Below are 115343 nucleotides of genomic sequence, written 5' to 3'. Positions count from 1 at the left end.
TGCTCTATTTTTGCGCAAGGCGATTATTTAGGCGAAAGTGACCAAAATAGTGTCAGAGGAATTTGCCGCCGGCGCCGAGAGGAGAGGCGCACCAGAGCCGTCAGGCCGCTCCGTGCCCGCCCGCGTCGCGGAAGCCATCCAGGCGATGATCGCCGAACGGAACCTGAAGGCCGGTGATCAGTTGCCCTCGCAACGCGAGCTGACCCACATGCTGCACGCCTCGCGGCCCTCGATCCGCGAGGGCATCTCGATGCTGGAAACGCTCGGGATTGTCAGCGTCGAGGTCGGTCGCGGCGTTTATGTATCCGAGCGTGGCGGAGGCTCACCCGCCGACCGGTGGCGCTTCAGTCGCGATCATTCATTGCGCGAGGTGTATCAGTTCCGCGCGGCGCTCGAGCCGGCGGCGCTTGCGCTCGCGGCGCCCCGGCTTTCGGCGGGTGATATTGTCGCCATGCGCGCCGGGGCCGAAGCCTTGCTGGAGGCGGCGCAGGCCGGAAACGCGGTGGGCGCCGCGGAACAGGACACGCTGTTCCACGATCTGATCTACCAGCGGTGCGGCAACCGGATCTTTCGTGAGATTCAGGCGCAGATGCGTCAGGCCATGCAGGACAGCCAGTGGGTGCCGATGGTCATTATCGAGCGGGTCCATGACACCGCGAGTGAGCATCTGATGATTGTCGAGGCGCTGGAGGCGGGCGATACTGCCGGAGCCTGCGCCGCTTTGGCCAACCACATCCGCGCTGCCGCCGCGCGGTGCGACATTCGCCTGTGAGCAGCGGCACCACCGCCGTGCACTTCCAATCCTTCCAGACGAGCTTTTCATGATTGATGACACCGTCCATGCCTTCGCCGACGTCTTCGCAACCCCGATCCGTGGCGCCTCGGGCCCGCTGGCGGGACTGAGTTGCGCGGTAAAGGACAACTACGACATCGCCGGGCGCGTGACGGGCAATGGCAACCCGACCTGGAAGCGAACCCATGCCGCCGCAACGGCGCATTCCGCCGCCGTGCAAACGGTCGTGGATGCGGGAGCGCATGTTGTCGGCGTCACCCACATGGACGAACTCGCCTACAGCCTCCTGGGCATGAACGCGCATTCCGGCACGCCGATCAATACCGCGGCGCCCGACCGCGTTCCCGGCGGATCGTCCTCGGGATCAGCGTCCGCCGTGGCGGCCGGTCTGGTGGATTTCGCGCTGGGCAGCGACACCGGCGGTTCGGTGCGCGCGCCGGCGAGCTTCTGCGGTCTGTTCGGACTGCGCGCGACGCACGGCCGCATCGATGCGGCGGGTCTGGCCCCGCTTGCCAAAAGTTTCGATGTAGCGGGCTGGTTCGCGCGGGACCTGCCGACGCTGGCGCGGGTGTCGGCTGCGTTCGGCATCGTCCCGGCATCCGACGATCCCGCGCCAGAGGTGTGGCTGCCGGAAAACGTCTGGTCGCACGTGTCCGGCGCGCTGCGCGCCGCGCATGCGCCGCGTCTCGAGGCCGCGATCGCCGCCTTCGGTCCCGCCCGCACCGATCCTCTGCCGGATCTCGAAAGCTGGTTCGAGACCTTCCGCACCCATCAGGGGTTCGAGGTCTGGCGGGATCTGGGGGATTGGGTCACCGGCAATGCGCCTGATTTCGGCCCCGGCGTCGCCGAGCGTTTCGCCATGGCCGGCAGGATCACCGCGCAGGCGTTCGAGAGCGCGACCAAGGCGCGCCGCGCGATCCGCGAGAACATGGATGCGCTGATGGGGCCGGCGACCGTGATGATCGTGCCCACGGTGCATGGGCCGGCGCCGCTGCTCGATGCGTCGGCGGATGACCAGGAGGCCTACCGCAAGGCGGCGATGAGCGTCCTGTGCATCGGCGGGCTGAACGGTTATCCGGAACTGTCGCTGCCCGGTGCGACGCTGGAAGGCGCGCCGGTGGGGCTCTCGCTGCTTGCCGGATGCGGCCGCGATGGCGCACTGATTGGGGCGGCGGGCGCGCTGGGCCTGCGGTGATGACGGAGCCCCTTGTCTATTGTCTCAACGATCACGCAGATCGTCGGGCGCTCTACGGTCCGGATCAGGCGGCGATTCTGAATTCGGTCGCGCTCGATGCGACCCGGGCCACGATCTCGGGGTGGTCGGGCTATGCGCCGACGCCGCTGGTTTCTCTGGCGGGGCTGGCGCGGCACGCCGGCGTCTCGACGCTGTTTTACAAGAATGAGGGGCCCCGCTTCGGACTTGGCAGCTTCAAGGCGCTCGGCGGTGCCTATGCGGTGTGGCGCGTGCTGAGCCGTGCGGCCCGGAAGAACAACGTCGATCCCGACGATACGGCCGGTTTTGCGCGCCTGGCGAAGCGCGTGACGGTCGCCTGCGCCACCGACGGCAACCACGGCCGTTCGGTCGCGTGGGGTGCGCAGCATTTCGGCTGCGACTGCGTGATCTTTATCCACGCCGGGGTGAGCGAAGGCCGCAAGCGCGCGATCGAGCGCTTTGGCGCGCGTGTCGTCCGATGCAAAGGAAATTACGACGACAGCGTCCGCGAGGCGCAAACTCAGGCGGACAGCGAGGGCTGGGTCGTCGTCTCGGACACCTCTTATGACGGGTATACCGAGATCCCGAAGGACGTCATGCAGGGCTATGAACTGATGGCGGCGGAGGCGCTGCAGCAATGGCTCCATCCGCTGCCGCCGACGCATGTCTTCCTGCAGACCGGCGTAGGCGGGATGGCGGCGGCCGTGGCGGCCCATCTGTGGCGGCGTTACGGCGCTGCGCGCCCGGCGGTTGTCCTCGTTGATCCGCTCAGATCCGCGTGCTGGCTGGAGACGATCCGGGCCGGCAAGCCCGTTGCCGTCGAAGGGACTCTGGATACGGTGATGGCGGGACTGGCCTGCGGCGAGATTTCCCAATTGGCCTGGACCATTCTGAAGTTTTCTGCCGACGCGGTGATCGGCATCGCCGATGAGGATGCGATCGATGGCATGCGGATGCTTGCGCAGGGCCGCTTCGGCGACGCGCCGCTCGTCGCGGGCGAATCCGCCGTCGCCGGCCTGATGGGGCTGATGCTGGCGGCCACCGATCGCGATGCCCGGTCCGCGCTTGCCCTTGATGGCGCCTCGCGGGTGCTGGTTTTCGGCACGGAAGGCGCAACGGATCCCGCGCTCTACGAGACGCTTGTCGGCGAGAGCGCCGCCGATGTCGCGGCACGCGCGGCGCGAAACCTGCAAGGGATGTGATCCGGACTCCGATCCGCCTTATCTCAAGAGACGAAGCGCACCGCCATGACCCGAACGCTTGTGATCGCCGCCGCCCAGATGGGGCCTATCGCCCGCGATGAACCCAGATCCTCCGCCGTCGCACGGATGATTGCCCTGATGGGCGAGGCGGCGGCGCGCGGCGCGCACCTGGTGGTGTTTCCCGAACTCGCGCTGACCACCTTCTTCCCGCGCTGGTTCATGGACAACCAGGCGGAGATCGACGCCTATTTCGAGACGCACATGCCGTCTGAGGCAACCCAGCCGCTGTTCGATGCGGCGCGCCGGCTGGGCGTCGGCTTTTCGTTCGGGTATGCCGAGAAACTGATGGATGCGGAGGGGCGGACGCGACGGTTCAATACCTCGATCCTGGTCGGACCCGACGGCGCGGTGCTCTCCAAATACCGCAAGATTCATTTGCCCGGTCACTGGGACGAGGAGCCCTGGCGGGCGTTCCAGCATCTGGAGAAACGCTATTTTGAGCGTGGCGATCTGGGATTTCCGGTGGCGGACGCTTTGGGCGGCCGCGTGGGCCTGTGCATCTGCAACGACCGGCGCTGGCCGGAAACGTTCCGCATGCTTGCGCTGCAGCGCGCCGAACTTGTCCTGCTGGGCTACAACACGCCGCAGCACTACCCGCCCGCGCCGGAGCACGATCACCTGCAGGATTTTCACAACCATCTGGTGATGCAGGCGGGCGCCTACCAGAACGGCACATGGGTCGTCGGTGTCGCCAAGGCGGGGCGCGAGGAGGGCTGCGACCTAATCGGCGGAAGCTGCATCATCGCGCCGACCGGCGAAATCGTCGCGCAATGCGCGGGTCTTGGCGACGAACTGGCGATCGCCGAGTGCGATCTCGATCGCTGCCGGGAGATCCAGGACAATATCTTCAATTTCCCGGCCCACCGTCAGCCGGGCGAATACGGCCTGCTGACGGAGATCACGCCGGACTCGTGAGCGAGGCGCGCGATCAGGCGCCGCTGCCGAGGTTCTCGAAGGATACGCTCAGCCCATCCAGTTCCGCGTGCCAGGCCTCGCCGGGGCCCGCCGGCACCATTCCCGTCAAGGCGCCGGTGATGACCCATTGTCCGGCCCGCAGCCCGCCGAAGGCATCCCCGCCCGCATTGGCATAGAGCTGGACGATGCCCACCGGGTCGATCGGCTTGGGCGTGTAGGCGCGTTCCTCACCATTGACCGAGAGCGCCACCCTGTCTTGCGGCAGGCAGCTTTCGCCGGTGAAGTCGCGCTGGGTGCCGATCACCAGGCCGAAGTTGACGAGGCAGTCGGCGAGACGTTCCTCATAGGACGCCTCGGGGCTGGCGATGCGCGCGCGGATGAGCTCAAAACCCAGCGCGTAGTTCGATATCGCCGCGCAGATGTCCTCGCGGGAGTATGGCTCGCCCGGCCGGTGCGGCAGGTCGTGGGCGAGCAGGAAGACGATTTCCCCTTCCATGTCCGTGACGCCGGTGGCTTCCCAAGGCGAGGGATGGATGTCGCTGGCGAAAATCGGCGCCGCGACCGCACTGCCCTCGCCAAAGGGGGACACCTTCCAGCCGATCGAGGTGACGTCGAGGCGAACGGCGACTTCGCGTTGAATCAGAAACGCTTCCGCTACGGTCCACGGGCGGCACGCCTCGGGCAGCCGGTCGATCGTCCTGCCATCCCGCCGGCATCGGGCGAGGACGTCCGCGGCAAGGCGGATGCGGTCCATGGTCTGCGGCGCATCGCCATTCATATCGTCGGCCTTCTGTGCGTCCATGCGGATGCGTTCCCGATTTTGGCGCCGCGAGATCGCGCGGCGGACACAGGTGAGACGTGGCAATCAAAGGATTCGCGACGCTGTGTGGCGGCGACAATAACCTCGCCGGGGTTTATGCGAAAGCCGCGGATGTGTCTGCGTTTCACTTCATGACCGGCGACATAGCCGTCGGTTATGGGTTGACGAGCAAATTGCATTTTCGGGCGCCATGCCCCGCGACTAGGCTTCGTTCAGTGAGCAATCTGCCTCCGCTCGGATGCAGAGATGTTGCTTGCGGGGGCGCATGGGGCCGCGCCGGCCGTCCGCGATTGACGATCCGGTTCGCTTCCCGTCCCCGCCCGAGAGCATGCGGCCGCAGAGCCTTGGCTTTCGAAGTTCCACGGGAGGGATCGGAATATGTCTATCACACGCAGAGTGCGACCACTGTTTTCCGCCGCAGTGCTGGCTGCAGGCCTGGCGGCCGGATTGTTCGCCGCCGGTGGCGTGGCGGCTGAAACCATCGAGCTGAAGGTTTCGCACTTCCTGCCGCCGCAGCACACCATTCACAAGGAACTGGTTCGTTGGGGGCAGGAGTTGGAGGACAAGTCCGGCGGGCGCATTAAGCTGGCGATTTTCCCCGCCGCCCAGATGGGGCCGATGCCGCGACAGTTCGATCTGGCGCGCCGCGGCGTGGCGGATATCGCCTTTTCGCTGCACGGCGGCACGCCGGGGCGCTATCCGCTGACCGAGGTCGCCAACCTGCCGTTCCTGGTGAAGTCCAGCGAGGCCTCGTCGAAGGCCCTGACGGAACTTATTCCCGACTATCTGTCCAAGGAATACGAGGGGCTTCGCGCGCTCTACACGATCGTGGTGCCGCCGCTGAACCTCAACATGTCGAAGAAACGGATCACTTCGGTTGACGATCTGAAGGGCCTGCGGATCCGGCACGCGGGCCGGCTGTTCGCCGAGACGATCCAGGCGCTGGGGGCAACGCCCGTCGCCGTGCGGCCGAACGAAATCGCCGATTCCATGTCCAAGGGCGTCGTCGACGGGGCACTGCTGCCGTTCGAGGGCGCCGCGGCCTTCAAGCTTGGCGATGTCACGAAGTATGTCCTGGAACCGGGCATCAACGCCGCGACGTTCGCACTGATGATGAATCCGGCGAAATACGAAAGCCTGCCGGAGGATCTACGCAAGCTGATCGACGATACGACCGGTCCGGAGGCTGCCGCCCGCATCGGCCGGGCGTTTGACGAAGCGGAAGTGCATGGCCGCGAGGTGATGGGCGAGAAGGCGCAGATCGACACCATGTCGCCTGAACTGCGCGCCGATTTCGAGGCGGCCATCGCGCCGGTCACCGAAAATTTTCTTGGCGAGCTCGACGAAAAGGGTCTGCCCGCCCGCGAAGTCTACGCGAAGATGAAGGCTGCGGGCGCGTGACCGGGCAGGCACTCGGATCTCGCAGCGGTACCGGCGGCGGGTCGCAATGATGATCTTCCGTCTGGTCGCGCGCGCGGCGGCGCTGATGAAACACGTCGCCGCGTTCGCCCTTGTTTTCATGATGATGGTGACCGTTGTCGACATCGTCATGCGGTGGACCATCAACACTCCGATCTTCGGCGCCTTCGAACTCGTGGAGTTCACGCTGGTCTGCGTTGTGTTCCTTGCCCTGCCGCAGGTCTTCGCGACCGAACGGCACATCACCGTCAACATTCTCGATGAGGTGATGCCGCGCGCGCTGGTGCGCTGGCTGAAACGGTTCGCGGCGTTCGCGGCGCTGGTCTTCATGGCGCTGCTGGGCCGCTACATGATCGCACCCGCCTACGACGCGTGGGATTTCGGCGACCGGACCATGGACCTCGGCATGCCGGTGATCTGGTTCTGGGCCCCGATGCTGCTGGGCGTCGGCATCTCGATCCTGATCTGTACGATTTGTGTGGTGCGGACCGCGCGCGGCGCGGATGCCGGCATGTCCTCGGAGTATTCCAGTCATGACGCCTGAACTTGTCGGTGGGGTCGGCGTCCTGGCGCTTCTGATCCTGATCCTGGCGCGTGTTCCCGTGGCCATCGCCATGGGGTTGGTGGCCTTTTGCGGCTATATCGCCATCGACGGCTGGACGCGGGCGACCCTGGTTCTCGGCGCGTTGCCGCAGGAGCTGACCAACGGTTATTCGCTCTCGGTGGTGCCCCTGTTCGTCTTGATGGGAGAATTCGCCAACGCCTCGGGCCTGTCGCGCGACCTCTACCGCAGCGCCAATCTTCTGTTTCGCGGATATCGCGGCTCGCTGTCGCTCGCCACCGTGGGGGCCTGTGCCGGTTTCGGCGCGGTCTGCGGCTCGTCGCTGGCCACGGCGGCCACGATGGGCCGGGTTGCGATCCCGCAAATGCGCGAGGCCGGATACGCGCCGGGACTCGCGTCCGGCACCGTGGCGGCTGGCGGCACGCTCGGCATTCTCATTCCGCCTTCCGTGATCCTGCTGATTTACGCGGCGATCGCGCGCGAGTCCGTGCCGCAGCTGTTTGCCGCCGCGATCATTCCCGGCGTGCTGCTGACGGTGTTCTACGCGCTTGTGGTGATGGTGCTGATCGCCACCGTGAAGGGCATCGTGCCGAAAGAGGGGGCGGCGGAACGCTGGCAGGGCTGGCGCGAGCTGTCGGCCCTTTGGGAGGTGGCAATCCTGTTCGGCGGTTCCGTCGGCGGCATCTATCTCGGCTGGTTCAGCCCCACGGAGGCCGCGGCCGTCGGCGCCTTTCTGGCGTTGCTGCTGGGAGTGCTGCGCCGCCGGCTCGATCGCGCGAAGATCCTCGCCAGCATCCGCAACGCGACGCAGACCACGGCGATGCTGTTCTTCATCATCCTGGCGACGTTCATGTTTTCGTTCTTCGTCGTGCAGACCCGGTTGCCGCTGGCCTTCGCGGGATGGGTCACCGATCTCAATCTCGGCCCCTTCGGCGTCATCCTCATTCTGACGCTGTTCTACATCGTCATGGGCTGCTTTCTCGACGGCATCGGCATCATCCTGATCACCACGCCGCTGTTCGCGCCGCTGGTGCTCGCCAGCGGCTTCGACATGATCTGGTTCGGCATCTATCTGGTGCTGATCGTCGAGCTGGGACTGATCACACCTCCGGTGGGCATGAACCTCTATGTCATCGCCGAGCAGATGCCCGACGTCAGCATGCGCGTCGTCTTTACGGGGGTATTGCCGTTCATCGCGGCCCAGCTCGCGCTGATCGGCCTGATCGCGGTGTTTCCGGAGCTCGTGTCGTGGCTGCCGGGGCTGCTCTATTGAGCGGCCCGCCGGCGTCTACAGCTCGAAGATCTTCTTCTCGGTCTTGTGCAGGCAGTCGCTGACGCCGTCTTCGGTGATGAAATAATTGTCGCACAGCCAGGTGTAGGTGGTCGGCGTCACATAGGTGGGGTGGACGGCGACGCACATGTTGGCGGCCAGCGGCATCGGGTCGTCGTCGCGCAGCGCCGGGCGTTCCACAAGATCGTATCCCATCGCATGGGCAAAGAGCCGGCCTTCCTCGGGGCGGTTGTTTGCACGCATGAACGCGTTGTGGGCGTTCCAGATATCGGCCGGCAGCGCGCCTGGCCGCAGGTTGGCAAGCGTGTGATCCTGCGCCGCGCGGGCGATCTCGAATTCGTCGAGCATGTCCTGGCTGGCCCGGCCCAGCACACAGGTGCGGCCCAGTTCCGTGTAGAGCCCGCCAGGGCCGTTGACCTCGATCAGAATGGTGAACTGGTCACCCTCGCGCAATTGCCGTCCCTGGAAGTGGCTCGGGCCTTTGACCGGCGGAATGCCGACGGGCGCGGAGCCCGACAGGATCAGCCCCTGCGTGGAGCCGAGATCCTCCGCGCGCTTTCGGGCGATGGCGACGAGCTCGAATTCGAACATGCCCGGCTCGGCCGCGGCGAAGGCCGCCTCGAGCGCCTTGTCCTGCAAGGCGGCGGTCTGGCGCAGCAGTTCCATTTCCTCTGGGCTCTTCACCGCCTTGATCGGATCGAGCGCATAGGCGGCGTTGACGAAGTCGACGGCGCTCAATTCTTCACGCAGGTGAGCCCCGAAACTGTAGCGCATCGCGCCGAGTCCCAGCCAGCCGATGCGTGCCGGTTTCAGCGCCCTGAGCGCCGCCACGGCCAGCGCCGCGTCCGCCGTGTCGCAGGTCACCTCGTCGACCGTGTAGGGTGTGGCGAGAAGCTTTTGCACGCCGCGCCACGGCCATGTGTCGCCGGCGTCCTGCGGCGTGCGGATGGTTCCGCGTGGACCCTGCTCGATGACGATCATCTCCTCGTCGCGCGGAAAAATCACCGTTGTGGGCACGCCGTATTTGGCCGGGATGTCGGTGAACCACTTGACGTAGCCGCCGACGAATTCCTGGGAATTCTGCATCACCAGAACATCGATTCCGTGCTCTGCCATCATGGCGCGGGTGAGCGCCCAGCGGCGTTCGAGCTCGGGTGTCGAGATGCGGGAGACGAGGCGGTCGCGCACGGGGATCATGTCGGATCTCTCCAGAGAAGGGCGTCGTGGCGACGCGTCATCGGGCAATCAGGTTGTGCATGGCGTCGGGGCGCCCTTCCAGGAAGCACGTCATGTTTCGTTCGATGACCGGCAGCGCCAGCTCTTCGTATTCGTTGCAGAAACCGGCGATATGCGGCGTGACGAAAACGTTGGGCATGTCCCAGAACGGACTGTCGGCAGCAAGCGCGCCGCCGGCGAAGACATCGAGCGCCGCCCCCGCAATGCCGTCCGCGCCGAGCGCCGCGATCAGCGCCCTCTCGTCGACGGTTTCGCCGCGGCCGATGTTGATGAAATAGGCGGATGGCTTCATCCGCGAGAACACCGTTGCGTCGAAGACCTGTGCGTTGTCCTCGCTCCCGGGCAGGATGTTGATGACGTAGTCGGCGCGCGCGACGCATTGCGGCAACTGGTCGAACGTCGCCAGCTCATCGAAGCCATCGACCGCGCGCGGGGTGCGGGTGATTCCGATGGTGTGCATGCCCAATGCCTTCAGCGCCGATGCCACAGCGGATCCGGAGACGCCGGTGCCCGCAATGACCGCGGTCTTGCCGTCGAGCAGCGGCCAGGGGTGGCGCTGCCAGTGATGGTCACGTTGGTTGCGCGCGAGCCGGCCCGCATTGCGGTTGACGGCCAGCATCATGAATAGCGCCGATTCGCGCATGGGGGCTGCGTGGATCCCGCGCGACGATGTGAGCAAAACCTCGCGGCGCAATGACTGGCACCGCAGGAAATGATCCACGCCGGTCGCCAGGGACTGGATCCATTTCAGCCCCGTCATGCGCTTCAGAATCGCGTCGTTGATGCCGATGCCGAAGGCGATCAGCACATCGAAGTGATCGAGATCCTCGGGCAGCTCGGATGCGGAGGCAACGGCGGTCACAGTGACGCCGGTGAAGCGTTTGCGCAGTTCGGCGGCATAGAAGGCGCCATGCGTTTCGATGATCAGGACCTGTGTCGGCATGGCCTCGTCCGGGCGATTTTCGGGATGGTCAGCCTAGTCGGCGGCGGGAAGCGCGGGTAATGCAATTTTGTTATGTGTCCGGCAATGAAAGGTATAGCAAAACAAGCGGTTATTGCACGACAGACGAAATTTTCGATTTTACAATAGCAGGCATGAAACCGTCGCAAGAGACGGTCTTTTCAGCCCGGCCGTATGAACAACGCCGGTGCCGGATGAACAAATGTCATGCCACGGGGAGGGCAGAGGTCTTGGATACGGCGTCCTATTATGCGGTGAACCGCACGCGTGAGAAAATCAGGACGCATGGGGCCGTCTTCAGCCTCAATGACGGCGTGGAGACGCGCATCAACGGGATTCATACCCGGCTGGTCATCTGGCCGGGCGTCGGCCCCACCGAATCGAGCCTGCATGTGATGATCGTGCAGCCTGGCGACGAGAGCCCGCTGTATCGGCTCGGCATGTCGGACGAGGCGATGGTCTGTCTGTCGGGCAGGGGCGAGGTCTTCGTGCGCGGCGAATGGGCCGAAATCGAAGCGGGCGATGTCGCCTATTTTCCCGCCGGCGTCGCGCACGGCGTGCGCTGCGCGAAATCGGCCGGTCAGGATTTCATCCTCGCCAACGCCATTTCACCGCCAAATCTCGACATTTATGCCGGCACGGGATTCATCTCGCCGGAATCCCGGCAGTTCAATTTCGACGCGATCGATCTTGCGGTGCGCAACGCACAAGCGGCCGGCAGCAAACTTGGACCGCTGCCTTCAAACGAGACCCATCTCAACGAGTCCCATCCGCATCTTCGCGCCTGGAACCTCGATGCCGACGACGTGCGGCGCAATGGCGGGTTGTTCAATATCTACAAGGGCGCCAAGTCGCCTGTCGTGGTGCCGCTGCGGCTGATCCTGTGGCCGGGGCATGGCGGCAGCGCGCTGGTGGGCTACAATTGCGTGGTGCATCAGCCCAAACAACTCTTCGACATCCACATTCATCCCGTCTCGCCCGAGCGCATCATCGCGGTGAAGGGGGAAGGGCTGTTCTATATCGAGGATGCCTGGATCGAGGCGCGTGAGAACGACGTGCTGGTGGTGCCGGCCAGCATTCCGCATGGCACGGCGGGCAGCGAGAAGACCGACGGCACCTTTGTCTGCGCGGGTTTCGCCACGCCGCCGCAGCTCGACCTGATCCTGGCGTCGGGCTTCTACGAGGACGGCGCATTCACCCGGCCGGAGTTCGGCTAGGGTGCCAGTAAGGTGACCTCGGCCGGCCGATTGTTCTCGTCTGTGAAAAATCGCAGTATCGGCCGGCGGACGATCGCCGGTCCGCTTGCTTCAGGACGCATCCATGGAATCGCGCGCGCTTCGCCACTTTCTCGCCGTCGTCGACCACCGCAGTGTGACGGCGGCGGCGGAGGCGCTGCACATCTCGCAGCCGGCTCTGACCAAGAGCATCCGCAATCTTGAGGACAATCTCGGCGTCGAGCTGTTCGAGCGGCTGCCCAACGGGGTGGTGACAACGCGCTTCGGTCAGGCTCTGGCCAAGCGGGCGCGGCTGATGTCGCTCGAATATCAGCATGCCATCGCCGACATCGCGGCGATGAAGGGCGGGCATTCGGGCACCATCAATATCGGCGCCGGTCCGGTCTGGCTGATGCACTATCTGCCGCCGGCGATCGCCGCCTTCCATGCTCAGCAGCCGAACATGCAGATCAACGTGCGCGGCGGCGTGCTGGACACCATGCTGCCGGAACTGCTCGGCGGGGAAACCGACATGTTGTGCGGCTCGCTGGATTTCCCCGCTCATCCGGAGGTGGTCAAGGAACATCTGTTCGACGTCGAGCACGTGATGGTGGCGCGGCACGATCATCCGCTTGCCGGGCTTGAGGAAGCGCGGCCGGAGGACCTGCTGGAGTACCCATGGGCGATGCTCGCCGGCGACCATATCGGCCGCAGCCATATAGGCTCGTTCTTCTCCGCCAACGGTCTGCGGCCGGCAAACGCGCGTCTTCAGGCGTCGTCGATCCTGTGTATCCTGCAGACGGTGAAGGGCAGCGACTTTCTTGCCAACGTGCCCAAGCCGATGCTGGCCTACGCCGACATGATGGGCATCGTGCCGCTTGCGGTGCGCGGTACCTTCTGGCACTACGAGGCCGGTGTCGCCTACCGTAAATCGACCAACCCGTTTCCCGCCGTCAATACGATGACGGGCATCATCCGATCGCTCTATTCGCAGCCGTGATTTCTCACGTGCCGAGCACGCCGCGGATCTTGTCGCGCACCGCCAGGATGCGCGGCGCGAGCGCGTCCCTGCGTTCGGCAAAGCGGTGGCTGGGGACCGGGATTGACAGCGCGTAGATCGTGCCCGCGGTATCACGGAAGGCGGCGCCCACGGCGCTGATGCCGATCGTGTTTTCTTCCAGATCGAACGCAAGGCCGCTTTCACGGACCTCGGCGAGTTCGGCAAACAGGCCGTCGAAGGTTGTGTGGCAGTTTCCTGTCGGACACGGGAAGGGCTCATGCAGCAGGTCGAGGATTTCGGTGTCGCGCATCAGTGACAGGGCCGCCTTGCCGTTGGCCGTGCTGTGCAGCGGAAACACCTCGCCGACGGCGGAGACCGCGCGCAGCCGTTGCGAGCCGACGACCTGATCGACGAAGACCAGATGGTCCTTGCGCAGCACCGCCAGATCGATGGTTTCCTCGGTCTCCTCCGACAGCAGCCGCAGGTAGGGATGGACGATCTCCACCAGGTCGATTTTCGAGTTCGCCGCCAGGGCGATCAGCTCCGGCCCCAGGCGCACGCGGCCGGTGGGCGAGGCGGCCATCAGCAATCGCTCGGCGGCCAGCGCGTTGACGATCCGCTGGACGGTGGAGCGCGGCAAGCCGACCCGGTCGGCGATCTGGCCGAGGCTCAGGCCTTCCGGCTCGTCGCGCAGGCTCCGCAGCACGCTGGCGGCGCGCGATATCACCTGGATGCCGTTGGCCGGATGAGCGCGAGCCTCCGTTGGGGTGTCTGGATGCTCTCTCACATCAAGTCCTTCGGTCATCGGTGCGGGCTCCAGGTCCGATTGTCTTGCGTCGTGCCGCGGACAGACGCGGGCGTTGACGGGCCTCATTCCATTCGGTGGCGATCTCGTCAATGCATATTGACAGGCTGTATCATATAGCAATACGCTTGTACCACAATGTGGTTATTGTCAGCCTGAGGCAAAACAGGTGGCACCAGGGAGGACGCGCAGCATGGTCAAGGTTCGTGGCATCGAGTTCGAAGGCAACCTCGACAATACGATGGGTCTGGAATTCTACAATCTGTCCCATCGCTTCGGGTTCCAGAACCCGAACTGGCCGTACTTCGAAGACACGAAAATCGAGCGCATCCACTATATGGCGAAATCCGGTGTGCTGTCGCAGCGCATCACCACGACGATGCACGCCACCACCCATATCGACGCGCCGGCGCATGTGGTGCAGGGCACGCCCTTCATCGATGAAGTGCCCCTGCCGCACTTCTTCGGCACCGGTCTCGTCGTCTCGCTGCCCAAGAAAAAATGGGAGCCGATCACCGGCGAGGATCTGGAGAAGGCCTGCGGCCATGCCATCCGCAAGGGCGACGTCCTGATCATCAACACCGGTTGGCACAAGCAGTATGAGGACGGCGACTATTTCGCCTATTGCCCGGGCTTCGTGCCCTCGGCCGGTGACTGGATGGTGGAGAAGGGCGTCAAGGTGGTCGGCCACGACACCCAGGCCAACGACCATCCGCTGGCCACCGCCATTGGCCCGCAGCGCAACGGGCCGCTGCTGCCGCATCTGGCGGCGGAATACAAGGAATGGTCCGGCGGACGCGACTGGGCGGACGATTTCCCCGAGTGGGAGCCGGTGCACAACATTCTCTTCAAGAACGGCATTCTGGGCATCGAGAACGTCGGCGGTGATCTCGACGCGGTCACCGGCAAGCGCTGCACCTTCGCCTTCTTCCCGTGGAACTGGGATCGCGGCGACGGCTGCATCATTCGCCTCGTCGCCATGATCGACAAGGGGCAGGGATACCGGATCGAGCCGGGCGAGGCCTTCTGACCGGCCAACCTTTCGATCCGACGCGCGCAACACGCAATTCCCGGGGAGGAGAGTGCATGCAGTTCAAACGCTTCGCAGACGCGCAGCCCTATGACGCGCCCAACCACCGCGATGTGGTGGGCCTGCGGCTGCAAGGATTCGAGGACGGCGGCCCGGAGAACCAGTGGGTGGGGCTGTCGCAGTTCCTGCCCGGTGGCGGCGCGGGTCCCGATTCAACGCCGTTCGAGAAGGTCTATGTCGTGCTCGACGGCGAGATGACCGTGATCGTCGGCGGGCGCGAGACCGTGCTCGGCACGTACGATTCCTGCACCATCGCCCCCGGAGAGGTGCGCGAGATCATCAACCGGCAGAACACAGTCTGCACCATGCTGGTGGTGATCCCCTATCCGCCGGGCGGCCGTCCTGGAACGGGAGCGGCGCAATGAGCGACTTTCTCAAGAACCCTGCGGACCTGTTCGACGTGAAGGGCAAGGTCGCGATCGTCACCGGCGCGTCCGGCGCCTTCGGCGCGCTGGCGTCGAAAATTCTTGCCGGGGCCGGTGCGCGTGTCGTCGCGGTGGCCGGTAATGCCGAGGCATTGGACCAGGTGGCGGGCGAATGCCGGGATCTGGGCGCGGAAGTCGCCACCGTCAACGCCCGTCCCGACAGAGAGGCGGCCTGCGACGGCATCGTCGCTGACGCCGTCAAGGCCTTCGGGCGGGTGGATATCCTGGTGGTCGCCTCGGGCAAGAACGACGTCTGCAAGATCACCGAGATGGACCCCGTGCGGTTTCTCGATGTGATGGACGCCAATGTCACCCAGTCGTGGCTGATGGCGCGCGCCGCCGGAAAGCGCATGCTGGAACAGGGGGAGGGCGGCAAGGTGGTGCTGATGTCCTCGGCGCGCGGGCTGCTCGGCCATCCGGCCGGCTACACCGCCTATTGCGCGTCGAAGTCCGCCGTCGACGGCATGACGAAGGCGCTGGGCTGCGAATGGGGCGAGAGCGGCATCACCGTCAATGCGATCGCGCCCACCGTGTTCCGTTCGCCGCTGACCGCCTGGATGTTCGAGGAGACCGATCAGGCGCAGGCCGTGCGCAAGGGGTTTCTGGCCCGCGTGCCCAAGGGGCGGCTGGGCGAGCCTGAGGATCTGGCGGGGCCGCTGCTGTTTCTCGCCTCCAGGGCATCCGACTTCTACACCGGGCATATTCTCTATGCCGACGGCGGCTATACGGCGGGCTGAGGCATGACGGAAAAGGCCCGTATCGGAATCATCGGCGCCGGGCTCATGGGCCACGGCATCGCCCAGGTCTTCGCCGTGGCAGGCCACGACGTGCGGGTGCACGATCCCGTCGCCGAAAGCCTGGCCACCCTCAAGGAGCGCATCGCCGCTAACCTGCGCGATCTCGATCTGGATCCCGCGGCGGTGGAGCACGTCTCGCCGGCGGCGACGCTCGAGGATGCGGCAGGCGATGCGGACGTCGTCTTCGAGGCGGCGCCGGAAAAGCCGGAGCTGAAACAGGCGATCTTTTCAGCGCTTGAGCAGGCCGCCCGGCCGGACGCCATCCTCGCCTCCAACACCTCGGTGATTCCGATCGGCATCATCGGCGGGCATCTGGAAAGCCGGCACCGGGTCGTCGGCACCCATTGGTGGAACCCGCCTTATCTGGTGCCGCTGGTTGAGGTGGTGCAGGGCGCGGGCACTTCGGCGGACACCGTCGCGCGGATGATCGCGCTGCTCACCTCCGTCGGCAAGACGCCGGTGCATGTGAAAAGGGACGTCGCCGGCTTTGTCGGCAACAGGCTGCAGCACGCCCTGTGGCGCGAGGCCATCGCTTTGGTGCAGGAGGGGGTTTGCGACGCGGAGACCGTCGACACGGTCGTCAAGGCCAGTTTCGGCCGCAGGCTCGCCGTGTTGGGGCCTTTGGAGAACGCCGACCTGGTCGGCACAGATCTGACGCTGGACATCCACCGCAATGTGTTGCCCCATATCGATCATACGCCGGGGCCATTGCCGCATCTCGAAGAGCTTGTGGCATCCGGCCGGCTGGGAATGAAATCAGGAGAAGGTTTTCGGACGTGGACGCAAAAGGAGCAGAAAGATCTCCGCGCCCGTGTCCTTGGTCACCTGAAGAAGGCGGCCGCGCAGGCGGGTGAATAGAGGGCGCCCGTTCATAACGCACATGCAATCCTGGGAGGAAACCATGGCTCGCATATCGCATGGAATGAAGCATGGGGGCGTCGACCGGCGCACGCTGCTCAGGGGCGGCGCCGCGGCGCTGGCGCTGCCGGCTATCCTGCGGCACAGCCGCGCCTATGCCGCCACTCCGACGCTGAAGATTGGCCATGTCAGCCCGATCACCGGGCCGCTGGCCGGCTTCGGCGAGGCCGACGCGCATATTCTCAAAGGCATCCGCGAGACGTTTGCCGGCGGCATCGAGAATAACGGCAAGACCTGGGCGATCGAGATCATCGAGAAGGACGCCCAGTCCAATCCCAATCGGGCGGCGGAAGTCGCCTCCGAGCTGTTGCTTGGCGATGAGGTGGACATTCTCGTGGGCACGGCGACGCCGGACGTCGTCAACCCGATCTCCGATCAGGCGGAAATCAACGAGGTTCCGTGCATCACCACCAACTGCCCCTGGCAGCCATATTTCTTCGGCCGCAACGGCGATCCCGCGACGGGCTTCGACTACACCTATCACTTCTTCTGGGGGCTGGAGGACGTCATCGGCGCCTTCACCGATCTGTGGGACCAGCCGGGCGTCGGCAAGAGCGTCGGCGGACTGTTCCCCAACGATGCGGACGGCAACGCCTGGGGCGACGCCAATCTGGGCTTTCCCAAACCGCTCGCCGCCGCGGGCTTCACACTGACCGATCCGGGCCGCTATCAGCCCATGTCGGATGACTTCTCCGCCCAGATTTCCGCGTTCAAGGAAGCCGGCTGCGAGATCGTCACCGGCGTGATGATCCCGCCGGATTTCGCCACCTTCTGGTCGCAGGCGGCGCAGCAGGGGCTTAATCCGAAGATCGTCACCATCGGCAAGGCGCTGCTGTTTCCTTCTGTGATCGACTCGCTGGGCGACCGGGGCGACGGGCTGACGACGGAAATTTGGTGGTCGCCGAGCCATCCGTTTACCTCAAGCCTCACGGGCCAGAGCGCGCGCCAGCTCGCCGACGGCTATGTGGAGGCGACGAACCGGCCCTGGACGCAGCCGATCGGCTTCCAGCACGCGCTTTACGAGGTGGTGGCCGATGTGGTCAAGCGCGCGGCCGATCTGGAGGATCCTGCGTCGATTCTCGAGGCGGTGCGCACCACCAGCCTCGACACGATGGTCGGCAAGGTCGACTGGTCGAACGGGCCGGTGCGCAACGTCTCCAAGACGCCTCTGGTGGCGGGCCAGTGGCAGAAGGCGGGCGACGGCTATGATCTGGTGATCACCGCCAACAAGCATGCTCCCGAGATCCCGAAGACGGGCGAGCTCAAGCTGCTGTAAGCCTGCGCGGCGTCGCGGCTTCTGCCGTGACGCCGCGCGCATCCGACCGATCACACTTCATCCCAGCCGGGGAGGTCTGCCGTGGAGGCGGGACTGCTGTTGGACAATGAGACAGTGCCGGCGCGGGGCGGCGCGACGTTCGAACGCCGCAATCCGGTGTTCGGCGAGGTGGTCACATTGGCCGCGGCCGCCAGCGCCGAGGATGCAGTGATGCCGGCCGATTCCGCGGCGTGCGCCTTCGTGGGCTGCTTGTGGACGGCGCCCAATGCGCGGCGCGATACTCTGCTGGAAGCCAGCCGCCTGCTGCTTGCGCGCGCCGACGCCTTCACCGAGATCCAGTGGGTGACCATTGAGGATCCCGACCAGCATCACCCGATCTAAGCCCGGCATCAGGCGTCATGGAAAAAGCACTGCATCTCAAGGGTGTCTCGAAGGCCTTCGGCGCCGTCGTTGTGGCCGACTCGCTGGATCTGGAGCTGGAGGCCGGCGAGGCGCTCGGCGTCATCGGGCCGAACGGCGCGGGCAAGACGTCGATGTTCAACCTGATCACCGGCACGCTCAAGGTCGATCGTGGCGAGATCCTGCATTTCGGCAGACCGATCGCGCATCTGCCGGTGGCGGCGCGGTGCCGTCAGGGGATCGCACGCTCCTTCCAGATCCCCAAGCCGTTCGGCGACATGAGCGTCTATGAGAACGTGCTCACGGCGGCGGCCTTCGGCGGTCCCTGCGGGGAAAGGGCGGCGAGCGGCCGCGCGCTGGAAGTGCTGGAGCTGACCGGACTTGCGCCGAAGGCCAACGCGCGCGCCGGATCGCTGACGCTTCTGGAGCGCAAGCGGCTGGAACTGGCCCGGGCGCTGGCGACGGACCCGAAAGTCCTGCTGCTCGACGAGATCGCCGGCGGGCTCACGGAACGCGAATGCGCCGCGCTGATCGCGGTGATCGGCGACATCCGCGCGACCGGCGTGTCGCTCATCTGGATCGAACACATCGTGCACGCGCTTCTGGCGGTGGTCGACCGTCTCGTGGTGATCAACTTCGGCGTGAAGATCGCGGAAGGCGACCCTCACGAGGTCATCCGCTCGCCGCAGGTCGCGGAGATCTACATGGGGATCGCCGCCGATGCATGAGGCCCTGCTCGAGGTGGAGGCGCTCGACGCCTTCTATGGCGACTTTCAGGCCCTGTTCTCGGTGAGCGCGACGCTGCGCCAGGGGGAGGCGCTGGCGGTGATCGGAGCGAACGGCGCGGGCAAGAGCACGTTGCTCAAGACCATCACCGGGCTGCTGCCTTGCGAGGCCTCGGCTGTCCGCTACCGGGGCGAGGCGATCGGCGGGCGCGTCGCCAATCGCATCTCGGGGCTTGGAATCGCGATGGTTCCAGAAGGCCGCCGTCTGTTTCCGTCTCTCTCTGTGGAGGAAAACCTGCGGATCGGCGGTGAGCGCGCGCGGCCCGGCCGCTGGCGGCTGAAAACCGTCTACGACCTGTTTCCCGTCCTGGCCGAACGCCGTAACGCGCCCTCCACCGCGCTGTCGGGCGGGCAGCAGCAGATGGTCGCCATCGGCCGGGCGCTGATGTCCAACCCGGAACTGATCCTGTTTGACGAGATCAGCCTCGGTCTGGCGCCCGTCGTCATCCGCGACATCTACGATGCGTTGCCGGCGATCATCGGCGAGGGCACCTCCTGCATTCTCGTGGAGCAGGATATTTCGCGCGCGCTGTCTGTCGCCGACACGGTCATCTGCATGCAGGAAGGCCGTGTGTCGCTCGAGGGGAAGCCGGCCGATCTGACCCGCCAGGCCATTTCGGCCGCCTATTTCGGAGAATGACGTGGAGTGGATCAACGCCATCGTTCAGGGAGTGCTGCTGGGCGGTCTCTATGCGTTTTTCGCCGCCGGTCTGTCGCTGATCTTCGGCGTCATGCGGCTGGTTAACATCGCCCATGGCGACCTGATCGTGTTCTCCGCCTTTGTCGCGTTGAGCGTGGTCGAGGGCACCGGGCTCAATCCGCTCGGCTCGCTGGCCGTCGTCGTGCCGCTGATGGCGGTCATCGGCTACGGCTTGCAGCGCGGCATCCTCAACCGCACGCTGGGCAAAGACCTGCTGCCGCCGCTGCTGGTCACCTTCGGTCTGTCGGTGATTATCCAGAACGGCCTGCTGGAGATCTATACGGCCGACAGCCAGAAGCTGGACGCCGGCGCGCTGGAGGTCGCCAGCCTGTCGCTTGGCGGCATCTCCGTCGGCGTGCTGCCACTCCTGATGTTCGCCAGCGCCATCGCGGTGATCGCCGGATTGCAGGGCGTGTTCTATCGCACAGCACTGGGCCGCGCCTTTCGCGCCACCTCGGACGATCCGGAGGTCGCCCGGTTGATGGGGCTCGACAACAACCATGTCTACGGCCTCGCCATGGCGCTTTCCATGGCGGTGGTGGCGGTGGCCGGCGTGTTTCTCGCCATGCGCACCAATTTCGATCCCTCCACCGGGCCCGCGCGTCTGATTTTCGGCTTCGAGGCGGTGGTCATTGGTGGCTTGGGCAACCTGTGGGGCACGCTGATCGGTGGCGTGATTCTGGGTGTCGCGCAGACGATCGGCGCGCAGATCAATCCCGGCTGGCAATTGCTCGCGGGGCACATCGCCTTCCTGGTGGTTCTCGCCTTTCGTCCCAGGGGTCTGTTGCCGAGGATGGAGGGGTGAGCGTGACTTACACGATCGAAAGGGCCACGCGCGCCAGCCGTATCAGCGCCGTCACTTTTGTGCTGCTGGTGGGCGCGCTGGCGGCGGCGCCGCTCTGGGCGGGCCGCTCGGACATGCGGCTGATGGCGGAACTCTACAGCTATCTGGCGCTGGCCAGCCTGTGGAACCTGCTGGCGGGATACACGGGACTGGTCTCCGTCGGCCAGCAGGCGTTTGTCGGTTTCGGCGGCTACATGCTGTTCGCGCTGGCGATGTTTTTCGGTGTTCATCCGCTGGCGGCCATCCCGCTGGCGGGGGTTCTCTCGGTGCTCGTGGCGGCGCCCGTCGGCGCGCTGATCTTCCGGCTGCGCGGGGCCTATTTCGCCATCGGCACCTGGGTGGTGGCCGAGGTCTTCCGGCTTGTCTTCGCGCAAGTGCAGTCGCTCGGCGGCGGCTCGGGCATCAGTCTGCCGATCGGCGTGGTCAAGGCCCTGGCCTCAAGCCGCGACGGGCGCGAATGGACCGTCTACTGGCTGGCGCTGGCGCTGGCGGTGGCCGTGTTGCTGCTGGTCTACTGGCTGCTGCGCTCCCGCCCCGGCCTCGCGCTGACCGCCATCCGCGACGACGAGACCGCGTCGCAGAGCGTCGGTATCGACATCTGGCGCACGAAATTCATGGTCTATCTGGCGACCGCGGGCGCTACTGGCATGATCGGCGCGCTGATCTTCCTGCAAAAACTCCGCATCTCGCCCGACGCCGCCTTCTCCATCAACGACTGGACGGCGTATGTCATCTTCATCACGGTGATCGGTGGTATCGGCCGGATCGAGGGGCCGATCGTCGGCACGCTGGTGTTCTTCGCCCTGCGCGAAACGCTGGCCGATCTCGGCACGGTTTACCTGCTGATCCTCGGCGCGGTCGCCATCGCGATCATGCTCAAGGCGCCCAAGGGACTTTGGGGTTACATTGCCGACCGCAGCGGACTGGAACTGTTTCCCGTGCGCCGCCGGGTGGTGGCGACGGGCGCGTCGGAGGGGACGTCATGACACGTAGGATTGTTGATCTCTCGGTCGCGCTGGAGGCGGGCATCGCGTCCGATCCGCCGATGATGCTGCCGCAGATCGCCTATCACGGGCATGCTGAGACGGCGGCGCAGATGGCGTCGTTCTTTCCCGGTCTCACGCCGGATCAGCTTCCCGGGGGCGAGGGCTGGGCGGTGGAGACGCTGACGGTCTCCACCCACAACGGCACGCATCTGGACGCGCCCTATCATTTTCATTCCACGATGGGCGGCGGCAAGCGCGCGATCACCATCGACGAGGTGCCGCTGGAATGGTGTTTTTCGCGCGGCGTGAAGCTCGATTTCCGGCATTTCGCCGACGGGCATGTGGTGAGCGCGGCGGAGGTCGAGGCGGAACTCGCCCGCATCGGCCATGAACTTGAGCCCCTCGACATCGTGCTGGTCAACACCAGCGCCGGCGCCCGCTACGGCGCGGACGACTATCTCGCGGCCGGTTGCGGCATGGGCCGCGAGGCGACGCTCTATCTGACCGAACGCGGCGTGCGCGTCACCGGCACCGACGCCTGGAGCTGGGACGCGCCTTTCGTTCACACCGCACGGGCCTTCGCCGAGACCGGCGATCCGTCGATCATCTGGGAAGGTCATCGGGCTGGCATGGTCACCGGCTACTGTCACATCGAAAAGCTCAGCAATCTGGAAAGCCTGCCGCCGCACGGGTTCGAGGTCAGCTGCTTTCCGTTCAAGATCAAGGGCGCCTCGGCGGGCTTCACGCGCGCCGTCGCCATCATCGACAAGGAATAGGGAGCCTACCGGCACATGAAGAAGAGCAACAAGGTCATCATCACCTGCGCGGTGACCGGTGGCATTCACACGCCGACCATGTCGGAGCATCTGCCGGTGACGCCCGACGAGATCGCGACCCAGGCGATCGAGGCGGCGGAAGCCGGTGCCTCGATCCTGCATCTGCACGCCCGCGACCCGAACGACGGCCGCCCGACGCCGGATCCGGCGGTCTTCATGGAATTCCTGCCGCGCATCAAGCAGAGCTGCGACGCGGTGATCAACATCACCACCGGTGGCGGGCTCAACATGACGGTGGAGGACCGGCTCGCGGCCCCGCTCAAGGCCGCGCCGGAAATGTGCTCGCTGAACATGGGCTCGATGAATTTCGGCATCTTTCCGCTCGCCGACCGCTATCCCACCTTCAAGCACGACTGGGAGGAGCCGTACCTGCGGGGTACCGACGACTTCATCTTCCGCAACACGTTCCGGGATATCGAGCGAATCCTGAAGATGCTCGGCGAGGAGCACGGCACGCGCTTCGAGCACGAGTGCTACGACACCGGCCATCTTTACAATCTGGCGCATTTCGTCGACCGCGGCCTGGTGAAGCCGCCGTTCTTCGTGCAAATGATTTTCGGCATCCTCGGCGGCATCGGGCCGGACATGGACAATCTGATGTTCATGAAGAAGACGGCAGACAAGCTGTTCGGCGACGACTACCAGTGGTCGGTGCTGGCGGCGGGACGGCACCAGATGCCGTTCGCGACCCAGGCCGCGATGATGGGCGGCAACGTGCGCGTGGGGCTGGAGGACAGCCTGTTCATCGGCCGCGGCGAGCTGGCGAAGAGCAACGCCCAGCAGGTGGCCAAGATCGGCCGTATTCTCAAGGAACTCGGCCATGAGATCGCCACGCCGGCGGAAGCGCGCGCGATGCTGCAGCTCAAGGGCGGCGACAGGGTGAATTTCTAGATCAAGCGCTTCAGAGCAAGGCATCCCGCACCCTGTTCAAGGCGCGGGATGCTGATCGTTGTTATTTCGACCAGGCGGCCTGCGGGATCATCAGCTCGCCGCGAGCCAGCAGACGGGCGGTGCGCAACAGGCCTGCGGATTTCAGAGTGAAATCGGCGCCCGAGCCCTCGTAGTCCACGGTCACGTCGATGATGCCCGAGGGGTGCTCGATCTGCACCAGCGCGGGCGTGCCCGTGGGGAGATCTGCGAGACCGTCGGCGACGGTGCCTTCGCGCAGCACACAGGACGCCAGGCATTGTGCGCCAGTGACCGCCATCGAGGGATGACAGTTCCACGGCATGAAGTAGCGCGCGCTCACGGTGCCGCCGGAGCGCGGCCGCGACAGCAGGCCGAATTTCGGCATCACGGACTTGCTGACGTCGCCCATGCCCATGCGCTTGCCGGCTTCAAGCCGAATGGCCTCCATCCGCTCCATGAAAGGGCGGTTGGCGTCCAGTTCCTCGGCTGTTTCGTAACCCGTGAGGCCGAATGCGTCCGCGCGTGCGATGGTCAGCGGCATGGCCACATCCATGCAGGTGACCTCGATGCCGTCGATCTCGTCGCGCAGATTGCCGGTGGGCAGCAGGGCGCCCGTGGCGGAGCCGACCACATCCATGAAGTTGAGAAGCACCGGCGCGGCGCCGCCCGGCACGCCGTCGATTTTGGCGTCGCCAGCGTATTCGACCGCGCCGTTCGGTGTCTCGACGATGGCTTCCACCCGCGCGTTGGTGTTCACCGCGCGGATGCGCACCCGGGTGGTGTCGCCCGCGGGTTTCACGAGACCCATTTCCAGCGCGGCCGGTCCGACGCCGGAGAGGATGTTGCCGCAGGTCGGCTTGTAGTCGACGAGCTGATCCTCGACCGACACCTGGGCGAAGAAATAGTCGACATCGGCCCATTCGTCGTCGGACGGCGACAGCATGGCGACCTTGGTGGTCACGGCGGCGCCACCGCCGATGCCGTCGATGTTCAGCGGATGGCCGGAGCCCACCGCCGCCACCAGAACCTTCGACAGCGTGTCGAGATCCTTGGGCAGGTCCGCGCGGTTCATGTAGGGGCCGCGCGACGTGCCGCCGCGCATGAAGAGGAACGGTACGGCTGTCTGGGTCATCGAAGTGGCCATGGTAGATCGATTGCGGATTGCAGCAATCCCGGGGGAAAGTCGCGGTTCAGAACCCAGCCCATGCCTATCATGAAGGCGATGCCGGCTCCCGAGAGGAGGAAGACTTTGAGCCAGGAGATGCCTGCGCGTATACGAAGGAATACAATCAGGAACAGGCTCAGTGCAAGGATGAAACCGATCAGCGTGCACAGCACCAGAAGGGCGGCGAACCATGCCAGCGTCGTCCACAGCCCGTGCGGGGCGTCCTTGTCCTCGCCGGCGAACTCCCGGTCGGCGAAGACCGCGTCGTCACTCGGTGAGCGGATCATGCGGATCAGCACCGAGAAGCAGGCGAGCAGGGAGATCGCCGAAATCGTGGCGGGGAAGATCATGTCGGTCGTCTGCTTGATCGACATGGCGTCGAAGAAGCTCACCGCGAGATAGGTCATGACGACCAGCAGGAACAGGAACGGACCGGTCTTGTGGCCGGCGGCGACCTCGCCCTCCGAGCGGATCATCTTGGCCTGTCGGATGCCGAAGAAGATCGACACCGCGGTGATCACGATGAGCGTCAGCACGATCGGCGTGAAGATGTACGACAGGCCAATCTCCATCGATCTCTGGAACTTGAAACTCGCCACCTGGTAGGCCTGGTAGCTGTAGTTCTCGGCTTGCGTGGAGAGTACGAAGCCGATCAGGAAGGCGGGGCGCGACCAGTTGAACCGGCGCAGCATGATGCCGAGCAGGCCGACCGAAAACAGCGCCACGAGATCGCCGATATCCTGCCGCGACTGGAAGGCGGCGAACGAGATCAGCATGAACAGGAAGGGCGCAAGCAGCGCGAAGCGGATGGTGGTCAGCTTGGCGATGCCGCCCGAAAGCGCGATGCACAGGCCGGCGCCGAGCACGTTGGCGAGCGCCAGCGACCAGACGATCGTGTAGGTGACGTCGAGGTTGTTGGTGATCATCTGCGGCCCGGCTTCATAGCCGAGCAGCGCCATGCCGCCGATGAACACGGCCATCGAACCGGATCCGGGAATACCGAAGATCAGCGTGGGGACCAGTCCGCCGCCTTCCTTGGCGTTGTTGGAGCTCTCAGGGCCGATCACGCCGCGCACGTCGCCGGAGCCGAAACCGTCCTTGTCCTTGGCGGTCTGCACCGTGTGGCCGTAGGCGATCCAGTCGACCACCGAGCCGCCGAGGCCGGGAATGATGCCGACGATGACGCCGATCACCGCGCAACGCACGGACAGCCAGATGTTCTGCCACCAGTCGCGCAAGCCCTGCGTCCAGCCCGCGCCCAGCTTCGCGTCCTTGGCGATCGACGTGTCCTGGCGCAGCAGCGAGATGATTTCGGGAATCGCGAAGATCGACAGGCCGACGATGACCAGCTTCAGTCCGTCATACAGATAGTCCCATTCGTAATAGCTCATGCGCGGCGCGCCGCCGGCGTCGCCCGCGCCGATGGTCCCCACCATGAGTCCAAGCCCCGCCGAGGCAAGGCCCTTCATGGGAATGCTGCCGGCGAGAATCGCCACCATCGACAGGCCGAGGATGGTGATCATCAGCATCTCGGGCAGGCCGAAGGCGAGCACGATGGGCCGGGCGATGAGAATGAAGAAGGTCAGCACGAGGGCGCCGAGCAGGCCGCCGAACAGCGACGAGGCGAAGGCGGCGGACAGGGCGCGCGCGGCCTCGCCCTTCCGCGCCATCGGGAAACCGTCGAGCACGGTCGCCTGGCTGGCGGACGATCCGGGGATCCCCATCAGCACGGAGGCGAATGTATCGGATGTGGGAATGACGGCGACGAGGCCGACCATCAGGGCAAGACCGGAAACGGGTTCCATGCCGTAAATGAACGGCAGCACGAGGCTGAGGCCCGCGATGCCGCCGAGGCCGGGAAACACGCCGACCGACAGCCCGAGCAGAACGCCGAGGATGAGATACATCATCTGCTCGGGTTGAAAGATAAGCGCGAACGCATCCGATAGGGCCGGAAGGGCTGTGGCTAGGATATCCATGTTGGTTCTCGCTGAAAGCCGGGAAACGGCGGCGCGCCAACCGGCGTGCCGCCGTGCATCCTACTTTATTTCGACGCCGTAGCGATCCTTGAGCCAGTTGAGCACGAATTCCTTCGCTTCGTCATCGACCGCGATCGCATCGCGCAGCGCGGTCTTGGCGCCCTTGCCGGTCATCTGCGGGTAGATGCCGAGGTTCGTCTCGGAGATCTTGGCGAAATCTTCGCGCGCAATGACCTTGGCGAAGGCCGCCGTGTAGGTGTCGATCATTTCCTGGGTCGCGCCCTTGGGCAGGAACACCATCTTCTGGGCCGGGAAGCCGGCGATGAAGAAGGCCTTCCAGGCCTTCCAGGCGCCGCCGGAGGGCTCCTCGCCCTTCATCTGCGTGTAGACTTCCTTGAAGGTCGGCAGATCGGGGAAGGTCGGATCCCGGACGATATTGCCGTCCTCGTCCAGCGCGCCCCAGGTCATCATCGGCACGGCCTGACCGGATTCCACCAGCGGCGCCACGCCCTTCAGGAAGGACGAGGACGTCTGGTAGTCGATGTTGGCCTCGCCACGCTCGAACATCAGGCGTCCGTCGCCGCGGCCCTTGATGCCGAACACCGGCTCGACCTTCAGGCCCAGCATTTCCCACGCCAGCAGCGGCACCAGGTCGAGACGCGTCGCGCCCTGCGAGCCATAGATGAAGTTCACGTCGGTGATCGAGTTCGGGTCGGCCTTGAATCTGGCGCCCAGGTCGGTGGGGAGATAGGACACGCCGCCGGTACCCGATGCCAGGACCACGTTCCAGTCCTTGTATTCGTAGCGCACGCGCGGATCGCCAAGCAGATAGGGGAACTGGGTGGAGCCGGAGGTGCCCAGGATGGTCAGGCCGTCGGGTCGCGCCTGCTTCTGGAACCAGTTGGCGCCCTTGGTGGAGCCGGCGCCGGGCATGAATTTCACAACGACGGTCGGGTTGCCGGGCAGCGCCTCGGAGAGCAGCGGGGCGTAGAAATTGGCCCATTTCGCGGAGCCGCCGCTTTCGGAGAAGGGAATCACGAACTCGACGGTCTTGCCGGAAAGGTCGAACTCCGCCTGCGCGGGAACAGCGAATGCCACTGCGGCGGCTGCCACGACGCCAAAGGACGCGCGCCGTGTAATCGTTGAAACCATGGGTACTATTCCTCCCGAGTGCCATTGGGTCTGTGCCGGGTCCCGCATTCGGGGCCGGCGGCAAAAGAAATTCGGCCGGCGTTCGTCACGGGCCGCAATTTGTCATATATCAGGGCAAGCTTGCAGCAGCCTTTCAGGGGGGACGCGTTGCGGATCGCGATCATTGAAGACAACAAGGTGCTGGCGCGCGGGATCGGGCACCGGTTGCGTGATCAGGGACATGCGGTCGATATTCTGTATCTGGGCGAGGAAGGCGACGCGTTCCTGATGGAGCATGGCGCGGACGTGGTAATCCTCGACATCAACCTGCCGGATCTGAGCGGGCTCGATGTGCTGCGCCGTCTGCGCGGCCGCGGCGACGCGGTGCCGGTGTTGCTGCTGACGGCGCGGGCGGAGACCAGCGACCGGGTTGCGGGACTCGATCTCGGCGCGGACGACTATCTCGTCAAGCCGTTCGAACCGGATGAGCTGGAAGCGCGTCTGCGCGCCTTGTTGCGCCGCCGCCCGTCCGAGCGCCCTCTCTATGAGGAGATCGGCACGTTGCGGTTCGACCGCGGTGCGCGCCGGCTGTCGTCGGGCGAGACGCTGGTCGAGCTGCCGCGCCGCGAACTCGCGGTGCTGGAATGCCTTGTCGACCGGCGCGGCCGGCTCGTCTCCAAGGCATCGCTGACAGATCATGTCTACGGCGCGGGCGCGGACGTGGAGGATACGGTGGTCGAGATCTACATCTCCCGGCTTCGCAAGCGTCTCGAACCGTTTTCCGTGCGGATCCGCACCGCGCGGGGCCTGGGATATCTTCTTGAGAACGCGTAGCGGCGGCGAGACATCCGCCGGGACGCGGGACACTATGGTGCGGTCGACCTCGCTGCGCGCGCGGCTGATGATCGTCATTCTGGTGCCGCTGGTGCTGATCTCGCTCCTTGCCGGGTTCTGGCGGTTCACGGCGGCGCGCTCGACATCGGAACTCCTGTTCGACCGCACCCTCGTCGCCCTGACGCTGGCGATTGCGCGCGACGTCGTCGTTTCCGGAGGCGACGCCCTGTCGCCCGCGACACTGGATCTCATGCGCGACACCAGCGGCGGCGGGCTGTTCTACCATGTGAACGGACCCGACGGCGTGTTCCTCACCGGTTACGCCTACCCGCCGGCGATGCCGATCGACTTCAAGGCGGTCACGAATGTTCCGGTGCTTTTCGAAGCGGTCTATCGCGGCGGCGCGGTGCGCGTCGCGCGGCTTTCCGAAATGGTCACGTTTGACGGCGTCTCCGGATATTCCACCGTCACCGTGTGGCAGAGCATGGCGGCGCGTGAGGCCTTTGCCCTGCAATTGGCGTTACGCGCCGCTCTGGTGATGGGCCTGTTGATTGTCACGGTCGGCGGTGTGGTGTGGTTCGGCGTGAACATCGGGCTCAGACCGCTGATCGAACTCGAGGGCGCGATCGCCACCCGCTCGCCGGACGATCTCAGCGTCATTCGGCGCAGGGTTCCGGTCGAGGTGTCCGGGATTGTCGATATCCTCAACACGCTGTTTGGCGAGGTTTCCAGGGCGATCGTCACGCGCAACCGGTTCATTTCCGATGCCGCGCACCAGATGCGCAATCCGGTTGCGGGCATTCTGTCGATGGCGGTCGCGGCGCGCGACGCGCCCAGTGAGGCGGAACGCCGTTCGCGCAGCGGCGAGCTCGTCGAGGCGGCCCGGCACGCCAGTCGCCTGACCCAGCAACTGCTGTCGTTCGAGCGCGTGCGCGGCTTGGCCGACAAGAACCGCTTTCAGCGTGAGGACCTCACGGATCTGGTGCGGGGGGTGTGCCGGCGCAATGTCGCGCGCTGCTTCGAAAACGGCGTGGAACTCGCCTTTGAGGACCACGCGGCCGATTGTCCCGTCGCCGTCTTGGCGGATCGGGTGATGCTGCGCGAAGCGGTTCAAAACCTGATCGACAATGCGCTTGCCCACGCCGGCCCTGAAAACACCGCCATCGAGGTGAGTGTCGCTGTCGAGGGAGCGCACGCATCGGTGACGGTTCGGGACTTCGGACGCGGCCTGGCGGTCGACCAGATCGAGACGGCGTTCGAGCGCTTCGGTCAGCTTGACGGCGGCGAAGGAAGCGGGCTCGGGCTTGCCATCGTCAAGGAAACCGCGCGGCAGCACGGCGGCGTCCTCGCGGCCGTCCCCGTCGAGCCCGGCGCCAGCTTCACGATTTCGCTGCCCGTATCCGGCCCGGATCCGGAAGAGCCCCGGATGTGAGCTCTCGGCAGGCCGTGTTCATTCGGACCGGATGCGGGGAACATGCGCAAGCCGAGGAAAACATTGCAACGCGCCCCTTTGTCAGCTGCTGGCTGTATTTTTGGTCGATGCGGCTTGCGAATTCGTCTAGATCATGTCGCGTCCGGGAGACTCGTGCCGGACGCGATCTGATCTGGGGGGAATGATGGCACACACTCTGTCGCATGTGCGCGAAGTATTGGCGCCCAAGGGGCGGCTTCGCGTCGCGATCAATCTCGGCAACGCGGCGCTCGCCATGCGCGACGAGGCAACCGGCGAACTCGGCGGCGTCAGTGTCGTGCTGGCGCGTGAACTGGCGGGGCGGTTGGGCGTCGAGGCCGATTTCGTGACCTTCAATGGCGCGGGCAAGGTCTTTGCCGCCATCGACACCGACGAATGGGACATCGGCTTTCTGGCGATCGATCCCAAGCGCGCGGAAAAGCTCAGCTTCACGTCGCCTTACGTGATCATTTCAAGCAGTTATGTGGTGCCGGAGGCCTCGCCCTTCCGGTCGTGCGCCGAGGTCGACAGTCCGGGCACGCGCATCGCTGTGGCCAAGAACGCGGCTTACGATCTGTGGCTGGCGAAACACGCCAAACACGCCGAGATCGTGCACAACGACGCGCCCGGCACATCTCTGCAGATGTTCATCGACGAGGGGCTCGACGCGGGCGCCGGCGTGACGCAGGTGCTGCACCGCTTCGTCGCCGAGCACCCCGGCTACCGGGTGCTGCCCGACAGTTTCGCCACCATCGAGCAGGCCATGACCGTGCCGGCGAAGAACGTGGGCGCGGTTCCGTTTCTCAGCGCCTTCATCGAGGAGATGAAGCAGTCCGGCTTCGTGCGCGCGGCGCTGGACGCCAGCGGCCGTACCGAGGTCGCCGTCGCCCCATAGGCGGCGAGACGGCCTTCTTCCAGGTAATCAACAGCGGGTCCGCGATGGCGGCCGCACCTCAGGAGTATCTCCCATGAGTGACATCAAGCGGATCGAGACCAACACCCGCATGAGCCAGGCCGTGATCCACGGCGATCTTGTCTATCTTGCCGGCCAGGTCGGCGCGCCGGGCGAAAGCGTCACGGCACAGACGAAGGCCGTGCTGGCCGGCGTCGACCGGCTGCTGGCGGAGGCCGGCACCGACAACACCCGCATGCTGCAGGCCACCATCTGGCTCGCCGATATGGCGGATTTCGCGGAAATGAATGCCGTTTGGGACGCCTGGGTGCCGGCCGGCAATGCGCCCACCCGCGCCTGCGGCGAAGCCAGGCTCGCCACGCCCGACTACAAGGTCGAGGTGATCATCATCGCGGCGAAGAAGTAAGGCGCGTCAATCGCGCGAAATCCGTATCCGCCGCTGGTTCGGCGGCGGATACGGTTTGTTCGACCGACCTCGTCAAAGCACGCTACGCCGCGCGGCGCAGCCGCCTCTTGCTTCCGGTTGACTGAGCGGGCGGATGATCCGTGGTCGGCCTCGATCGCCGGTCGAGAGGGCGGATCCGGGGCCTTGGATTGGACGAAGGCGCCTCCACCAGCGCGTCCGGCGCGGTCAGACGCCAGGCGAAATACCCAAGCAGCGCCGCGCCCATGCCGATGATGATGAAATCCGGCGCTTCCAGCTCGGCGAGAAGCGTCGCAAGCTCCGCGAAGCCTGTCACCAGGAAACTCACCGAGATAGCCAGCCCCGCTATCGTGACGACGGTTACCGCCGTCGCTGTGGCCTCGTTCCGCGTCCACGCAGGGGGATCGGGCCGGCGGTTGACACCGCGGGCCCACGAAAATAGGAGCACCGTTGCGGTCAACAGACCAGCACCCCATACACCGTTCATGATTGTCTCCGAAGAACCGGCGCAGCGAAACGACGCGGATCTGAAAACCGGGTCCGTTCATGCGCCAATGAGAGACGATGTGGGTGCGCGGATACGGCCGAAAAGAGCCTCCTGATAATTAATTTGGCGCGGGCCTGACGCCCATGCGGATCAGACCGCGATGGCTTCCGGCAGGCCGTCGAGCAAGGCCATCGCCTTGCGCATCGCGAAAACCTCTCCCACGCCGATCAGCACCGGGCCGTCGTCCTCGCGGGCGAAGGCGCCGGAGGCGAGTTGCGCGAGGCTCAGGTTCGAAAGCTGCCGGTCCGGCCGGCCGATCTTCGCGGCAATGACGACCGGTGTTTCCGGCGCGCGGCCCTCGCCGATCATCCGCGTGGCGATCGATTGCGCCGTGCGGCCGCCCATATAGATCACCAGCGTGGTCTGGGCATCCGACAGCCCGCGCCAGTCCAGATCCTTCGGCATGCCGCCGTCGCTGGCGTGGCCCGTGACCAGCCTGAGCGAATGGGCGTGGTCGCGGTGGGTCAGCGAGACGCCGAGTTCGGCTGCCAGCGAGAAGACGGCGGAGACGCCCGGCACCACATCGACGGGAATTTCCGCCGCATCCAGTTCCGCCACCTCCTCTCCGGCGCGGCCGAACACCATCGGGTCGCCGGACTTCAGCCGTACCACCCGCTTGCCGTCACGCGCGAATTTGACCATCAGCGCGTTGATGTCTTCCTGGCGGCAGGAACGCTTGCCGCCGCGTTTGCCCACCAGCATGCGCTTGGCCTCGCGCCGCGCCAGCTCCAGAACCTCGTCGGAGACCAGCGCGTCGAACAGGATCACATCGGCCGATTGCAGCGCGCGGACGGCCTTGAGCGTCAGCAGTTCCGCGTCCCCCGGTCCCGCGCCAACGAGCGTCACGTGACCGCGGTGGGGCGTCGCAGCGGCGAGGATGTTACCGGCCATGGCATCGAGTTCCGCGCGCACGGTCTCGCCGCCTCGGGCGGCGAAGGCCTTGTCGGCGAACCGCTCCCAGAAGGCGCGGCGGCGCGATGCGTCGGGCATCAGGTCCATCAGGCGCGACCGGTAGCCTTTCGCGGCAGTTGCCCAGGGGCCGAGTGCGGCCGGCAGCAGCGTCTCGATGCGGCGGCGGATCGCCTGGCCGAGGATGGGCGCCGCGCCGTCGGTGGAAATCGAGACGATGACCGGCGAGCGATTGACGATGGAGCCGAACTGGAAATCGCAGAAGGTAGGGTTGTCGATGACGTTGACGGGCACGCCTGCGGCGCGTGCGGCCTGCGCGAAGCGGGCGGCTTCCCCGTCGTCCTCCGCGTCGCAAAGGGCGATGGCGGCGCCCTCGATGTCGGCGGGCGTCCAGGCGCGCTCGACCAGCGTCAGCGTGCCCGGTTCCGCGCCGCGCGCGATCAGCGCCCGCATCTCCGGTTCTGCGTCGCCGGCATGGATCTCGACATGCGCGCCGCAGGCCGACAGAAGCTCAGCCTTCCACGCCGCCGCCTCGCCGCCGCCGGCGAGCACGGCGCGCTTGCCCGCGAGATCGAAGAACACCGGCAGCTTGGCCAGCGGCGCGATGTGCCTGACATTGGCCGGCGTGGCGTCAGACGGCTTCCGGAAGACGCGCATTGTCCACAATCCTCTTCAGTTCGGACCGGCAGGAGCCGCAGTTGGTGCCCGCCTTCAGGGCCGTGCCGATCTCCTCGACACTCGCCGCCGCGCCGGTTTCGATGGCGGCAACGATCTGATTGATGCCGACGGAGTAACAGGCGCAGACGATGGCGCCGGGGTCGGGCCGGTCGGCGCCCGGACGGCCCGCGAGAAGTTTGAGCCGATCCGGAGCGGAGACGTCGGTCTCGCGCAGATAGCCCGCCGCCCAGCCGCGCGACACGGCCACGGGCTCGGGCGCGATGAACAGCGCGCCGATGAGTTTGCCGTGGCGGAATGCCGCGAACCGGTGCCGCCCGGCCGATTGGTCGTGATAGGCAAGCATCTCCGCGTCCTCGCGGCCGCTGAGACCGAGGATCGCGCGGGCGAAGCCGTCGGCATCCTCAAGGTCGCGCGCGTCCGCCAGCTCCAGCCGCCAGCCGCCGGCCGATTTCGCCAGCGCCCAATAGTCGGTATTCACGGCCTGCGGCTTCTCCGCCGTCACGGCGAAGCCGAACCATCGCGCGCCAAACGGCGTCAGCGACACCGGCGTGAACTTGCTTTCCGGCTGCCCGGACACGGGATCCGCGTTGGGATGCACCAGCGCGTCGATGCGGCCCATGCTGGCGTGCTGCCCGGTCCAGTGGATCGGCACGAAGAGCGAGCCGGGCCGCTGGTCGTCGGTCACCTGGGCGCGCAGGATGGTGCGGCCGTAGCGGCTGGCGACCTCCACGAGCGACGCCGTCTCGATGCCCAGCGCGCGGGCGTCGTCGGGGTGGATCTCGGCGAAGGGTTCCGCGATGTGCTGCGACAGGCGTTGCGATTTCGCCGTGCGCGTCATCGTGTGCCAGTGATCACGCACCCGGCCGGTGTTGAGCACGAAGGGATGGTCCGTATCGACGCCGGAGGCCGGCGCGCGCGGTTCTGTGGCGATCATCCGCGCGCGGCCGTCACGGGTATAGAACTGTCCGTCCGCGAAGAACCTCCGCTCGGTGACCGGCGCCTCGCCCGCGGTCCAGGGCCACTGGAACGGCTCCAGCGCATCATAGGCGGCCGTATCCAGCGCCGCGCAGGCGCCGATATCGAAATCGCGCGCGCCCTTGTTGCCGAGTTTGGACAGCGCCGCGTATTCGCGCGCGATATCGGCGGGGCCGGCATAGTCGAAGGCGTCGGCGAAGCCCATGGCATGGGCCACGTCGCGGATGATGCGCCAGTCGGCGCGCGCCTCGCCGGGCAGGGGGAGAAAATTGCGCTGACGCGACACGTGGCGGCCGGAGTTGGTGACGGTGCCGTCCTTCTCGCCCCAGCCGGCCGCCGGAAGCAGCACGTCGGCCACGGCGCAGGTGTCGGTGTCGCGCATCACGTCGGAGACGACCACGAAGGGGCAGCCGTCGAGCGCCGCGCGCACGCCGTCCGCGTCGGGCATGCTGTCGACCGGGTTGGTCGCCATGATCCAGATCGCCTTGATCGATCCGTCGGCGACGGCTTGAAACATGTCAACGGCCTTGAGCCCTTGGCGTTCGGGGATGGTCGGCGAGGCCCAAAAACCCTGCACCAACTCACGGTGCATGGGGTTCTCGATGTCCATGTGGCACGCAAGCTGGTTGGCAAGCCCGCCGACCTCGCGCCCGCCCATGGCGTTGGGCTGGCCGGTCACCGACATCGGCCCCATGCCCGGCTTGCCGATGCGGCCCGTCGCCAGATGGCAGTTGATGATGGCGTTGACCTTGTCGGTGCCCGAGGAGGACTGGTTGACGCCCTGGGAGAACACGGTGACGACCTTTTGTGTCTCGGCGAAGAGCCCGAAGAAGGCGGTCAGCTTGCGCTCGGAGAGCCCCGTGGCCTCGGCCGCGCCGAGAAACCCGGTCGCGCGGGCGGTCTCCAGCGCCTCGAGGCAGCCGTTGGTGTGCTCCGCGATGAAGGTGCTGTCGAGACGACCCGTATTTGACAGCCAGTCGAGCAGCCCGTTGAACAGCGCCACGTCGGTGCCCGGTTCCAGCGCCAGATGCATGTCGGCCGAGCGCGCCGTCATGGTGCGGCGGGGGTCGATGGCGACGATCATCAGGTCCGGGCGGCGCTCCTTTTCCGTCATCAGCCTTTGGAACAGCACCGGGTGGCACCAGGCGAGGTTGGAGCCGACCAGCAGCACCAGGTCGGCTTCCTCGAGATCCTCGTAGCAGCCGGGTACGGTGTCAGTGCCGAAGGCGCGCTTGTGGCCGGCCACCGAGGACGCCATGCACAGCCGGGAATTGGTGTCGATGTTGGCCGAGCCGATGAAACCCTTCATCAGCTTGTTGGCGATGTAATAGTCCTCGGTGAGGATCTGGCCGGACACGTAGAACGCGATGGCATCCGGCCCGTGCTCCTGGATGATCGAGGCGAACCGCTGCGCCACCGTCCGCGTGGCCACGTCCCAGGACACGCGCTTGCCATTGATTTCGGGATGCAGCAGACGGCCGTCGAGATCGATCGTCTCGGCCAGTGCCGATCCCTTGGAGCACAGCCGGCCGAAATTCGCCGGATGGTCCGGGTCGCCCTGAACCGAAACCGTGCCGTCGGCCGCCGTGGTCGCCAGCACGCCGCAGCCGACGCCGCAATAGGGACAGGTGGTCTTGACCGTCGTCTCGCGAATGGTTCTGGTCATGGCCGCATCACCAAGGCAGGCGTAAGCGGCCCATCCTTCGAGACGGCGCTGCGCGCCTCCTCAGGATGAGGTCGGTGTGTGGAGCAAGGCTCGGCCGCAAACGCTTCCTCATCCTGAGGAGGGCCGATAGGCCCGTCTCGAAGGATGGGCCTCGAAGGCTGCCGCCTCTCCATCACGCCACCCGTTGCGCCAGCGCCGTACGGGCGAGGTAGATCCGCCCGTCCTCGACGCGCGCGGCGGTGGCGGCCGTGGATCCCTCGTCGGCGCCTTGGGCCATGCCGGTTTCCAGGCTGATGACCCAGTTGTGCAGCGGGCAGGTGACGGAATTGCCGTGCACGATGCCCTGGCTCAGCGGCCCGCCCTTGTGGGGACAGCGGTCGTCGAGCGCGAAGACCGAGTCATCGGCTGTGCGAAACACCGCGATGCAGCCCGAGGCGGTCTTCACCACGCGCGCGCCCTGGCGGGGGATGTCCTCCAGCGCGCCGATCTCGATCCAGTCGCCGGAGAGCGTTGTCACGGGTGCGTTCATTGGGCCGCCTCCAGTTCCAGGGTCGCCATGGGCTTGAACTCGTGCTTGTCCTTGCCGGAGACGCGTTCGGACCACGGGTCGACCTGGGCGAATGTCTGGGAGAACACGAAGCGGTCGAAATAGGCCTTCCGGCGCGCCGCGTCGTCCATGATCTGCGCGCGGATCTCGTCAAGGCCGATGCGCTTGGCCCATTTGTAGATGCGCTCGAGATAGAAGCCCTGCTCGCGGTACATCTGCGCCAGCGCCACCACATGCTCCAGCGCCGCGTCTTCCGTGCTCACATGGCCGAGCACCTCGGTGCCCTTGATGTCGAGGCCCGCGGCGCCCGCGAAGTGGATTTCGAAGCCGGAGTCCACGCAGATGATGCCGATGTCCTTGCAGGTGGCTTCCGCGCAGTTCCTCGGACAGCCCGACACGGCCATCTTCAGCTTGGCCGGGGTCCAGGAGCCCCACATGAATTTTTCGAGGCGAATGCCGAGGCCGGTGGAATCCTGCGTGCCGAAGCGGCACCAGTCCGTGCCGACGCAGGTCTTCACCGTGCGCAGGCCCTTGGCGTAGGCCTGGCCGGAGACGAAGCCCGCCTTGCCCAGATCCGCCCAGACGGCCGGCAGGTCTTCCTTCCTGATGCCCAGCATGTCGATGCGCATACCGCCGGTGCATTTCACCGCCGGGATCTGGAACTTGTCGACCACGTCCGCGATGGCGCGCAGCTCCTTGGAGCTGGTCATGCCGCCCCACATGCGCGGCACCACCGAATAGGTGCCGTCCTTCTGGATGTTGGCGTGCACGCGTTCGTTGATGAAGCGGGACTGATAATCGTCGGCGTATTCGTCAGGCCAGTCGCAGACCAGATAGTAGTTCAGCGCCGGGCGGCACTTGGCGCAGCCGCCGGACGACGTCCAGCCCAGTTCCTGCATCACCGCAGGTATGGTCTTGAGTTCCTTGGCCTTGATCAGCCGGCGCACGTCGCCGTGGCCGAGCTCCGTGCAGCCGCACATGGCCGGCACCGCGGAGGCGTCGTAGGCGTCGCCCAGCGTCAAGGAGAGCAATTGCTCCACCAGTCCCGTGCATGTGCCGCAGGAGGCCGAGGCCTTGGTGTGGGCGCGCACGCCGTCGAGCCCCGTGAGGCCCTTTGTCGTGATGGCGTTAACGATGGCGCCCTTGCAGACGCCGTTGCAGCCGCAGATTTCCGCATCATCCGGCAAGGCTGCAACGGCCGCCGTAGGGTCCAGCGAGCCGCCCCCCGCGTAGGCCGGGCCGAAGATCAGCGTGTCGCGCATCTCAGCAATGCTCTCGCCTTTCTTCAGCAGATCGAAGAACCATGCGCCGTCGGCCGTGTCGCCGTAGAGCACCGTGCCGATGATCCTGTCGTCGCGCAGGATCAGCCGCTTGTAGACGCCCGACGCCGCGTCGCGGAAGACGATCTCCTCGCGGTCCTCGCCTTCCGCGAAATCGCCGGCGGAATAGAGATTGATGCCGGTGACCTTCAGCCGCGTCGGCGTGGCGCTGTCGGTGAAGGGATCGCCGTGGGCTCCTGCAAGGCTGGTCGCGGCCACCTCGGCCATGCGGTAGAGCGGGGCGACGAGGCCGTAGACCATGCCGCCGACCTCGGCGCATTCGCCCAGCGCATAGATGTCTGGATCCGACGTCCGCATGCGATCGTCGACGACGATGCCGCGATTGACCTCCAGCCCGGCGTCCTTGGCGATCGCGGAGCTGGGGCGGATGCCCACCGCCATGACCACGATGTCGGCGGGGATCACCGTGCCGTCGTCCAGATGCACCGCCTCGACCTTTCCGTCGCCGGCGATCTCCTTGGTGTTGGCCTTGGTGATCACGGTGATGCCGCGGCTTTCCAGTTCGCGCTGCAACAGGTAGCCGGCGGCGGGATCGAGCTGGCGCTCCATCAGCGTCGGCATGATGTGCAGCACGGTGACGTCCATGCCCTGTTCCTTCAGGCCGGCCGCGGCCTCCAGTCCCAGAAGGCCGCCACCGATGACCACCGCCGAACCGCGCGCCTTGGCGGCGAGCAGCATGGCGTCGACATCGTCGAGATCGCGGTAAGACAGCACGCCGGGCAACGTGTGACCTGGTACGGGAATGATGAAGGGATTGGAGCCGGTGGCGATCACCAGCTTGTCGTAGGGCGCCACTTCTCCGTGCTCGGAGCGCACCGTCTTGGCGTCGCGGTCGATCTCGACGATCCGGTGGCCCTTGTAGAGCATCACCTTGTGGTCGATGTACCAGCCGTCGCCGTGGATCACGATGTCGTCGAAGGTCTTTTCGCCCGACAACACCGGCGAGAGCATGATGCGGTCGTAGTTGACGCGCGGCTCGGCGTTGAAGATCGTCACGTCATAGCGGTCGGGCGCCTGTTCGAACAGGTGCTCGAGCATACGGCCGGGGGCCATTCCATTGCCGATGATGACAAGTTTCTCGGTCATGTCGGTCTCCTATTCCGCTGCATCCTGGCGGGCGATCCGCGCGGCGCGTTTTTGACGGATCGAACCAAGTTGCTCGTCCGAGGGGTTGGCTCCGCCCTCATAGGCTTCGAGGAATTCGAGCAGTTCCTCGCGATAGGCGTAGTAGTCGGGGTGTTCGAGCAGTTCCTTGCGCGAGCGCGGGCGTGGCAGGTCCACATCCATGATGTTGCCGATCCGCGCATTGGGGCCGTTCGACATCATCACCACCCGGTCGGCGAGCAGGATCGCCTCGTCCACGTCGTGCGTGACGCAGATCGCGGTCACCTTGGTGCGCTGCCAGACCTCCATCAGCACGTCCTGGAGCTCCCAGCGCGTAAGGCTGTCGAGCATGCCGAAGGGCTCGTCGAGCAGCAGCAATTTTGGCGAAAGCGCGAAGGCGCGGGCGATGCCGACGCGCTGTTTCATGCCGTTGGAGAGATCCGCCGCCATCTTGTCCATGGCGTCGGCGAGCCCGACGCGGGCGAGATAGTACTCGACGATGTCGGAGCGTTCGGCGCTTGATGCGTGCGGATAGACCCGGTCGACGCCCAGCCCCACATTGTCGCGCGCCGACAGCCATGGCATCAGCGACGGCGCCTGGAACACCACCGCGCGGTCGGGACCCGCGCCGTCGACCTCGCGGCCGTCCAGCACGATGCCGCCGCCCGAAATGTCGTTGAGCCCCGCGATCATCGATAGAACGGTCGACTTGCCGCAGCCGGAATGACCGATCAGGGAGACGAACTCGCCCTGCTTCATCTTCAGATTGAAGCCGTCGACGACGGTGAGCGGACCTTTTGGCGTCGGATAGGTCTTGCGCACCTCGTAGAACTCGACGTAACCGGATTCGATCGCCGAGGCGGCCGCGTCCCGGTAGGCCTTCGGGAGCTTGTCAGCCTTGGTGATCGGCACGACGTTCGGCAGCAGCCGGTCGATGTCGTCGTCCGATGCGCGGTCCTCGCCCGAGGCCATCAGATGGCGGGTGATGTCGGCGCGCAGCTTCTTGAAGGCCGGGTCGTTGTTCATGCCCGCGCGATCGCGCGGGCGCGCCAGATCCACCTTGAATTCCGGCCCCAGGCAGGCGCCGGGTCCCGGGGTCAACGGAATGATCCGGTCGGCGAGCAGGATCGCCTCGTCGACATCATTGGTGATGAGGACGACTGTCTTTTTGTCCCTCGACCAGATCTGTTCGATCTCGTCCTGCAGCTTGGCGCGGGTCAGCGCGTCGAGCGCCGACAACGGCTCGTCGAGCAGCAGCACTTCCGGGCTCATGGCGAGCGCCCGGGCCACCGCCACGCGCTGGCGCATGCCGCCGGACAGCTCCGCCGGTCGCCGTTCGGCGGCATGGGACAGGCCCACCATGTCGATGACCTTGGCGACGCGCGCGGCCCGTTCGGCCTTGCTTTCCCTGGCGAAGACGGTGTCGACGGCGAGCGCCACATTGCCCGCCACCGTCAGCCAGGGCATCAGGGAGTAGCTCTGGAACACGAGCCCGCGTTCGGGTCCCGGGCCGGTGACCGGCGCGCCCTTGAACAGCACCTCGCCGTCGTCGGGCAGGGTCAGTCCGGCGATGGTCGAGATCAGCGTGGTCTTGCCGGCGCCGGAGAAGCCGAGGATGGCGATGAACTCGCCTTCCTCGACGCTCAGGTTGACGTTCCTGAGCACTTCCGTGCGCTCATTGCCGTTCCCAAAGCTCTTGCAGACGTTCTTGAGATCGAGAAATGCCATTGCGCTGTCCCTACCTGTTCGCCGAGTAGGTGAAGGCGGTCTGCAGCGCGTACATCAGGCGGTCGAGAAGGAACCCGATGATGCCGATGGTCAGCACCGCGACGATGATCTTGGCGAGCGAGGAGGAGGAGCCGTTCTGGAACTCGTCCCAGACGAACTTTCCAAGCCCCGGGTTCTGCGCCAGCATTTCGGCCGCGATCAGCACCATCCAGCCCACGCCCAGCGACAGGCGCAGACCGGTGAAGATCAGCGGCAGCGAGGAGGGCAGGACCAGCTTGGTGATGGTCTTCCAGGTGGGCAGCTGCAGGACGCGCGAAACGTTCATCAGGTCCTTGTCGATCGAGGCGACCCCGAGCGAGGTGTTGATGAGCGTTGGCCACAGGGAGCACAGCGTCACGGTGACGGCCGAGATCACCAGCGACTTGGGCAGGGCGTCGGAGACGTCCGCGTAGACGGCGGAAACGATCATCGTGACGATCGGCAGCCAGGCCAGCGGCGAGACGGGTTTGAAGATCTGGATCAGCGGGTTGAGAGCGCCGGAGACGCTGCGCGACAGGCCGCAGAAGATGCCGACGGGCACCGCGATGATCGTCGCGATGATGAAGCCGACGGCGACCGTTTTCAGGCTGGTGATGATCTGATCGAGATAGGTCGGCTTGCCGGTGTAATCGCGCCACTTGACGCTATCAGCCTTCCCGGATGCTTCCAGCTTGGCGTTGCGGGCTTCCTGGCGATCATAGAAGGCAGCGGCCTTTTCGCGCTCCGCCACGTGGTCGTGATAGAGGTTGACCGTTTCGCCCCATACGGCGACGGGGCCGGGGATCGCGCCAAGAGAGGTCTTGACCGTCGGCGCGAACGTCGCCCACAGGGCGATGAAGGCGATGATGCCGATCAGCGGGATCACCAGCTGCTGCCACAGTTCCTTGAGCTGCGCCCTGGGGTTGTCGCCCGCGGCCATCTTCATCAGCGGCACCAGCCAGCCAAGGCCGATCACGTTGAGATAGAGCGCGCTGCGGTTGATGCGGGCGAACCAGCGTTCGCGGGCGCCGCGTTGCATCTCGCGGGCGGCCATGTCGCCGTCAAAGTCCGTCGCTGTTGTCATCGAATGGGTCCCGTTTCATGTCTGTGCGGCGCGGCCGGCGCGCCGATCGGGGCGCGGATCTCGCCGCGCCCCCGCTCGTGCGTGTCGCTCAAGAGCCTCAGCCGCCGACGATGGAGGTGCCGTCGATCGTCTGCTGGCCCTTCAGGCCGATGGGGAGTTTCGTGAGGTAGTCGTTGGGCTTGCGGCCGTCGTAGGGGATGCCGTCGATGAAGTCCGACGTCGGCTCGCGGTAGCCGTCGCTGTCCCAGGGGAAATCCTCTTCCGCCGCGTTGCCCTCGTCGACGAGCATGCGCGCGGCCTTGAGGTAGATGTCCGGGCGGTAGACCTTGGCGGCGGCCTCCTTGAACCAGGCGTCGTCCTTGGCTTCCGCGATCTGGCCCCAGCGGCGCATCTGGCTCAGGTACCAGACCGCGTCGGAGTAGTAGGGATAGGTCGCGTAGTAGCGGTAAAAGACATTGAAATCAGGGACTTCGCGCTTGTCTCCCTTCTCGTATTCGAAGGTGCCGGTCATCGAGTTGGCGATGACTTCCGGGTCCGCGCCCACGTATTCGGACTTCGACAGGATCTCGACCGCCTCCATGCGGTTGGCGTTGTCGTTCTCGTCGAGCCACTTGGCGGCGCGGATCAGCGCCTTGGTCAATGCCAGCGTGGTGTTGGGGTATTTTTCCGCGAACTCGGCGGTAATGCCGAAGACCTTCTCGGGGTTGTTCTTCCAGATCTCGTAGTCGGTGATAACCGGCACGCCGATGCCCTTGAACACGGCCTGCTGGTTCCATGGCTCGCCGACGCAATAGCCGTGGATGGTGCCGGCTTCCAGCGTCGCGGGCATCTGCGGCGGCGGCGTCACGGACAGAAGCGCGTCCGCCTGGATCTGGCCGGAGATGTCGGTGGCGGAGTAGTAGCCGGGGTTGATGCCGCCTGAAGCGAGCCAGTAGCGCAGTTCATAATTGTGGGTGGAGACCGGGAAGACCATGCCCATGTTGAAGGGCTTGCCTTCGGATTTGAACTTGGCGATCACGGGCTTGAGCGCATCCGCCTTGATCGGGTGCACCAGCTTGCCGTCGTCGCCGACGGGGATATTCGGCTTCATCATTTCCCAGACCTCGTTGGAAACGGTGATGCCGTTGCCGTTCAGGTCCATGGAGAAGGGGGTGATGATGTGGGCCTTGGTGCCAAACCCGATGGTGGCGGCGAGCGGCTGGCCGGCCAGCATGTGGGCGCCGTCGAGCTCGCCGGTGATAACCCGGTCGAGCAGCACTTTCCAGTTGGCCTGCGCCTCGATGGTCACATAGAGGCCTTCGTCCTCGAAATAGCCCTTCTCGTAGGCGATCGCGAGCGGCGCCATGTCGGTGAGCTTGATGAAGCCGAACTTCAGTTCGTCCTTCTCCACGTCGAGCATATCCGCCAGCGCGCTGGATGCCGTCAGTCCGGAGCCGAGGCCGAGGGCAAGCGCGCCCGCGGCCAGCCGCATGGCGGAACGCCTTGAAAAGAAAGGCGAAAGGGGGGAGGGAAAGCGTCCGAATGTCATCAAGCCGTCTCCTGGTATGCGGGCCGCCCGGAACTTTCGGGGGGCACAAACGAAAAAAGCCGCGACCGGAGTCACCCCATGGGAGGTGGAGTGCTCTGGTCAGCGGCGTTGCTGAGGACCCGTCGCGGGGCCGAATGTCGCGAAGACCGGCGCTGGCCTTCCGCCGCTTCTCTTTCAGGAAGTGTGCCAACTCGATCGGCTTTTTAAAAATATGGGAAAATTCAGGACGTTACGGCAGTTTCACCGTGATCTGGAACGCGCCGGAGCGGCGCGGGGCTGCATCGCATTTGTGCAATGCAACAGAGCATAGCGCTCAATTCTTGCGCAGGACCGGTGTCCGGGCGCACTTCGAAAGACGTCTCGAATGACGCTACAACCGCTTTCAAATTTCACTCGAATTGCAGGTTTGTAGCGCGAAATTTGCGTGATTTTCGATTTGAATTTGAACAGGCGGGCGGCGTCACCTGATGCCGCTGGGATCGGCCGGCCGGACAGCGTCGCCATCGAGCGGTTCGGTGTGAATCGCGAAGGAGGCGATGTAGGCCTCCACCTCGGCGGGGTCGAAAATGCGCTCGTCGAAGAACCCGTCGGGACCGAGCGTCAACGTCTTGTCGCCCGCCGCCACCGGCTCGGCGCGGGTCAGGGCGCCTTCCACCTTGGCCGAGGCGTTGGGGATCACCGCGCCGGTGCCGGCCAGTGCGGCGCGATAGAGATCGGGCCGATAGGTGTCCGCCGCCGCGCGCATGCCCTCGGCGCTGAAGGGCACCTGTCCCCAGCGCACCATCTGGCTGTAGATCCACAGCGCGTGGCTGCGCCAGGGGAAGCTGGCGGCGTGGCGGTGGAAGGCGAGGAAGTCGGGAATTTCGAGCGGCTCGGTTCCGGGCGCCGCGATCAGCCTGCCCGTCAGCGCCCGGCCGATGACGCCGGCGGGCACGTTGAGGTGATCGGGATGCGCCAGCAGGGCGCAGAGCGCGTCGCGGTTGCCGGGGTCGTCGGCCCAGCGGGCGGCGGCATGCAGCGCGCGGATGAGCGCGGCCAGCGTGTCGGCGTTGGCGTCCGCCCAGTCGCGGCGGCAGCCGAGCACTTTTTCCGGGCTCTGGCGCCAGATGTCGGCCTTGGTCGCGGCGATGCGGCCCGATCCCTCGTCGACGGCCAGGCTCGACCAGGGCTCGCCGACGCAGAAGCCGTCGATCTGGCCGGCGGCAAGCGCCGCGCCCATCATCGGCGGCGGCACCACGATCAGCCGCACGTCGCGGTCGGGGTGAATGCCGGCGGCGGCCAGCCAGTAGCGCAATTCGTAGTTGTGGCCGGAGAACGGATAGACCATGGCGAAGACCAGCGGCTCGCTCCGGTCACGCGCTTTGATCACCGCCGCCAGCGCCGCGCCGTTTGTTCCCGGAGCCGCGCCAAGCCGCGCGCCCGCGCCTTCCATCCGCTGCCACAGATCGGCCGACACCGTGATGGCGTTGCCGCCCTGCGACAGCGCGCAAGGCGCGATCATCGGCACCTTGATGTGGCCGATGCCCAGGGAGCGGGCGAGCGGCATCGGCGCCAGCATCTGCGCAACGTCGAAATGACCGAAGACCACCCGGTCGCGAATGGTCGCCCAGGAGGTTTCGCGATGCAGTTCCAGCGTCAGCCCTTCGTCGGCGGCGAATCCCTTGTGGGCGGCGACGACCAGCGGCGCGCAGTCGGTGAGCGGAATGAAACCCGCGCACACGACGGTGCGGCTGTCCGAAGCATCCCCTCGCGACGGGCTGGCTTGGCTCATCATGCGTTTTTCCCCGGTCGGCCGATTGGTGTTGTCATGGTCCCTGCCTGCACCGTTTTCCTCACTCGCCAAGCAGCCGCGCCGCGGTCACCAGGCTTTCGGCGATCTCGGCGATCTTGCGGTTTTCGTTCATCGCCGCGCGGCGCAAGGTGGCGTAGGCCTCCTCCTCGCTCATGGCGCGCTGGCGCATCAAGATGCCCTTGGCGCGGTCGATCACCTTGCGGCCCGACAATTCCGTGCGCGCCTCGTGCAACTCGCGATGCAGCCGGGAAAAGGCGTTGAAGCGGCTCACCGCCATGTCGACGATGGGTTTGACGCGCTCCTTCTTGAGCCCGTCGACCACATAGGCGGAGACGCCGGCATCCACCGCCGCCTCGATCATGCCGGTTTCCGACTGGTCGACGAACATCGCGACCGGGCGCGAGACAAGACGTGACACCTGGAACATCTGCTCCAGCACGTCGCGGCTGGGATTTTCAAGATCGATGATCACGACGTCCGGGTCGATGTCGACGATGCGTTTGAGAAGACCGGGCGTCTCCTCCAGCACGGTGATGTCGGTTATCCCCGCCTCGCGCAGGCCATCCATGAGAATGGTCGCGCGAATGTGATTGTCATCGATGATGGCGACGCGCAGGGGACGTTGGGACATGAGGCGATTATTTTCGTGCTTGTTGTGCATTGCAACAAATTTATGAGGAACCTGGTTAACCCGGCGACCGGCCCAGGCTCATTTTTTCGCGCTTCCCGGCACCCGCGCCCATGTCGCGATCGGGTGCGGTGCGGCAACACGAGACCGGTGACGACGAAAATGTTGCGACTTTCGTTCATATAAACGCCGGCCGTTTCGAGATGTGATCCATCGTCTGGATTTTTCCTGCCGAGCAGGCGCGCGCGAAACGGGCGCGCCTGTGCATTGTCGCGCGCCCCGTTTTGGCGAAAAAACGCGCGAAATCAAGTAACCGCCTTATCATTCGATCCAAAGGTCGTATTGCGGGGAGGCCGGGACTTTCTTTATTTATGCACTTCGTGCGCCATGGTTCGACGAACCGGCACGCGCTGTTGGAGGACGGCGCGGACGCGGTGCAGGATTTTGGCTTCATGCCTTTTCGGGAGGAATTAATGACCATCGATCGTACGCTTATGAACCGCCGTACCCTGCTCAAGGCCTCGGCGGCGTCAGGCCTTGTGCTCGCGACGCCGACCATTCTGACGCGCAGCGCCTGGGCCTACACCAATGATCCGTCCAGCAAGTCGACCGTGACGCTGGGCTTCAACGTGCCGCAGACCGGCCCCTATGCCGAAGAAGGCATGGACGAGCTGCGCGCGCAGGAACTGGCCGTTCAGCATCTGAACGGCGAAGGCGACGGCGGCATGCTGAACACCTTCAGCTCCAAAGCGCTGAAGGGCAACGGCATCCTCGGCAAGAAGGTCACCTTCGTGACCGGCGACACGCAGACCAAGTCTGACGCGGCGCGCGCGTCGGCGAAGTCGATGATCGAAAAAGACGGCGCCATCATGATCAACGGCGGCTCGTCCTCGGGCGTGGCCGTGGCCGTGCAGGGTCTGTGCCAGGAATCCGGCGTGATCTTCATGGCCGGCCTGACCCACTCCAACGACACCACCGGCAAGGACAAGAAGGCGAACGGCTTCCGTCACTTCTTCAACGCCTACATGTCGGGCGCAGCGCTCGCACCGGTGCTCAAGCAAGCTTATGGCGCCGACCGCCGCGCCTATCACCTGACCGCCGATTACACCTGGGGCTGGACGCAGCAGGAGTCGATCCAGCAGGCGACCGAGGCCGTGGGCTGGGAAACCGTCAACAACGTGCTGACGCCGCTGGCGGCGACCGACTTCTCGTCCTACATCGCGCCCGTGCTCAACTCCGGCGCCGACGTGCTGATCCTGAACCACTACGGCGGCAACATGGTCAACTCGCTGACCAACGCGGTGCAGTTCGGCCTGCGCGACAAGATGGTCAACGGCAAGCAGTTCGAGATCGTCGTTCCGCTCTACTCCGAGCTGATGGCGGCCGGCGCCGGCGAGAACGTGCGCGGCGTGTATGGTTCCATGAACTGGAACTGGCAGCTTCAGGACGCCGGCACCCAGGCCTTCGTCAAGTCCTTCGGCGAGAAGTACGGCCGTCCGCCGTCCAACTCGGCGCACACCTGCTACGTGCAGACGCTGCTGTATGCGGATGCCTGTGAGCGCGCCGGCACCTTCAACCCCTGCGGCGTTGCCGAGGCCCTCGAGGGCTTCGATTTCGACGGCATGGGCAACGGCCCGACGCATTACCGTGCGGCCGACCACCAGTGCTTCAAGGACGTGCTGGTCATGAAGGGCGCCGAGAACCCGACGAGCGCGTATGACACCCTCGAGATCGTGGAAGTCACCCCGCGCGCGCAGGTCGAGTATGCTCCCGACCACCCGATGTTCGCCGGCGGCGAACTCGGCAAGTGCAATCCCGGCGCATAATCCGCAGTACGACGGATGTAATCTTGCCGCGCCGGTTCACACGACCGGCGCGGCAATTGTCCGTAACATGCTGATGCGGCAATCCCTGTACGTCTCGCGTGAATGAACGGTTGGCACCATGGACGCAATACTTCTGCAGATTCTGAACGGGCTTGATAAAGGCAGCGCCTATGCGCTCATCGCACTTGGTCTGACGCTGATCTTCGGCACGCTCGGGGTGGTCAACTTCGCCCACGGCGCGCTGTTCATGATCGGCGCCTTCTGCGCGGTCACGCTGCAAAAGATCTTCAACGTTTCAACAATCACCCTGGACCCGTCCAGGAAGGATTTTCTCGGAAATCCGCTGCAGGTCAAAACACCGCTGCTGGAATCGTGGTTCGGTGAAGCCGCCGGCGCGGCCATCATCAACTGGTCGGTGCCGCTGTCCATTGTGTTCGCCATCCCCATCATGCTGCTGATCGGCTATGCGATGGAGCGTGGCCTGATCCGGCACTTCTACAAGCGGCCGCACGCGGACCAGATCCTGGTGACCTTCGGGCTGGCGATCGTGTTGCAGGAGATCATCAAGGCCTTCTACGGCGCGAACCCGATCCCGGTTCCGGCGCCGGACGTGTTTCGCGGCTCGTTCGATTTCGGCCAGTTGATCGGCTTCGAAGCGAACGCCATCATCTATCCCTACTGGCGGCTCGTCTACTTCGGCTTCTCGACCGTCGTCATCGCCGCGGTCTTCTCCTTCCTGCAGTTCACGACATTCGGCATGGTCGTGCGCGCCGGCATGGCCGACCGGGAAACCGTCGGGCTTCTGGGCATCAACATCGACCGCCGCTTCACCCTGATGTTCGGCGTCGCCGCCGCCGTCGCCGGCCTGGCCGGGGTCATGTACACACCGATCAACTCACCGAACTATCATATGGGCATGGATTTCCTGGTGCTGTCCTTCGTCGTCGTCGTCGTCGGCGGCATGGGATCGCTCGGTGGCGCCGTGTTCGCAGGGTATCTGCTCGGAATACTCGAGAGTTTCGCCTCAATGAACACCGTCAAGGACTTCTTCGAAGCGCTCTATCTGCCTTCGATCGATCAGATCGTCATCTACCTGATTGCCATCGTCGTTCTGTTGACCCGCCCGCGCGGTTTGATGGGACGCAAAGGCGTGATGGAGGAATAGGCGATGTTGAAGCTCGACAAGAGAGACACGATCACCTTCCTGTTCGTCATCGTCGTGACGCTGCTGGCGCCGTTCCTGATGAACCCGTTCCCGGAAAACTCGGCGATGGCGCAGTTCAACGCCGGCTATCCCGACCTGATGCAGCGCTTCGTCATCTACGGGATCTTCGCGATCGGCTTCAACATCCTGTTCGGCCTCACCGGCTATCTGTCGTTCGGCCACGCCGCCTTTCTCGGCGTCGGGTCGTACGCGGCGGTGTGGATGTTCAAGCTGCTGACGATGAACATCCTGCCGGCGCTGGTTCTCTCCGTGGCGATCGCCGGCCTGTTCGCCCTGGTCATCGGCTACGTCAGCCTGCGCCGTTCGGGGATCTACTTCTCCATCCTGACGCTGGCCTTCGCCCAGATGAGCTTCAGCCTCGCCTATTCGGTGCTGACGCCGATCACCAACGGCGAGACCGGCCTGCAGATCACGCTGAGCGATCCGCGCGTGCTGGAATCCGCCACCGCGAACGGTAACCTTCCGGTGACGAGCCTGTTCGGTCTGGAAATGCGCGATTCGTCGACGCTGGAAATCGCCGGATGGGCCTTCCAGTTCAGTGTGGGATACTACGTCTGCGCCTTCTTCGCGCTGATCGCCTTCTATCTCTCCATCCGGATCTTCCGGTCCCCGTTCGGGCTGATGCTGCGGGCCATCAAGACCAACCAGACGCGCCTGAACTACACGGGCGTGAACTCGCGGCCCTACACGCTGGCGGCCTTTGTCATCTCAGGCATGTACGCCGGGCTGGCCGGCGGGCTGCTGGCGGCGATGGATCCGCTGGCGGGCGCCGAGCGCATGCAGTGGACGGCCTCGGGCGAGGTGGTGCTGATGACCATCCTGGGAGGCGCCGGCACGTTGCTCGGGCCGCTGGTGGGCGCGGGCTTCATCAAGTACTTCGAGAACATCTTCTCGAAGATCAACGACAGCGTGCTGCACAGCTGGTTCAATGTCTTCCCCGATGGCCTCGAGGATCTGCTGGTGGCCATCGTGCATCCGTTCGTCGGCAAGGGCTGGCAGCTGACGCTGGGGCTGCTGTTCATGATCATTGTCATCTTCCTGCCTGGCGGCCTCGTCGATGGCGGAACGCGCGTCTGGAAACGCTTGCGCGGAAAACGCAAGCCCGACGTCACCTCCGCCGCTGCCCAGCCCGCTGAATAGGAACCGAACTTCATGGGTATTCTTGAAATCCTTGACGTCAACAAAAGCTTTGGCGGCCTCAGGGCGTTGTCAAACGTGAACCTGAGCGTCCAGGAAGGCACCATCCACGCGATCATCGGGCCGAACGGCGCCGGCAAATCGACGCTGCTCAACTGCCTTGTGGGACGACTGCTGCCGGACACCGGGTCGGTGACCTTCGACGGCCAGTCGCTGCTGGGGCGCAAGCCGCACCAGATCAACCAGCTGGGCGTCAGCCGGGTGTTCCAGACGCCGGAGATCTTTTCGGAACTGACGGTGTTCGAGAACGTGATGATCCCCTGTTTCGCCAAGCGCGACGGCTCGTTCTCGCTGAATGCGCTGTCCACCTTCGCCAAGGAACAGGACATCCGCGACAAGGCCGAGCAGATGCTGATCGACGTCAGCATGATCGACAAGCGCGGCGAGACGGCCTCGTCGCTGTCACGCGGCGACAAGCGGCGTCTGGAGATGGCGATGTGCCTGGCGCAGGACCCCAAGCTGCTGCTGCTGGATGAGCCGACGGCGGGCATGGCCCGGGCCGATACCAACAACACCATCGATCTGTTGAAGGAAATCCAGGACAAGCGCGGCATCACCATGGCGATCATCGAACACGACATGCACGTCGTGTTCTCGCTGGCCGAGCGCATCACCGTTCTGGCCCAGGGCACGCCGATCGTCGAGGATGTTCCGGGGAACATCAAAGGCAATCCGAAGGTGCAGGAAGCTTATCTGGGTGGGGCGCACTGATGCTTGATACACAGAGCGAAAACAAGAACGTGGCGTCGCACGCAGCGGCCTATTTCTCGGCGCATGAAATTCAGGCCTACTACGGCGAGAGTTACATCGTCCAGAACGTCAGCATGACCGTCCACGAGGGCGAGATCCTCGCCCTTCTGGGCCGCAACGGCGCGGGCAAGACCTCCACCTTGCGGGCGATCGCGCGGCTTGACAGCCCGGCCCTGCATCACGGCGAGATCTGGCTCGACCACAATCCGTTGCATTCCATGCGCGCCTATCAGGCCTCGCAATGCGGCGTGGCGCTGGTGCCGGAGGACCGCCGCATCATCCAGGGCCTGACGGTCGAGGAGAACATCAAGCTGGCGCAGATCGAGAAGCCGATCGGATGGTCGCTCGAGCGCATCTACGAGCTGTTCCCGCGCCTGGGCGAGCGGCGCAAGCAGGAAGGCACCACGCTTTCTGGCGGCGAGCAGCAGATGCTGGCGATCGGCCGGGCGCTGGCCCGCGACATCAAGCTGCTGTTGCTGGACGAGCCTTACGAGGGGCTGGCGCCGGTGATCGTGCACGAGATCGAGAAGACCCTGCACCTGATCCGCGAACAGGGCATCACCACGATCATCGTCGAGCAGAACGCGGTGGCGGCGCTCAATCTCGCCGACCGGGCGATCATTCTCGACACCGGCCAGGTGGTTTTCGACGGCACCGCGAAGGCCATCCTGGAAAACGAGGACCTGCGGCACGAGTACCTGGCGATTTAGACACGTCGCGACACGTTCCGTTTCGATCAGGCCGTGCGGGTTCCCCGCGCGGCCTTTTTCGTGGGCAGCGCCTGCGCGCGCGGGGGCTGTAAATGCGCGCGCGGGAAGACTATTCTCCGCGCCAGATCCGATCTCGGACGAGCCCTGCCAAGCGAGCACGCCATGAACACCGTCCCCTCCATCGCCCCCGTCACCCGCGATCTGGCGCCCACGCGCGATCTGGCGCCCACGCGCGATCTGGCGCGGTGGTGCGCCAGCATGTCCGCGGACGACATTCCGCAGCCAGCCACGCGCTGGGCCAGGCACTGCCTGCTCGACTGGGCCGGTGTGACGCTGGCCGGCGCGCATGAACCGCTGGTCGATATTCTGTGCGAGGAAATCCTGGGCGGGGAGGCCGGCGGACCGTGCACGGTGATCGGCCGTGGCCGGACGGCGTCGCTGTACAACGCGGGGCTGATCAACGGCTCGGCCTCGCACGCGCTCGATTACGACGACGTCAACTGGATGATGCGCGGCCATCCCACCGTGCCGGTGGCGACCGCCGCCTGGGCGCTGGGCGAGATGCTGGACGCGTCGGGCGCGGAGGTGCTGGCCGCCTTCGTCATCGGCTACGAGGTGGAGTGCCGGCTGGGCGAGATGGTGGGCGGTCAGCACTATGCCAACGGCTATCACGCCACCGGCACGCTCGGCACCTTCGGGGCGGCGGCGGCATCAAGCTGGCTGATGAAGCTGGATACCGGCCAGACGGCGCATGCCTTCGGCATGGCGGCGGCGCAGGCTGCCGGGCTCAAGTCCATGTTCGGCACCATGACCAAGCCGTTTCACGTGGGCAAGGCGGCGATGAACGGGCTGATGGCGGCGCGGCTGGCGGCGCGCGGCTTCACGGCGGAGGACCGCGGCATCGAATGCGCGCAGGGCTTCGCCGCGACCCAGGCGCCGGGTTTCGTCGCGCGCGCCGTGCGGCCCGACCCGGACGCGCCCTTCGCGGTTGAGAGCAATCTCTTCAAGTATCACGCGGCGTGCTACCTCACCCATTCCACCATCGACGCGGTGCGCGCGCTGAAGGACTGTCACCGCTTCGCCTTCGATGACGTGGCCGCGATCACCATCCATGTGGCGCCGGGACACAGGCGGGTGTGCGACATCGCCGTGCCGCGCACTGGGCTGGAGGTGAAGTTCTCCATCCGTCATCTGGCGGCGCTGGCGGCCGACGGCGCGGACACCGCCGATCTGGGCCTCTATACCGATGCGGTCGCCGCGGATCCCCGGATTGCCGCGCTGCGCGAGAACACGACCGTCGAGCCGCGCGATTTCGACGACGACATGCTGGCGCGGGTCTCCGTGCGGCTCGTCGACGGCACCATGCTGGAAGGCGAGGCCAACGCGGGCGTGCCGGCAAGCGACGTGGCCTGGCAGGAAGAGCGGCTGAGCGCGAAGTTCGACGCGCTGGTGACGCCCAGCCACGGCCGCGCGGCGGCGGGCGTCATCCGCGACGCCGTGCTGTCGATCGATCGGGCCGCCTCGCTGGGCCCGTTGACGAGGCTGTGCGGCGAGGACCGGGGCACTGGAATCAGCGCCGGCTGAGCCGTCTCGGCGCGTCTTGGGCGTGTGATGCCGGATGATGCTGCGCCGCACAGGGCGCCGCCGGAAATTCGCGTGTAAATTCTACACTGTAGTACTCCTACACAGGATTTTTACGTACAGGTTTCAGCAACCGGCTCTGTTAGAATTCCATATGACGTAACGGTAAGCATGCCGGATCAATGGGCGGTTGTATGAACTCTGCACATTACATTTCGCTGTTTGACGCGTTTCCCGATCCGATTGTGCTTACAGAGATATCCGGCCGTATCGTTTCCGCCAACCGGGCCTTTGAGCGGATTTCGGGATACGGGCACGGCGAGTTGATTGGCGAAAATGTCGCGCAGTTGCTGTCCGCGGAAGAGCCGTCTCTCCCGGAGGAGGCGGCTTCGGCGGAGAGCGCGGCGAGCTCCGCCGTGACGCGCATTCATTCCGCACGCAACCAGCATCACGTCTTCAGGCACAAGACGGGCCGCCCGTTCGTGGCGGAAGCATCCTCCCAGCCCATCGAGATCGCGGGGCAATGGACGGGCAGGAATGCTTCTATACGATTTTGCGCGAGGCCCCGGCGTCGGCGCGTTTCGCGCGGCTGTTCGAAAGGCTTCTCGATCAGGCGGACGACGCCGATATTGGTCTTGATCAATGGTGCGCCATCGTCCTCGATCTCTTCTGCGACTATCTGGGGCTCGAGCACGGGGCTGTTCATGATCTCCGCCACCGGCCCGAACCTTTCCTGCTGACAAACAAGATTTTGCCATCCGGCCCGGATCCGGCCGCGCCCTTTCTCGATCGCGCCTTTTGCGAGAAGGTCGCGGCGTCGCCCGGCGTGATCGCCGTTTCCGGTCCCGCGGACGGTCCCGCGCTGCATGTGGCCCCAATGGGTCCCTGCGCCGCCTACATCGCCACGCGCATCTCGCTCTTCGCCGAGACCGACGGGCTGGTTGTGTTCTACGACAGGGACCGGCGCGGCAGGCCGTTCGACAACCTCGAACGGACGGCGATGACGATCGCCGGCCGGATGATTGCCGGACGCGCACGCAAGCAGAAGGGATGGGACGTTGACGCCCGCATCGCCGAACAGCGCAGCGAAATCGGCTACCAGTCCCTGTTCCGCGCCGTTCCGGCCATGCTGGTCTACCGTGGCCCTGACGGGCGCATCAAGGACGTGACGGACCTGTTTGTCGAGCGGTTCGATTACGAGCGCGCGGAATTGTGCGGCATGCCCGCCATCGACCTGGCGCCGGAGAGCCTCAAGGCCCGCGCCGACCGTCTGTCGAAACGGTTGTCGCAACCTGGCGGAGCAATCGCGAATGAGCCTTTCGCGATCATCGCGAAAGGCGGGGAGGTCGTGGACGTGGAGGTCAGCGCGCGGCGGCAGTCCGATGGTACCGTCCTCGGCGCGGTGGTGGACGTCAGCGAGCGCAACCGCATGCGCAGCGAGCTTGAACGGCGCAACCGCGAACTCGAGCGGGCGAACGAGAGCCTGAAGCATTTCACCTCGATCGCCTCGCATGACATCCAGGAGCCGTTGCGCAAGATCCGGTATTTCTCCGATTTGCTCAGCCAGGCCGTGGCGAACGACAACCGCGCCGACATCAGCTATTCGCTGCACGTACTCACCGACGCGTCGCAGCGCGCCAGCCTGCTGGTCTCGGATCTGCTGGATTTCTCCCGGGCATCGAACAAGGAACTGGAGAGCGAGACCATCGATCTGCACGAGCTGATCGACGGCGTCGTCAGCGAGCTCCGGCGCGAGCACAAGGAGCTGCGGCCGCAGTTTACCGTGGATGCGCCGCACCTGCTGGTCACCGGGGACCGCACCGCGATCATCCAGTTGTTCCGGAACCTGTTGGGCAACGCGCTGAAGTATCGTCACCCGGAGCGGACGCCGGAGGTTGGCATCGTGGTGCATGCCGCCGCGGATCAAGGCCAGCCGGCGGAAATCCGGATCGCCGACAATGGCATCGGATTCGAGGCCGAATACGCGGAGATGATCCTCAAGCCCTTCACCCGGCTGCATCGGCGCGCGCAGTATCCCGGAAGCGGTGTCGGCCTCGCCATATGCGATGTGGTGGCGCGCCGGCACAACTGGACCCTGCGCGCCGAGGGGCGGCCCGGGGATGGCGCGGTCTTCACGATCAGCGTTCCCGCCTATGCGGTCGTGGCGGAGTAGGGCGCGCACTCAGAACGTGCCGGCTGTCTGGGCCCTCACCCTCAAGGGTCTGTTGCCCAGTTGCCGGAAACGGTCCCGCAGACCGCGAACTGGGCCAAGAATGGGTCCTCGGCACAAGGCCGAGGATGACGAGGTTGGTGGATTTATCGCGTAAGAACAACGCTTTTCGTCATGCTCGGGCTTTACAGAAAGGCCGAGCATCCATCGGTTCCCACGGTGTCATCCTCGCAAGGCCGCAGGCCTGTCCGCGGATCCAGTACACCGTGTGGACGGCCTTCGCGCCCAAGCCGTGAGGCCTGTGGCACCTGGACGCCCGCCGTCGCGGGCATGACACGGAGAATGGTGCGCCGAGGACGACATCGGTGGAGTGGCCAATCCTTCGAGACGGCCCTTCGGGCCTCCTCAGGATGACGTTGAGCCTGTGGTGATTTCACAAAAATATCAACACGATGACCTCATCCTGAGGAGGCGCGCCAGCGCCGTCTCGAAGGATCGGGCGGCTTGTTCAGCCGGGCCCCGAACTCAAGCGTTCCGCAGATTCTACCGCTCGCGCAGGGCCTCGGAGCGGGCCTTGATGATCGGTTTCAGCAGGTAGTCGAGCACGGATTTCCGGCCCGTGAGGATGGCGGTGGAGACCACCATGCCCGGGATGATCGGCAGCGGTTCGCTTTCCGTCCCCAGGTAGGTCTTGTCGGTGCGCACGATGACCCGGTAGAACGTGTTGCCGTCCTCGTCGGTGATCGTGTCGGGACTGATGCGTTCGACCTTGCCCGGCAGATCGCCGTAGACGGTGTAGTCGTAGGCGGTGACCTTGACGCTGGCGTCCTGGCCGGGATGCAGGAAGGCCACGTCCTGCGGGCGCACGCGCGCCTCGATCAGCAGCTTGTCGTCCAGCGGCACGATCTCGGCGATCGCCTCGCCCGGCCGCACCACCGCGCCGATGGTGGTCACCGACAGCTTGTTGATGATGCCGCGCAAGGGCGCGCGCAGGATGGTGCGGCGGACCTTGTCCTCGGCGGCGCGGATGGTCTCCTCGATGACCGACAGATCGCCGCGCGTCTGGCTCAGTTCCTCATGCCCCTTGGCTCGAAAGCCCGCGATGGCGCTGGCGCGCAGCGCCATCGCTTCGGCGATGGCGGCGGAGGTGCGCGGGATCGAGGCTTCGAGAACCGCGAGCTCCATCTTTTCCGTCTGGGCCTGGCGCTCGAGCCGCAACAGTTCGAGCTCCGCGAACGCCCCCTTGCTCTGCAGGTCGCGCGCCTTGTCCAGTTCCTTGTTGAGGAGCTCCACGGTGGTGGTGGTCTGCTCCAGCCGGGTTTCCATCTCGATCTTTTCAAGCCGCCGCTGGGCCAGCTTCTGGTCGTTGACCGCCAGTTCCTGCTCCAGCGCGGCGCGGCGCGCCTCAAAGAGCGCGGTTTCGCCGGCGATCAGCTCGGGGCTCAAGTTCCCGGCCGGGAGATCGAGCGGCAGGTCGTAGGCTTCGGCCTCAAGCCGCCGGGCGCGGGCCTCAAGGGCTGCGCGCCGGGTCCGCAACTCGCCGAGCGTGGAGGCGAACCCCGTGTCGTCGATGCGCACCAGCGGCTGGCCGGCTTCGACGATGTCGCCCTCGTGCACGTTGATTTCCGCGACCAGTCCGCCCTCGAGCGGCTGCACCACCTGGATCTGACTGGAGGGGATCACACGGCCATCGCCGGTGGTGACTTCCTCGATCAGCGCGAAATGCGCCCAGGCGCCGGCCAGGCCAAGCAGCAGAAGCAGGACCGCGAGCAGCGGCCAGACGCCGGCCGTGCGCCGGCTCTCCAGCGCGGCGCGCACGTCGTTGGCGAATGTCTCGTCCAGGCGGCTCATGGCGCGGCTCCCGTGCGCAACCGTTCGATCACCTGCGCCTTGGGGCCGTCCATGACCAGCCGGCCGCGGTCGAACACCAGCAGCCTGTCGACCACGTCGAGCGGGCCGTCGCGATGGGTGGCGATCATCAGCGCGATGCCGGCCTGGGCGATCTCGCGCAAGCTGGCGACCAGCCGCTGTTCGGTGGAAACATCCATGCCGGCCGACGGCTCGTCGAGAAACAGGATTTTTGGATCGCGGATCAGGCAGCGGGCGATGGAGACCGCCTGGCGCTGGCCGCCGGACAGGCTGCGGCCGCCTTCCTCGATCGCCATGGCCAGCCCAAGCGGATGCTGGGCGGAGAAGCGCGCGACCCCGGACAGCCGCACCGCGCGCTCGATCGCCGTGTCGGAGGCAAACGGATTGCCGATGATGATGTTGTCGCGCAAGGTCCCGGTGAACAGCTCCGCGTCCTGCAGGCACAGGCCGATTTCGCCGCGAAGCGCCGCGGTGGAGTATTGCCGCGCGTCGACGCCGTTGAGCAGATAGGCGCCTTCACCGGGTTCATACAGACCGGCGATCAGCCGGCTCAGCGTGCTCTTGCCCGAACCCACGGGGCCGATGATGCCGATGCGCTCGCCGGGGCGCACGGTAAAGCTGATGCCGCTCAAGGCGGGCCCCGCGGCCCGGGGATAGGTGAAGGACACGGTCTCGAAGCGCAGGGCGTCGGCGCCCGGAGAGGGCGCGATGTCGCTTGCCGGAGCGCGGCGTTCCGCGTCCGCGCCCATGATCTGCTCAAGTCCCTGAAGCGCCGCGCGCGCCTGATGCAGCCGCGCCAGCGTCTGGGCGATGTTGGCGAGCGGGGCGAGGACGCGGCCGGCGAGGATGTTGGCGGCGATCAGCGCGCCGACGCTGATCTCGCCCTCGAGCACGAGAAACACGCCCCAGACGACGATGACGATGGAGACCGATTGCTGCACCAGGCCGGTGAAGGAGGTGGCGAGATTGGCCCAGCCGCGCGCGCGCGCTGTGGAGCGGCTGGCGGCGGCGACGGCCCGGTCCCAGGCGCGGCGCAGCCAGCTTTCGCCGCCCACCGCCTTGACGGTCTCCAGCGCCGACAGCGTCTCGACAAGCAGCGACTGGCGGCGGGCCACGTCGCCCTGGCTGGTGCGCAGGGCGCGGGCAAGCGGGATCTGGATGAGACCGGTGACGATGATGACCAGCGGCACGGCCCCGCCGGGCACGGCCACCAGCGGACCCACCAGCAGCCACATCACCCACAGGAAGATGCCGATGAACATCAGATCGGTCAGCGCGATCACCGAGGAGGAGGTGAGCGCGTCGCGCACCGTGTCGAAATCGCGCACCTGGTTGGCGGTGGCGCCGGTGGTGTCGGGCCGCCCCGCCAGCTTCATGGTCATCAGATGATCGAAAATGCGCCCCGCCACCGCCATGTCGACCCGGCGGCCGGTTTCCTCGACGATGCGCATGCGCAGGAGCTTGAGCAGGAAATCGAAGCCGAAGGCGATGGCGACGCCGGCGGTCAGCGCCCACAGGGTGGGGATCGCCAGGTTGGGGATCACCCGGTCGTAGACGTTCATGATGAACAGCGGGCTTGCGAGGCCGAGCAGATTGCCGATCAGGGCGGCGACGACAACCTGCATGTAATTGGGCCACAACCGGCGCACCGCGGACCAGAACCAGTGGCCGGACCCCCTGTCTTCCGGCGTGCCGGAGGCGGTTCCGCTCTGGCCGGGGGTGAGAAAGACAACCGGGTTCTCGGGTGTCCCGGATGCGTCCGACAGCGCCGGGATGTCGATGGTGCGCGCCGTCTCGTCGATGGATGGCACGATGATCTCGGCGGTGCCCGCGCGCGCGTCGAGCCGGGTGAGAACCGCGGCGCGCCCTGCCGCGCAACTCAGGCCGTGCACGATCACCGGCAGGGTCACCGGCGGAATCCGGCTCACCGGCATGGAGCGGAGCTGCATCGTCAGGCCGAGCTTGCCGGCTGCCTCCTCGAGCGCGGTGAGCGGCAGGCCTTGCGGATCGGCGGGAAGCCCGCGCAGCACGTCGCGGCCGCTCGCCGGCCGGCCATGGGCGCGCGCCACGTGGACGAGTGCCTCGAGCAGGCCGTTGGCGGTGCCGGATGAGGGGAGAGATGCGGCGGGCGCGGCTTCCGCCGGGTCGGCGAAGCGATCATTCACCGGTCCCGTGCCTCACCATTTGCGCAAGGGTTCGATCAGCGGCCTCGATCCCACGAACCACGGCGTCTCCCTCGGTCCCGGAGTACCCTCCGCGGGCGGCGCGACATTGAAGCTGGAGAGCAGGTGGCCGGTGGCGGCGAACAGCCGGTAGCGGGAGAAGACGGCGATGGTCTGGGCGCTGATCAGCTGCACCTGGACGTTGAAGTTTGAATTCTGGGCGTCGAGCAAATCGAGCAGGTCGCGCAGACCGGCGTCGAATTCCCGGTCGTAGGTGGCGATCACCGCGTTGGCGGCGCGCGACTGACGCATGAGCGCGGCCTGGCGCAGATCGTTGGTGCGGATGTCCGACCAGGCGCGGCGCACCGTCTCGTCGACGCTGCGGCGGAGCTGGTCCAGCCGCATCTGGGATTCGGTCAGCTTCTCGTTCTGGCGCAGCTGCCGGTGCCGGTCGATGCCGCCGTTGAAGATGTTCCACGACATGGTGAGCCGCACCGACAGATCGTTGTTGCGTCCCGGCGTTCCGTCGAGATCCTCGCCAAACGTCGCCCGGCCTTCCAGGCCCACCGTGGGCAGGAACGCCGCGCCGGCCTTGTCGCGGTCCGCCATGGCCGCGTCGACGTCGGCGCCGCCGGCGTTGAGCGCGGGGTGGCTCGCACGCGCGGTCAGGATCGCCGCGGCCTGGGTCGCGGGCATGCCGCGCGGCATGCCGGGGCCGCGCAGGCCGCCGGGCGGCATGCCGATGACGTTCTCAAAGCGCGCTTCCGCAGTGCCCAGCGCCTTGAGAATGTCGGCGCGCACGGCCTGGGTCGCGGCCAGACGCTCCTCGGCCTGGCGCAACTCGCCCTCCGTCGACGAGCCGCCCTCCACCCGGGTGCGCACGCGCGACAAGAGCCCGTTGTGCCTGCGGATGTTGCCGTCGGCGGCGGCCAGGATGCGGCGGTGGCGCAGCACGTCGAGAAAGGTCTCCACGGCTTCCAGCGCCACGAGTTCGGAACGCTCGATGACCCTTGCCGCGGCGCTGTCGATGCGCGCGGCCTGGCGGTAGACCTCGTTGGCGCGCGAAAAGCCGTCGAACAGCGTCTGCCGCGCGACAAGGCTGACGTCGCGGTTCAGGCGCCAGTCGCGGTTGTTGGCGGTGCTGAGCGAATTGGGATTGTCGACGAACTGCGGGCCGATGCCGGCCTCGATGTCGAGAGTGGGCAGATACAGCCCGTAGGCCTCGCCGAGCTCGTGATCCACCGCGCGGCGGTTGGCGGCGGCTTCCAGAATGCGCGGGTTGGTGGTGACCGCGCGCTCCACGGCGGCCTGCAGCGTCATTCCGGCGGCGAAGGCGGGCAAGGGGGACGCGAAAACGGCGCCGACGATCGGGATGACGAGCAGGATCGCGACCCGCGCCGGCCGCGGATGAGTCGCGGCGGTCGCCGCCGCCGCGCGAAAAGGCGCTGGCATGAAATCCATCATTCGTCCCCAGTCACAGCCCGACCATGCAATCGTTCAATAAAACAATTCAATATCGCACCTTATCCGAACCGCCGCCGTACAGGAACATCCGGAAATGGAAAATTCGGCGACAACCCGCATTAATCCGCGCCTGTGTGTGCGCAAAGTCATCGCAGGCGGTCTTGGCGGGCATCTAGCATGAGGTGCCGGGAAACGGCGAACGGGCCTGGTTCTCCGCCTCGCCAGGTAACGATAATTCGATTTGACTATCTTGCGGGCGAGACATCTTGGTAAAAAATGGGTAACTTATCATCCGTTTTGTGCGACAAATCGATTATTTGACGGATGCCGGAATCCGGATGCCGGCCGTGGGCCGGCTGATGTCCGCCCGGAGAGCGTCCCGCGGATGGACGGCGGCGGACAGGGCATACCGAATTTGCAGCATTTTGGTGCGGGATCATGATTGGTGACGTGACACAGGGCGGCGGCGCGCTTCCGACCTCGGGAGGGTTCCCCGGCGGCGGCCGGATCGGTGGAGAAGGCGCGCGTTCCGATGGCGGCGGGTTTGACCTCGTTGGAGGTCCGCCGTCAGCGGACGGCCGCATCGTGGTTCCCGACGCGGCGGCGCTGTTTCGCGGCGACTTTTCGCATTCCGGGCCGGACCTGCTGATCGCGCATGGTGACGGACCGCCGCTGCTGATCCCCAATTATTTCGCGGCCGCGCATCCCGCGGATCTCTATTCGCCCCAGGGCGCGATGCTGAGCGGCGACGTGGTCTCGGCGCTGGCCGGGCCGCTGGCGCCCGCGCAATACGCGCAGCTCGGCCAGACCGGACAGGCGCTGGGCGAGCGGATCGGCGCGGTGGAGACGGTGAACGGCACCGCATCCGTGCAGCACGTCAACGGCGTGGTCGACCAGCTGTCGCCGGGCACGCCGGTGTATCAGGGCGACGTGGTTTCGACGGGCGGCGATTCCGCCCTGTCACTGACCTTCGTCGACGATACGGTGTTCTCGCTGTCGGCCGATGCGCGCATGGTGCTCGACGAGCTGGTCTATGCGCCCGGCGGTTCGGACAATTCCATGGTGATGAACCTGGTGCAGGGCACCTTCGTGTTCGTCACGGGCCAGGTGGCGCCCACCGGCGACATGCGGGTCGAGACCCCTGTCGCCACCATGGGCATTCGCGGCACGACGCCGGTGGTGCAGATCGCGGCGGTTGATGGCTCGACACGGTTTTCGCTGTCGCCGGATCCCGATGGCAGCGTCGGTTCCTATCAGCTCTTCGACCGCGCCAGCGGCGCGCTTCTGGGCAGTGTCTCGACGACCGATCTCGTGCTACGCATCCTCTCCGTGGGCGCCACGCCGCTTCAGGAAACCAAGACCCAGTCGGAACTGGATCAGGAACGGGTCGAGACCGAGCGCGCCTTCGAGGCCTACCGGCAGTCGCGCCAGGGCGGGCAGGACAACCAGGACCAGAACAACAACGGGCCCGACAACGGCCCGGACAGCGGACCGCAGGACGGGCAGGGCGACGGTCCGCCGCCGGGACCAAACGACGGCACGCCGCCGCCGCTGGGCGATCAAGGCTCGCTGCTCGATCCGCTGGGGCCTCCGTCCAACGGCCTGGATCTGCTCAACGGCGGCGACGGACCGGGTCCGCAGGGCGGTCCACCAATGCTGGGGCCGTCCCCGACGATGGACGTGGACTTCGCGAAGGTGATGATCAATCTGCCGCAGTTCACGATCACGACGAACGAGGATCAGCAGATCACCGTTACCGGACTGTCCATCAACAATGCCAACAGCGGGCCGCTTTCGGTGACGATCACCGCCATGTCGACGGTGACGCTGGCGCAGATCAATGGCCTGACCTTCTATAAGGGCGACGGCACCGGCGACGAGACGATGACGTTCTTCGGCTCTCAGGCGGCGGTCAACGCGGCGCTGAACGGGCTGATCTACACGCCGACGCAGGACGCGGAGAGCGGCGGGCTGACGATTACCGTGTCCAACGGCACGAACTCGGCCACGACCACCTTGCCGATCTCCATCACGCCGCAGCCCGACGCGCCGGAAGCGCTCGACATCGCACTCACGGTGAGCGAGGGCGGCGTGGTGACGGCCCCGTTCCTCGGCGCTGATCCGGATATCGGCGACACCCTGACGTTGAACTCCCTGACGCTTCCGGACGGGGGCACACTGGTCGACAACGGCGACGGCACCTTCACGTTCAGCACCAACGGTGCCTTCGACTATCTGAACGCGGGTGAAACCGCCCAGGTGATGTTCGATTATTCGGTGATCGACAGCACAGCACTTGTCTCGAACGTGGCCACGGTGACCATCACCATCACGGGTGAGGGCAACCATGTTCCCGAATTCAAAGCGGCGGTTGTCGAGGAAGGATTCGAGAGCGGTTTGGGCGCCTGGGATACGGTGATCAGCGGTTCGATCGTGACGGGCGATGCGACGGAAGGCGGGCAGTTCGCCCGGCTGACCACGTCGATGGCCGGCAATGCGACGGATACTGCGATCGAGGACGCGTTTGGTCTCGACCCCGGGACGTTCGATGGCATGGTTGAGGGAGACGCCGTTTCAGGTGCGGCCATGGTCAAGATGATCACGGTCGAGGCCGGCGACACCGTGTCGTTCGACTGGCGGTTCTCGACCAACGATTACATCACCGGCGGGACGGATTATGACGATTTCGGCGCCGTCATTTTCGGCGATCTCGCCATGAAATTGAGCGGCGTCACCTTTCTTGGCAACGTCAGCGGCGATACCAGCACGACCGGATGGCAGACGTTTTCCTTCACGGCCACGGAAAGCGGCACCTTCAAGGTTGGCTTCGCCGCGCTCGACGTCCGCGATGGCCTGGTCGGCAGCACGCTGGATATCGACAATATCCGCAGCGGCAGCCTGTCGGCGGTGATCACCGAGCTCGAGGATGACACGCCGGTGGCAGAGGAATTCACCCATTCCGTCAACGGAGTGATCGGCTTTACCGATCTTGATGCCAGTGACACCCATACGGTGTCGGTCGCTCCGCTGAACGCCACTGGATATCTCGGTGCGTTCAGCGCCACCGTCGACACGGAAGGTTCCGGCGACCCTGTGGTGCAGTGGAGCTTCTCGGTTTCCGACGGCGCGCTCGACTTTCTTGACGATGGCGAAACGCTCACCCAGAGCTACACGCTGACCCTAGACGACGGCAACGGCGGGACGACGTCCGAAGTGGTGACGATCACGCTGAACGGCAGCGGGACAGGGGGTGGCGCGTCGCTGGTGGCCAATGGCGTCGGCGAGCCGGATGGCGGGCACGCCGAGGCCCTGCTGGCAAGCGGGCCGGCTTTCGATTCATTGTTCGATCCGATCGCGCAAACGCCCGCGTTCTCGCTCGATCCCGCGCTGGAGCCCGGGAACACCACGTTCGGGCTGGAAATGCCTGGCTCGGAGATGGCCGAGGCTGAAACGTCCGGCCTGACCGGCATGTTCCAGCTTGAAGAGCGCGGACCTGACCTGCAGGCGCTGCTGGACGCCAATTTCGGAACGCAGGTGGGCGCCCCGGATGGTTCCGATGACGGTGCGCAGACTGTCGGACATGATACGTCGGGTTTCATGGCCTGCAATGTACCGGCAAGCGCGGTGCTCGACATGGTCTTCAACGATGCCCCGATCATCAGCCGGTGAGCGCCTGATGCGGTGTTCCGGACGGCTTCTCGCGAGACCGAAGCGGGAGCCCGGGGAGCGGTGGCTCCGGCTGACGGGGCGCCGGGATTGAGCTCGCTGGAGGAGAACGGTTCCGGAGGCACGCAGGTGAACACCCCGGTGGCCAGGGGACCGCAGGGGGCGAGGCGGCGCGGCGTTTCGCGGCTGGGCCGCTGGGCCCGGCGCATCGGGGGCGGCAGGGCGGCCGCGCTGCTCTGCCTGATGGTTCTTGTCGCCTTCCGGGTGTGGGATCCGCCGGTTCTTCAGACGGTCCGCCTCAAGACTTTCGATCTTTATCAGGTGTTCAAGCCGCGTGAGCCCGCGGCGCTGCCCGTGGTCATCATCGACATCGACGAGAAGAGCTTGCGTCGCCTGGGCCAATGGCCGTGGCCGCGCACGATGGTTGCGGCGCTTCTGGAGAACGTCCGCGACAACGGTGGCGTCGCCATGGGCTTCGACGTGGTGTTCCCGGAAATTGACCGGCTGTCGCCGGATCGCATTGCCCGGTCTCTGGAGGGACTGAGTCCCGAGGCGGTGCGCGAGCTGTCCGGCCTCGGGAACACCGATGAGGCGATGGCTGCGGCCATGCGCACGATGCGGATCGTGCTGGGCCAGGCGGCGGCTGTGGCGCAGCCCGACGACGGGCGCGCGCGCCAGGCGCAGACGCCGGTGGCGCTGCTGGGCCGTGATCCGAAACCGTTCCTGCTCCACTATCCGGGCGTGTTGCGCAACATCGAGGTGCTGGAGAAGGCCGCCAGCGGCAAGGGGCTGTTCTCCATCAATCCGGACGCGGACAACATCGTGCGCCGCGTGGCGCTGGTGGCGGTGGCCGGCGGCGCGCTGCAACCCGCGCTCAGCGTGGAACTTCTGCGGGTCGCCACCGGCAAGGACGCGTTCGCGGTGAAAACGGACGACGCCGGGGTGCGCTCCGTCATCGTCGGCGGCGTGGAGGTGCCGACGGACCGTCATGGACGGATGTGGGTGCGCTACACGCCGCATCTTCCCGCGCGCTACGTCTCGGCCTCCGATGTGATTGACGGCAGCGTCGATCCGGCGCGCATCCGCAACCACCTGGTGCTGCTCGGCACCTCGGCGACGGGACTGCTGGATCTCAAGGCGACGCCGCTGGAGGCCGCCATGCCTGGCGTGGAGGTGCATGCGCAGATCCTGGAGACCATTCTGGGCCGCAGTTATCTCATCCGGCCAAACTATGCGCTGGGCGCGGAACTGGTGATCGCGGTCGTCACATCGCTGCTGGTCATCGTTCTTGCGCCGATCCTGGGCGCGCTTCCGGTGCTGCTGCTCGGCATGGGAGCCGCGGCGGGCGTGGTGGCGGGAAGCTGGGCCATGTTCACCGAGCAGCATGTGCTGATCGACGTCGCGTACCCGCTGATGGCGGGGTTTGCGGTCTATCTGCTGCTGGTGTTCGTCAACTACCGGCGCGAGGAGGTGCAGCGCCAGCAGATCCGCAGTGCCTTCGGCCAGTATCTGGCGCCGGCCTATGTCGAGCAGATCGCGCGTGATCCCAGCCAGCTCAGCCTGGGCGGCGAGACGCGCACGATGACCATACTGTTTTCCGACGTGCGCGGCTTCACAACGATCTCCGAGAGCTACAAGTCCGATCCGCAAGGGCTGACCGCGCTGATGAACCGGTTCCTGACGCCGCTGTCGGACGCGATCATGGCGCGCAAGGGCACCATCGACAAATACATGGGCGATGCGGTGATGGCGTTCTGGAACGCGCCGCTGGACGACGCGCAGCACGCGAAACACGCCTGTCAGGCGGCGCTGGACATGATGGCGCGGCTTGTGGCCGTCAACGTGGAGCGCAAGGCGGAGGCCGAGGCCGCCGGCACGCCGTTCCTGCCGCTCGACATCGGCATCGGCATCAACACCGGCACCTGCGTGGTCGGCAACATGGGCTCGGAATTCCGCTTCGACTATTCGGTGCTGGGCGACGCGGTCAATCTCGCCTCGCGGCTCGAGGGTCAGTCGAAAACCTATGGCGTGCCGATCATTCTGGGATCCGGCACGGCGCAGCAGGTGCTGGACCAGTTCGCGGTGATCGAGATCGATCTCATCCGGGTGAAGGGCAAGCTGGAGCCCGAGCGGGTGTTCTGTCTCGCCGGCGACGGCGCGCTGTTGCTGGACCCGGAATTTCGCTCCGCCAGGGACGCGTTCGAGGCGGCGCTGGCGGCCTATCGGGCGCAGAAGTGGGACGAGGCGATGGCGGCGCTTGCCCGCGCCGCGCGGCAGCCCGGCATCGCGCCGCTCGCCGAACTTTACGAGGCCCGGATTAAGGCCTTCGCCGACAACCCGCCGCCCGCAAACTGGGACGGCGTCTTCGTGGCCACGAGCAAGTAGAAATCCCGCAACCCGCTTCCGAGACGCCATGGCTCATCCACGACAACACCGAGCGCCCAAACTTGGACAATCGCAACATGAGCCGCAGACCCATCGAAAGCGTCATGTCATTCGCAAGCCAAGACGGTTCACGTGCACAATTGAAAAAAATGGTGACCCCGGCGCGATTCGAACGCGCGACCCTCAGATTAGGAATCTGATGCTCTATCCTGCTGAGCTACGGGGCCCCTAAGGGTCCGGGTCCAGCGCGGACCGGGACGTGGCGCGCGCGGTGCCTGGTCGTCGCGGGACCGGAAACCTGCGCTTCTTCGCGCATGTATCATGTTTGCCCGCGCCGCGCACCCCCTTAACGGCGCATCCCGCGACGCTCGGCGCAGCCGATCGCGCAGGGAGCGCATGGGCTTGCCTTGGAATCGCCCATTGACGCGGCTACCACCTCGGGCACGAGCGGCGCGGCGGTACCAGTGGAGCGGTTATTCGGGATCATATCGGTCGTCGCGCGGGGAACCATGCCGTGCATGCGGCGTTGACGGTGAGCGGGCTGGACCCGCGCGGTCTGCGAGGTGTTGCTTTCATTGTGATCAGGCTCATGACCCGACCCGGGTCCAGATTCAATGCGCGCCGGGTGCCGCGTGTGGCCGCTGGCGTCGTGGCGCTGGCGCTTTCGCTCGTCTCGTTGGACGCGACCCGTGCTGCGTCCGGACTGGCGGAGTCTGAAATAGCGGCGTCTGGCATGCCGGAGGTCTGCGGCCGCGACGGCGAGGCGGCGCGGCTGGCGGGCTTCGAGGATCCCTATGTGCTGCGGCTGGCGGACGGACGCGCGGTACGCCTGGCCGATATCGGACCCGGAGCGCCCGCGAGCCGGGCACCGGTGGCGACCGGGGCGGGGGGTAATGAACTCGGCGCGGATGAGCGCGGCGCCGCCGCGGTCCTGGATTTGCGGCCCGGGCGGGCGCTGATGCTCTTTCCCGCCTCAAAAACGCCCGATCGCTGGGGCCGCATGCCGGCGCATGTGCGGTTGCCGCCGGACGGGGCGGATGGCGATCACGCGGATGTGTGGCTGTCGGGATGGATGGTGGCCCGCGGCCAGGCGCTGGTGGTGCCCGGAGAGGGTGCTGTCGGCTGCATCGATGCGCTGTATGCGCTGGAAAGCAGCGCCCGCGAGGCAGGGCGCGGGTTGTGGCGGCATCCGGAAAACCGGGTCTTGTCAGCGGGCGATCCCGCACTTGCGAAGGCGGCAGGCGGATGGCGGATCGTCGCGGGACGGGTGGTCTCGGTTGGCGAAACGAAATCCACGCATTATTTGAATTTTGGGCGCGACTGGAGCACCGATTTCACGGTAACAGTGCGTGCAAGCGATGTGCAGCGCTTCGCGGCGGCGGGGCGGCATCCGGTTGGCCTGAAAGGGCATTTGGTCAGGGTGCGCGGATGGCTGCGCGAATGGAACGGCGCGGCCATGGACGTGAGGCGGCCCGGCGAGATCGAGGTGGTTGACGGGCGTGAGTGAAACGGCGGTCATCAACGCAAGACTGAATCAGGCACGGCCCGCGTTCGCCGCGCGTACGCGCGCGCGGCGCGTTGCGCGCTGGGCGGCATTGGGCCTGTGCCTCGCGGCGCTCGCCGGCTGCCAGCTGACGTCGTCCAGCAAGGTTTCCCTGGTCAACGGCGGTTCGGGCGCCTTCTTCCAGGATCCGGACGCGGCGATCGGCGCGCGCGAGCATCCGCGCGTGGTCGCGCGCTACGGCGGCGTCTACAAGAACAAGCAGGCGGAAGAGGTCATCGCCAGCACCGTCGGCCGGCTGGTGGCCGCCTCCGAAGATCCCTCGCAGGGATACCGCATCACCATCCTGAATTCACCGACCGTCAACGCCTTCGCGCTGCCCGGCGGCTATCTCTACGCCACGCGCGGGCTGCTGGCGCTGGCCAATGACAGCTCCGAGCTGGCCGCCGTGCTGGCGCACGAAATGGCGCATGTGACGGCGCGCCACGCCAACGCGCGCCAGCAGCGCGAGGAAGCGGCGGCGCTGGTCAGCCGCGTGGTCTCCAACGTGGTGCGCGATCCCGACGCGGCGCGCGAGGCGGTGCTGTCGTCGCAGCTCTCTCTGGCGCGCTTCACCCAGGTGCAGGAGCTGCAGGCGGACGCCATCGGCGTGCGCACGCTGGCGCGCGCGGGCTACGATCCTTACGCGGCATCGCGCTTCCTGGAGAGCATGGGGCGGTTCGCCGCCTACGCCAGCGCGGGCGACGACGTGCAGACCGCGCCCGACTTTCTGTCAACCCATCCCGCGACGCCCGACCGGGTGGCGCGGGCTGTGAAGGCCGCGCGCGAGATCGGCGCGCCGGGCGGTGTCGCCAGCGATCGCGACGACTATCTGCCGCATCTCTCCGGCATGCTGTTTGGCGACGATCCGCTGCAGGGCTTCATTCGCGGCCGGTCCTTCCTGCACAAGGCGCTGGGCATCGGTTTCACCGTGCCAAAGGGATTCGTTCTGGAAAACTCGCCGCAGGCGGTGCTCGCCAGCAACGGCAATGGCGCGGCGTTGCGCTTTGACGGCGCGGAGCTGGCCGAGGACGACAATCTGGCGGACTATCTGCGTTCGGGCTGGATCAACGGGCTGATCGAGCGCAGCATCCGCAGCACCACCGTCAATGGCCTGCCGGCGGTCACCGCCAGCGCGCTCGCGGAAGGCTGGACCTTCCGCATCGGCGTGGTGCGGCTGGGCCAGACGGCCTATCGCTTCATCGTCGCCAGCCGCGAGCCCTCGGCAAGCTTCTCCGACGTGTTCGAGCGCACGCTGGCGAGTTTCCGCCAGTTGAGCCCGACGGAGCGGGCGCGGCTGCAGCCGCTGTCGATCCGCATCGTTTCGGTGAACGAGGGCGAGACCGTGCACGATCTGGCGCGGCGGATGAGCGGCGTGGACCCGTCGCGGCGGGTGGAGCTGTTCACCGTTCTCAATGCCGTGGACAGCAACACGCGGCTTCGCCCGGGCATGGCCGTGAAGCTGGTGGTGGACTAGACGGGAGCGCCCGGCGGGGACGGATGGGGCCCTCCTCAACCGGCGCCCGGACGGGTGGCCGGATGGGTGGCCGGATGGGTAGCTGAACGGGTGGCCGATCCTTCGAGACGCCGTCTTCGACGGCTCCTCAGGATGACGTCATCGTGTTGATATATTTAGGATTTCACCGCTTGTTCAACGTCATCCTGAGGAGGCCCGAAGGGCCGTCTCGAAGGATCGGCGACAGACGCGGGGCCGGCGACGCCAGGGCTTTCCGGCGTCCTAGGGGAATGAAGGATCGGCGACGGACGCAAGGCCGGCATCCCGATGTCCTAGTGGAATGCCGGCTGGTCGTGTTGCAGGGCGGCGCGGAGTTTTTGCAGCGCGCGGGCCTCGATCTGGCGGACGCGTTCCTTGGAGATGCCGAGCGCGCGGCCCAGCGTCTCCAGCGTCACGCCGTCGTCGCTCAGCCGGCGTTCGCGCACGATGCGCAATTCCCTCTCGCTCAGCACGGTCAGGGCCCGGCCCAGCCAGCGGCGGCGGCGCTCCTGGTCGATCGTCTCGCCGACGGTTTCATCGGGCAGGGAGTTCTCGCAGACAAGAAAATCCTGCCTGTCCGCGCCGGAGCCTTCGGAGTCGGGTAACGGCGCGTTGAGCGACGTGTCGGGCCCGGACAGGCGGGCGTTCATCAGTTCCACGTCGGCCGGCTTGACGCCAATGGCTTCCGCGATCTCGCGATAGAGCTGCGGTCCGGAGAGCGGTTCCGCGCCGGTGGACAGCCGCGCGCGCAGCCGCCGGAGATTGAAGAACAGCGCCTTCTGGGTCGACGAGGTGCCGCCGCGCACGATCGACCAGTTGCGCAGCACGTAGTCCTGGATGGAGGCGCGAATCCACCAGCTTGCGTAGGTTGAAAAGCGCACCCCGCGTTCGGGCTCGAAGCGGGCGGCCGCCTCCATCAGCCCGACGCTGCCCTCCTGGATCATGTCGCTCATCGACAGGCGGAAGCCGCGGAAGCGCGAGGCGAGCGCGATGACGAGGCGCATGTGGGCCAGCGTCAGGCGCTCAAGGGCTGCGGTGTCGCGGTTCTCGCGCCAGCGCAGCGCGAGCGCGTGCTCTTCCTCGCGTGAGAGATAGGGCGCCTGCATCGCCTTGCGGACGAACTGGCGCCGGGGACTGACCGGCTGCCGCATGGGCTTCCTCTCCGCTCTTGCCGCGAAGCAGGTCCGATGCGCCGGAACGACGATGTCAAAGTGGATCTCGGAAGTCCCGGGCGCGAACCTGCGGGAAGCGATCACCCCTGATCAGTAGGCCCGCGGGGCGCGCGGCACAATTCAAGACTGTGTGAGGCGCTCCCGCGTTTGCGTGCACAAAAAAGGCCCGGCGGGTGGCCGGGCCTTGATTTGCGGTCATGTGCGTGGGCCGGCCCGGTTGGCTTAGGCCGCTTCCTCGCGGGAGACGGCGCTGTCGCCCGTGGTTTCCACGGTAGCGGCGGCGGCCTCGGTGCTCTCGGCATCCTTGGCGACGCCGCGCTTGGGGGCCTTGGCGAGGTTCTGCTCGATCTCGCGGATGGCCTCGGTCTCGGTCGACTTGTTGAGCGCCTGGATCTCGCGCGCCATGCGGTCAAGAGCCGCCTCGTAGAGCTGGCGCTCGGAGTAGGACTGCTCGGGCTGCGTGTCGGAGCGGTACAGGTCGCGCACGACTTCGGCGATGGAAATCAGGTCGCCGGAGTTGATCTTGGCTTCATATTCCTGCGCCCGGCGGCTCCACATGGTGCGCTTGACGCGCGGCCGGCCGCGGACGGTCTCCAGCGACTTCTTGACCGTGTCCGCGTCGGCGAGCTTGCGCATGCCGACAGACACGATCTTGGCGACCGGAACGCGAAGGGTCATCTTGTCTTTTTCGAAGTTGATGACCAGCAATTCGAGCTTGTGGCCGGCGACTTCCTGATCTTCAATGGCGGTGATCTGACCGACGCCATGCGCCGGATAGACAATGTGCTCGCCGGTCTTGAAACCCTGACGCTGCGCGGTCTTCTTTGCGGGTGTGGCCATACGCTTGCTTACTCCTGCGCAGTTGCCGGCCTCTCCAGGAGGCCGATGACGAGGCGCGCTGCGGCGCGCTTCTGTGATGGTGACAGGCGGATCCATCTCCGTGCCGGTCCTTGCGTGAAGCAACGCTGCTTGCAGCAGAAGATCGGAGTCGGACGGTTGCGCGCCTGAGGATGGTCGATTGTTGCGTCTCCGGCCGGTCTGGTCGCGGTTTGTGTCTGTCGTCGTTATCAGTCGGCTGCTATTGTCTTGCAGCGATTTCGCGATATGCCTGTTCGGTACACATCCGATCGACCCTTGTGGCCGGCGTTCGACCCTGGTGGCTGGACCTTGCCAGCCGATACCTGTTACAAGGCACCGGAGGGTCGATGCCTGTGAGCCGGGTGTTCGAAAATCGATGATGATCCATCGACACAGGAATATCGACACGGGTTTGCCGATAGCAGGACAGCGACCTTAGAGGGCAGCGACCAATTACCTCCGCCGGGTGGGAATAATTCCAATACGGTGTCACTTGATTTTCAAATATAACACAGAATCGGCGGTTTTCAAAGGATCCGTCGGAAATTCGTTAATCACCCCTGCCTTCCGTGACGGAATGCCGCAGCATCTCACAGCGCGCGCGCGCGTCCGGCTGACCCGTCCATATCCTTGGAACTGCTAAGGTTTTGGGCGCGTTCCAGTGTCCGCCCCGGCGCCGGCCCGGCTGATTCCGGGTCTTAAAAGAGACGGGCGGCGCCATGCTGCGCCGCCGAAAAATTCGCGTTGCGGCGCAGTCCGGCGGATGGTTGAGCGGAGGCCGTTGCCGATTCTCGCCGTTCCGTTCGCCTTCGGGAGCCGGAGAGCGCCCGCGCGGTGCGAGGCCGCTCAGTCGCCCTGGCCGGGCTCGGGGGAAAAGTATTTCTCGAACTTGCCCGTCTCGCCGTCAAATTCCTTCGCGTCGGGCGGAGCCTCGCGCTTGATCGTGATGTTGGGCCATTTGACCGCGTATTCGGCGTTGACCGTCAGCCACTTCTCGAGCCCGTTGTCGGTGTCGGGCAGGATGGCTTCGGCCGGGCACTCCGGTTCGCAGACCCCGCAATCGATGCATTCGTCGGGATGAATCACCAGCATGTTGTCGCCCTCGTAGAAGCAATCCACAGGGCAGACCTCGACGCAGTCCATGTACTTGCACTTGATGCAGTTGTCGGTGACGACGTATGTCATCGCAATCCTCTTGTCTTACGCAGCGCGACCGGTTTGACGCGGTCTGCCTTCCGGCGCGCCCGGCGCCTGTCGGCGCCGCGCGCGGATGGCTCCCCGTCCGGGCGCGCATCGTCCCCGATTGGGTATCCCGTTTGCGGGCGGGCCGCAAGAACGCGATACGGTCCGGAAGGCCGCCGCGAGAGTATATGGATCCCGTGGCGCCGCCCGGTCAGGATTCGTTTTCCCCGAAGCCGTCATCGGGCTCCAGAAAGGCATGAATGCGCCGCCTTTCGCGCTTCGTCGGGCGTCCGGACCCCGGCTCGCGGGCCCCACGGGAGCGGGCGTGATCGTGCGCGGCGGTGGCGGCGGACTGAGATCCTCATAAAGCGTCTGCGCCTCGCTGGCGGGACCGCGGCGGTTGCCGAGGGCCACGATGCGCAGCACCAGAACGCGGCGCTCCAGCGCGATGGTCAGCACGTCCCCGGGGCGCACCGCATGGCTGGCGCTGGAGACCCGCTCCGAATTCATCCGCAATTTTCCCGAGGACGCAAGCTTTTGCGCGAGGGTGCGCGATTTCGTCACCCTCGCGAACCACAGCCACTTGTCGATGCGCAGACGGTCGGCTTGCACGGCGGATCGTCTTCCTCAGTTCTTGTTCTTGCCCTTTTCCATGTCGGCCTTCAGGGCGGCGAGGGCGGCGAAGGGGGAGTCCGGATCGATCGGCCGCGGCTTCGGCGCGGGGCGCGGTGCGGGCTTGGATCCGCCGGGTCTGGATTCACTGGGCTTGCCGCCGGACTTGGCCGGCGCGCCCTTGCCGTGAGGCCGGTTGGGAGCGCGGTTCTGGTCGCGGCGGTTGTCGCGGTTGCGGTTCTGGCGCGGCTTGCCTTCGCCCTCACCGGGCTTGCTTTCGGCATCGCCCTGCGCGCCCTGGCGCTGGTTGCGCTGGCTCTGCTGGCGCGGACGGCGATCGGTGCGGCCCGGGCGCCAGACTTCCTGCGTGACCGTGGCCGGGACATCCGCCGCTGCGGCGTCCTCGGTCTTTGCCGTTTCCGGTTCCGCCGCGGCGGGCTCGGCGGTGGCCTGAGATACCGGTTCGGGTTCGGTCGCATCGACAGGGGCCGGTTCGTCGGCGGTCATCTCGCCGGCGGGTGCTTCGGCCGCGGTTTCCGCCGGTTCAGCCGCAGGCTCGGCGATCTCTTCAGCCGGAGCCTCTGCGACCGCGCCCGCGGGGCATCGGCGGATTTCTCAACGGGGGTCTCAACCGCTGCTTCCGCCGGGGCGGATGCCTCCGGCGAGGCCTGCGGCGTCAGCGCCGGGTTGGGGATCTCGCGGCGCTCGACACGGTAGCCCAGCGATTTCAGGATCGAGGCGAAATCCTCGCCCGAGCAGCCGAGCAGCGAGGTCATCGCCACATTGACGGTGAAGCCGTTGCCGCTTTCGATCGCGCCGTCGGGCATGGCGGCGGCTTCGCCCTGGACGGCGGGCGCGCGCTTCCAGTGGATCAGCGGGCGGATGATGTCGGCCAGCCGTTCAAGAATATCGACGCGCACCGCGCGGCTGCCGCAGACCCGGAAGCCCACCACGCGGTAGAGCAGAGGATCGAATTCGGGATCGGTGGGGATCGAGGTGCGGCCGGAGGCGGAATACTGCGGGATTTCCGCAAGGCCCGGCATGTCGAGCGATCCGTTGCGCAGCGCCCAGAGCTGGGCGATGAGCTGGCTGGGGGCCGGCTTGAGCAGCGCCGGCACGTAGATGTGGTAGGCGCCGAAGCGCACGCCGAGCTTGCGCAGCGTGGCGCGCATGCTCTGGTCGATCTGGCGCACGTCGTCGGCGACCTCCGCGCGTTCGACAATGCCCAGAGCCTCGACCATGCGGAACGCCAGGCCACGGGCCAGGCCGGTCAGTTCGGGGCTGTCGCGCAGGTCCACCAGCGGCTTCAGCAAGGTCGCGATCTGGGTGGCGAGCCACAGGTCCAGCCGCGCCTGCACCGCGTCGCGCGCCGGCCCGGTGAGCTGTTCGTCCGACAGCAGCAGCACGCCGGGACGCAGCACGTCCTCGCCGGCGGTCAGCCGGCCGACAATCTCGCCGTTCCAGCGGAAGGCGCCGTCAGAGGCCAGTTTGATGTCGGTGTCCGGCGCGCGGCCGATGCGTTCGGCGCGGGCTTCGATCTCGCTGGCCAGCGCCTTGGTCGCGGCGGCGCGCAGGGCTTTGCCATCCGGGCCGTCCGCCGCCGGATCCGGCGCGAACCTGAAACCCTGCAGATGACCGACATGCTGTCCTTCGACGAGCACATCGCCTGTGGGCGTAACCTCCGCTTCGAGCATTGCGTTCTCTCTCAAACGTCTCATCAATACGCTGGTGCGCCGATCCACGAAACGCTGCGTCAGGCGTTCGTGCAAGGCGTCCGATAGTCTATCTTCTATGTCCCGCGTGACATTTTGCCAATGCACAGGATCTTTCAGCCAATTCGGCCGGTTGGCCACGAAGGTCCAGGTCCGTATATGCGCGATTCGGTTGGCCAGGGTATCGATATCCCCGTCCATCCTGTCGGCGAAGGCAACCTGCTCCGCCATCCAACTGTCTTCCAATGTCCCGTCGCGGGTAAGGAAACCGTAAAGTCTGGCGATAAGATCGTAATGATTGGCAGGGGCAATTTTGCGGTAGTCGGGCAGCTGGCACACGTCCCACAGCAGGGAAACCCGCTCGCGGGTGTCCGCCGCGTCCACGATATCGGGGTCGCGGGCGGCGCGTTCAAGGGCCAGGAGGTCGACGGCCGGCGGGCGCGGGTCAGGCCCGGCTCGCGCGGAATCTCGTCGAGCGAGGCGCGCAGGCTCTTGAGCGTCGAGAAATCCAGCGCCGAGTTGCGCCACTGCAGCATCTTCAGCGGATCGAAGCGGTGGTTCTCGATCGTGTCCACCAACGGGTCGGGGAAGGTGTCCACACGGCTGGTGACGCCGAAGGTGCCGTCGCGCATGTGGCGGCCGGCGCGGCCGGCGATCTGGCCGATCTCGGCCGCGGTGAGACTGCGGTACTGGTAGCCGTCGAACTTGCGGTCGCCGGCAAACGCCACGTGGTCGACGTCGAGGTTGAGGCCCATGCCGATGGCGTCGGTGGCCACGAGCACGTCGACATCGCCGGATTGGAACAGCTCGACCTGGGCGTTGCGGGTGCGCGGGCTCAGCGAGCCCAGCACCACGGCGGCGCCGCCGCGCTGGCGGCGCACCAGCTCGGCAATCGCATAGACCTCGTCGGCGGAAAAGGCGACGACCACGGAGCGGTTGGGCACCCGGGTGATCTTCTTGGAGCCGGCGTAGCTCAGCACCGACATGCGCGGCCGGGTGATCACGTTCAGCCCCGGCAGCAACTGCTCGAGGATCGGCCGCATGGTGGCGGCGCCCAGCAGCAGCGTCTCGTGAGTGCCGCGCAGGGTGAGGATGCGGTCGGTGAAAATGTGGCCGCGGTCGAAGTTGCCGGCCACCTGCACCTCGTCGATGGCGACGAAGTCGACCTCGATGTCCAGCGGCATCGCCTCGACGGTGGAGACCCAGTAGCGCGGGTTGCGCGGCAGGATCTTTTCCTCGCCGGTGATCAGCGCCACCGCGTCGGCGCCGACGCGCTCGACCACGCGGCCGTAGACCTCGCGCGCCAGAAGGCGCAGCGGCAATCCGATGATCCCGGTCTCGTGGCCGAGCATGCGCTCGATCGCCAGATGGGTCTTGCCGGTGTTGGTCGGCCCCAGAACCGCGGTTACAGAACGGGCCCGCGCAGCCGGAGGAAGGGGCATTGATGGATTACGCAGCATGGGGCTTGAATTACGTCTGTCTTGCCGGTTTGAGGATGCCGGCCTGATGCCGCCGGCGCGACGTCGCAAGGGGGATGCCGCAGCCAAGTTGGATCTTGGCGCCGCTTCTAGCACAGTCGCGGCGGGCTTGTCCGCAGTCTTTTCATTAGCCTCAAGGAGGTCCAGGCGCAGGTGTTTGACGCGGAAATAGAACGACTCTCGAACAAAGAAAGACCGAATCGACGACTTCGGATGATTCCGTCTTTGTTCCCTACGAAATCTGGTTGAACCGGGCAGGGTTCGCACAAAATGCTGAATCCTGTCAGAATCTTACCGGAGTTTTCCCGATGCCGGCCAAATGCTAGGGATTCCTGTCAAGGTGAAAGATTCAGTTAATGCGCTCAGCTGTTTTCACAAGCCCGCGCTAACGAACCGACGAAACCGGGAACAGCGGGTGCACGAATCGCGGATGGGACGATGTTTCCTGTCTGTTCTCACCGCATCTGGTGCGTGATTGTCATGTGGCACCAGATCTGGAAGCCGGATGCAGCGCGCGCGTCAGGCCTATGCGGCGGGGCGAAAGGATTGTGTTCCGTTTCGGCACGGACTGATGCGCCGCGTCGATGCATGAGGCGGGCGGACGGCTGCACCGAAGCGAAGGCGCGCCGCTTTCCTGCCCTGGTGGAAACGGTGATTGCGGAGAGTGGCCGCGGACCGGGGACGCCGGCCGGTGCTATTCGGCGGCGATGGTCGCGGCGCTGGCCGGGGCCTCCGCCGTGCCGATCCAGCGGTCGAGAAAATCGTTGAGCCAGGTTTTCACCGCCGCGTCGAAGATCGAGCGGCCGGCGAAGTGATCGCGCCGCTGCTGCGCGCCGGGCAGCGACATGCGCGGCGCGCCCTTGGTGGTCCAGCGGTACATCATGGCCAGCGTCAGTTCTGGGTGGAACTGGATGCCGAAGGCGGCGGGGCCGACGCGGAAGGCCTGGTTGGGATAGGTGCCGCCCCTGGCGAGCAACTCCGCGCCCGAGGGCAGATCAAAGCCCTCGCGGTGCCACTGGTAGACCTTTTCGGGCCATGGCATGAAGCGGCGTCCGGCCTCGGTGGGCTCGATCGGATAGTAGCCGACCTCCACCTCGTTGCCGTGATGCGGGGCGACGGCGGCGCCCAGATTGCGCGCCAGCATCTGCGCGCCCAGGCAGATCCCCAAGCACGGCGCGGCCTCGCGCAGCGGCACGTCGAACCAATCCGTCTCGCGCCTGAGGTAGGCGTCGGTGTCATTGGCGCTCTGCGGCCCGCCGAAGACCACGGCGCCGGCGTGTCCGGCCATGGTGTCCGGCAGACGATCGCCGAACCGCGGCCGGCGGATGTCGAGGTCAAAACCGCGGCGCACCAGCGCCTGTCCGACGCGGCCGGGCGTCGAGGTTTCCTGATGCAGGACAATCAGGACTTTCTGCCGGTCGGTATCGCGGGCGGCGGGCGACGGATGAGACTGATGCGGTGTCATGAGCGACGGTGGTGTCCGGTTGCCAGGCGTGATGCCGGTCGCGATGCCCGGCGTGCGTTTGTGCAGAGCGGAATCATAGACTGCTTCGGCCGGTCATCTCAACCCCGGGTGGTTGCGCATGGATTGCGGTCAGGTGCTCCGCGCGCGCGCTTTCGCCCCGTTCTTCGGCAGTGGCGCCGGTGGTCTAGCTCTCGGTGCGGTTGGCGACGCGGCGGCGCAGGGCAAGCCGGTCGCTCGCGGGGATGCCCAGCAGCTCGGTCACACGCCAAACGGTGTTGTCCTCGAATTCGTGCACCTGGCCGTCGGCATAGACGATTTCCCACATCATCTCGACGATCTTGCGCCGCTCGTCGATGTCCAGCCGGCGTTTCAGGACGCTGGTGAAGCCGTAAAGATCAACCGCCTCCTTGTCGCGCTTGCGCGCTTCATCGATCAGTTCCGAGGTCTCGTTCTCGTCGAGCTGGTAGTGCTCCTTGAGAATGGTGCGCAGCCGCGTGCGCTCGGAATCGTCGACGATGCCGTCGACGGAGACGATGTGGATCAGCAGGGTGGCGGCGCACAGCCGATGGTCGTCGTCGGCGAATGTATGCGCGGTGTCGCCGCCCACGGTGATGTCCTTGAGAAACTTCTTGAGCTGTTTGAGCATTCTTCGGATCGCAATCTGGCTGGGGTGCGCATTCTGGATGTCGGTGCGCATGCTATCGGCTTCGCAGTATCTGGCAAGTTGGATAATATTTCGAGTCTTTCAACTTTGCATGAATTCTATTCTCTCGTTGCGGTCCTATCCGCTTCGAAATTCACTTTATTCTTCTCATTTGAAGCGTCCTCAAGAAAATAACGGTCTTTGTTGATGGTGTCCGGTATCATTGTCTTTGATCACGTTCCACTTCCTAGTTTTTATTCATTCTAAATTGAGTTTGATATTCATGTTTTTGTTGACAGCCACGGGCGTTTTGCGTTTCATGAAAGCGATCGCTGTTCAGTCGAACGCGGCATTCCACCTTTGATGGCGGGGCCTTGAACCTTGTCAATTGGGGGTCAGAGATGACTGTTGACGTGAGTATCGCTGGTGCGCCAGAGCGCGCCGCTGTTGTTGGTTATACTGTCCAGCATATCCCGAATTCTTGTGATTCGCGCCGCCACGGCGCGAAGCCTGGCAGCGTTTTTGCGCCGCGGGCGGCGGAATCGGGTGCGGGATTCGGGGAGGGCGGCATGGCTGAACGTTTGCCCGTCGGCGCCAACGCCGGCTATCTCGATCGTGTCCCCGAGCGGCTGGTCGTCGAAGGCTTCCGCCGCTGGATGGCGGGTTATGACACCGGCGACATCCAATGCTGGGAATTGGCGTGGAATCTCTACGCCAAGGCGCTGGGCCCCAAGGAGGCGCGGATGGCGATTTCCGAGCTGTCGTGCTGGGTGCGGGCGATCCGCAGCGCCGGCAACCGGTCCGTGTGCCTGTTCCCCTATGGCTGCAAGAGGCTGTGCCGCGACGAATGCATGGCGGTGTCCATGCTGGCCGGCGTGCAGCATGGCGACGAGCACGCGCTCAAGGCGGCGGCGTTCGAACTTGTCGGCGAAGCCGGCATTTTGGAGACTATCGAGGCGGCGCGGACATTCGGTTCGGTCCTGGACAGCATCGGGCAGCATCTGCTGGCGGTGCCGCGTCCGGTCATCGACGACATCGCGCAGAGGCCGCCGCGCGAACAGTTCCACTAACCCCGTTTCGGGACCGATCCGAGCCCGATGTTTCGGCATTCGTGCCGGGAAACGGATCGATAGCGACCCTGGTGGGCCGGATTTTCCGGCCCTTGGGCATTTTTGAAGCTTCTGTTCGCAAGGCGCCGGTCGCAAGCGGCGCCGAACACAATCACCCATGGGAGACCTGAGGATGAAATCCTTGAATGCAATCGCAATCGGCGCCGTGTGCGGCCTGCTGGCGACCAGCGCGCTGGCCGGCCCGGCTGAAGTGCTCGACACCTACGGTGACATCGCCCAGGCGGGCTATGAGGATTCGCTGTCCACCGCGAAGGCGCTTGACGCCGCGATCGCGGCGCTGGCGGCCGATCCGAGCGAGGCGGCGTTGAAGGCCGCCCGTGACGCCTGGCTCGCGGCCCGCGTGCCCTACCAGCAGACCGAGGTCTACCGCTTCGGCAACGCCATCGTCGACGACTGGGAAGGCCGCGTGAACGCATGGCCGCTCGACGAGGGCCTGATCGACTATGTGGATGCCTCCTACGGCAGTGAATCCGACGAGAACGATCTCTATGTGGCCAACGTCATCGCCAACACGTCGCTGACCATCGGCGGCGAGACGGTCGACACCACCACGATCACGCCCGAGCTGATTTCCGGCACGCTGCAGGAAGCGGGCGAAGTGGAATCCAACGTGGCGTCGGGTTACCACGCCATCGAGTTCCTGCTGTGGGGCCAGGACCTCAACGGCACGGGCGCGGGCGCGGGCACCCGCCCGGCGACGGATTTCGATCCGGCCAACTGCACCGGCGGCAACTGCGATCGCCGCGTCCAGTATCTGAGCTCGGCCTCCAAGCTGCTGATCGCGGATCTGGAAGAGATGGTCGCCAACTGGCAGCCCGACGGCGCCGCGCGCACCGCGCTGAGCGAGGGCGGCGAGACGGCCGCGCTGGCCACGATCCTCACGGGCATGGGATCGCTGTCCTATGGCGAGTTGGCCGGCGAGCGCATGAAGCTCGGCCTGCTGCTGCACGATCCCGAGGAAGAGCATGACTGCTTCTCCGACAACACCCACAACTCGCACTACTACGACGCGCTGGGCATCCGGAACGTCTACCAGGGCAAGTACACCCGCGTGGACGGCTCTGTCGTCGAAGGCGAAGGCATCAAGGATCTGGTTGCCGCGGCCGATGCGGATGTCGCCGCCGAGCTCAGCGCCAAGCTTGACGCGACCATGCAAGCCATGTCCGCGATGAAGACCCGCGCCGAGGAAGGCGAGGCCTACGACCAGATGATCGGCGAAGGCAACGACGCGGGCAATGCGGTGGTGCAGGCCGCCATCGACGGACTGGTCGAGCAGACCAAGTCGATCGAGCGGGCGGTGGCGGTGCTGAAGCTCGACGCCGTGGCATTCGAAGGCTCCGACAGCCTCGACAACCCCGGTTCGGTCTTCCAGTAAGCCGCGAGCGATCACGGACAGGCGCGAACCGACACCGCGCCTGTCCCCGCTGACATTCCCGGCGCGCCGCGACACGATGGCGCGCCGGATCCCGGCAAAAAAGTTCCACAGCCGATTGTAATGGCCGTTCGAGAGGGGCAGAACGGCGCTCTACGGTGCTCGGCTAGGAATTCAGTACGGTCCGCTATTCTTCTCAGCCAGCCGATCTGCAAGGACAGAGCCCTCATGCATTTCCCGTCTCCCATCGCCGCCCGTGCGGCCGTCACGATCGCCGTCACGGCCGGTCTCTTCTGCATCGCCGCCGCGGCGGCCGAGGGTCCGCTCGCCCATCGCGCTGATCTCGACGCCGAGACGCGCGCCAGGGTCGCCGCCGTCATCCGGCCGACGGACGATTTTTCCAAGCCCGAGCCCTTCGAGATCATGCAGGCGGGCGCGGCCACCACGCGCAAACGCATCAATCGCGACATCTTCTCGCAGTCTCTCGGCAATCTCAGCTTCGAGCAGGAACGCGACTTCAAGCTCGGCAACGGGCTGTTTCGCAAGCTGTGGGTGTCCGCGCCGTCCTCCACGCAGGCGTCCGATGGACTCGGACCGCTGTTCAATGCGCGTTCCTGCCAGCGCTGCCACCTGAAGGATGGCCGCGGCGCGCCGCCGGCGCCGGGCGAGACCGCCTCGTCGATGTTCCTGCGGCTGTCGGTGCCGCCGCGCACCGAGGAAGAGCGCCGGCTGCTTGCCGACAAGCGCCTGCTGCGCATTCCCGAGCCGACCTACGGCGGTCAGTTGCAGGAGTTCGCGGTGCCCGGCCTCGAGCCGGAAGGGCACATGGAAATCGACTACACCGAGATCCCCGTGACCCTGGCGGGGGGCGAAACCGTTTCGCTGCGCAAGCCCAGCTACCGCGTCACCGGGCTCGCCAACGGGCCGATGGCGGAGGACGCGATGGTCTCGCCGCGCGTGGCGCCGCCGATGATCGGGCTGGGGCTGATCGAGCAGATCCATGCGGGCGACATTCTCGCTCATGCCGATCCGGAGGACGCGGATGGCGACGGGATCTCCGGCCGACCCTCCATGGTGCGCGATTCGGCCACCGGCGAGATCGTGCTCGGCCGTTTCGGCTGGAAGGCGTCGCAGCCGGACATCGCCGCGCAATCGAGCGGCGCGTTCAACGGCGATATCGGCATTTCCTCGCCGCAGGCGCCCGCCTCCTGGGGCGATTGTACCGAGGCGCAGGCGCAATGCCGGGCCATGCCGTCGGGCGTGCAGGCGCGGCTCGGTGATGTGGAAGCGCCGGACCCGATCATGGAACTGGTGACCTTCTACGCGCGTAATCTGGCGGTGCCCAGGCGGCGGCACGTGAAGGATCCGCAGGTGCTCGAGGGCAAGCGGCAGTTCTATGCCGCGGGCTGCGCCTCCTGCCATGTTCCGAAATACGTGACACGCAAGGACGCGCCGCAGAAGGAACAGGCGTTCCAGCTCATCTGGCCCTACAGCGACCTTCTGCTGCACGACATGGGCGAGGGCCTGGCCGATGGGCGGCCCGTGGGCGACGCCTCGGGCAGCGAGTGGCGGACGTCGCCGCTGTGGGGCATCGGTCTGACCGAGACGGTCAGCGGCCACACCCAGTTCCTGCACGACGGGCGCGCGCGCAACTTGCTGGAAGCCATCCTGTGGCATGGCGGCGAGGCGCAATCCGCCCGCGACACGGTTGCCGCGATGTCGCGCGGCGAGCGCGCGGCACTGATCCGCTTTCTGGAGTCCCTGTGACCATGAAACGCTGGCTGTCCTCTCTCGCCATGATCCCGCTGCTGCTTGCGGCGGGCCCTGCGCGCGCGGATCCGGCCGCCGTTCAGGCGCATGTGGTCGCCCATGCGGTGGACGGTTACATCCGTCCCGCCTTCACTGATTTCGAGCGCGCGGGGACCGTGCTGCGCAGTGAGATCGACGGGTTTTGCGAAAGCCCCAGCCTTCAAGGGCACGAGGCTGTGGGGGCCGCCTATCGTGCGGCGCTGGAGGGGTATTCGCGCATCGAGTTTCTGCGTTTCGGCCCCTTGCTGGAGGATCACCGGCTTGAGCGGCTGGTGTTCTGGCCGGACCGCAAGTCCACCGGCCGGCGTCAGGCGGAGGCGATCGTCCGGGACCACGACGCCAGCGTGCTGACGCTCGACAGCCTGCAGGGCAAGAGCGTCGCGGTGCAGGGTCTGTCGGCGCTCGAGGCCGTGCTGTTTGACGGTGCGCGCACGGCGCTGCTGGCGGGTGGCGAGGACGGCCGGTTCCGCTGCGCCTATGCCCGCGTGATCGCCGAGAACGTCGCGGTCATCGGCGCGGAACTGGTCGCCGGATGGACGGGGCCCGACAATTACGGGGCGCTGCTGCTCGAGCCGGGGCCGGACAATCCCGTCTACCGCTCGCATCAGGAATCCGCCGCCGAGATCCTCGGCAGCATCACCACCGGCCTGCAGATCATCCGCGACCAGAAGTTGTTGCCGGTGATCGGCGACAGCATCGACAAGGTGAAGCCGAAGCGCGCGCCGTTCCGCCGCTCGGGCAACACCATGGCGATGTGCGCGGCGGGCGCCTCGGGACTGCGGAACTTCGTCGTCAGCATGGCGCTGGAAGGCGTTCTGGGCGAAGAAAGTTCCTGGCTTGCCAACAGCATTCCCTTCGAGCTCGCCAATGCCGCGCGCGTGCTCAGATCCGTGCCGGAGCCGCTGACGAAGACGGCGAAGGATCCCGGCGTCTACGGCAAGCTGGCCTATGTCAATCTGGTGCTTGGCGGCCTGCGGCAAACCGTGGGCGAAGATCTGGCGGCCGCGCTGTTCACGATCATGGGGTTCAATTCGCTCGATGGAGATTGAGAGACGCGCACTGCTCGCCGGCGCGGGGGCCGCGCTGCTTGCCGGTCTCGACCCGTGCGGCCTGGCCGCGATGGAAACGCGCGATTCGCTGTTCATTGCCGCGCGCAAGGAGGCCGACGGCCGCCACGTGGTCGCCGTGTTCACCCAGGACGGCCGCGACATCACCACGGTGGCGCTGCCCGACCGGGGCCACGACGTGACGCTGCATGAGGCGACCGGCCGCTGTGTGGCCTTCGCCCGGCGTCCCGGCACCTTCGCCGCCGCCTTCGATGTGCACGGCCGCCGGGAGCCGCAGTTCTTCCATGCGCCCGAGGGGCGCCACTTCTACGGTCACGGCGTCTTCTCGCCCGACGGACGGCTGCTCTACGCCACCGAGAACGATTTCGAGAACGGCCTGGGCTTCATCGGCATCTACGACGTGGATGCCGGCTTCAAGCGGATCGGCGACTTCTCCTCCGGCGGCGTCGGTCCGCACGAGGTGCTGCTGGCGCCCGATGGTCGCACTCTGGTGGTGGCCAACGGCGGCATGGAAACCCATCCCGACTATGGCCGCACGGTGCTGAACCTGCCGACCATGCAGCCGACGCTGGCGCTGATCGACCGCGAGACCGGCGACATTCTCGCCAACCACCGGTTGGGCGCGGACAGCCGCCTGTCGTCGATCCGGCACATGGCGATCGACGGCGCGGGCGCGGTGTGGTTCGGCTGCCAGTATCAGGGTGCGAAGACCGACCGGCCGCAGCTCGTGGGCCGCTGCCAGTGGGGCAAGGAGCCGGCGCTGTTCGAGGCGCCCGACGACATTCTCTCGGGCTTCAACAACTATGTCGGCTCGGTGATGGCCAATGGCACCGGCGAGGTGATCGGCACGTCGAGCCCGCGCGGCGGGCAGGTTGTCTACTGGGAAGCCGCCACGGGGCGGATTCTCGGGCGCTCACGCGTTGCCGACTGCTGCGGGCTGGCGCCGGAAGGCGAGCGCGGATTTCTGATTTCCGACGGTGGGGGCGAGCTGCTGGTCGACCGTCCCAACGCCGCCGGCGCGCCGCGCCGCGTGGCCCTGCGCGAGGGGGCCAAGTGGGACAACCACATGGTTCGGGTCTGAGGAGGCGAGAACAGGTTTCTTGCTACGGCACCGCTGATTGGGACCGCGCCACACGCTGCGGTGTCATTCCCGAGAGGGCGAAGCCCGGGTCGGGAATCCAGTAACCACAGGTCTGACAGACTGTGCACCGCCGTCCGCCACACGGAGTACTGGATCCCCGGGCAGGCCTTTCGGCCTCCCGAGGACGACACCGGGGACAGTGTTGATGACAGTGGCGGGGGATTGGCATGCAGCCTGGCAGGCAAATGCGCCGTTTGAGCACATCTTCCGCGCTACCCCCGATTGTCACCCCGGCTGCAGCGAAGCGGAAAGCCGGGACCCAGTGATCGACGGCCCTTCGGCTCTCGCTGAGGGTTCACCGCGATGCTGTGGCGATGACCGCGGATTGATCGCGGGCGCTGTCGGCTACTGGGTCCCGGGTCTCGCTTCGCTCGCTCGGGATGACAATCGGGGGTGGTCGACGTTACATGGTCAACCCTCAGCACGTCATTGCCCGGACTTCGCCGGGGTATGACGGCGAGAGGCTGGACACGTCATCGCCCCCTCACAGCTCATGCAGCACATGGGCGGCGCGGACGGCGGCGGAGGCGCGGTTCTCCACGCCGAGCTTGGTGTAGATCTGCTCCAGGTGCTTGTTCACGGTACGTGGGGACAGGCCCAGAATTTCCCCGATATCGCGGTTGGACTTGCCCTTGGCGATCCACAGAAGCACCTCCGCCTCGCGGTTGGTGAGGGAGAAATGCTGGCGCAGGATCTCGTCCTGGTTGGGATGGTCCGCGGTGGTCAACCGAAACAGGTATTCGTCCGCGCCGATGGCGCCGAGATAGTGCATCTGCAGCCGGGTCCGCGGCGCGATCTCGATGGAGAACGAGGCCGTCTGGCCGGCCGGGGTGGCGATGTCTTCCGCCCGCCAGTCCGCGAGATCGAGACCGATGTCGTCGATGGCGTCGTCGCGCCCGGTCATTGTCTTCAGCATCTGCTGGGTCTGCGGCGTCGACCAGTGGACCGCGCCGCTGCTGGCGATCGCCAGAAGGTGCCGCCCGGCCGCGTCCAGCGCAATGCGCGCGCTCTGGGCGGAGCGGGCGTTGGCCAGATGCACGCGGATGCGGGCCTGCAGTTCGTCGATGTCGATGGGTTTGGTCAGATAGTCGACACCGCCGGATTCAAGCGCATGCACCACATGCTCGGTTTCCGTGAGCCCCGTCATGAAGATCACCGGCACATGCTGAAGCGCGCTGTTGGCCTTGATACGCTTGCAGGTCTCAAACCCGTCCATGCGCGGCATCACCGCGTCCATCAGCACCATGTCCGGGTCACGCGTTCGGCGATGTTGAGCGCCGCCTCGCCGCTGGTCGCCACCAGAACGGTGACGCCGGCGGCCTCCAGCGCGTCGGTGAGAAAGCCCAGCGCCTCGGGCGAATCGTCCACCGCCAGGACGACGTCGCGGCGCGCGGTGGGACCGGGACTACTCATCGTCGCCTATCCCTTCGAGAACGTCGACGTAGCGGGTGAAATCGAACGCCTGGATGTGGGTGCGCAACTCCGCGACGAAGGGACCGTTGTCCGGTTCCTCCGCGAGTTCGGCGAGCTTGGCCTCGATGCCGCGCACATAGCCGATTTCCCCCAGGTTCAGCAGCTCCCGTATATGCTGCGCGCCGGGGTTTCTCAACCCGGCCTTGCCATGTGCGCGGGGCGCGGCGGGGGGATCCTGCGCCTGCGTCCAGTGCAGCTTGAGGTGCCGTTGCAGCTTGTCGAGCAGCTGCGCCACATCGAAGGGCTTGGCCAGCGTATCGTCGTGCCGGTCCTCGGCGACGAGCCCCGAGGAGCCGTCGCCGATGTTGGCCGACAGCATGATGATCGGCGCCGTGCGGCCCTGCTCGCGCAAGGCGGAAACCAGATCCCAGCCGCTCATGCCGGGCATCGAGATGTCGACCAGGAACAGATCCGGCGCGACGTCGCCGTCAAGCTCCTTCACCAGGGTGAGGCAGCTTTGGGCGTCCGGGGCGTAGAACAGCGTGAAGCCCAGAGGCTCGAGGATCTCGGCCATCAGGCCGCGATGATCGGCGTTGTCGTCGACCACGACCAGCGTCCGGCGCGGGCCTTCGTAGCCGGTGATCGTGCGGTCGGGCACCGGGACGGGTTTCGGATCCGTCACGCTGGCCAGCATCAGCCGCACCTCGAAGCGGCTGCCTTGGCCCGGTTCGCTGGTCACCTTGATGTCGCCACCCAGCGTTTCGGCCAGCAGCCGGGTGATCGTCAGGCCGAGGCCGAGGCCGGGCACGCGCTTGTGTTCCTCCTCGTCGCCGCGGGCGAAGGGCTCGAAGATCTGCGTGAGGCTTTTCTCCGAGATGCCGCGTCCCGTGTCGGTGACGATGAACTGCGCCACCTGCGAGCGGTAGCCGACCGTCAGTCCGATGGATCCCTGTTCGGTGAACTTGATGGCGTTGGACAGCAGGTTGACCAGGATCTGGCGCAGGCGCTTCTCGTCGGTGCGCACGAAGGCGGGGAGGTTGTCGGCGCGCTCGTAGGAAAACTTCAGCCCCTTGGCCTGGGCCTGCAGGCGGAACATGTCGACGATCTGGGCGAGGAAATCATGCACGTTGATTTCGTTGGAATAGACGCGCAGGCGGCCCGCCTCGATGCGGGAGATGTCCAGCAGCCCGTCGATCAGCCCGGACAGATGTTCGGCGGAACGGCGGATCACGCGGATGGAGGCGTGGCGCGCCGGCGGAATGCTCTCGTCGCGCTCCAGAACCTGCGCGTAGCCCAGGACCGCGTTGAGCGGCGTGCGCAGCTCGTGGGAAAGCCCCACCACATAGCGGCTCTTGGCGAGATTGGCGGCCTCGGCCACTTCCTTGGCGCGCTGGAGCGCCGCGTCGGTCTTCTGGTGCGCGTCGATCTCCTTCAAAAGCAGCGTGTTCTGGCGCGCCGATTCCTCCTCCGCCACGTGCCGCGTGTCATGGGCCAGCACCAGGAACCAGGTGGCGATGCCGGCGAGGATGGTGAAGACGAAGAAGATCAGCGTCACGGTCGTGGCGACGATCTCCGTGTCGCCCGGGTGACCCGCGACCGCCTGGCTGTAGATCACCGCCAGGATCAGTCCGATGGCGGCGATCGCCAGCATCGCGGTCATCGTGTAGCGGCCGAGGCGGGTCTGCAGCCGGGTGAAGGCCCACTGCGGCAACAGCCTGTCGCCGACGGTGGCAATCTGGTTGCTGATGCGCGCGTTGGGCTTGCACAGGTCGTGGCAGCGCGCGTCGAGCGAGCAGCACAGCGAGCAGATCGGCGCCTGGTAGGCGGGGCAATAGGCCATGTCCTCGGGCTCGAAGGGATTTTCGCAGATCGAGCAGCTGATCTCGCTCTTCGATTGCCAGTGGCGACGGGGCTTGCGCGCCAGATAGTATTTGCCGCGGGTGGTGATCGCGATGGCCGGGGCCGCGATGAAGGCGACGATCATGGCGAGAAAGGTGGAGAGCGCCGCGGCTTCCGCGCCCAGGTGGCCGTAGTGAGCGACCAGCGCGACGCCGGCCGCCAGCACCATGGATCCGGTGCCCACCGGGTTGATGTCGTAGAGATGGGCGCGCTTGAACTCGATGCCCGGCGGCGAGAGCCCCAAAGGCTTGTTGATGAAGAGATCGGCCGAGATCGCCGACAGCCAGGCCATGGCGACGATGGAAAACACCCCCAGCGTCTCTTCCAGCACGCGGTAGATGCCCAGTTCCATCAGCGCCAGCGCGATGGCGACGTTGAACAGCAGCCACACCACGCGGCCCGGGTGGCTGTGGGTGAGGCGGGAGAAGAAGTTCGACCACGCCAGCGAGCCCGCATAGGCGTTCATCACGTTGATCTTGAGCTGCGAGACCACCACGAAACAGGCCATCAGCAGCAGAACCGCGCTCTCCCACGGCAGCATGTAACCGAAGGCGACCGCGTACATGCGCGAGGGCTCGGCGGCGTGCTCGGCCGGGATGCCGGCCGACAGCGCCAGCACCGCGAGGAAGGAACCGGCCAGCATCTTCGGCGCACCCAGCACCACCCAGCCGGGGCCGGCGAGAAACAGCGCCAGCCGGTGGCGTTTCCTGGATGCGTCTTGCGCGGGAAGGAAGCGCAGGAAATCGACCTGCTCGCCGATCTGCGCCATCAGCGCCAGGATGACGGCCGAGGCCGCGCCGAATTTCAGGAGATCCACGCCGCCGGCGTCCGGGCCTGTCGCACCCAGACCGGCGAAATTCCGCCACAGGTCGAATTTCTCCCAGTCCATGAAGGCGATGAAAAGGAAGGGCAGGATGTTGAGGACGATCCAGACCGGCTGGGTGATGAGCTGGAAGCGGCTGATCAGCGTCACGCCGTGGGTGACCAGCGGGATGACGGCCACGGCCGAGATGATGTAGCCGATCCACAGCGGCACGCCGAGGGCGAACTCCAGCGCGCTCGACATGATCGAGGCCTCGATGGCGAAGAGGATGAAGGTGAAGGAGGCATAGATCAGCGAGGTGACCGTGGAGCCGATGTAGCCGAAGCCCGCGCCGCGGGTCAGCAGATCGATGTCGACGCCGTAGCGCATGGCGTAGCGGGCGATCGGAATGCCGACGCCGAGGATGACGAGACTCACCACGACGATCGCCCAGAAGGCGTTGACCGTGCCGTAGGAGAGCGTGATGGCGCCGCCGATGGCTTCCAGCGCGAGAAAGGAGATGGCGCCGATGGCGGTCTGGGCGATGCGGGAAGAGGAAAAGCGCCGCGCCTTCTTGGCCGTAAACCGCAGCGCGTAGTCTTCCAGCGTCTGATTGGCGACCCATTGGTTGTAGTTTCGCCGGATTGGAAGAATGCGTTGCCGTGCCGTCATGCGATGTGACTTCTTTTTACTCATCTGCCGAATAATTCAGCACAACATTTCCCGCTTTGGTCCAAGTCTCGCGAGGAACCCCGGAAGGCCGCCCGATACTGGACGCGTCCTTCTCGCCGGTTTCTGCTGCTTTGCAGGGTTCGTGCCGCCTTTTTGTCCAGTGGCGCGGCAATGCCCGGGGCCGGGGGGTAAAATCTGCACGAATGGCGCAGCCGCCTACGTCAATCGACGTATATGGCACCGCACAATATCGGCTGACCATTGCCTCCGATGGACCGGTCCGCTCCCAAGGGCCGGCCGCAGACCGATCACAGAGACCGATCACAGGGGGACTGCTGTTATGGCAACACTGGTTGCAGCTTCGACCATGAAATACGTGCGGCGCGCCGTGGGCGCCGCCGCGATCGCCGGCATGATGACGACCTCGCTGAGCGGCATCGCTTCGGCGGCCGAGACCATCAAGGTCGGCATCCTGCACTCGCTCTCGGGCACCATGGCGATTTCGGAGACCACTCTGAAGGACGCCATGCTGATGCTCATCGACGAGCAGAACAAGAAGGGCGGCCTTCTCGGCAAGCAGCTCGAAGCGGTCGTCGTCGACCCGGCCTCCGACTGGCCGCTGTTCGCGGAAAAGGCCCGCGAGCTGATTTCCGTCAACGGTGTGGACGCGGTGTTCGGCTGCTGGACCTCGGTGTCGCGCAAGTCCGTGCTGCCGGTGTTCGAGGAGCTGAACTCGATCCTCTTCTATCCCGTCCAGTACGAAGGTGAAGAGTCCCAGCGCAACGTGTTCTACACAGGCGCCGCCCCCAACCAGCAGGCCATTCCGGCCGTCGACTACCTGATGAAGGAAGAAGGCGTCGAGCGTTGGGTCCTGGCCGGTACCGACTATGTCTATCCGCGCACGACGAACAAGATCCTGGAAGCCTATCTGAAGGCCAAGGGCGTCGCCGCCGAAGACATCATGATCAACTACACGCCGTTCGGTCATTCCGATTGGCAGACGATCGTCTCCGACATCAAGAACTTCGGCTCCGCCGGCAAGAAGACCGCCGTGGTCTCCACCATCAACGGCGACGCCAACGTGCCGTTCTACAAGGAACTGGGCAACGCGGGCATCAAGGCCGAGGACATCCCGGTCGTGGCCTTCTCCGTGGGTGAGGAAGAGCTCGCCGGCCTCGACACGACGCCGCTCGTCGGCCACCTGGCCGCCTGGAACTACTTCCAGTCCGCCGACACCGACGCCAACGCCGCGTTCATCGACGCCTGGCACGCCTACACCAAGGACGACAAGCGCGTCACCAACGATCCGATGGAAGCCCACTACATCGGCTTCAACATGTGGGTGAAGGCCGTGGAAGCGGCGGGCACCACGGATCCGGACGCGGTCATCGACAGCCTCGTGGGCGTTTCCGTGCCGAACCTGACCGGCGGCTACTCCGCCATGATGCCGAACCACCACATCACCAAGCCGGTGCTGATCGGCGAGATCCAGGAAGACGGCCAGTTCGAGACCGTGTTCGAGACCTCGGGCCTGGTTCCGGGCGACGCATGGTCCGACTACCTGCCGGACTCCGCCGACCTGATCTCCGATTGGCGCGCGCCGATGTCCTGCGGCAACTTCAACGTCAAGTCCGGCAAGTGCGGCGGCAAGGGCTCGTAAGGCTCAAACCTCTGACGCTTGATCTCTGAAAAGAGGGACGGCGGGATTCGCGAGGGTGTCTTGCACCGCTGCGGATCCCGCCGAACCGCCATCAAATTCTCCATTCGACGAACCAGGGCCGGGACATGAGATTTCTCCTTCAAAGGCTCGCCGCAGCGATCCTGATGGCCGGCATGCTGAGCGGCATCCCGGGATTCGGGGCGAGCGCGCAAACCCTGAGCGATCACATCGCCGCGCTGGCCGACGGCGGCTTCAAGAACACCACCGCCGCTGTCGAAGCCATGGCGGAGGCCGGCGATCCCGCCGCGGCGCCCGTGCTGCAAGCCCTGTCCGACGGCGCCCTGTATTTCCGCAAATCCGACAATCAGGTCTTCCGCGTGGAGGAAAAGGGCCGGGATTATCTGCTGTTCGACCCGATTACCGGGGAAGCCGCCGGCGAGGAAGGCTCGCGGGCGATGAAGAAGATCAAGGTCAACAACAAGCTGCGCCGGCTGATCAGCGCCTCGCTCGGCGCGCTGACGCTGATGAGCCCCGACCCGGCCGTGCGCCGCGAGGCGGCGGAGGCGGTGTTCAAGTCCGCCGATCCGGAAGCGATCGCCGCGCTCGACAAGGCGCTGGCGGGGAGACCGACCCCGCGCTGACAAAACTCTTCACCGAGGCCCGCGCCGCGGCCATCGTGAATTCTGATGCGCCGGACATTGATAAGATCGCCGCGATCGCCGTGCTGGCGCAGCGCGCCGACCGTGACGCGCGCTCCGCGCTGAACGGGGCCGAGGTCTCCGGCAGCGCCGCTGTCGCCGAGGCCGCGCGAAAGGCGGCGGCGGTGATCGACCGCAATCTCGCCAAGTGGGAGATGGCGCAGAATATCTGGTACGGGCTGTCGCTCGGCTCGGTGTTGCTGCTCGCCGCCATCGGTCTGGCCATCACCTTCGGCGTCATGGGCGTCATCAACATGGCGCACGGCGAGATGGTGATGATCGGCGCCTACACCACCTTCGTGGTGCAGGAGCTGATCCGCACCACCATGCCGGGGCTGTTCGACTATTCGCTGTTCATCGCCCTGCCTTTGGCCTTCCTTGTCGCCGGCGGCATCGGCGTGGCGATCGAGCGCGGCATCATCCGCTTTCTCTACGGCCGGCCGCTGGAGACGCTGCTGGCCACCTGGGGCATCTCGCTGGTGCTGCAGCAGGCCGTGCGCTCGATCTTCGGGCCGACCAACCAGGAAGTCGGCAACCCCTCGTGGATGTCCGGGGCGTTCGAGGTCGGCAACATGCTGGTGACCTACAACCGCATGTGGATCCTGTTCTTCGCGCTGGCCGTCTTCGTGGCCCTGATCGGCGTACTCAAGCGTACGCAGTTCGGGCTCTACATGCGCGCCGTCACCCAGAACCGGGCGATGGCCAGTTCCATGGGCATCCGCACGCCGTGGGTCGACGCCATGACCTTCGGACTGGGTTCCGGCATCGCCGGCATCGCCGGTGTGGCGCTGTCGCAGATCGACAACGTCTCGCCCAACCTCGGCCAGGGCTACATCATCGACAGCTTCATGGTGGTGGTCTTCGGCGGCGTCGGAAACCTCTGGGGCACGCTGGTGGGCGCCATGACGCTGGGCGTGGTCAACAAGTTCCTCGAGCCCTACGCGGGCGCGGTGCTGGGCAAGATCCTCGTGCTGGTGTTCATCATCCTGTTTATCCAGAAGCGCCCGCGCGGCTTGTTCGCGCTCAAGGGCCGGGCGGTGGAATCATGATCACCTCGTTCATCCTGCGCGCGCTGGACGGCAAGGCGCTGATCGTCATCGCCATCCTCGCGGCCATCGCGGTGGCGGTTCCCGCCGCCAATCTGCTGCTGCCGGTCGACCATCCGCTGCATGTGCCGACCTATGCGGTGAGCCTCGTCGGCAAGTACATGACGTATGCGCTGCTGGCGCTCTCGGTGGACCTGGTGTGGGGCTATTGCGGCATCCTCTCGCTCGGCCACGGGGCGTTCTTCTCGCTCGGCGGCTACGCCATGGGCATGTATCTGATGCGCCAGATCGGCACCCGCGGCGTCTACGGCAACGCGGACCTGCCGGACTTCATGGTGTTCCTCAACTGGAAGGAACTGCCTTGGTACTGGTACGGCTTCGACATGTTCCCCTTCGCCGCCGTCATGGTGCTCTTCGTTCCGGCGCTGCTGGCCTTCGCCTTCGGCTGGTTCGCCTTCCGCTCGCGGGTGACCGGCGTCTATCTGTCGATCATCACCCAGGCGATGACCTACGCGCTGCTGCTGGCCTTCTTCCGCAACGACATGGGCTTTGGCGGCAACAACGGCCTGACCGACTTCAAGGATATCCTCGGCTACTCGGTGCAGGCGGATGGCACGCGCGCCGGGCTGTTCGCGGCCTCCGTCATCGCGGTGATCCTCGGCTTCATGATCGCCTGCGCGATCACCCGCTCCAAGCTCGGCAAGGTGCTGGTCGGCGTGCGCGACGCGGAAAGCCGCACCCGCTTCCTCGGCTACCGGGTGGAGCACTACAAGCTGTTCGTCTGGGTGGTCTCCGCCATGATGGCGGGCGTGGCCGGCGCGCTCTATGTGCCGCAGGTGGGCATCATCAACCCGAGCGAATTCGCCCCGGCCAACTCCATCGAGGCGGTGATCTGGGTGGCAGTCGGCGGCCGCGGCACGCTGGTGGGTCCGATCATCGGCGCGGTGCTGGTGAATTTCGCCAAGACCTGGTTCACCGGCGCGCTGCCCGAGATCTGGCTGTTCGCGCTGGGCGGGCTGTTCATCGCCGTGACGCTGTTCCTGCCCAAGGGCATCGTCGGCACCGTGAACCAGGGCTGGACGGCGTTGCGCCAGCGCAGGATCTCCGCGAACGCGGAATCGGGACGCGGCGAGGGGCCCGGCGCCCCGCCGCAGTCGGCCGCGGCGCGCGGTAATCTCAGCGGCCAGGCAGCGGAGTGAACCCATGACCGGACAAGCCAAGATCGCGAAGATTTCGAACGAGAAAGCAAGGAACGCGCTTCTGTATCTCGACGGGGTATCGGTGTCGTTCGACGGGTTCAAGGCGCTCAACGAGCTGTCCCTTGTGCTGGAGCCGGGCGAGATGCGGGCCATCATCGGCCCCAACGGCGCCGGCAAGACCACCATGATGGACGTGATCACCGGTAAGACGCGGCCGGATACCGGCGACATCTTCTTCGACGGCACGGTGGATCTCACCAGGATGGACGAGGCGGCGATCGCCGAGCTGGGCGTGGGGCGCAAGTTCCAGAAGCCCACGGTGTTCGAAAGCCACACCATCCGCGACAACATCCTGCTGGCGCTGAAGGGTCCGCGCGGGCCGTTCGCCACCCTGTTTCATCGTCCGTCGGCGGAGGAGGACGGTCGTATCGAGGAAATCCTCACCACCATCCGCCTCGCCGCCAAGCGCGACGAGCTGGCGGCCAACCTCAGCCATGGCCAGAAGCAATGGCTGGAGATCGGCATGCTGCTGGCGCAGGATCCCAAACTGCTGCTTGTGGACGAGCCGGCCGCCGGCATGACCGACGCGGAGACTGCGGAAACCGCGGAGCTGCTGAAGGAAATCGCCAAAGACCACTCGGTCGTCGTCGTCGAGCACGACATGGGCTTCGTGCGTGATCTCGACGTCAAGGTGACGGTGCTGCACGAAGGCTCTGTGCTCGCCGAAGGCGCGCTCGATCATGTTTCCGCCGATCCGCGGGTTATCGAAGTCTATCTGGGGCGGTGAATGGCGGGATCGCTCGCGCTTATCGTCCCGGATCTGCATCGCATCACTGCGTGCTGCAATGCGTCCGGGATGACAATCGAGAGATGGCGCGATCTTAGGGCGACGAGTTCAAGATGCGTCATCCCGGACGCGCCGCGGCATGGAATGCCGCTGCGCAGATCCGGGACGGATCGGAAAAGCAAACACAGGCAACCACCATGCTGACCATCGACAACATCGATCTTCACTACGGCGCTGCGCAGGCGCTCTGGGGCGTGTCGCTGAAGGCGGAAGCCGGCAAGGTCACCTGCCTGATGGGCCGCAACGGCGTGGGCAAGACCTCGACGCTGCGCGCCATCGCCGGACAGCATGCGATCTCCAAGGGGCGGATCGAATGGGACGGCGCCGACATCTCCGGGCTGACGCCGCATGCCCGCGCCCGCCAGGGCATCGCCTATGTGCCGCAGGGGCGCGAGATCTTCCCGCTGCTCAGCGTCAAGGAGAACCTGGAGACAGGCTACGCGCCGCTGAAACACGGCGACCGCTCGGTTCCCGAGGACGTGTTCGAGCTGTTTCCGGTGCTCAAGGACATGCTCAAGCGGCGCGGCGGCGATCTGTCGGGCGGCCAGCAGCAGCAACTGGCGATCGCCCGCGCGCTGGTCACCCGTCCGCGCCTCCTGGTGCTCGACGAGCCGACCGAGGGCATTCAGCCGTCGATCATCAAGGACATCGGCCGGGCCATCGAATGGCTGCGCGACCAGGGCACCATGGCGATCCTGCTGGTCGAGCAATATTTCGAGTTCGCCCGGGATCTGGCCGACGATTTCGCGGTGATGGACCGCGGCGAGATCGTCGTCGCCGGCACGCGCGAGAGCATGGTGGAGACGGAAGTCCGCCGGCACCTGACCGTTTAGACCGGCGGTGTAACGCCGGCGCCGGGCGCGTGGAAGCGGCTGCCGCCGCCTCCGTATGGTCATGCTTTTGCCTAAAATCCACGTGCTGGATGACCGCGTGGCGGCGGAGTTCGCTTGGAACCGGACGGGTCAGTACATTTGCGTGACCCGTGCGATGGATTGATCCGCGTGCGAATTCTTGTCATGCAGGGACGGATATCGGGATGAATCTCCCCGTTTGGTGATTCGCTCCGATTCGATTTCGGCACGGCCAGGCGCATCTTCCTGCGGGCGAACGGAGACGTTTTTCATCGGGAGCGTGCGCCGCGAGTGTGAATCCGGACGCGGCTTGTCGCGAGACCATGTCGGTTCTCGCGGGCGGCGCTCCGGCGGGAGGTCCGCGTGAAACGTTTGCTCGTCGGTTTCGGCGCCCTTTTGTTTGCCGTCGTGGCGGCCGGGCTGATCGTCCCGTTTTTCCTGCCCAAAGAGACCATCAAGAGAGAAATCGTCGCCCAGGTCGAAGCCGCGACGGGCTGGCGGCTGCGCATCGACGGACCGGTCGGGCTGAGCCTGCTGCCGGGCTTCAATCTTTCGGCGCGCGATGTGGGCCTGTCGGGCGAGGCGGGCGCCGACGGCATCGAATTCGTCAAGATCCGGCAGATCGATTTCTCGCTGGCGCTGTCGGCGCTGATCGGCGGGCAGGCGCGGATCACCGGCATCACGCTGGTGGAGCCGCGTATCCTGCTGGAGGTCGACAAATGGGGCCGCACCAGCTGGGCGCCGCGCCGGGTGCTGCCGCATGAGATGACCGGCGCCGATCCGCTGGCCGGCATCATCGCCGGCGCGGATGGCGACGCGCAGGGCGAGGTGGTGACGGCCGCCGATGCGCCGCAAGACGCTGAGGGCGCCGGCGCGGCGGCGATTCTGCGTCGCGTGCGGCTTGACGCGCTGACGCTGAAGGACGGGGCGCTGGCCTGGAGCGACCTGCGCACGGGCGTCCGGCACGAGGTGAATTCGGTCAATGTGACGCTGGCGGTCCCGTCACTCGAGGATACCGCGACGCTGGAAGGCTCGCTCGACTGGCGCGGCGTGCCGCTGACGCTGGCCGCCGATGTGGCGAAGCCGCTGGCGCTGGCGATGGGCGAGCCGAGCGACATGCGGCTGACGGTGTCCAACGACTTGGCCACGGCCCGGCTCGCGGGCACTTTCGGCAGCGCGCCGCTTGGCGGAAGCTTCGCGCTTGACGCGGACGGGCGTCGCTGGGTGATCTTCTAGCCGCGCTACACATTCCGGTCGGCGACGTGGCGGGACTCGACGCCTTCGCCATCAAGGCGAGCGGCGATCTCAATCCTGCCAGCGCCCGGGTGAGCGATATTTCCGCGGCGATCGGCGAGACGGTGCTTACCGGCGCGCTGCAGGCCGACATCGCCGGCCAGAAGCCCGTGGTGAAGGGCGACTTCGCGATCGCCCAGATCGATCTTGACCAGTTCCGCGCGCCGCCAGCGCCATCGGGTGAATCTGCGGTTGCGGCGGATGGCGCGCCGGAGGCGGCGGCGAAGTCTGCGCCCGCGACGGCCGCCGCGAGAGCGGATTCCGCGCCGCTGGATCTCTCCGGGCTTGGCGCGCTCGACGCGGACATCGGCTTGACGGTCGGCGTGCTCAAGGGCGCCGGCGTCGAGGTGCGCGACGCGGATCTCTCCGCGGTGCTGCAGGACGGCTTGCTGGCGGTGACGCTGGCCGAGCTTCGCGCCTTCGGCGGCAGCGGCGGCTTCGCGCTCAACGCGCACCAGCGTGACGGCCGGGCTCTTGTCTCGGGCACCGCGCGGGCGACATGGTGGATCTGGCGCAGCTGATGGCCTTCGCGGGGCGGTCCGAAGCGCTGACCGGCACGCTGACGAGCCACCTCTCCTATGCCAGCGAGGGTGCGACCAGCGAGGCGCTACTGGCGAATATGGAAGTGCAGGGCACGGTCAGGCTGGATGGCGGTTCCTATGCGGGTCTCGGCCTCGCGGAGGCGCTGGACGCCGCCGCCGATCGTCTCGACAACATCGATGTGGAGGTGGCGATCGCCGGCCTCGATCAGCCGGTCAAGGCGTCCGGCGGACTGGACTGGCGCGGCGAGCGGTTCGCGCTCAGCGCCACGGCGTCCCCCGCCGCCATGCTGGCCGGCAAGCCAATGCCGGTGCAGGCGTCCCTGAGCGGCAATCGGCTGAGCGCCGGAGTCACGGGGACGGCGGCGCCCGACGGCGCGTTCGATGGCCGGGTGTCGGTCAGGACGCCCGATCTGCGCGGGTTGCTCGCCTGGGTCGGACGGCCGCTGGGGCCTGGCGGCGGGCTCGGACCGTTCTCGGTGTCCGGACGCTTCAACGCCACGCCGGACGGGCTGAGTTTTGAGGAGACCGATGTCAGTCTCGACGGCACCTCGGGACGGGGCGAAGGCAGCATCCAGCTTTCCGGCGCCGTGCCGGTGATCAAGGCGTCGTTCGCGCTCGAGCAGATCGCGCTCGACCCCTATCTCGGGCAGACGGCGCGACGTCAGGGCAGGGTGGCAATGCCGCCGCTGCCGCCCCTGTCGCGGCGGCAGCCGGTTGGAGCACGGAGCCGATCGATTTCGCCGGACTGAAGGCGGCGGATGCGGATCTCGACATCACCACCAAGGGTATCACCTGGGACAAGCTGACGATTGGCGCGAGCCGCCTGACCGTCGGGCTGAAAGGCGGGGTGCTCAACGCGGATCTCAAGGAACTGGCGCTTTACGGCGGCACGGCCACCGGCCGGGTGCTGCTCGATGGGCAGGCGGAGGTGCCGCGCGTGGCTGCCGTCGCAAGCCTCGGCGGCCTGTCGGCGCATCCGCTGCTGCGCGACGCGGCCGGCTTCGACTGGATCGAGGGCACCGCTGCGATCGATCTCGACGTGGCGGCGAGCGGCCGCAGCCAGGCGGAGCTGGTCGGCGCGCTCAGCGGCTCGGCCCGCACGTCGTTCACAGACGGCGCCATCCGCGGCATCAATATTCCGCAGATGATGCGCGGGCTGTCGGTGCAGACCCTGCTCGGCTGGCAGTCGGCGACGGCGGAGAAGACCGATTTCAGCGAGCTTTCGGGCAGTTTCGCCATCGACAAGGGCGTCGCGCGCAACACGGACCTGAAGATGGTCGGCCCGCTGGTGCGGATCTCCGGCAGCGGCACCACCGACATGCCGAGGAAATATCTCGACTGGCGCGTGGAGCCGAAGGTGGTCGCCTCGTTGAAAGGCCAGGGCGCGGGTGACGCCGAACTGGCGGGCCTGGGCGTTCCGGTGATTATCCGTGGCCCTTGGGACAAGCCGAAGATCTACCCCGATATCGCCGGAATTCTCGAAAATCCCGACGCCGCCTACAAGCAATTGCGCGAGATCGGCGGCGGGCTGCTTTCGGCGCTCAAGGACGATCCTGGCAAGGCGGCCAGCGAGGCGCTCAAGCAGGTGACCAACGGCGGCGCCATCGATGTTCAGAAGGTCATCGACGGGGAGGCCGACACCGACGCCGTGCTCAAGGCGCTGGAGGACGGGTTCAACCTGCCCTCGGGCATCTTCGGATTCGGCAAGAAGAAGTAGCGCCTTTCCCCCTCATGCCCTCAATCGTCATCCTCGGCCTTGTGCCGAGGATCCATGATTTCAAGGACTTATGGATGGTCGGGACAAGCCCGACCATGACGAAGGAGGGATTTCCGGCACTGCCAGAAGTCCGGGGCGCGCCGCGATCGGCGCGCCCTTTCGTTTTCGCGCAATGGCCTGCGATCAGCGAGCCTACGATCAGTCCGCTTCGGTGATGCGGCCGTCGGTCTTGGGCACGTAGCCGCCGGTTGCCTGGATGTAGTCCGCGACCACCTGTTCCAGTCCGGGGCCGTAGTCGTAGGCGTCCGTGGCTTCGGTCTCGAAGACGGAATAGCCGTCGCCGCCGCCGCGCATGAAGTTGTTGGAGACCACGCCGTAGAGCGCGCTGGGATCGAGCGGTTCGTAGCCGTCCGCGCCCATCACCTCGATGGCGGTGATGCGCTCGCCGGCGGGTTTGGCGCGCGACCAGCTGAAGCGGATTCCGGCGACCTGCGGGAAGCGTCCGCCGCCTTCCTCGACCTGCGACAGGCCGTTCTCCAGCGCCGCGATCACGTCGGAGCCCTTCAGCCGGAAGGTGGCCAGCGTGTTCTGGAACGGCAGCACCGAGAGAACCTCGCCCATTGTGACCTCGCCCGCGTCGATCGAGGCGCGCAACCCGCCGCCGTTCTGGATGGCGATCTGCATGCCCTGATCCTTGACCCGGTCGAGCATGGCGTCGGCGACGAGATCGCCCATCTCGCATTCGCGCGCCCGGCAGGTGTCGCGCGATCCGTCGATGGGGGCGGCCGTTGCGCCGATCACCGTGTTGCGGATCTCGTCCAGCGGCTCCGCCATTGCCGCGATGCGCGCCTTGGTGTCCTCGTCCTCGGCGACCGCCGCGTCCATGACGATGGGCTCGCCCTCGGCGGAGACAACCTTGCCGTCATCATCCCAGATCACATTGAGTTCGCCCAGCAGCTTGCCATAGGCATAGGCCTGAACGACGGCGGTCTTGCCGCCGTCCGGGGCCTCGACCATGGTCGGATAGGGACCGGCGGCGCGGTCGGAGGTGTTGGACAGCAGCGTGTTGGAGTGCCCGCCGACGATCACGTCGATGCCGGGGACGGCGGCGGCGAGCTGCAGGTCGCGGCCGTAGCCGGAGTGCGACAGCGCGATGATCTTGTTGACGCCGGAGGCCTCCAGCCCCTGCACCGCGCCCTTCAGGGTGGCGATGGCGTCGAGAAACCGGATGTTCTTGCCCGGCGACGACAATTCATCCGTGTCCTCCGGCGTCAGCCCGATCAGCCCGATCTTCTCGCCGCCCTTCTCGATGATGGTGACGCCCTTGAGCTTGTCTTTCAGAGCCATCTCGCCGCTCGTATCGGCGTTGGCGAGCAGAATCGGGAAGTCGACGGCGTCGATGAAGCCGGAAAGCACCTCGGGTCCGTCGTCGAACTCATGGTTGCCCACCGTCATGGCGTCGTAGCCGATGAGGTTCATCATCTCGGCCGCGGCCTTGCCCTTGTAGTAGGTGTAGAACAGCGAGCCCTGGAACTGGTCGCCGCCGTCGAACAGCGCGACATTGCCGCCAGCCGCCTCGATCGCCTCGCGGCGCTCCTTGACCTTGGTGACGAAGCGCGCCGATCCGCCAAAACATTTCCCTTCTTCCAGGTCCTTGGATCCGCAGGTGGAATCGTACTTGTTGATCGGCTCGATGCGCGAATGGAAATCATTGGTGTGCAGGATGGTCATGGAGAAATCGGCCAGCGCCGGAGCGCTGATCCCGGCCGTGCCGAGAATGGCGGCAAGCGGGATGGCCGCGATATGGGTCAGTACTGTCTTCATGGTCGCGCCCCTTTGTCCGGCAAGAGCAAATCCGGCTGTTCCGGATATGTCTTGAGAGAATTCCAAGGGTATACGGTGCTGCCGATTGCGCCGCCGCGCAACTGTTTCCTTGCGCAGGCGCGCGGCGGGAACCGGTGAATCCAGACTGTCGTTCAGCCAGCGAGCGAGCGGATCAGCGACGCCGCATGGCGGCAAATGCCGCGAGTGCGGCAACGGTGAGCCAGGCGCCGATCATCAGCATGCCGCCGGTGGGCGCGGCTTTGGCGAACAGGCTGGCGTCGAAAAAGGCGCGGCGCACCATGTCGCCGGCGAACAGCAGCAACCCCAGGACGGTCATCGCCGCGGGAATCGCGGGCCAGCGAAGCCGGGCCCGCGCGCCGGGCAGCGACAGCACGAGCAGCAGCGGCGCGTGCGCGAGGCACATGCCGGCCGCGGCGCGGACGAAGTCCGAGGCGTCCACGTGCGCGGCGGCGGCCGACAGCGCCACGCCCGCAGCGCCCGCGAGCCCGGCGCATACGGCACTGAGCGTCGAGGCCACGGAAATCCCGCCGGGTGAATTCAATGCGTCGGTCATGGTTGTCCTGGCTGAGTGCGAAGCATCCGGTCTCTCGATACCACCGCGCCGTTGACATGGGAACGGCGCGCGGTGTCGCGGCGCGGACGGGAGATGCTTCGAACCGCGATGCCGCCTGCGGCCGTCATCGTGTGCGCGGCTCGCAAATCCGGTATCCGGCCACGGTGAATCTATTCTAGTCTGGGACAACGCCCATGGGGCGGGCGGCAAGGCGGGAGACGGCATCATGCGCTGGAAGGGCAGGCGGCAAAGCGGCAACGTGCAGGATGTGCGCGGCCAGAGCGGATCCCGAAGCCGCGGCGCGGGGTTCCGGCTGCCGATCGGGCGGGGAAGCCGGCGCGGCGCCCGCGGGCTCGGGCTGGGCGGCATTCTCGTGCTGGTGGCGCTTTATGCCGGCATGACGGCGCTGGGCATCGATCCGGCGGTTCTCTTTGGCGACGGCGCGCCGCAAACATCCTCGGGCGCGCGGCAGACGCCGGCGCGCAACGACGAGGCGAAGCGCTTCGTGTCCACCGTGCTGGCCGAGACCGAGGACGTCTGGCACGCGCTGTTCGGCAAGGACGGCGAGCGCTACGTGGAGCCGGTTCTGGTGCTGTTTTCCGGCCAGGTGCGCTCGGGCTGCGGGCTCGCGTCATCCTCAACGGGGCCGTTCTATTGCCCGGCCGACAGCAAGGTCTACATCGACCTGACGTTCTACGACCAGCTCGAGCGCGGGTTGAACGCCGGCGGCGATTTCGCCCAGGCTTACGTGCTGGCGCATGAGGTCGGCCACCATGTTCAGAACCTGATCGGCGTGCTGCCGCGCTTCCACGAGGCGCGCCGGAGCCTCAGCGCGGTCGAGGCCAACCGCATGTCCGTGCGGGTCGAACTTCAGGCGGATTGCTTCGCCGGCATCTGGGCGGGGCACACCGACAAGAAGGGACTGCTGGAGGAGGGCGACATCGCCGAGGCGCTGAACGCGGCGCGCCAGATCGGCGACGACGCCCTGCAGCGCCGCAGCCAGGGCTACGTGGAGCCTGAAAGCTTCAACCACGGAACCTCCCAGCAGCGCGCGGCCTGGTTCCGCCGCGGGCTGGAGAGCGGCGAGCCCGCCGCCTGCGACACCTTCAGCGCGCAGCTCTGACCGGCGTCTTCGCCGGGATTATTTGCCGACGATGCCCTTGATCAGCCGGTCGAGGAAGCTGTCCTGGGGCGAGTCCGGCCGAAGGATGACCGTGTCCGACAGCCCGTCCGCGTGCGCCGAGCCGATCAGCGAGAACAGGCCCGGCCGGGCATCCAGCCGAAGATCGCCGTGGACGGCGCTTTCCTCGATTGCCGGAGGCGCGGGCTGCGTGGTCTTGCCGTCAGTCGCGTCGATGTTGGAAAAGACCATGCTGGCGATGGCGGCCGGCGCGATCAGGCCGAGCTGGAACGCCTTGATCGGCTTGGATTCCGGGCAATGCAGATAGCCCCAGAAGGCGCCGAGCAGCGCACCGCCGATGATCCGGATGGCGAAGCCGAGCAATTGCACGGAATCAGCCGCGACAAAGAACGCGACGTCGCCTTTCAGGAGATCGGGAAAAGAGCCCAGGGAAATCGCCGCGCCGCCGATGCCGCTCAGGATCATGACCTGAAGCGTCGTCATCTCTGAGCTTGTGGCGCCGCGCGCTGTCTGATTGATCGTTGTTCTGGCCATTGTCGTGCTCCCCAATGAAATGCGGGCGCGGCATGGCGATGGACATCACGGACCGCGCCGTGAAGAAACATGGTTGTGAAAATGACGTCTCGACTGGACCGATTTTAGAACGCGGACACGGCAGCGCCCTGTGGCAATCGCCACAAAACCGCCAATTCCGGCGGTGACGCGCCGCGTCCGGGGCTCCGCTCAGGTCTCGTCGACGACGCCGTTCTTCAGCACGCCGATCTCCGGCACGGTGATCTCGACCACATCGCCCGGCTTCAGCCAGATCGGCGGATCGAAGCGGGCGCCGGCGCCGGTCGGCGTGCCGGTGAGGATCATGTCGCCTGGCTTCAGGGTCATGAAGGAGCTGACATAGACGAGCAGGTCGGCAAACGGAAAGATCAGGTTTTCCGTCGTGTCGTCCTGGCGCAGCTGGCCGTTGACCGTTGTGGTCAGATGCATCGGCTGGCGCGGGTCGAGTTCGTCGGTGGTGACCATCCACGGGCCGATCGCGCCGGTGCTGTCAAAGTTCTTGCCCTGGGTGACGTTGAACTTCGCGTGCCGCACCCAGTCGCGGATGGTGCCCTCGTTGGCCAGCGTCAGGCCGCAGACGTGATCGAGCGCATCCTCGCGGGCGATGTGCCGGCCGCCCTTGCCGACCACCAGCACGATCTCGCCTTCGTAGTCGAGCTGGTCGGACTGTTTGGGCCGCACCAGCGGCTCGCCGTGGCCGACAAAGGAATCCGCCACCCGGAAGAACATGGAGGGATATTTCGGCAGCTCCGAACCGTCCTTGTATTCCTCGTTGCGGTTGGCGTAATTGACGCCGATGCACAGGATCTTCTCGCCGCCCATCACCGGCGGCAGAAGGTCGATCGCGCCAAGCTGGAAATCCGGATCCGCGTCGGTCACCAGCGGCGCGATCTCGCCCAGTGCTCCGGCCTGGATCACATCGAGAAGGCTTGCGAAGCGTGAGGCCAGACGGCGGCCCAGATCGATGATCCCGTCATCGCGCACCGCGCCGAACGTGCGCTCGCCGTCCACGTCGAAACTCGCCAGTTTCATGAAACCCTCGCTGATATGTGCCGCGCCATCGCAATATTCGCCGACGATCCCGAAGGGCGCCGCTTGCTCAACCGGTATACCCCGGGACGCTGCGCGGATCGACCGGTGAAAGTTACTTGGTTTGTTAAATTTATAACCGCGTCTCGTCAACCGGTCCTGCCTTTGTCTCCGTTCCCCGGTGTGCGAGGCGCATTTCGGTCTCTTTCGGATGATCAGATTTCGATGTTTTTCCGGGCATGGGCCCGCGTGCCCGGCGTACGAAATGTCGCGCCTTGCGGCTGCAGGATTCATTCGGAATATAGAGAAGACGGGTTATAGTGGACATCATGAACGTCGACGCCATCTCCATACGCCGAGCGCGACCGGACGATGCGGCCCTGCTGGCCGGCATCCATGACGCCGCGTGGCGCGGCGCATACCTGGGCATTCTCGGCGGGGTGGATCTGGAACGGCTGATCGCCCGGCGCGGCGTCGCATGGTGGGAAGCCGCGATTCGCTACCGCACCCGGATTACCGTGATCGAGATTGCGGGCGTGGTCGCCGGCTATGTCACCTGCGGCCGCAGCCGCATGAAGACGCTGCCCTACGCGGGCGAGATTTTCGAGCTTTACCTGCTGCCCGAATACCAGGGGCTTGGCTTCGGCCGCCGGCTGTTCACCGCGGCGCGCGCCGATCTGCGCGCCAAGGGACTGTCGGGGCTCGCCGTGCGGGTGCTGGTGGAGAACGAGCCGGCGCGGCATTTCTACGAGGCCATGGGCGGCGATCCCGTCTCCGCCGGGCTGGAGCGCTTTGGCCGCACGGACATCGCCATCCAGATTTTCGGCTGGGCCGACGCCACGGCCTTTCGCCGGTAGCAGGCGGCTACAGCAGTTCCGTGTCCACGTGCGTCCTCCTTGAGCGCATCCTCGGCCTTGTGTCGAAGATCCATGTTTTCAGTGGCTTATGGATGGCCGGGACAAGCCCGACCATGACGAAGGAGGGATTTCCCGGCTTTGTCAGCGGTCAGATGGACTCTGTCGCTGTTGCAGCTGATCGTGCCGCCCGGCGTCAGCGCGGCAGGTGGATGATTTCGTCGCGCTCGCAGTCGAAATCCCGGGCCATGGTATCGGCGATCTGGCGTGCGCGGGCGTTGGCGTCCGGCACCGCTTGCGCGTCAATGACGGCGATCTGGCAGGTCCCTCCATCGCCGAGAGCGAAGCCCAGACGCGTGACCACCAGCATCTGGCTGGTCACCGGCTGGCCGGTCGCCTGGTCGAAGCCTTGCGGGAACCAGCGCAGGATGGTGGCGTAGGGGCGTCCGCCGCCACGGTCGGCAAGCCGCCACTCCAACGTCTCGTTGATGGTGTTGAAGGCCGGCAGGGTCTGGCTCGCGGCGATCTCATTGGCGGCGTCCGGGCCGAAGGAGACGAACATCCGCAGATCGCCCTCCGCCACATAGACGGGTATCCCCGCGTAGCCCTCGCAGATCCAGCGGCCGCCGTCGGTGCCTTCACCGCCGTCCGCGCCGCCGGCGGCTTGCCGCGGCGTGCAATCCTCCAGCACAAGCGGCGTGTAGGCGCTGTCGGTGCGGGCGGCGGCGGCGTGCGCCTGTCCCGTCATCGCCGCCGTCGAAAAAGCCAGAATCGTCAGCAGTCTGGCGCTAAGCGCCATGGAATTTCCGGTCATGTTCATCCCCGTGATGAAGGCTCGTCGGGCGCGACGATAAACCATTTCGGGCGGGAATTGGGTTGCGTTGCACAATTGCGGCTTGAGTTTTTGCTCGCGCCCCGGCAAAAAGCGGCCAACGTTCCCTCGCGCGGGCGATCGCGATCCTCCCAGACGTCGCGATATGCCGTGCGAGGCCTGCCTGCCCGGGCTCATGGAGGCCGGGTTCAATCTTTTAGGAGCGCCTGCGCCATGCGTATCGATGCCGTGCCGATCGGAAAGACGCCGCCCGAGGATATCAACGTGATCATCGAGGTGCCGGTGGGCGGCGAGCCGATCAAATACGAGATGGACAAGGCCGCGGGCGCCATGTTCGTCGACCGGTTTCTCTACACGCCAATGCGTTACCCGGGAAACTACGGCTTCGTGCCGCATACGCTGTCCGATGACGGCGACCCGATCGACGTGATCGTCGCCAACCAGCGTCCCGTGGTGCCGGGCGCCATCATGAACTGCCGCCCGATCGGCGTGCTGTACATGGAAGACGAATCCGGCGGCGACGAGAAGATCATCGCGGTGCCCTCCAGCAAGCTGACCCAGCGCTACGACCGCGTCGTCAGCTACAAGGACCTGCCCGAAATCACGGTCAAGCAGATCGAGCATTTCTTCGAGCGCTACAAGGATCTCGAGGACGGCAAGTGGGTCAAGATCAAGGGCTGGGGCGGCGTCGAGGAAGCCAAGGCGATGATCGTCGAGGCGATCGAGCGCGCCAAGGACGACAAGGCCGCGTAACGCCGGCTGACATCGCAGGAATTCGAAAGGCCGGGCCGGCAATGGTCCGGCCTTTTTCGTTTCGGCACAGACCACATATCGCGAATTCGTCATGCTCGGGCTTGTCCCGAGCACCTACCTGCCTTGGGAAAAGATGGGTCCTCGGCACAGGACCGGGGACGACAACCGATGGGTCTGCGCGCTCTCACTGGACCAGATGCGGGGCGACCGAGCCGTCGCGTTTCGCCGTCAGTCCGCCGCCGCCTCGATGGCTTCCATGTCGTCGTCGGAGAGGCCGAAGTGATGGCCGATTTCGTGGATCAGCACGTGGCTGATCACGCCGCCCAGGGTCTCCTCGTGATCGGCCCAGTAGTCCAGGATGGGGCGGCGGAACAGCCAGATCCGGTTGGGTTCGCGGCCCGTCCAGCCGCTGTCGCCGGCTTGCGCGAGCCCCAGGCCCTCGAACAGCCCCAGCAGATCGAACGGGCTTTCCAGCTCCAGGCTGTCGAGCATCTCGTCGGTCGGGAAATCCTCGATGAGGATGACAAGCTCGCCGCAGAATTTCAGGAAATCGTCGGGCAGGCCGGCGTAGGCATCGCGGGCCATGACCTCGAAGGCGGCGAGATCGGGGGCCGTGCGGGAGGCCCAATCGGCTGCATCGCGAGGCGCGTTCATCGGACCGGCCCGCAGATCATTGCATGACGTAGACGCGGACCAGATAGATCACCAGGCCGATGGCGAAGATGAGCCCGGCGACGCGCCCGATGCGGGTGCCCCAAAGCTCGATCTTGTCCTCCGGCCCGAGCTCCTCGGCCGTGAAATGGCCCACCGCCTTGTCGGCCATGCGGGCGAAGGCGGAGCCGCCAAGCGTGTCGGTCTGCGAGGCGAGCCGGTCCAGCGCGGCCTTGGCCTCGCGCTCGCGTTCGGCGTGGATGTCTTCGTGCCTGCTCATCGGATCCGCTCCCCTTGGCCTGCCGGACCTCTTCGGGCCATTCAGAGCCTTGTCTCAAGCCGCCTTCCGGCTGTGCTTGAGAATACCCCAGGCCGCCACGATCACCAGCCCCATCGAGGCGACCACGTTCCAGCCCGCGAACGACAGGCCCAGCATGCGCCAACTGGCTTCCGTGCAACTGACGATGCGGGTGTTTTCCAGTGACTGCAAGAGCGACGCGCCGGCCTCGCGCGGGGCGGAGGTGCCGCCGCCGCAATCGGTGGGCCCGGCCCAGAAATCCCACTCCGCGCCCGCCTGATAGGCGCCGACGCCGCCGCCATAGACAAAGCCGATGGCGGCCAGCGCCAGGACGATCCGGGCGGCGCGGGTGTTGCCGCGCGCGGACAACAGCAGCGCCAGCGCGGTCAGCGGAATCCCGGCGTAATAGGGCAGCCGTTGCTCCAGGCACAGTTTGCACGGCGCGTAGCCGCCGATGAGCTGGAATCCCCAGGCGGTGGAGATCGCCGCGATCGCGCCGGCAAGCACGAGGGCGGCGGCGACGCTCAGCCGGTGCGTTGTGAGCAGGGTGTTGAGCTGCATGGCGTGTCCGATGTGATGGAGGGCGGGCTCAAATATATTTCAGGGCGACAAAGCCGCCAACCAGCATGAGCGTGAAGACGGTGAAAACGAGGCCGAGGCGCCTTTCGATGAAGGCGCGGATCGGCGGGCCCAGCCAGTAGAGAAGCGCGGCGACGACGAAGAAGCGCAGGGCGCGCGCCGCGATGCTGGCCAGGATGAACACCGGCAGGTTGAGCGCGGTGGCGCCGGAGGCGATGGTGATCACCTTGAAGGGAAACGGCGTGACGCCCGCGATGAAGACGATCCAGGCGCCCCAGTCGTTGTATTGCGCGCGAAAGGCCTCGAACTTGTCGAGATAGCCGTAGAACTGCAGGATCGGTTCTGCCAGCTGGAGAAACAGCAGCGCGCCGATGGCGTAGCCGGCCAGTCCGCCGAGCACCGATGCGACGGTGCACAGGGTCGCGAATGCCCAGGCTCGCGTCTTGTCGGCCAGAATCATCGGAATGAGCAGCAGATCCGGCGGCAACGGGAACACCGAGCTTTCGGCGAACGAAACCACTCCCAGCGCGGCAGGCGCGCGCGGTCCGGCGGCAAGCGACATTGTCCAGTCGTAGAGGCGGCGCAACATGCATGTCTCATAGCCGCGCCAAGGGACGCTGTCCACTTGATTGGCGCGGCGGTCCCGACCGGCATCGGGAGATGGCGATCCGCGCGCCTTGCAAGGCGTTGTGAGGGATGCGGGCCGTGCCGCGCGGGCGATTTCCACCGGGCGTTGCGACGCGCCGTCAAACGCGATTGACGTGGCCAATGCTGCGGCTATAGTCGCGCTCGTTTCGTGCCCCGCACGCGCGTCATGCGCGCCAGCCGGGGACGCTGTGCGGGTGTGGCGGAACTGGTAGACGCGCTGGATTCAAAATCCAGTTCTGGTGACAGAGTGTCGGTTCGAGTCCGACCACCCGTACCATGCTCCTGGGTGTGGTGTTCCGAAGGCGGCGGTCAACGGCGCGTACGCTGCCGGGCTTGCTGTTTCGTCCGGTTTGCGATTTTTCCCCATCGCGCTTTGTCGCAACACGCTGTTCTGGCGGTATCACGAGGATGTTATCCTTCGATCGATCTCGTCGGCTCTCGGCGCTTGCCGCCACCACGGCTGCAAGCTACAAGTCCCGGTCTCGCGGGTGAATTCGGATTCGTTCGCCGGAGATCAATGTGATCCTATTGGAAGACGCAAGTCGTTGATGGCACGAACGTTCGTATTGGCGCTGGTTCTTCGCGTGATCACCATCATGGCGCTTGTGGTTGCGCCATTGGCGGCGGCGCATGCCCATGCTCCGACAGCTCCGGTCGTCGACTCAATGCACTCCCCGCACGCTCAACCGGATGGCACCGCCAGCCTGTCCGGCGCGCATGACGCGCATACGTCCAGCGTGGGCCTGGCCGATTGTTCCGGCTCCGCAAGTTCGCCGGCACGTCACTCGGGCGATTCCGCCGACACGTGCTGCTACGGGATGTGTTTCGCCACCGGCGTCATCGACACTCAGGCGCCGGGCGTCCGTCATGACGCGGCGATGTTCTTCAAGGACGACATTGCGCGCCTTGTCCGCATGGACCTGATCGTGCTCCTGGCGCCTCCCAGATCCTGATTACACCGAGAGGCACTGCCTCTCCTTGAGTCCCGCCGTGCGAACACGCGTCGCGCGGCCTATCGACTTGTGCGTAATCAGGTACTTTCCCATGCATAGACTTCTTGCGGCAGCGCTGTTGCCGCTGCTTTTCGGCGCGTGCGCGCGATCCTCGCTGCCCGATGTGGCATCCCATCCATCGCCGGCGGACGCGCGGATCGCGGATCGCGCGCCCACGAACGCCGGGGTGATCGCCGGCTACACGCATCGTGAGCCGGTCTCTCCGCGGCCGTGGAAACAGCTCAACCAGGAACAGGCCCCGAACGGGGGAGCCGGTTCATGAGCCGTCCAATCATCCGGTTGCTGTTCGCGACCCTGGCACCTGTCGCGCTCGCCGGCTGCGTCACCGGCCAGCAGATCGACCAATATTCGGCGCCAGACGCCGGTTTCTCGACCGTCTCGACCACGACCGGTCAGGCGATCGGCAAGCAGACGGTCTGGGCCCAGAACAAGGATGACGCGCAGGCCCTGGCCGTGCGTGTTCATGCCCTCGTCCACAAGAAGACGATCAACGCGGACACCGCGGTGCAGGTCGCGCTGCTGAACAACAAGGGTCTGCAGGCGGCCTACGCCGAGATGGGCCTGTCGGCAGCCGAGGCCTGGCAGCAGACGATGTTGCCCAATCCAAAGGTTTCGATCGGCATCTTCGGCATCGCCAGCCCGGAACTCGGCGCCTATCGCTCGATCGAGGGACTGATCGCCGCGAATATTCTCGCGCTGGCCACGCGACGCTCGCGGGTCGCAATCGCCGATACGCGGTTTCGGCAGGCGCAGTTGACGGCGGTTCTCGAAACGCTCCGGCTGGCCACCGAGACCCGGCAGGCCTGGATCAACGCCGTCGGCGCATTCGAGACCACGGTGTATTTCAATCAGGCGCAGAATGCCGCCGACGCCGCGTCCGAACTCGCCCAGAAGCTTGGCGAAAGCGGCGCCATGCCAAAGGGCAACCAGGCGCGGGAGCACGCCTTCTATGCCGAATTGTCGGGGCAGAAGGCGCAAGCGCGTCTCGCGGCCCGGCTGGCGAAGGAAAAGCTCACCAGACTCATGGGTCTGTGGGGCGTGGACGTCGATTATTACGTTCCCGATTACCTGCCGCGGCTGCCGGCGTCGGTCGCCAGGAGGAACGCGATCGAGACCGAAGCGCTGCAGCGCCGTGTCGATCTTCAGATCGCCAGGCTGGAGCTACAGGCGGTCGCCCAGAGCCACGGCCTGACCGTGGCGACGCGCTATGTCACCGATCTGGAAATCATCGGCGGCTTCGAAAGCGAGCGCGAACGCGACGAGGACGGCGGCAGGAAGACCGTGACCACGCTGCAAGCCGAACTGGAGTTCGTCATCCCGATCTTCGATTCCGGCGAGGCGCGGCAGCGAAAGGGCGAGCTTGCCTATATGCGGGCGGCCAACAAGCTGGCGGAAAAGGCCGTGAACGTTCGCTCCGAGGCCCGCTCGGCGTACATGGCCTACACCGCGACGCATGCCATAGCGCGGCATTACCAGAACAGCGTCCTGCCGTTGCGTACCGGGATCGAGGAGGAATCGCTCCTCACCTACAACGGCATGATCACCAACACGTTCGAGCTGCTCGCCGACACACGGGCAAAGATCAGCACCCTCCTCCAATCGGTCGCCGCGAAACGGGATTTCTGGCTCGCGGACGCGAATCTCTTGGCCTCGACCTATGGCGGCGGCGCCGGCGCCGCTGCCGGTGACGGCGAAGCCATGGCGTTGGCCGACAGCGGCGGCGGACACTAGGAAAGGAGACGATCATGTTCAGCAGACGTCAGCTTCTGGGCGCGGGTGCCGCGCTGGTTTCGACTTCCGCGTGGGCGAAGACCTCGAACAGGGGCTTGCCCGACGCCGCGGTGATGGAGACCGCGGCAACCCAGCCGCCACTGCATCCCTCGACGGGTCCGGACTATCAACCGGTCGTGACCTTGAACGGTTGGACGCTGCCCCATCGGATGAACAACGGCGTCAAGGAATTCCACCTTGTCGCCGAGCCGGTCGAGCGTGAACTGGCCGAAGGCATGACGGCCCATCTCTGGGGCTACAACGGGCAGTCGACCGGCCCGACCATCGAAGCCGTGGAAGGCGACCGGGTTCGCATCTTCGTCACCAACAGGCTGCCCGAGCACACATCGGTCCACTGGCACGGCATGATCCTGCCTTCCGGCATGGACGGTGTCGGCGGCCTGTCGCAGCCGCATATCCCGCCGGGCAAGACCTTCGTCTACGAGTTCGATCTCGTGAAGAGCGGGACGTTCATGTACCACCCGCACTCCGACGAGATGGTGCAGATGGCGATGGGCATGATGGGCATGTTCATCGTCCATCCGAAGGATCCCGCGTTCATGCGGGTCGACCGGGACTTCGTCTTCCTGCTCAACGCCTTCGATATCGATCCCGGCTCCTACGTGCCGAAGATCATGACGATGGCCGACTTCAACCTGTGGTGCTGGAACAGCCGCCTCTTCCCCGACATCGATCCGCTGGTCGTCTCCAGGAACGACCGCGTGCGGGTGCGGGTCGGCAACCTGACCATGACCAATCATCCCGTGCACATGCACGGATACGACTTCGAGGTCACGGGCACGGACGGAGGCTGGGTACGGCCGGAGGCACGCTGGCCGGAGGTTTCGATCGACATTCCGGTCGGGGCGATGCGGGCCTACGAGTTCGACGCCGTTCACGTGGGCGACTGGGCGATCCACTGCCACAAGTCGCATCACACAATGAACGCCATGGGCCACGACGTGCCCACCTTCATCGGTGTCGACAAGAGCGCCATCGCCGGGAAGATCCGCAAGCTGCAGCCCGAGTACATGCCGATGGGAACCGCCGGCATGGCGGACATGGGAGAGATGGAAATGGAGCTTCCCGACAACACCGTGCCGATGATGACCGGCTGGGGCCCGCACGGCCCGATCGAGATGGGCGGCATGTTCTCGGTCGTGAAGGTTCGCGAGGGGATCGCGGCGAACGACTATTCGGACCCGGGCTGGTTTGACAATCCGCCCGGCACCCAAGCCTACGAGTGGACGGGCGAGCTTCCCGATGTCGCCAAGGCGGCAAACGCCGAAACAAGAATCTCGCCCTTGCCGGCGAAGTCCGCCGGCAAGAGCTGAACACCCGAAACCAATACCTGCGACCATATTCATCTGAAGGAATACTCATGAAGACCCTACTTACTGGCGCCGCGATCGCGCTTCTCTCCGTCACGACGGCGCTCGCTGCCGGCTCGCACACCGGCGGTCACGGCCATGATGACAAGGCGGCGGCCGGCCAGCATATGGCGATCGGCAAGCCGGGGATGGCCGCCGATGTGTCGCGCACCGTCGAGGTGGAGATGCTGGAAACCGACGATGGAAGAATGATCTTCAGGCCGGACCGCGTCGATGTGAAACGCGGGGAGACCGTCCGCTTCAGCCTCGTCAACAACGGCGAGCTCGAACACGAGTTCGTTCTCGACCACATGGCCGCCAACGCCGAGCACAAGGCAATGATGGCGAAGTTCCCGGAGATGGAACATGACGACCCCAATGCGGCACGGCTCGTGCCGGGCGCGACGGGGGAGATCATCTGGACCTTTACCAACGACGGTGGCTTCGAGTTCGCCTGCCTCATCCCAGGTCACTACGAGTCCGGCATGCGCGGTGATCTGTCGGTCATCGACACGCTGGCCACCAACTGAAGATCGCAATCGGACAATGAAACAGACTGCTGACAAACCACCTCCGCACTCTTCGTCATCCTCGGCCTTGTGCCGAGGATCCATTCTTTTCAATGGCTTATGGATGCTCGGGACAAGCCCGAGCATGACGAACGAGAGTTCGGGGCCTTTGTCATTAAGCTCAAAGGAATAGCGCGATGAAACCTCTGATCAATCTGGCGCTTGCCGCCGCCCTCGTGATGGGCTCGCTCGGCAGCGGATTCGCCAACGAGTTCACCAAGGGCGTGGTGAAAAAGGTGGATGCCAAGGCGGGCAAGATCACCGTCATCCACGAGGAACTGAAGAATCTCGAGATGCCGGCGATGACCATGGTCTTCCGCGCCGGTGACGACGCGATCCTGGCGAAGATGCGGGAAGGCGCGGAGATCGAATTCGTGGCCGATCGCGTGAACGGCAAGCTGACGATCGTCGCGCTGAAATAAGTCCGTGGCGGTGGAGCGGGGCACTTCGGTTACGTGGCCCGCTCCGGCATTCCGGGCCGCTTCTTCTTGAAGGGCGGCCCCATGTCCTGCCATCACGGACCGGTTCACCGCACCGATCAACCGGGACAGACATGGAGCTGAGACAGACGTCATGACGAATGCATGGAAGTACATTGTCATCGCCGCGATCCTCGGTGGCGCGGGAATTTGGCTCTGGCAGAGCCTTGCTCCGAAAGGCGGCGGATCCT

Annotated in this window: 92 protein-coding genes, 2 tRNA genes and 4 pseudogenes; 59 read left to right on the top strand and 39 right to left on the bottom strand. The window is 65.9% G+C overall.

The annotated features are described in order from the left end of the window. Positions 1 to 112: 112 nt before the first annotated feature. From D1F64_RS21955 to D1F64_RS21940, 4 genes are read left to right on the top strand one after another with little or no spacing between them, the layout of a single operon-like run. Positions 113 to 772: an FCD domain-containing protein gene (locus tag D1F64_RS21955; protein WP_162901713.1), complete on the top strand. Its 660-nt coding sequence runs from the start codon at positions 113 to 115 to the stop codon at positions 770 to 772. 49 nt (positions 773 to 821) lie between these two features. Beyond that, positions 822 to 1988 carry an amidase gene (locus tag D1F64_RS21950; protein WP_117414164.1) on the top strand — a complete coding sequence of 389 codons (1167 nt, stop codon included), beginning with the start codon at positions 822 to 824 and terminating at the stop codon, positions 1986 to 1988. Further along, on the top strand, positions 1988 to 3208 hold the full coding sequence (locus D1F64_RS21945; RefSeq protein ID WP_117414163.1) for a diaminopropionate ammonia-lyase: 1221 nt from the start codon (positions 1988 to 1990) through the stop codon (positions 3206 to 3208). The genes D1F64_RS21950 and D1F64_RS21945 overlap by 1 nt, the downstream gene beginning before the upstream one ends. A gap of 45 nt (positions 3209 to 3253) precedes the next feature. Continuing rightward, positions 3254 to 4183 (top strand): N-carbamoyl-D-amino-acid hydrolase, encoded by a 930-nt coding sequence (locus D1F64_RS21940; RefSeq protein ID WP_117414162.1) that lies wholly within the window; start codon positions 3254 to 3256, stop codon positions 4181 to 4183. 13 nt (positions 4184 to 4196) lie between these two features. On the opposite strand, the gene D1F64_RS21935 is transcribed toward D1F64_RS21940, so the two are convergent. Beyond that, positions 4197 to 4985, bottom strand: coding sequence for a hypothetical protein (locus D1F64_RS21935; protein WP_117414161.1), 789 nt, complete (start codon positions 4983 to 4985; stop codon positions 4197 to 4199). A 396-nt stretch (positions 4986 to 5381) separates the two neighbouring features. Between D1F64_RS21935 and D1F64_RS21930 the strand changes: the two genes are divergently transcribed. Genes D1F64_RS21930 through D1F64_RS21920 form a run of 3 tightly spaced genes read left to right on the top strand, consistent with a single transcriptional unit; the run spans position 5382 to position 8257 of the window. Further along, positions 5382 to 6404, top strand: a complete 1023-nt coding sequence (locus tag D1F64_RS21930; protein ID WP_117414160.1) for a TRAP transporter substrate-binding protein — start codon at positions 5382 to 5384, stop codon at positions 6402 to 6404. A 46-nt stretch (positions 6405 to 6450) separates the two neighbouring features. Continuing rightward, on the top strand, positions 6451 to 6966 hold the full coding sequence (locus D1F64_RS21925) for a TRAP transporter small permease (RefSeq protein WP_117414159.1): 516 nt from the start codon (positions 6451 to 6453) through the stop codon (positions 6964 to 6966). After that, positions 6956 to 8257, top strand: a complete 1302-nt coding sequence (locus D1F64_RS21920) for a TRAP transporter large permease (protein ID WP_117414158.1) — start codon at positions 6956 to 6958, stop codon at positions 8255 to 8257. The genes D1F64_RS21925 and D1F64_RS21920 overlap by 11 nt, the downstream gene beginning before the upstream one ends. A gap of 15 nt (positions 8258 to 8272) precedes the next feature. On the opposite strand, the gene D1F64_RS21915 is transcribed toward D1F64_RS21920, so the two are convergent. Then, complete coding sequence (locus D1F64_RS21915) at positions 8273 to 9472, bottom strand: M24 family metallopeptidase (RefSeq protein ID WP_117414157.1); 1200 nt, start codon at positions 9470 to 9472, stop codon at positions 8273 to 8275. A 37-nt stretch (positions 9473 to 9509) separates the two neighbouring features. Further along, positions 9510 to 10454: a D-2-hydroxyacid dehydrogenase gene (locus D1F64_RS21910; RefSeq protein ID WP_117414156.1), complete on the bottom strand. Its 945-nt coding sequence runs from the start codon at positions 10452 to 10454 to the stop codon at positions 9510 to 9512. A 248-nt stretch (positions 10455 to 10702) separates the two neighbouring features. On the opposite strand from D1F64_RS21910, the gene D1F64_RS21905 reads away from it, so the two are divergent. After that, a complete protein-coding gene (locus tag D1F64_RS21905) occupies positions 10703 to 11689 on the top strand; it encodes a cupin domain-containing protein (protein WP_162901712.1) in 987 nt (328 codons plus the stop codon). Between the two features lie 103 nt (positions 11690 to 11792). Then, entirely contained in the window at positions 11793 to 12686 is an 894-nt protein-coding gene (locus D1F64_RS21900) for a LysR family transcriptional regulator (RefSeq protein ID WP_117414154.1), read from the top strand. 4 nt (positions 12687 to 12690) lie between these two features. Here the strand turns inward: D1F64_RS21900 and D1F64_RS21895 are convergent, their stop codons facing one another. Beyond that, positions 12691 to 13491 (bottom strand): IclR family transcriptional regulator, encoded by an 801-nt coding sequence (locus tag D1F64_RS21895; protein WP_162901711.1) that lies wholly within the window; start codon positions 13489 to 13491, stop codon positions 12691 to 12693. Positions 13492 to 13684: 193 nt separating this feature from the next. Here D1F64_RS21895 and D1F64_RS21890 point away from each other — a divergent pair, with 193 nt between their 5' ends. The 12 genes from D1F64_RS21890 to D1F64_RS21835 all read left to right on the top strand — a co-directional run bounded on the left by D1F64_RS21890 (position 13685) and on the right by D1F64_RS21835 (position 23438). Then, positions 13685 to 14521, top strand: coding sequence for a cyclase family protein (locus tag D1F64_RS21890; protein WP_162901710.1), 837 nt, complete (start codon positions 13685 to 13687; stop codon positions 14519 to 14521). Positions 14522 to 14577: 56 nt separating this feature from the next. Beyond that, entirely contained in the window at positions 14578 to 14946 is a 369-nt protein-coding gene (locus D1F64_RS21885; protein ID WP_117414152.1) for a cupin domain-containing protein, read from the top strand. Continuing rightward, complete coding sequence (locus D1F64_RS21880; protein ID WP_117414151.1) at positions 14943 to 15743, top strand: SDR family oxidoreductase; 801 nt, start codon at positions 14943 to 14945, stop codon at positions 15741 to 15743. The genes D1F64_RS21885 and D1F64_RS21880 overlap by 4 nt, the downstream gene beginning before the upstream one ends. A 3-nt stretch (positions 15744 to 15746) precedes the next feature. Beyond that, on the top strand, positions 15747 to 16661 hold the full coding sequence (locus D1F64_RS21875) for a 3-hydroxyacyl-CoA dehydrogenase family protein (RefSeq protein ID WP_117414150.1): 915 nt from the start codon (positions 15747 to 15749) through the stop codon (positions 16659 to 16661). Between the two features lie 43 nt (positions 16662 to 16704). Next, positions 16705 to 17997 (top strand): ABC transporter substrate-binding protein, encoded by a 1293-nt coding sequence (locus tag D1F64_RS21870; RefSeq protein ID WP_117414785.1) that lies wholly within the window; start codon positions 16705 to 16707, stop codon positions 17995 to 17997. A gap of 81 nt (positions 17998 to 18078) precedes the next feature. Next, positions 18079 to 18378 carry a hypothetical protein gene (locus tag D1F64_RS21865; protein WP_117414149.1) on the top strand — a complete coding sequence of 100 codons (300 nt, stop codon included), beginning with the start codon at positions 18079 to 18081 and terminating at the stop codon, positions 18376 to 18378. A 17-nt stretch (positions 18379 to 18395) separates the two neighbouring features. Beyond that, the gene (locus D1F64_RS21860) at positions 18396 to 19124 is read left to right on the top strand and encodes an ABC transporter ATP-binding protein (RefSeq protein ID WP_117414148.1); all 729 of its coding nucleotides are present in this window, start codon (positions 18396 to 18398) and stop codon (positions 19122 to 19124) included. Then, positions 19117 to 19821 (top strand): ABC transporter ATP-binding protein, encoded by a 705-nt coding sequence (locus D1F64_RS21855; protein WP_117414147.1) that lies wholly within the window; start codon positions 19117 to 19119, stop codon positions 19819 to 19821. Before D1F64_RS21860 ends, D1F64_RS21855 begins: the two co-directional genes overlap by 8 nt. Before the next feature lies 1 nt (position 19822). Continuing rightward, complete coding sequence (locus tag D1F64_RS21850; RefSeq protein WP_117414146.1) at positions 19823 to 20686, top strand: branched-chain amino acid ABC transporter permease; 864 nt, start codon at positions 19823 to 19825, stop codon at positions 20684 to 20686. Then, positions 20683 to 21711, top strand: a complete 1029-nt coding sequence (locus D1F64_RS21845; protein ID WP_117414145.1) for a branched-chain amino acid ABC transporter permease — start codon at positions 20683 to 20685, stop codon at positions 21709 to 21711. Before D1F64_RS21850 ends, D1F64_RS21845 begins: the two co-directional genes overlap by 4 nt. Beyond that, on the top strand, positions 21708 to 22487 hold the full coding sequence (locus tag D1F64_RS21840) for a cyclase family protein (RefSeq protein ID WP_117414144.1): 780 nt from the start codon (positions 21708 to 21710) through the stop codon (positions 22485 to 22487). Before D1F64_RS21845 ends, D1F64_RS21840 begins: the two co-directional genes overlap by 4 nt. 15 nt (positions 22488 to 22502) lie before the next feature. Next, entirely contained in the window at positions 22503 to 23438 is a 936-nt protein-coding gene (locus D1F64_RS21835) for a 3-keto-5-aminohexanoate cleavage protein (RefSeq protein WP_117414143.1), read from the top strand. Positions 23439 to 23499: 61 nt separating this feature from the next. Here the strand turns inward: D1F64_RS21835 and D1F64_RS21830 are convergent, their stop codons facing one another. The 3 genes from D1F64_RS21830 to D1F64_RS21820 are packed head-to-tail and all read right to left on the bottom strand — an operon-like array spanning position 23500 to position 27752. Then, positions 23500 to 24588 (bottom strand): 4-oxalomesaconate tautomerase, encoded by a 1089-nt coding sequence (locus D1F64_RS21830; protein WP_117414784.1) that lies wholly within the window; start codon positions 24586 to 24588, stop codon positions 23500 to 23502. Then, positions 24585 to 26600, bottom strand: coding sequence for a tripartite tricarboxylate transporter permease (locus D1F64_RS21825; protein WP_117414142.1), 2016 nt, complete (start codon positions 26598 to 26600; stop codon positions 24585 to 24587). The genes D1F64_RS21830 and D1F64_RS21825 overlap by 4 nt, the downstream gene beginning before the upstream one ends. Positions 26601 to 26660: 60 nt before the next feature. After that, positions 26661 to 27752 (bottom strand): tricarboxylate transporter, encoded by a 1092-nt coding sequence (locus D1F64_RS21820; protein WP_205470578.1) that lies wholly within the window; start codon positions 27750 to 27752, stop codon positions 26661 to 26663. Positions 27753 to 27899: 147 nt separating this feature from the next. Between D1F64_RS21820 and D1F64_RS21815 the strand changes: the two genes are divergently transcribed. From D1F64_RS21815 to D1F64_RS21800, 4 genes are all read left to right on the top strand, one after another. Continuing rightward, on the top strand, positions 27900 to 28565 hold the full coding sequence (locus tag D1F64_RS21815) for a response regulator transcription factor (RefSeq protein WP_117414141.1): 666 nt from the start codon (positions 27900 to 27902) through the stop codon (positions 28563 to 28565). Then, on the top strand, positions 28552 to 29997 hold the full coding sequence (locus D1F64_RS21810) for a sensor histidine kinase (RefSeq protein ID WP_162901709.1): 1446 nt from the start codon (positions 28552 to 28554) through the stop codon (positions 29995 to 29997). The genes D1F64_RS21815 and D1F64_RS21810 overlap by 14 nt, the downstream gene beginning before the upstream one ends. A 181-nt stretch (positions 29998 to 30178) precedes the next feature. Then, entirely contained in the window at positions 30179 to 30910 is a 732-nt protein-coding gene (locus tag D1F64_RS21805) for a transporter substrate-binding domain-containing protein (RefSeq protein ID WP_162901708.1), read from the top strand. 73 nt (positions 30911 to 30983) lie between these two features. Continuing rightward, positions 30984 to 31334: a RidA family protein gene (locus tag D1F64_RS21800; RefSeq protein WP_117414138.1), complete on the top strand. Its 351-nt coding sequence runs from the start codon at positions 30984 to 30986 to the stop codon at positions 31332 to 31334. 82 nt (positions 31335 to 31416) lie between these two features. On the opposite strand, the gene D1F64_RS23655 is transcribed toward D1F64_RS21800, so the two are convergent. From D1F64_RS23655 to D1F64_RS21750, 10 genes are all read right to left on the bottom strand, one after another. Beyond that, on the bottom strand, positions 31417 to 31839 hold the full coding sequence (locus D1F64_RS23655; protein ID WP_162901707.1) for a hypothetical protein: 423 nt from the start codon (positions 31837 to 31839) through the stop codon (positions 31417 to 31419). 150 nt (positions 31840 to 31989) lie between these two features. Then, positions 31990 to 33465, bottom strand: a complete 1476-nt coding sequence (gene cysG, locus D1F64_RS21790; RefSeq protein WP_117414136.1) for a siroheme synthase CysG — start codon at positions 33463 to 33465, stop codon at positions 31990 to 31992. Continuing rightward, complete coding sequence (locus D1F64_RS21785; RefSeq protein ID WP_117414135.1) at positions 33440 to 36127, bottom strand: nitrate reductase; 2688 nt, start codon at positions 36125 to 36127, stop codon at positions 33440 to 33442. Before D1F64_RS21785 ends, cysG begins: the two co-directional genes overlap by 26 nt. A 172-nt stretch (positions 36128 to 36299) precedes the next feature. Next, on the bottom strand, positions 36300 to 36656 hold the full coding sequence (gene nirD / locus D1F64_RS21780) for a nitrite reductase small subunit NirD (protein ID WP_117414134.1): 357 nt from the start codon (positions 36654 to 36656) through the stop codon (positions 36300 to 36302). Next, positions 36653 to 39100 (bottom strand): nitrite reductase large subunit NirB, encoded by a 2448-nt coding sequence (gene nirB, locus D1F64_RS21775; RefSeq protein WP_117414133.1) that lies wholly within the window; start codon positions 39098 to 39100, stop codon positions 36653 to 36655. The genes nirD and nirB overlap by 4 nt, the downstream gene beginning before the upstream one ends. Before the next feature lie 9 nt (positions 39101 to 39109). After that, positions 39110 to 40846 carry a nitrate ABC transporter ATP-binding protein gene (locus D1F64_RS21770; protein ID WP_117414132.1) on the bottom strand — a complete coding sequence of 579 codons (1737 nt, stop codon included), beginning with the start codon at positions 40844 to 40846 and terminating at the stop codon, positions 39110 to 39112. 10 nt (positions 40847 to 40856) lie between these two features. Next, positions 40857 to 41948, bottom strand: a complete 1092-nt coding sequence (locus D1F64_RS21765; protein ID WP_117414131.1) for an ABC transporter permease — start codon at positions 41946 to 41948, stop codon at positions 40857 to 40859. 97 nt (positions 41949 to 42045) lie between these two features. Then, entirely contained in the window at positions 42046 to 43419 is a 1374-nt protein-coding gene (locus D1F64_RS21760; RefSeq protein WP_205470577.1) for a CmpA/NrtA family ABC transporter substrate-binding protein, read from the bottom strand. Between the two features lie 517 nt (positions 43420 to 43936). Beyond that, entirely contained in the window at positions 43937 to 45250 is a 1314-nt protein-coding gene (locus tag D1F64_RS21755; RefSeq protein ID WP_346432276.1) for a CmpA/NrtA family ABC transporter substrate-binding protein, read from the bottom strand. Positions 45251 to 45308: 58 nt separating this feature from the next. Further along, positions 45309 to 45899 carry an ANTAR domain-containing protein gene (locus D1F64_RS21750; RefSeq protein WP_117414781.1) on the bottom strand — a complete coding sequence of 197 codons (591 nt, stop codon included), beginning with the start codon at positions 45897 to 45899 and terminating at the stop codon, positions 45309 to 45311. Between the two features lie 470 nt (positions 45900 to 46369). Between D1F64_RS21750 and D1F64_RS21745 the strand changes: the two genes are divergently transcribed. The 7 genes from D1F64_RS21745 (at position 46370) to D1F64_RS21710 (ending at position 55358) form a co-directional block, all read left to right on the top strand. Continuing rightward, positions 46370 to 47722 (top strand): substrate-binding protein, encoded by a 1353-nt coding sequence (locus tag D1F64_RS21745; protein ID WP_205470576.1) that lies wholly within the window; start codon positions 46370 to 46372, stop codon positions 47720 to 47722. Between the two features lie 118 nt (positions 47723 to 47840). Then, positions 47841 to 48887: a branched-chain amino acid ABC transporter permease gene (locus D1F64_RS21740; RefSeq protein ID WP_117414129.1), complete on the top strand. Its 1047-nt coding sequence runs from the start codon at positions 47841 to 47843 to the stop codon at positions 48885 to 48887. Between the two features lie 3 nt (positions 48888 to 48890). Continuing rightward, positions 48891 to 50087 carry a branched-chain amino acid ABC transporter permease gene (locus D1F64_RS21735; protein WP_117414128.1) on the top strand — a complete coding sequence of 399 codons (1197 nt, stop codon included), beginning with the start codon at positions 48891 to 48893 and terminating at the stop codon, positions 50085 to 50087. Between the two features lie 12 nt (positions 50088 to 50099). Next, positions 50100 to 50855, top strand: coding sequence for an ABC transporter ATP-binding protein (locus D1F64_RS21730; protein WP_117414127.1), 756 nt, complete (start codon positions 50100 to 50102; stop codon positions 50853 to 50855). After that, complete coding sequence (locus tag D1F64_RS21725; RefSeq protein WP_117414126.1) at positions 50855 to 51604, top strand: ABC transporter ATP-binding protein; 750 nt, start codon at positions 50855 to 50857, stop codon at positions 51602 to 51604. Before D1F64_RS21730 ends, D1F64_RS21725 begins: the two co-directional genes overlap by 1 nt. 162 nt (positions 51605 to 51766) lie before the next feature. Beyond that, entirely contained in the window at positions 51767 to 53188 is a 1422-nt protein-coding gene (locus tag D1F64_RS21720) for an MmgE/PrpD family protein (protein ID WP_117414125.1), read from the top strand. 520 nt (positions 53189 to 53708) lie between these two features. Beyond that, positions 53709 to 55358 carry an ATP-binding protein gene (locus tag D1F64_RS21710; protein ID WP_117414123.1) on the top strand — a complete coding sequence of 550 codons (1650 nt, stop codon included), beginning with the start codon at positions 53709 to 53711 and terminating at the stop codon, positions 55356 to 55358. A 540-nt stretch (positions 55359 to 55898) separates the two neighbouring features. Here D1F64_RS21710 and D1F64_RS21705 read toward each other — a convergent pair. Genes D1F64_RS21705 through D1F64_RS21695 form a run of 3 tightly spaced genes read right to left on the bottom strand, consistent with a single transcriptional unit; the run spans position 55899 to position 60838 of the window. After that, entirely contained in the window at positions 55899 to 57206 is a 1308-nt protein-coding gene (locus tag D1F64_RS21705) for an HlyD family type I secretion periplasmic adaptor subunit (RefSeq protein ID WP_117414122.1), read from the bottom strand. Then, positions 57203 to 59389 (bottom strand): type I secretion system permease/ATPase, encoded by a 2187-nt coding sequence (locus tag D1F64_RS21700; protein ID WP_117414121.1) that lies wholly within the window; start codon positions 59387 to 59389, stop codon positions 57203 to 57205. The genes D1F64_RS21705 and D1F64_RS21700 overlap by 4 nt, the downstream gene beginning before the upstream one ends. Before the next feature lie 12 nt (positions 59390 to 59401). Then, positions 59402 to 60838 (bottom strand): TolC family outer membrane protein, encoded by a 1437-nt coding sequence (locus D1F64_RS21695; RefSeq protein WP_162901704.1) that lies wholly within the window; start codon positions 60836 to 60838, stop codon positions 59402 to 59404. Between the two features lie 450 nt (positions 60839 to 61288). On the opposite strand from D1F64_RS21695, the gene D1F64_RS21690 reads away from it, so the two are divergent. Then, entirely contained in the window at positions 61289 to 64519 is a 3231-nt protein-coding gene (locus D1F64_RS21690; protein WP_162901703.1) for a VCBS domain-containing protein, read from the top strand. 126 nt (positions 64520 to 64645) lie between these two features. Beyond that, positions 64646 to 66901, top strand: coding sequence for an adenylate/guanylate cyclase domain-containing protein (locus tag D1F64_RS21685; RefSeq protein ID WP_248304545.1), 2256 nt, complete (start codon positions 64646 to 64648; stop codon positions 66899 to 66901). Between the two features lie 150 nt (positions 66902 to 67051). On the opposite strand, the gene D1F64_RS21680 is transcribed toward D1F64_RS21685, so the two are convergent. Beyond that, positions 67052 to 67128, bottom strand: a tRNA-Arg gene (locus D1F64_RS21680). A gap of 407 nt (positions 67129 to 67535) precedes the next feature. Here D1F64_RS21680 and D1F64_RS21675 point away from each other — a divergent pair. After that, complete coding sequence (locus D1F64_RS21675; RefSeq protein WP_117414118.1) at positions 67536 to 68408, top strand: hypothetical protein; 873 nt, start codon at positions 67536 to 67538, stop codon at positions 68406 to 68408. Beyond that, positions 68401 to 69918 carry a M48 family metalloprotease gene (locus tag D1F64_RS21670; RefSeq protein WP_205470575.1) on the top strand — a complete coding sequence of 506 codons (1518 nt, stop codon included), beginning with the start codon at positions 68401 to 68403 and terminating at the stop codon, positions 69916 to 69918. Before D1F64_RS21675 ends, D1F64_RS21670 begins: the two co-directional genes overlap by 8 nt. A gap of 311 nt (positions 69919 to 70229) precedes the next feature. On the opposite strand, the gene D1F64_RS21665 is transcribed toward D1F64_RS21670, so the two are convergent. From D1F64_RS21665 to D1F64_RS21635, 7 genes and pseudogenes are all read right to left on the bottom strand, one after another. Then, positions 70230 to 71087 carry an RNA polymerase factor sigma-32 gene (locus tag D1F64_RS21665; RefSeq protein ID WP_117414117.1) on the bottom strand — a complete coding sequence of 286 codons (858 nt, stop codon included), beginning with the start codon at positions 71085 to 71087 and terminating at the stop codon, positions 70230 to 70232. A 243-nt stretch (positions 71088 to 71330) separates the two neighbouring features. Further along, positions 71331 to 71948, bottom strand: coding sequence for a CarD family transcriptional regulator (locus D1F64_RS21660; protein ID WP_117414116.1), 618 nt, complete (start codon positions 71946 to 71948; stop codon positions 71331 to 71333). A gap of 864 nt (positions 71949 to 72812) precedes the next feature. Then, entirely contained in the window at positions 72813 to 73151 is a 339-nt protein-coding gene (gene fdxA / locus D1F64_RS21655) for a ferredoxin FdxA (RefSeq protein WP_117414115.1), read from the bottom strand. A gap of 208 nt (positions 73152 to 73359) precedes the next feature. Further along, positions 73360 to 73760, bottom strand: a pseudogene (locus D1F64_RS21650) (RNA-binding S4 domain-containing protein). Positions 73761 to 73775: 15 nt separating this feature from the next. Continuing rightward, a pseudogene (locus D1F64_RS21645) lies at positions 73776 to 76914 on the bottom strand (DEAD/DEAH box helicase). Positions 76915 to 77644: 730 nt separating this feature from the next. Beyond that, positions 77645 to 78415, bottom strand: a complete 771-nt coding sequence (locus tag D1F64_RS21640) for a glutamine amidotransferase (RefSeq protein WP_117414114.1) — start codon at positions 78413 to 78415, stop codon at positions 77645 to 77647. A gap of 184 nt (positions 78416 to 78599) precedes the next feature. Further along, positions 78600 to 79112, bottom strand: coding sequence for a TerB family tellurite resistance protein (locus D1F64_RS21635; protein WP_248304544.1), 513 nt, complete (start codon positions 79110 to 79112; stop codon positions 78600 to 78602). A 515-nt stretch (positions 79113 to 79627) separates the two neighbouring features. Between D1F64_RS21635 and D1F64_RS21630 the strand changes: the two genes are divergently transcribed. The 5 genes from D1F64_RS21630 to D1F64_RS21610 all read left to right on the top strand — a co-directional run bounded on the left by D1F64_RS21630 (position 79628) and on the right by D1F64_RS21610 (position 85517). After that, the gene (locus D1F64_RS21630) at positions 79628 to 80128 is read left to right on the top strand and encodes a hypothetical protein (RefSeq protein ID WP_117414112.1); all 501 of its coding nucleotides are present in this window, start codon (positions 79628 to 79630) and stop codon (positions 80126 to 80128) included. 172 nt (positions 80129 to 80300) lie between these two features. Continuing rightward, on the top strand, positions 80301 to 81563 hold the full coding sequence (locus D1F64_RS21625; protein WP_117414111.1) for an imelysin family protein: 1263 nt from the start codon (positions 80301 to 80303) through the stop codon (positions 81561 to 81563). A gap of 225 nt (positions 81564 to 81788) precedes the next feature. Beyond that, positions 81789 to 83327, top strand: a complete 1539-nt coding sequence (locus D1F64_RS21620) for a di-heme oxidoredictase family protein (protein ID WP_117414110.1) — start codon at positions 81789 to 81791, stop codon at positions 83325 to 83327. Positions 83328 to 83329: 2 nt separating this feature from the next. Continuing rightward, positions 83330 to 84418, top strand: a complete 1089-nt coding sequence (locus D1F64_RS21615) for an imelysin family protein (protein ID WP_117414109.1) — start codon at positions 83330 to 83332, stop codon at positions 84416 to 84418. Beyond that, positions 84408 to 85517 (top strand): DUF1513 domain-containing protein, encoded by a 1110-nt coding sequence (locus D1F64_RS21610; protein WP_162901702.1) that lies wholly within the window; start codon positions 84408 to 84410, stop codon positions 85515 to 85517. Before D1F64_RS21615 ends, D1F64_RS21610 begins: the two co-directional genes overlap by 11 nt. A gap of 544 nt (positions 85518 to 86061) precedes the next feature. On the opposite strand, the pseudogene D1F64_RS21605 reads toward D1F64_RS21610, so the two are convergent. Continuing rightward, positions 86062 to 86990, bottom strand: a pseudogene (locus tag D1F64_RS21605) (response regulator transcription factor). Continuing rightward, positions 86983 to 90363, bottom strand: coding sequence for an ATP-binding protein (locus tag D1F64_RS21600; RefSeq protein ID WP_117414107.1), 3381 nt, complete (start codon positions 90361 to 90363; stop codon positions 86983 to 86985). The pseudogene D1F64_RS21605 and the gene D1F64_RS21600 overlap by 8 nt, the downstream one beginning before the upstream one ends. 367 nt (positions 90364 to 90730) lie before the next feature. Between D1F64_RS21600 and urtA the strand changes: the two genes are divergently transcribed. The 9 genes and pseudogenes from urtA (at position 90731) to D1F64_RS21555 (ending at position 100216) form a co-directional block, all read left to right on the top strand. Continuing rightward, positions 90731 to 92023: an urea ABC transporter substrate-binding protein gene (gene urtA, locus D1F64_RS21595; RefSeq protein ID WP_117414106.1), complete on the top strand. Its 1293-nt coding sequence runs from the start codon at positions 90731 to 90733 to the stop codon at positions 92021 to 92023. A gap of 125 nt (positions 92024 to 92148) precedes the next feature. Beyond that, positions 92149 to 93770 (top strand): annotated as a pseudogene (gene urtB, locus D1F64_RS21590) (urea ABC transporter permease subunit UrtB). After that, positions 93767 to 94966: an urea ABC transporter permease subunit UrtC gene (gene urtC, locus D1F64_RS21585; protein WP_117414105.1), complete on the top strand. Its 1200-nt coding sequence runs from the start codon at positions 93767 to 93769 to the stop codon at positions 94964 to 94966. The pseudogene urtB and the gene urtC overlap by 4 nt, the downstream one beginning before the upstream one ends. Before the next feature lie 4 nt (positions 94967 to 94970). Then, a complete protein-coding gene (gene urtD / locus D1F64_RS21580; RefSeq protein ID WP_117414104.1) occupies positions 94971 to 95753 on the top strand; it encodes an urea ABC transporter ATP-binding protein UrtD in 783 nt (260 codons plus the stop codon). A 197-nt stretch (positions 95754 to 95950) separates the two neighbouring features. Further along, the gene (urtE, locus tag D1F64_RS21575; RefSeq protein ID WP_117414777.1) at positions 95951 to 96646 is read left to right on the top strand and encodes an urea ABC transporter ATP-binding subunit UrtE; all 696 of its coding nucleotides are present in this window, start codon (positions 95951 to 95953) and stop codon (positions 96644 to 96646) included. Positions 96647 to 97027: 381 nt separating this feature from the next. Further along, positions 97028 to 97900, top strand: a complete 873-nt coding sequence (locus D1F64_RS21570; RefSeq protein ID WP_117414103.1) for an AsmA family protein — start codon at positions 97028 to 97030, stop codon at positions 97898 to 97900. Positions 97901 to 97926: 26 nt separating this feature from the next. Then, complete coding sequence (locus tag D1F64_RS21565; RefSeq protein WP_117414102.1) at positions 97927 to 98478, top strand: hypothetical protein; 552 nt, start codon at positions 97927 to 97929, stop codon at positions 98476 to 98478. After that, positions 98457 to 99248 carry a hypothetical protein gene (locus D1F64_RS21560; RefSeq protein ID WP_162901701.1) on the top strand — a complete coding sequence of 264 codons (792 nt, stop codon included), beginning with the start codon at positions 98457 to 98459 and terminating at the stop codon, positions 99246 to 99248. Before D1F64_RS21565 ends, D1F64_RS21560 begins: the two co-directional genes overlap by 22 nt. Beyond that, a complete protein-coding gene (locus tag D1F64_RS21555) occupies positions 99230 to 100216 on the top strand; it encodes an AsmA-like C-terminal region-containing protein (RefSeq protein ID WP_117414100.1) in 987 nt (328 codons plus the stop codon). The genes D1F64_RS21560 and D1F64_RS21555 overlap by 19 nt, the downstream gene beginning before the upstream one ends. Positions 100217 to 100414: 198 nt before the next feature. On the opposite strand, the gene D1F64_RS21545 is transcribed toward D1F64_RS21555, so the two are convergent. Both D1F64_RS21545 and D1F64_RS21540 read right to left on the bottom strand, forming a co-directional pair. After that, positions 100415 to 102040 (bottom strand): bifunctional metallophosphatase/5'-nucleotidase, encoded by a 1626-nt coding sequence (locus D1F64_RS21545; protein WP_117414098.1) that lies wholly within the window; start codon positions 102038 to 102040, stop codon positions 100415 to 100417. Positions 102041 to 102212: 172 nt separating this feature from the next. Beyond that, on the bottom strand, positions 102213 to 102614 hold the full coding sequence (locus tag D1F64_RS21540; protein ID WP_117414097.1) for a DUF423 domain-containing protein: 402 nt from the start codon (positions 102612 to 102614) through the stop codon (positions 102213 to 102215). A 226-nt stretch (positions 102615 to 102840) separates the two neighbouring features. Between D1F64_RS21540 and D1F64_RS21535 the strand changes: the two genes are divergently transcribed. Then, positions 102841 to 103737, top strand: coding sequence for a neutral zinc metallopeptidase (locus D1F64_RS21535; RefSeq protein WP_117414096.1), 897 nt, complete (start codon positions 102841 to 102843; stop codon positions 103735 to 103737). An 18-nt stretch (positions 103738 to 103755) separates the two neighbouring features. On the opposite strand, the gene D1F64_RS21530 is transcribed toward D1F64_RS21535, so the two are convergent. Both D1F64_RS21530 and D1F64_RS21525 read right to left on the bottom strand, forming a co-directional pair. Continuing rightward, positions 103756 to 104289 carry a hypothetical protein gene (locus D1F64_RS21530; RefSeq protein ID WP_117414095.1) on the bottom strand — a complete coding sequence of 178 codons (534 nt, stop codon included), beginning with the start codon at positions 104287 to 104289 and terminating at the stop codon, positions 103756 to 103758. Between the two features lie 189 nt (positions 104290 to 104478). Beyond that, the gene (locus D1F64_RS21525; RefSeq protein WP_117414094.1) at positions 104479 to 105339 is read right to left on the bottom strand and encodes a fumarylacetoacetate hydrolase family protein; all 861 of its coding nucleotides are present in this window, start codon (positions 105337 to 105339) and stop codon (positions 104479 to 104481) included. 326 nt (positions 105340 to 105665) lie between these two features. Between D1F64_RS21525 and D1F64_RS21520 the strand changes: the two genes are divergently transcribed. After that, complete coding sequence (locus D1F64_RS21520) at positions 105666 to 106193, top strand: N-acetyltransferase (RefSeq protein WP_117414776.1); 528 nt, start codon at positions 105666 to 105668, stop codon at positions 106191 to 106193. 193 nt (positions 106194 to 106386) lie between these two features. On the opposite strand, the gene D1F64_RS21515 is transcribed toward D1F64_RS21520, so the two are convergent. Further along, positions 106387 to 107004, bottom strand: coding sequence for a hypothetical protein (locus D1F64_RS21515; RefSeq protein ID WP_205470573.1), 618 nt, complete (start codon positions 107002 to 107004; stop codon positions 106387 to 106389). A 231-nt stretch (positions 107005 to 107235) separates the two neighbouring features. Here D1F64_RS21515 and ppa point away from each other — a divergent pair, with 231 nt between their 5' ends. Next, positions 107236 to 107775 carry an inorganic diphosphatase gene (gene ppa, locus D1F64_RS21510; protein ID WP_117414093.1) on the top strand — a complete coding sequence of 180 codons (540 nt, stop codon included), beginning with the start codon at positions 107236 to 107238 and terminating at the stop codon, positions 107773 to 107775. Between the two features lie 228 nt (positions 107776 to 108003). On the opposite strand, the gene D1F64_RS21505 is transcribed toward ppa, so the two are convergent. From D1F64_RS21505 to D1F64_RS21490, 4 genes are read right to left on the bottom strand one after another with little or no spacing between them, the layout of a single operon-like run. Then, the gene (locus D1F64_RS21505) at positions 108004 to 108429 is read right to left on the bottom strand and encodes a metallopeptidase family protein (RefSeq protein WP_117414092.1); all 426 of its coding nucleotides are present in this window, start codon (positions 108427 to 108429) and stop codon (positions 108004 to 108006) included. A gap of 16 nt (positions 108430 to 108445) precedes the next feature. Beyond that, positions 108446 to 108706, bottom strand: coding sequence for a hypothetical protein (locus D1F64_RS21500; RefSeq protein ID WP_117414091.1), 261 nt, complete (start codon positions 108704 to 108706; stop codon positions 108446 to 108448). A gap of 54 nt (positions 108707 to 108760) precedes the next feature. Further along, positions 108761 to 109285: a disulfide bond formation protein B gene (locus D1F64_RS21495; protein WP_117414090.1), complete on the bottom strand. Its 525-nt coding sequence runs from the start codon at positions 109283 to 109285 to the stop codon at positions 108761 to 108763. A 28-nt stretch (positions 109286 to 109313) separates the two neighbouring features. Continuing rightward, entirely contained in the window at positions 109314 to 109892 is a 579-nt protein-coding gene (locus D1F64_RS21490; RefSeq protein ID WP_117414089.1) for a YqaA family protein, read from the bottom strand. Positions 109893 to 110141: 249 nt separating this feature from the next. On the opposite strand from D1F64_RS21490, the gene D1F64_RS21485 reads away from it, so the two are divergent. The 6 genes from D1F64_RS21485 (at position 110142) to D1F64_RS21455 (ending at position 115095) form a co-directional block, all read left to right on the top strand. Further along, positions 110142 to 110228 (top strand) — tRNA-Leu (locus D1F64_RS21485). A 271-nt stretch (positions 110229 to 110499) separates the two neighbouring features. Next, positions 110500 to 110904: a hypothetical protein gene (locus D1F64_RS21480; protein WP_117414088.1), complete on the top strand. Its 405-nt coding sequence runs from the start codon at positions 110500 to 110502 to the stop codon at positions 110902 to 110904. Between the two features lie 318 nt (positions 110905 to 111222). Further along, complete coding sequence (locus D1F64_RS21470) at positions 111223 to 112695, top strand: TolC family protein (protein ID WP_117414086.1); 1473 nt, start codon at positions 111223 to 111225, stop codon at positions 112693 to 112695. 14 nt (positions 112696 to 112709) lie between these two features. After that, a complete protein-coding gene (locus D1F64_RS21465; protein ID WP_117414085.1) occupies positions 112710 to 114068 on the top strand; it encodes a copper oxidase in 1359 nt (452 codons plus the stop codon). Between the two features lie 47 nt (positions 114069 to 114115). Next, a complete protein-coding gene (locus tag D1F64_RS21460; RefSeq protein WP_117414084.1) occupies positions 114116 to 114634 on the top strand; it encodes a cupredoxin family protein in 519 nt (172 codons plus the stop codon). A 176-nt stretch (positions 114635 to 114810) separates the two neighbouring features. Continuing rightward, positions 114811 to 115095 (top strand): copper-binding protein, encoded by a 285-nt coding sequence (locus D1F64_RS21455; protein ID WP_117414083.1) that lies wholly within the window; start codon positions 114811 to 114813, stop codon positions 115093 to 115095. Positions 115096 to 115343: the final 248 nt, after the last annotated feature.

Source organism: Breoghania sp. L-A4, assembly GCF_003432385.1.
Taxonomy (GTDB): Bacteria; Pseudomonadota; Alphaproteobacteria; order Rhizobiales; family Stappiaceae; genus Breoghania.
This window is presented reverse-complemented; position numbering and strand designations above follow the sequence as displayed.

Bases quoted from the DNA above. Each gene is read 5' to 3' on its own strand.
- D1F64_RS21950 (WP_117414164.1), top strand. From the start codon at position 822: ATGATTGATGACACCGTCCATGCCTTCGCCGACGTCTTCGCAACCCCG.
- D1F64_RS21945 (WP_117414163.1), top strand. From the start codon at position 1,988: ATGACGGAGCCCCTTGTCTATTGTCTCAACGATCACGCAGATCGTCGG.
- D1F64_RS21940 (WP_117414162.1), top strand. From the start codon at position 3,254: ATGACCCGAACGCTTGTGATCGCCGCCGCCCAGATGGGGCCTATCGCC.
- D1F64_RS21935 (WP_117414161.1), bottom strand. From the start codon at position 4,985: ATGGACGCACAGAAGGCCGACGATATGAATGGCGATGCGCCGCAGACC.
- D1F64_RS21930 (WP_117414160.1), top strand. From the start codon at position 5,382: ATGTCTATCACACGCAGAGTGCGACCACTGTTTTCCGCCGCAGTGCTG.
- D1F64_RS21925 (WP_117414159.1), top strand. From the start codon at position 6,451: ATGATGATCTTCCGTCTGGTCGCGCGCGCGGCGGCGCTGATGAAACAC.
- D1F64_RS21920 (WP_117414158.1), top strand. From the start codon at position 6,956: ATGACGCCTGAACTTGTCGGTGGGGTCGGCGTCCTGGCGCTTCTGATC.
- D1F64_RS21915 (WP_117414157.1), bottom strand. From the start codon at position 9,472: ATGATCCCCGTGCGCGACCGCCTCGTCTCCCGCATCTCGACACCCGAG.
- D1F64_RS21910 (WP_117414156.1), bottom strand. From the start codon at position 10,454: ATGCCGACACAGGTCCTGATCATCGAAACGCATGGCGCCTTCTATGCC.
- D1F64_RS21900 (WP_117414154.1), top strand. From the start codon at position 11,793: ATGGAATCGCGCGCGCTTCGCCACTTTCTCGCCGTCGTCGACCACCGC.
- D1F64_RS21895 (WP_162901711.1), bottom strand. From the start codon at position 13,491: ATGACCGAAGGACTTGATGTGAGAGAGCATCCAGACACCCCAACGGAG.
- D1F64_RS21890 (WP_162901710.1), top strand. From the start codon at position 13,685: ATGGTCAAGGTTCGTGGCATCGAGTTCGAAGGCAACCTCGACAATACG.
- D1F64_RS21885 (WP_117414152.1), top strand. From the start codon at position 14,578: ATGCAGTTCAAACGCTTCGCAGACGCGCAGCCCTATGACGCGCCCAAC.
- D1F64_RS21880 (WP_117414151.1), top strand. From the start codon at position 14,943: ATGAGCGACTTTCTCAAGAACCCTGCGGACCTGTTCGACGTGAAGGGC.
- D1F64_RS21875 (WP_117414150.1), top strand. From the start codon at position 15,747: ATGACGGAAAAGGCCCGTATCGGAATCATCGGCGCCGGGCTCATGGGC.
- D1F64_RS21870 (WP_117414785.1), top strand. From the start codon at position 16,705: ATGGCTCGCATATCGCATGGAATGAAGCATGGGGGCGTCGACCGGCGC.
- D1F64_RS21860 (WP_117414148.1), top strand. From the start codon at position 18,396: ATGGAAAAAGCACTGCATCTCAAGGGTGTCTCGAAGGCCTTCGGCGCC.
- D1F64_RS21855 (WP_117414147.1), top strand. From the start codon at position 19,117: ATGCATGAGGCCCTGCTCGAGGTGGAGGCGCTCGACGCCTTCTATGGC.
- D1F64_RS21840 (WP_117414144.1), top strand. From the start codon at position 21,708: ATGACACGTAGGATTGTTGATCTCTCGGTCGCGCTGGAGGCGGGCATC.
- D1F64_RS21835 (WP_117414143.1), top strand. From the start codon at position 22,503: ATGAAGAAGAGCAACAAGGTCATCATCACCTGCGCGGTGACCGGTGGC.
- D1F64_RS21830 (WP_117414784.1), bottom strand. From the start codon at position 24,588: ATGACCCAGACAGCCGTACCGTTCCTCTTCATGCGCGGCGGCACGTCG.
- D1F64_RS21825 (WP_117414142.1), bottom strand. From the start codon at position 26,600: ATGGATATCCTAGCCACAGCCCTTCCGGCCCTATCGGATGCGTTCGCG.
- D1F64_RS21820 (WP_205470578.1), bottom strand. From the start codon at position 27,752: ATGGTTTCAACGATTACACGGCGCGCGTCCTTTGGCGTCGTGGCAGCC.
- D1F64_RS21805 (WP_162901708.1), top strand. From the start codon at position 30,179: ATGATGGCACACACTCTGTCGCATGTGCGCGAAGTATTGGCGCCCAAG.
- D1F64_RS21800 (WP_117414138.1), top strand. From the start codon at position 30,984: ATGAGTGACATCAAGCGGATCGAGACCAACACCCGCATGAGCCAGGCC.
- D1F64_RS23655 (WP_162901707.1), bottom strand. From the start codon at position 31,839: ATGAACGGTGTATGGGGTGCTGGTCTGTTGACCGCAACGGTGCTCCTA.
- cysG (WP_117414136.1), bottom strand. From the start codon at position 33,465: ATGCGCGTCTTCCGGAAGCCGTCTGACGCCACGCCGGCCAATGTCAGG.
- D1F64_RS21785 (WP_117414135.1), bottom strand. From the start codon at position 36,127: ATGACCAGAACCATTCGCGAGACGACGGTCAAGACCACCTGTCCCTAT.
- nirD (WP_117414134.1), bottom strand. From the start codon at position 36,656: ATGAACGCACCCGTGACAACGCTCTCCGGCGACTGGATCGAGATCGGC.
- nirB (WP_117414133.1), bottom strand. From the start codon at position 39,100: ATGACCGAGAAACTTGTCATCATCGGCAATGGAATGGCCCCCGGCCGT.
- D1F64_RS21770 (WP_117414132.1), bottom strand. From the start codon at position 40,846: ATGGCATTTCTCGATCTCAAGAACGTCTGCAAGAGCTTTGGGAACGGC.
- D1F64_RS21765 (WP_117414131.1), bottom strand. From the start codon at position 41,948: ATGACAACAGCGACGGACTTTGACGGCGACATGGCCGCCCGCGAGATG.
- D1F64_RS21760 (WP_205470577.1), bottom strand. From the start codon at position 43,419: ATGCGGCTGGCCGCGGGCGCGCTTGCCCTCGGCCTCGGCTCCGGACTG.
- D1F64_RS21755 (WP_346432276.1), bottom strand. From the start codon at position 45,250: ATGATGAGCCAAGCCAGCCCGTCGCGAGGGGATGCTTCGGACAGCCGC.
- D1F64_RS21750 (WP_117414781.1), bottom strand. From the start codon at position 45,899: ATGTCCCAACGTCCCCTGCGCGTCGCCATCATCGATGACAATCACATT.
- D1F64_RS21745 (WP_205470576.1), top strand. From the start codon at position 46,370: ATGACCATCGATCGTACGCTTATGAACCGCCGTACCCTGCTCAAGGCC.
- D1F64_RS21740 (WP_117414129.1), top strand. From the start codon at position 47,841: ATGGACGCAATACTTCTGCAGATTCTGAACGGGCTTGATAAAGGCAGC.
- D1F64_RS21735 (WP_117414128.1), top strand. From the start codon at position 48,891: ATGTTGAAGCTCGACAAGAGAGACACGATCACCTTCCTGTTCGTCATC.
- D1F64_RS21730 (WP_117414127.1), top strand. From the start codon at position 50,100: ATGGGTATTCTTGAAATCCTTGACGTCAACAAAAGCTTTGGCGGCCTC.
- D1F64_RS21725 (WP_117414126.1), top strand. From the start codon at position 50,855: ATGCTTGATACACAGAGCGAAAACAAGAACGTGGCGTCGCACGCAGCG.
- D1F64_RS21720 (WP_117414125.1), top strand. From the start codon at position 51,767: ATGAACACCGTCCCCTCCATCGCCCCCGTCACCCGCGATCTGGCGCCC.
- D1F64_RS21710 (WP_117414123.1), top strand. From the start codon at position 53,709: ATGGACGGGCAGGAATGCTTCTATACGATTTTGCGCGAGGCCCCGGCG.
- D1F64_RS21705 (WP_117414122.1), bottom strand. From the start codon at position 57,206: ATGAGCCGCCTGGACGAGACATTCGCCAACGACGTGCGCGCCGCGCTG.
- D1F64_RS21695 (WP_162901704.1), bottom strand. From the start codon at position 60,838: ATGCCAGCGCCTTTTCGCGCGGCGGCGGCGACCGCCGCGACTCATCCG.
- D1F64_RS21690 (WP_162901703.1), top strand. From the start codon at position 61,289: ATGATTGGTGACGTGACACAGGGCGGCGGCGCGCTTCCGACCTCGGGA.
- D1F64_RS21665 (WP_117414117.1), bottom strand. From the start codon at position 71,087: ATGCGGCAGCCGGTCAGTCCCCGGCGCCAGTTCGTCCGCAAGGCGATG.
- D1F64_RS21660 (WP_117414116.1), bottom strand. From the start codon at position 71,948: ATGGCCACACCCGCAAAGAAGACCGCGCAGCGTCAGGGTTTCAAGACC.
- fdxA (WP_117414115.1), bottom strand. From the start codon at position 73,151: ATGACATACGTCGTCACCGACAACTGCATCAAGTGCAAGTACATGGAC.
- D1F64_RS21640 (WP_117414114.1), bottom strand. From the start codon at position 78,415: ATGACACCGCATCAGTCTCATCCGTCGCCCGCCGCCCGCGATACCGAC.
- D1F64_RS21635 (WP_248304544.1), bottom strand. From the start codon at position 79,112: ATGCGCACCGACATCCAGAATGCGCACCCCAGCCAGATTGCGATCCGA.
- D1F64_RS21630 (WP_117414112.1), top strand. From the start codon at position 79,628: ATGGCTGAACGTTTGCCCGTCGGCGCCAACGCCGGCTATCTCGATCGT.
- D1F64_RS21625 (WP_117414111.1), top strand. From the start codon at position 80,301: ATGAAATCCTTGAATGCAATCGCAATCGGCGCCGTGTGCGGCCTGCTG.
- D1F64_RS21620 (WP_117414110.1), top strand. From the start codon at position 81,789: ATGCATTTCCCGTCTCCCATCGCCGCCCGTGCGGCCGTCACGATCGCC.
- D1F64_RS21615 (WP_117414109.1), top strand. From the start codon at position 83,330: ATGAAACGCTGGCTGTCCTCTCTCGCCATGATCCCGCTGCTGCTTGCG.
- D1F64_RS21610 (WP_162901702.1), top strand. From the start codon at position 84,408: ATGGAGATTGAGAGACGCGCACTGCTCGCCGGCGCGGGGGCCGCGCTG.
- D1F64_RS21600 (WP_117414107.1), bottom strand. From the start codon at position 90,363: ATGACGGCACGGCAACGCATTCTTCCAATCCGGCGAAACTACAACCAA.
- urtA (WP_117414106.1), top strand. From the start codon at position 90,731: ATGAAATACGTGCGGCGCGCCGTGGGCGCCGCCGCGATCGCCGGCATG.
- urtC (WP_117414105.1), top strand. From the start codon at position 93,767: ATGATCACCTCGTTCATCCTGCGCGCGCTGGACGGCAAGGCGCTGATC.
- urtD (WP_117414104.1), top strand. From the start codon at position 94,971: ATGACCGGACAAGCCAAGATCGCGAAGATTTCGAACGAGAAAGCAAGG.
- urtE (WP_117414777.1), top strand. From the start codon at position 95,951: ATGCTGACCATCGACAACATCGATCTTCACTACGGCGCTGCGCAGGCG.
- D1F64_RS21560 (WP_162901701.1), top strand. From the start codon at position 98,457: ATGGTGGATCTGGCGCAGCTGATGGCCTTCGCGGGGCGGTCCGAAGCG.
- D1F64_RS21545 (WP_117414098.1), bottom strand. From the start codon at position 102,040: ATGAAGACAGTACTGACCCATATCGCGGCCATCCCGCTTGCCGCCATT.
- D1F64_RS21540 (WP_117414097.1), bottom strand. From the start codon at position 102,614: ATGACCGACGCATTGAATTCACCCGGCGGGATTTCCGTGGCCTCGACG.
- D1F64_RS21535 (WP_117414096.1), top strand. From the start codon at position 102,841: ATGCGCTGGAAGGGCAGGCGGCAAAGCGGCAACGTGCAGGATGTGCGC.
- D1F64_RS21530 (WP_117414095.1), bottom strand. From the start codon at position 104,289: ATGGCCAGAACAACGATCAATCAGACAGCGCGCGGCGCCACAAGCTCA.
- D1F64_RS21525 (WP_117414094.1), bottom strand. From the start codon at position 105,339: ATGAAACTGGCGAGTTTCGACGTGGACGGCGAGCGCACGTTCGGCGCG.
- D1F64_RS21520 (WP_117414776.1), top strand. From the start codon at position 105,666: ATGAACGTCGACGCCATCTCCATACGCCGAGCGCGACCGGACGATGCG.
- D1F64_RS21515 (WP_205470573.1), bottom strand. From the start codon at position 107,004: ATGACCGGAAATTCCATGGCGCTTAGCGCCAGACTGCTGACGATTCTG.
- ppa (WP_117414093.1), top strand. From the start codon at position 107,236: ATGCGTATCGATGCCGTGCCGATCGGAAAGACGCCGCCCGAGGATATC.
- D1F64_RS21505 (WP_117414092.1), bottom strand. From the start codon at position 108,429: ATGAACGCGCCTCGCGATGCAGCCGATTGGGCCTCCCGCACGGCCCCC.
- D1F64_RS21500 (WP_117414091.1), bottom strand. From the start codon at position 108,706: ATGAGCAGGCACGAAGACATCCACGCCGAACGCGAGCGCGAGGCCAAG.
- D1F64_RS21495 (WP_117414090.1), bottom strand. From the start codon at position 109,285: ATGCAGCTCAACACCCTGCTCACAACGCACCGGCTGAGCGTCGCCGCC.
- D1F64_RS21490 (WP_117414089.1), bottom strand. From the start codon at position 109,892: ATGTTGCGCCGCCTCTACGACTGGACAATGTCGCTTGCCGCCGGACCG.
- D1F64_RS21480 (WP_117414088.1), top strand. From the start codon at position 110,500: ATGGCACGAACGTTCGTATTGGCGCTGGTTCTTCGCGTGATCACCATC.
- D1F64_RS21470 (WP_117414086.1), top strand. From the start codon at position 111,223: ATGAGCCGTCCAATCATCCGGTTGCTGTTCGCGACCCTGGCACCTGTC.
- D1F64_RS21465 (WP_117414085.1), top strand. From the start codon at position 112,710: ATGTTCAGCAGACGTCAGCTTCTGGGCGCGGGTGCCGCGCTGGTTTCG.
- D1F64_RS21460 (WP_117414084.1), top strand. From the start codon at position 114,116: ATGAAGACCCTACTTACTGGCGCCGCGATCGCGCTTCTCTCCGTCACG.
- D1F64_RS21455 (WP_117414083.1), top strand. From the start codon at position 114,811: ATGAAACCTCTGATCAATCTGGCGCTTGCCGCCGCCCTCGTGATGGGC.